Annotated in this window: 98 protein-coding genes and 3 pseudogenes (2 of these 101 running past the window's edge); 37 read left to right on the top strand and 64 right to left on the bottom strand. The window is 71.4% G+C overall.

The features are described from left to right. Together L3078_RS14550 and fxsBH are read right to left on the bottom strand one after the other, a co-directional pair. Positions 1-756, bottom strand: partial view of an AAC(3) family N-acetyltransferase gene (locus L3078_RS14550; protein WP_239754037.1) — the 5' portion only. The gene continues 27 nt to the left of window position 1, outside the view; the window shows 756 of its 783 coding nt (coding positions 1-756); the start codon lies at positions 754-756; the stop codon falls past the left edge of the window. Next, positions 749-2,914, bottom strand: a complete 2,166-nt coding sequence (gene fxsBH, locus L3078_RS14545; RefSeq protein WP_239754036.1) for a radical SAM/SPASM protein FxsBH, inactivated beta-hydroxylase extension form — start codon at positions 2,912-2,914, stop codon at positions 749-751. Before fxsBH ends, L3078_RS14550 begins: the two co-directional genes overlap by 8 nt. Before the next feature lie 554 nt (positions 2,915-3,468). Between fxsBH and L3078_RS14540 the strand changes: the two genes are divergently transcribed. Then, positions 3,469-4,383, top strand: a complete 915-nt coding sequence (locus L3078_RS14540) for a DUF4231 domain-containing protein (protein ID WP_239754035.1) — start codon at positions 3,469-3,471, stop codon at positions 4,381-4,383. A 50-nt stretch (positions 4,384-4,433) separates the two neighbouring features. Here the strand turns inward: L3078_RS14540 and L3078_RS14535 are convergent, their stop codons facing one another. The 5 genes from L3078_RS14535 to L3078_RS14515 form a co-directional block, all read right to left on the bottom strand. Continuing rightward, on the bottom strand, positions 4,434-4,925 hold the full coding sequence (locus L3078_RS14535) for a hypothetical protein (RefSeq protein WP_239754034.1): 492 nt from the start codon (positions 4,923-4,925) through the stop codon (positions 4,434-4,436). 249 nt (positions 4,926-5,174) lie between these two features. Beyond that, a complete protein-coding gene (locus tag L3078_RS14530) occupies positions 5,175-6,212 on the bottom strand; it encodes a rod shape-determining protein (RefSeq protein ID WP_239760318.1) in 1,038 nt (345 codons plus the stop codon). Positions 6,213-6,358: 146 nt separating this feature from the next. Beyond that, complete coding sequence (locus L3078_RS14525) at positions 6,359-7,879, bottom strand: carboxyl transferase domain-containing protein (protein ID WP_239754032.1); 1,521 nt, start codon at positions 7,877-7,879, stop codon at positions 6,359-6,361. A gap of 13 nt (positions 7,880-7,892) precedes the next feature. Beyond that, positions 7,893-9,407, bottom strand: coding sequence for an acyl-CoA synthetase (locus L3078_RS14520; RefSeq protein WP_239754030.1), 1,515 nt, complete (start codon positions 9,405-9,407; stop codon positions 7,893-7,895). A 76-nt stretch (positions 9,408-9,483) separates the two neighbouring features. Continuing rightward, positions 9,484-10,749 (bottom strand): SLC13 family permease, encoded by a 1,266-nt coding sequence (locus L3078_RS14515; protein WP_239754028.1) that lies wholly within the window; start codon positions 10,747-10,749, stop codon positions 9,484-9,486. A 237-nt stretch (positions 10,750-10,986) separates the two neighbouring features. On the opposite strand from L3078_RS14515, the gene L3078_RS14510 reads away from it, so the two are divergent. The 3 genes from L3078_RS14510 to L3078_RS14500 all read left to right on the top strand — a co-directional run bounded on the left by L3078_RS14510 (position 10,987) and on the right by L3078_RS14500 (position 13,627). Further along, complete coding sequence (locus L3078_RS14510; protein WP_239754026.1) at positions 10,987-11,697, top strand: FadR/GntR family transcriptional regulator; 711 nt, start codon at positions 10,987-10,989, stop codon at positions 11,695-11,697. Positions 11,698-11,822: 125 nt separating this feature from the next. Continuing rightward, a complete protein-coding gene (locus L3078_RS14505) occupies positions 11,823-12,551 on the top strand; it encodes a hypothetical protein (protein WP_239754024.1) in 729 nt (242 codons plus the stop codon). Then, a complete protein-coding gene (locus tag L3078_RS14500) occupies positions 12,548-13,627 on the top strand; it encodes a nucleotidyl transferase AbiEii/AbiGii toxin family protein (protein WP_239754022.1) in 1,080 nt (359 codons plus the stop codon). Before L3078_RS14505 ends, L3078_RS14500 begins: the two co-directional genes overlap by 4 nt. On the opposite strand, the gene L3078_RS14495 is transcribed toward L3078_RS14500, so the two are convergent. Continuing rightward, positions 13,624-14,709, bottom strand: coding sequence for a MerR family transcriptional regulator (locus L3078_RS14495; RefSeq protein ID WP_239754020.1), 1,086 nt, complete (start codon positions 14,707-14,709; stop codon positions 13,624-13,626). The two genes, L3078_RS14500 and L3078_RS14495, sit on opposite strands and share 4 nt — an antisense overlap. A gap of 317 nt (positions 14,710-15,026) precedes the next feature. On the opposite strand from L3078_RS14495, the gene L3078_RS14490 reads away from it, so the two are divergent. From L3078_RS14490 to L3078_RS14480, 3 genes are all read left to right on the top strand, one after another. Next, positions 15,027-15,836 carry a DUF3152 domain-containing protein gene (locus L3078_RS14490; protein ID WP_239760317.1) on the top strand — a complete coding sequence of 270 codons (810 nt, stop codon included), beginning with the start codon at positions 15,027-15,029 and terminating at the stop codon, positions 15,834-15,836. A gap of 121 nt (positions 15,837-15,957) precedes the next feature. Next, entirely contained in the window at positions 15,958-16,845 is an 888-nt protein-coding gene (locus L3078_RS14485; RefSeq protein WP_239754019.1) for an ATP-grasp domain-containing protein, read from the top strand. Between the two features lie 117 nt (positions 16,846-16,962). Beyond that, positions 16,963-19,524 carry a LuxR C-terminal-related transcriptional regulator gene (locus L3078_RS14480; protein WP_239754018.1) on the top strand — a complete coding sequence of 854 codons (2,562 nt, stop codon included), beginning with the start codon at positions 16,963-16,965 and terminating at the stop codon, positions 19,522-19,524. Here the strand turns inward: L3078_RS14480 and L3078_RS14475 are convergent. The 12 genes from L3078_RS14475 to pgfA form a co-directional block, all read right to left on the bottom strand. Beyond that, positions 19,502-19,933 carry an ATP-binding protein gene (locus L3078_RS14475; protein ID WP_239754017.1) on the bottom strand — a complete coding sequence of 144 codons (432 nt, stop codon included), beginning with the start codon at positions 19,931-19,933 and terminating at the stop codon, positions 19,502-19,504. The genes L3078_RS14480 and L3078_RS14475 overlap by 23 nt on opposite strands. Beyond that, positions 19,930-20,850 (bottom strand): MEDS domain-containing protein, encoded by a 921-nt coding sequence (locus L3078_RS14470; RefSeq protein ID WP_239754016.1) that lies wholly within the window; start codon positions 20,848-20,850, stop codon positions 19,930-19,932. The genes L3078_RS14475 and L3078_RS14470 overlap by 4 nt, the downstream gene beginning before the upstream one ends. Before the next feature lie 169 nt (positions 20,851-21,019). Then, positions 21,020-21,625: a hypothetical protein gene (locus tag L3078_RS14465; protein ID WP_420864061.1), complete on the bottom strand. Its 606-nt coding sequence runs from the start codon at positions 21,623-21,625 to the stop codon at positions 21,020-21,022. Beyond that, positions 21,585-22,424, bottom strand: a complete 840-nt coding sequence (locus L3078_RS14460) for an FkbM family methyltransferase (protein WP_239754014.1) — start codon at positions 22,422-22,424, stop codon at positions 21,585-21,587. Before L3078_RS14460 ends, L3078_RS14465 begins: the two co-directional genes overlap by 41 nt. Beyond that, positions 22,421-22,684 (bottom strand): Trm112 family protein, encoded by a 264-nt coding sequence (locus L3078_RS14455; RefSeq protein WP_239754013.1) that lies wholly within the window; start codon positions 22,682-22,684, stop codon positions 22,421-22,423. The genes L3078_RS14460 and L3078_RS14455 overlap by 4 nt, the downstream gene beginning before the upstream one ends. Next, the gene (locus L3078_RS14450; RefSeq protein ID WP_239760316.1) at positions 22,681-23,595 is read right to left on the bottom strand and encodes a hypothetical protein; all 915 of its coding nucleotides are present in this window, start codon (positions 23,593-23,595) and stop codon (positions 22,681-22,683) included. The genes L3078_RS14455 and L3078_RS14450 overlap by 4 nt, the downstream gene beginning before the upstream one ends. 15 nt (positions 23,596-23,610) lie before the next feature. Continuing rightward, positions 23,611-24,378, bottom strand: coding sequence for a class I SAM-dependent methyltransferase (locus tag L3078_RS14445; RefSeq protein ID WP_239754012.1), 768 nt, complete (start codon positions 24,376-24,378; stop codon positions 23,611-23,613). Next, positions 24,378-25,937 (bottom strand): condensation protein, encoded by a 1,560-nt coding sequence (locus L3078_RS14440; protein ID WP_239754010.1) that lies wholly within the window; start codon positions 25,935-25,937, stop codon positions 24,378-24,380. Before L3078_RS14440 ends, L3078_RS14445 begins: the two co-directional genes overlap by 1 nt. Continuing rightward, positions 25,934-30,418 (bottom strand): alpha-(1->3)-arabinofuranosyltransferase, encoded by a 4,485-nt coding sequence (locus L3078_RS14435; protein ID WP_239760315.1) that lies wholly within the window; start codon positions 30,416-30,418, stop codon positions 25,934-25,936. The genes L3078_RS14440 and L3078_RS14435 overlap by 4 nt, the downstream gene beginning before the upstream one ends. Beyond that, a complete protein-coding gene (locus L3078_RS14430; protein WP_239760314.1) occupies positions 30,415-31,095 on the bottom strand; it encodes a class I SAM-dependent methyltransferase in 681 nt (226 codons plus the stop codon). Before L3078_RS14430 ends, L3078_RS14435 begins: the two co-directional genes overlap by 4 nt. A 152-nt stretch (positions 31,096-31,247) precedes the next feature. Continuing rightward, entirely contained in the window at positions 31,248-32,399 is a 1,152-nt protein-coding gene (locus L3078_RS14425; protein ID WP_239754008.1) for a glycosyltransferase family 4 protein, read from the bottom strand. Positions 32,400-32,673: 274 nt separating this feature from the next. Continuing rightward, a complete protein-coding gene (gene pgfA, locus L3078_RS14420; RefSeq protein WP_239754006.1) occupies positions 32,674-33,651 on the bottom strand; it encodes a cell envelope lipid trafficking protein PgfA in 978 nt (325 codons plus the stop codon). 251 nt (positions 33,652-33,902) lie between these two features. Here pgfA and L3078_RS14415 point away from each other — a divergent pair, with 251 nt between their 5' ends. The 4 genes from L3078_RS14415 (at position 33,903) to L3078_RS14400 (ending at position 37,308) form a co-directional block, all read left to right on the top strand. Then, positions 33,903-34,055 carry a hypothetical protein gene (locus L3078_RS14415; protein ID WP_239754004.1) on the top strand — a complete coding sequence of 51 codons (153 nt, stop codon included), beginning with the start codon at positions 33,903-33,905 and terminating at the stop codon, positions 34,053-34,055. A gap of 3 nt (positions 34,056-34,058) precedes the next feature. Continuing rightward, the gene (locus L3078_RS14410; protein ID WP_239754002.1) at positions 34,059-35,300 is read left to right on the top strand and encodes a PucR-like N-terminal domain-containing protein; all 1,242 of its coding nucleotides are present in this window, start codon (positions 34,059-34,061) and stop codon (positions 35,298-35,300) included. Between the two features lie 359 nt (positions 35,301-35,659). Continuing rightward, the gene (locus L3078_RS14405; protein WP_239754000.1) at positions 35,660-36,433 is read left to right on the top strand and encodes an IclR family transcriptional regulator; all 774 of its coding nucleotides are present in this window, start codon (positions 35,660-35,662) and stop codon (positions 36,431-36,433) included. Beyond that, positions 36,430-37,308, top strand: coding sequence for an SMP-30/gluconolactonase/LRE family protein (locus L3078_RS14400; RefSeq protein ID WP_239753999.1), 879 nt, complete (start codon positions 36,430-36,432; stop codon positions 37,306-37,308). Before L3078_RS14405 ends, L3078_RS14400 begins: the two co-directional genes overlap by 4 nt. Positions 37,309-37,322: 14 nt before the next feature. Here the strand turns inward: L3078_RS14400 and L3078_RS14395 are convergent, their stop codons facing one another. The 3 genes from L3078_RS14395 to L3078_RS14385 are packed head-to-tail and all read right to left on the bottom strand — an operon-like array spanning position 37,323 to position 40,023. Continuing rightward, entirely contained in the window at positions 37,323-38,708 is a 1,386-nt protein-coding gene (locus L3078_RS14395; RefSeq protein ID WP_239753998.1) for an MAB_1171c family putative transporter, read from the bottom strand. Then, positions 38,705-39,346, bottom strand: a complete 642-nt coding sequence (locus L3078_RS14390) for a toxin-antitoxin system, toxin component (protein ID WP_420864168.1) — start codon at positions 39,344-39,346, stop codon at positions 38,705-38,707. The genes L3078_RS14395 and L3078_RS14390 overlap by 4 nt, the downstream gene beginning before the upstream one ends. A gap of 59 nt (positions 39,347-39,405) precedes the next feature. Further along, complete coding sequence (locus L3078_RS14385) at positions 39,406-40,023, bottom strand: transcriptional regulator (protein WP_239753996.1); 618 nt, start codon at positions 40,021-40,023, stop codon at positions 39,406-39,408. 318 nt (positions 40,024-40,341) lie between these two features. Between L3078_RS14385 and arfA the strand changes: the two genes are divergently transcribed. The 3 genes from arfA (at position 40,342) to L3078_RS14370 (ending at position 43,525) form a co-directional block, all read left to right on the top strand. Continuing rightward, positions 40,342-41,856, top strand: coding sequence for an arabinosylfuranosidase ArfA (gene arfA / locus L3078_RS14380; RefSeq protein ID WP_239753995.1), 1,515 nt, complete (start codon positions 40,342-40,344; stop codon positions 41,854-41,856). Between the two features lie 75 nt (positions 41,857-41,931). After that, positions 41,932-42,390 carry an RrF2 family transcriptional regulator gene (locus L3078_RS14375; protein ID WP_239753994.1) on the top strand — a complete coding sequence of 153 codons (459 nt, stop codon included), beginning with the start codon at positions 41,932-41,934 and terminating at the stop codon, positions 42,388-42,390. A 193-nt stretch (positions 42,391-42,583) separates the two neighbouring features. Further along, complete coding sequence (locus L3078_RS14370) at positions 42,584-43,525, top strand: sulfite exporter TauE/SafE family protein (protein WP_239753993.1); 942 nt, start codon at positions 42,584-42,586, stop codon at positions 43,523-43,525. 67 nt (positions 43,526-43,592) lie between these two features. Here L3078_RS14370 and L3078_RS14365 read toward each other — a convergent pair whose 3' ends face one another. From L3078_RS14365 to L3078_RS14350, 4 genes are all read right to left on the bottom strand, one after another. Further along, positions 43,593-44,435 carry a phosphotransferase gene (locus L3078_RS14365; RefSeq protein ID WP_239753992.1) on the bottom strand — a complete coding sequence of 281 codons (843 nt, stop codon included), beginning with the start codon at positions 44,433-44,435 and terminating at the stop codon, positions 43,593-43,595. A 74-nt stretch (positions 44,436-44,509) separates the two neighbouring features. Further along, positions 44,510-44,911, bottom strand: coding sequence for a DUF6416 domain-containing protein (locus tag L3078_RS14360; protein ID WP_239753989.1), 402 nt, complete (start codon positions 44,909-44,911; stop codon positions 44,510-44,512). Positions 44,912-44,962: 51 nt separating this feature from the next. Then, complete coding sequence (locus tag L3078_RS14355) at positions 44,963-45,541, bottom strand: GNAT family N-acetyltransferase (RefSeq protein WP_239753987.1); 579 nt, start codon at positions 45,539-45,541, stop codon at positions 44,963-44,965. Positions 45,542-45,551: 10 nt separating this feature from the next. Continuing rightward, positions 45,552-46,871, bottom strand: a complete 1,320-nt coding sequence (locus tag L3078_RS14350) for an NsdA family TPR-like regulatory protein (RefSeq protein ID WP_239753985.1) — start codon at positions 46,869-46,871, stop codon at positions 45,552-45,554. Between the two features lie 564 nt (positions 46,872-47,435). On the opposite strand from L3078_RS14350, the gene L3078_RS14345 reads away from it, so the two are divergent. Further along, on the top strand, positions 47,436-47,639 hold the full coding sequence (locus tag L3078_RS14345) for a hypothetical protein (RefSeq protein ID WP_239753982.1): 204 nt from the start codon (positions 47,436-47,438) through the stop codon (positions 47,637-47,639). Then, positions 47,636-47,896, top strand: a complete 261-nt coding sequence (locus L3078_RS14340; RefSeq protein ID WP_239753981.1) for a hypothetical protein — start codon at positions 47,636-47,638, stop codon at positions 47,894-47,896. Before L3078_RS14345 ends, L3078_RS14340 begins: the two co-directional genes overlap by 4 nt. 112 nt (positions 47,897-48,008) lie before the next feature. On the opposite strand, the gene L3078_RS14335 is transcribed toward L3078_RS14340, so the two are convergent. The 7 genes and pseudogenes from L3078_RS14335 to L3078_RS14305 all read right to left on the bottom strand — a co-directional run bounded on the left by L3078_RS14335 (position 48,009) and on the right by L3078_RS14305 (position 54,379). Further along, positions 48,009-48,485, bottom strand: a complete 477-nt coding sequence (locus L3078_RS14335; RefSeq protein WP_239753980.1) for a hypothetical protein — start codon at positions 48,483-48,485, stop codon at positions 48,009-48,011. A gap of 59 nt (positions 48,486-48,544) precedes the next feature. Continuing rightward, positions 48,545-49,009 (bottom strand): ATP-binding protein, encoded by a 465-nt coding sequence (locus tag L3078_RS14330; protein WP_239753979.1) that lies wholly within the window; start codon positions 49,007-49,009, stop codon positions 48,545-48,547. Positions 49,010-49,093: 84 nt separating this feature from the next. Continuing rightward, positions 49,094-49,882: a dioxygenase family protein gene (locus tag L3078_RS14325; RefSeq protein WP_420864167.1), complete on the bottom strand. Its 789-nt coding sequence runs from the start codon at positions 49,880-49,882 to the stop codon at positions 49,094-49,096. A gap of 352 nt (positions 49,883-50,234) precedes the next feature. Continuing rightward, a pseudogene (locus L3078_RS14320) lies at positions 50,235-50,372 on the bottom strand (SDR family oxidoreductase); the annotation flags it as partial. Positions 50,373-50,382: 10 nt separating this feature from the next. After that, entirely contained in the window at positions 50,383-51,621 is a 1,239-nt protein-coding gene (locus L3078_RS14315; protein ID WP_239760313.1) for an RNA-guided endonuclease InsQ/TnpB family protein, read from the bottom strand. A gap of 330 nt (positions 51,622-51,951) precedes the next feature. After that, positions 51,952-52,944, bottom strand: coding sequence for a phosphotransferase family protein (locus L3078_RS14310; protein WP_239753978.1), 993 nt, complete (start codon positions 52,942-52,944; stop codon positions 51,952-51,954). Between the two features lie 175 nt (positions 52,945-53,119). Then, entirely contained in the window at positions 53,120-54,379 is a 1,260-nt protein-coding gene (locus L3078_RS14305; RefSeq protein ID WP_239753977.1) for an ABC transporter substrate-binding protein, read from the bottom strand. 373 nt (positions 54,380-54,752) lie between these two features. Here L3078_RS14305 and L3078_RS14300 point away from each other — a divergent pair, with 373 nt between their 5' ends. After that, on the top strand, positions 54,753-55,643 hold the full coding sequence (locus L3078_RS14300; protein ID WP_239753976.1) for a calcium-binding protein: 891 nt from the start codon (positions 54,753-54,755) through the stop codon (positions 55,641-55,643). Positions 55,644-55,941: 298 nt separating this feature from the next. On the opposite strand, the gene L3078_RS14295 is transcribed toward L3078_RS14300, so the two are convergent. From L3078_RS14295 to L3078_RS14260, 8 genes and pseudogenes are all read right to left on the bottom strand, one after another. Beyond that, a complete protein-coding gene (locus L3078_RS14295; protein WP_239753975.1) occupies positions 55,942-57,579 on the bottom strand; it encodes a pyridoxal phosphate-dependent aminotransferase in 1,638 nt (545 codons plus the stop codon). Positions 57,580-57,776: 197 nt separating this feature from the next. After that, positions 57,777-58,832 (bottom strand): annotated as a pseudogene (locus tag L3078_RS14290) (aldose epimerase family protein); the annotation flags it as partial. 73 nt (positions 58,833-58,905) lie between these two features. Continuing rightward, positions 58,906-60,150, bottom strand: a complete 1,245-nt coding sequence (mmsB, locus tag L3078_RS14285) for a multiple monosaccharide ABC transporter permease (protein ID WP_239753972.1) — start codon at positions 60,148-60,150, stop codon at positions 58,906-58,908. Continuing rightward, positions 60,147-61,697: a multiple monosaccharide ABC transporter ATP-binding protein gene (gene mmsA / locus L3078_RS14280; protein WP_239753969.1), complete on the bottom strand. Its 1,551-nt coding sequence runs from the start codon at positions 61,695-61,697 to the stop codon at positions 60,147-60,149. Before mmsA ends, mmsB begins: the two co-directional genes overlap by 4 nt. A 32-nt stretch (positions 61,698-61,729) precedes the next feature. Next, the gene (gene chvE, locus L3078_RS14275) at positions 61,730-62,842 is read right to left on the bottom strand and encodes a multiple monosaccharide ABC transporter substrate-binding protein (RefSeq protein ID WP_239753967.1); all 1,113 of its coding nucleotides are present in this window, start codon (positions 62,840-62,842) and stop codon (positions 61,730-61,732) included. A gap of 136 nt (positions 62,843-62,978) precedes the next feature. Beyond that, positions 62,979-63,947 carry a hypothetical protein gene (locus L3078_RS14270; RefSeq protein WP_239753965.1) on the bottom strand — a complete coding sequence of 323 codons (969 nt, stop codon included), beginning with the start codon at positions 63,945-63,947 and terminating at the stop codon, positions 62,979-62,981. Between the two features lie 131 nt (positions 63,948-64,078). Further along, entirely contained in the window at positions 64,079-65,119 is a 1,041-nt protein-coding gene (locus L3078_RS14265) for a zinc-dependent alcohol dehydrogenase (RefSeq protein WP_239753963.1), read from the bottom strand. Continuing rightward, complete coding sequence (locus L3078_RS14260; RefSeq protein ID WP_239753962.1) at positions 65,116-66,273, bottom strand: mandelate racemase/muconate lactonizing enzyme family protein; 1,158 nt, start codon at positions 66,271-66,273, stop codon at positions 65,116-65,118. Before L3078_RS14260 ends, L3078_RS14265 begins: the two co-directional genes overlap by 4 nt. A 769-nt stretch (positions 66,274-67,042) precedes the next feature. On the opposite strand from L3078_RS14260, the gene L3078_RS14255 reads away from it, so the two are divergent. From L3078_RS14255 to L3078_RS14225, 6 genes are all read left to right on the top strand, one after another. Then, positions 67,043-68,086, top strand: a complete 1,044-nt coding sequence (locus L3078_RS14255) for a LacI family DNA-binding transcriptional regulator (RefSeq protein WP_239753961.1) — start codon at positions 67,043-67,045, stop codon at positions 68,084-68,086. Between the two features lie 141 nt (positions 68,087-68,227). Then, positions 68,228-69,232 carry an ABC transporter substrate-binding protein gene (locus L3078_RS14250; protein WP_239753960.1) on the top strand — a complete coding sequence of 335 codons (1,005 nt, stop codon included), beginning with the start codon at positions 68,228-68,230 and terminating at the stop codon, positions 69,230-69,232. 100 nt (positions 69,233-69,332) lie between these two features. Then, positions 69,333-70,871 (top strand): sugar ABC transporter ATP-binding protein, encoded by a 1,539-nt coding sequence (locus tag L3078_RS44560; protein ID WP_275593139.1) that lies wholly within the window; start codon positions 69,333-69,335, stop codon positions 70,869-70,871. Next, positions 70,868-71,968, top strand: coding sequence for an ABC transporter permease (locus tag L3078_RS14235; RefSeq protein ID WP_239760311.1), 1,101 nt, complete (start codon positions 70,868-70,870; stop codon positions 71,966-71,968). Before L3078_RS44560 ends, L3078_RS14235 begins: the two co-directional genes overlap by 4 nt. Beyond that, positions 71,965-72,996: a galactofuranose ABC transporter, permease protein YjfF gene (yjfF, locus tag L3078_RS14230; RefSeq protein ID WP_239753959.1), complete on the top strand. Its 1,032-nt coding sequence runs from the start codon at positions 71,965-71,967 to the stop codon at positions 72,994-72,996. The genes L3078_RS14235 and yjfF overlap by 4 nt, the downstream gene beginning before the upstream one ends. Before the next feature lie 195 nt (positions 72,997-73,191). Continuing rightward, the gene (locus tag L3078_RS14225) at positions 73,192-73,920 is read left to right on the top strand and encodes an SCO2400 family protein (RefSeq protein ID WP_239753958.1); all 729 of its coding nucleotides are present in this window, start codon (positions 73,192-73,194) and stop codon (positions 73,918-73,920) included. A gap of 73 nt (positions 73,921-73,993) precedes the next feature. On the opposite strand, the gene L3078_RS14220 is transcribed toward L3078_RS14225, so the two are convergent. From L3078_RS14220 to L3078_RS14205, 4 genes are all read right to left on the bottom strand, one after another. Then, positions 73,994-76,372 carry a zinc metalloprotease gene (locus L3078_RS14220; RefSeq protein WP_239753957.1) on the bottom strand — a complete coding sequence of 793 codons (2,379 nt, stop codon included), beginning with the start codon at positions 76,370-76,372 and terminating at the stop codon, positions 73,994-73,996. A gap of 276 nt (positions 76,373-76,648) precedes the next feature. Then, the gene (locus L3078_RS14215) at positions 76,649-76,957 is read right to left on the bottom strand and encodes a hypothetical protein (protein ID WP_239753956.1); all 309 of its coding nucleotides are present in this window, start codon (positions 76,955-76,957) and stop codon (positions 76,649-76,651) included. Continuing rightward, entirely contained in the window at positions 76,950-78,200 is a 1,251-nt protein-coding gene (locus tag L3078_RS14210; RefSeq protein ID WP_239753954.1) for a hypothetical protein, read from the bottom strand. Before L3078_RS14210 ends, L3078_RS14215 begins: the two co-directional genes overlap by 8 nt. Before the next feature lie 81 nt (positions 78,201-78,281). Beyond that, entirely contained in the window at positions 78,282-78,719 is a 438-nt protein-coding gene (locus L3078_RS14205) for a MarR family winged helix-turn-helix transcriptional regulator (protein ID WP_239753951.1), read from the bottom strand. Between the two features lie 126 nt (positions 78,720-78,845). Between L3078_RS14205 and L3078_RS14200 the strand changes: the two genes are divergently transcribed. Continuing rightward, a complete protein-coding gene (locus L3078_RS14200; protein WP_239753949.1) occupies positions 78,846-79,868 on the top strand; it encodes an NADP-dependent oxidoreductase in 1,023 nt (340 codons plus the stop codon). Positions 79,869-80,023: 155 nt separating this feature from the next. Here L3078_RS14200 and L3078_RS14195 read toward each other — a convergent pair whose 3' ends face one another. Continuing rightward, entirely contained in the window at positions 80,024-81,208 is a 1,185-nt protein-coding gene (locus L3078_RS14195; RefSeq protein ID WP_239753948.1) for a serine hydrolase domain-containing protein, read from the bottom strand. Between the two features lie 25 nt (positions 81,209-81,233). Next, positions 81,234-83,795: a M14 family zinc carboxypeptidase gene (locus tag L3078_RS14190; RefSeq protein ID WP_239753947.1), complete on the bottom strand. Its 2,562-nt coding sequence runs from the start codon at positions 83,793-83,795 to the stop codon at positions 81,234-81,236. Positions 83,796-84,009: 214 nt separating this feature from the next. On the opposite strand from L3078_RS14190, the gene L3078_RS14185 reads away from it, so the two are divergent. The 3 genes from L3078_RS14185 to L3078_RS14175 all read left to right on the top strand — a co-directional run bounded on the left by L3078_RS14185 (position 84,010) and on the right by L3078_RS14175 (position 86,771). Then, a complete protein-coding gene (locus L3078_RS14185; RefSeq protein WP_239753946.1) occupies positions 84,010-84,588 on the top strand; it encodes a TetR/AcrR family transcriptional regulator in 579 nt (192 codons plus the stop codon). Positions 84,589-84,653: 65 nt separating this feature from the next. After that, positions 84,654-85,823: a GDSL-type esterase/lipase family protein gene (locus L3078_RS14180; RefSeq protein WP_239753945.1), complete on the top strand. Its 1,170-nt coding sequence runs from the start codon at positions 84,654-84,656 to the stop codon at positions 85,821-85,823. 108 nt (positions 85,824-85,931) lie between these two features. Further along, positions 85,932-86,771 (top strand): EI24 domain-containing protein, encoded by an 840-nt coding sequence (locus L3078_RS14175; protein WP_239753944.1) that lies wholly within the window; start codon positions 85,932-85,934, stop codon positions 86,769-86,771. Positions 86,772-86,805: 34 nt separating this feature from the next. On the opposite strand, the gene L3078_RS14170 is transcribed toward L3078_RS14175, so the two are convergent. Both L3078_RS14170 and L3078_RS14165 read right to left on the bottom strand, forming a co-directional pair. Then, a complete protein-coding gene (locus tag L3078_RS14170; protein WP_239753943.1) occupies positions 86,806-88,101 on the bottom strand; it encodes a pyroglutamyl-peptidase I in 1,296 nt (431 codons plus the stop codon). 110 nt (positions 88,102-88,211) lie between these two features. Continuing rightward, positions 88,212-88,808 (bottom strand): TetR/AcrR family transcriptional regulator, encoded by a 597-nt coding sequence (locus L3078_RS14165; protein WP_239753941.1) that lies wholly within the window; start codon positions 88,806-88,808, stop codon positions 88,212-88,214. 114 nt (positions 88,809-88,922) lie between these two features. Here L3078_RS14165 and L3078_RS14160 point away from each other — a divergent pair, with 114 nt between their 5' ends. After that, on the top strand, positions 88,923-91,385 hold the full coding sequence (locus L3078_RS14160; RefSeq protein WP_239753940.1) for a glycoside hydrolase family 3 protein: 2,463 nt from the start codon (positions 88,923-88,925) through the stop codon (positions 91,383-91,385). A 69-nt stretch (positions 91,386-91,454) separates the two neighbouring features. On the opposite strand, the gene L3078_RS14155 is transcribed toward L3078_RS14160, so the two are convergent. Together L3078_RS14155 and L3078_RS14150 are read right to left on the bottom strand one after the other, a co-directional pair. Beyond that, positions 91,455-92,444, bottom strand: coding sequence for an aldose epimerase family protein (locus L3078_RS14155; protein ID WP_239753939.1), 990 nt, complete (start codon positions 92,442-92,444; stop codon positions 91,455-91,457). A gap of 49 nt (positions 92,445-92,493) precedes the next feature. Then, on the bottom strand, positions 92,494-93,390 hold the full coding sequence (locus tag L3078_RS14150; protein ID WP_239753938.1) for an SGNH/GDSL hydrolase family protein: 897 nt from the start codon (positions 93,388-93,390) through the stop codon (positions 92,494-92,496). A 278-nt stretch (positions 93,391-93,668) separates the two neighbouring features. Between L3078_RS14150 and L3078_RS14145 the strand changes: the two genes are divergently transcribed. Next, positions 93,669-94,163 (top strand): DUF3145 domain-containing protein, encoded by a 495-nt coding sequence (locus tag L3078_RS14145; protein ID WP_239753937.1) that lies wholly within the window; start codon positions 93,669-93,671, stop codon positions 94,161-94,163. 175 nt (positions 94,164-94,338) lie between these two features. Here the strand turns inward: L3078_RS14145 and fabF are convergent, their stop codons facing one another. From fabF to fasR, 5 genes are all read right to left on the bottom strand, one after another. Beyond that, positions 94,339-95,610, bottom strand: a complete 1,272-nt coding sequence (fabF, locus tag L3078_RS14140) for a beta-ketoacyl-ACP synthase II (protein ID WP_239753936.1) — start codon at positions 95,608-95,610, stop codon at positions 94,339-94,341. 103 nt (positions 95,611-95,713) lie between these two features. Then, a complete protein-coding gene (locus L3078_RS14135; protein ID WP_045557916.1) occupies positions 95,714-95,962 on the bottom strand; it encodes an acyl carrier protein in 249 nt (82 codons plus the stop codon). A 108-nt stretch (positions 95,963-96,070) separates the two neighbouring features. Then, a complete protein-coding gene (locus tag L3078_RS14130; RefSeq protein WP_239753935.1) occupies positions 96,071-97,102 on the bottom strand; it encodes a ketoacyl-ACP synthase III in 1,032 nt (343 codons plus the stop codon). A 13-nt stretch (positions 97,103-97,115) separates the two neighbouring features. Next, on the bottom strand, positions 97,116-98,030 hold the full coding sequence (locus L3078_RS14125; RefSeq protein WP_239753932.1) for an ACP S-malonyltransferase: 915 nt from the start codon (positions 98,028-98,030) through the stop codon (positions 97,116-97,118). Between the two features lie 89 nt (positions 98,031-98,119). Next, the gene (fasR, locus tag L3078_RS14120) at positions 98,120-99,322 is read right to left on the bottom strand and encodes a fatty acid biosynthesis transcriptional regulator FasR (protein ID WP_045557919.1); all 1,203 of its coding nucleotides are present in this window, start codon (positions 99,320-99,322) and stop codon (positions 98,120-98,122) included. 62 nt (positions 99,323-99,384) lie between these two features. On the opposite strand from fasR, the gene L3078_RS14115 reads away from it, so the two are divergent. Continuing rightward, positions 99,385-100,044 (top strand): pirin family protein, encoded by a 660-nt coding sequence (locus L3078_RS14115; RefSeq protein ID WP_239760310.1) that lies wholly within the window; start codon positions 99,385-99,387, stop codon positions 100,042-100,044. 28 nt (positions 100,045-100,072) lie between these two features. Here L3078_RS14115 and L3078_RS14110 read toward each other — a convergent pair whose 3' ends face one another. Next, positions 100,073-100,894, bottom strand: coding sequence for a serine hydrolase domain-containing protein (locus tag L3078_RS14110; protein WP_239753931.1), 822 nt, complete (start codon positions 100,892-100,894; stop codon positions 100,073-100,075). 19 nt (positions 100,895-100,913) lie between these two features. After that, positions 100,914-101,390: a GNAT family N-acetyltransferase gene (locus L3078_RS14105; protein WP_239753930.1), complete on the bottom strand. Its 477-nt coding sequence runs from the start codon at positions 101,388-101,390 to the stop codon at positions 100,914-100,916. 96 nt (positions 101,391-101,486) lie between these two features. On the opposite strand from L3078_RS14105, the gene L3078_RS14100 reads away from it, so the two are divergent. Next, positions 101,487-101,981, top strand: a complete 495-nt coding sequence (locus tag L3078_RS14100) for a MerR family transcriptional regulator (protein WP_239753929.1) — start codon at positions 101,487-101,489, stop codon at positions 101,979-101,981. Further along, positions 101,978-103,003, top strand: a complete 1,026-nt coding sequence (locus L3078_RS14095; RefSeq protein ID WP_239753928.1) for an aldo/keto reductase — start codon at positions 101,978-101,980, stop codon at positions 103,001-103,003. Before L3078_RS14100 ends, L3078_RS14095 begins: the two co-directional genes overlap by 4 nt. A 112-nt stretch (positions 103,004-103,115) precedes the next feature. On the opposite strand, the gene L3078_RS14090 is transcribed toward L3078_RS14095, so the two are convergent. From L3078_RS14090 to L3078_RS14080, 3 genes are all read right to left on the bottom strand, one after another. Then, a complete protein-coding gene (locus L3078_RS14090) occupies positions 103,116-103,973 on the bottom strand; it encodes a DUF4429 domain-containing protein (RefSeq protein WP_239753927.1) in 858 nt (285 codons plus the stop codon). Between the two features lie 75 nt (positions 103,974-104,048). Next, a complete protein-coding gene (locus tag L3078_RS14085) occupies positions 104,049-105,257 on the bottom strand; it encodes an alpha/beta hydrolase (RefSeq protein ID WP_239753926.1) in 1,209 nt (402 codons plus the stop codon). A gap of 124 nt (positions 105,258-105,381) precedes the next feature. Next, positions 105,382-106,035 carry a TetR family transcriptional regulator gene (locus L3078_RS14080; RefSeq protein WP_239753925.1) on the bottom strand — a complete coding sequence of 218 codons (654 nt, stop codon included), beginning with the start codon at positions 106,033-106,035 and terminating at the stop codon, positions 105,382-105,384. 100 nt (positions 106,036-106,135) lie between these two features. Between L3078_RS14080 and L3078_RS14075 the strand changes: the two are divergent. Beyond that, positions 106,136-107,789 (top strand): annotated as a pseudogene (locus L3078_RS14075) (MFS transporter); the annotation flags it as partial. 258 nt (positions 107,790-108,047) lie between these two features. Further along, the gene (locus L3078_RS14070; protein WP_239753922.1) at positions 108,048-108,353 is read left to right on the top strand and encodes a small hydrophobic protein; all 306 of its coding nucleotides are present in this window, start codon (positions 108,048-108,050) and stop codon (positions 108,351-108,353) included. A 120-nt stretch (positions 108,354-108,473) separates the two neighbouring features. Here the strand turns inward: L3078_RS14070 and L3078_RS14065 are convergent, their stop codons facing one another. Beyond that, the gene (locus L3078_RS14065) at positions 108,474-109,229 is read right to left on the bottom strand and encodes a potassium channel family protein (RefSeq protein WP_239753921.1); all 756 of its coding nucleotides are present in this window, start codon (positions 109,227-109,229) and stop codon (positions 108,474-108,476) included. A 71-nt stretch (positions 109,230-109,300) separates the two neighbouring features. Then, positions 109,301-112,048 (bottom strand): pyruvate dehydrogenase (acetyl-transferring), homodimeric type, encoded by a 2,748-nt coding sequence (gene aceE, locus L3078_RS14060; protein WP_239753920.1) that lies wholly within the window; start codon positions 112,046-112,048, stop codon positions 109,301-109,303. Positions 112,049-112,470: 422 nt separating this feature from the next. Between aceE and L3078_RS14055 the strand changes: the two genes are divergently transcribed. The 3 genes from L3078_RS14055 to L3078_RS14045 all read left to right on the top strand — a co-directional run. Beyond that, positions 112,471-112,911 (top strand): DUF3052 domain-containing protein, encoded by a 441-nt coding sequence (locus L3078_RS14055; RefSeq protein WP_033527287.1) that lies wholly within the window; start codon positions 112,471-112,473, stop codon positions 112,909-112,911. Between the two features lie 200 nt (positions 112,912-113,111). Beyond that, positions 113,112-113,570 carry a peroxiredoxin gene (locus tag L3078_RS14050; protein ID WP_239753919.1) on the top strand — a complete coding sequence of 153 codons (459 nt, stop codon included), beginning with the start codon at positions 113,112-113,114 and terminating at the stop codon, positions 113,568-113,570. A gap of 114 nt (positions 113,571-113,684) precedes the next feature. Further along, positions 113,685-114,108: the 5' portion of a calcium homeostasis/redox stress adaptation protein gene (locus L3078_RS14045; RefSeq protein WP_005478762.1), read on the top strand. The gene runs 152 nt beyond the window's last position; the window shows 424 of its 576 coding nt (coding positions 1-424); its start codon is at positions 113,685-113,687; its stop codon lies off the right edge, out of view.

Below are 114,108 nucleotides of genomic sequence, written 5' to 3'. Positions count from 1 at the left end.
CGCGGTGTCGACAGCGGCCCGCATCTGAAGGAGGAGGACGGGCTTCCCCGCCCATTCCCGCACCCCGATCAGTTCACGCGGCAGCTGCGCCCCGATCTCCCCGAAGTCCCCGTCGAACAGGGCGAGATCCTCGTACTCGAACCAGTTGCCCTTCTCCTCCAGCACACAGCGGTACGTCCGCGTCGGCGGGGCCGGGCTGGTCCGGTACTCGGCGAGGTGGAACGCGGTGCACACCTCGAACCCCACGCGCAGCAGGAGTATCTGGGCGTCCGCCGCGTACAGCGTGGCCATGGGGGACCGTTCGCCGAGATGGCAGCGCGGATCGTGGTCGCCCAGCAGCTCCGCCGCGCGCGGGCCGAGTGCGGCGAACGAGGTCTGCGGGTGGGCGCTGCGCACGGCCCCGGGGGTGCTGCGTACGCACTCGGCGAGCGCGCCCATCGCCGGGCAGGGCGTGGCGTCCTTCTCGAACGGCAGCATCCCCGCCCGGAACTCGGCCTTCTCCCGCTCGGTCATGCCGTCCGTGAACGCCTGGTACTCGCGGGAGGTGTCGGAGTTCTCCGGGGTGAAGGCGGGGACGACGAGGGTGCCGTCGGGGCCCAGCGCTCTCAGCAGCGCGTCGCGTACGGCGACGGGGGCGAGGCCGGTGCCGCTCAGCGAGGAGTGCACCATCAGGACGCCTCCGGGGCGGACGCCCCACTCGGCCAGGTCGTGGTGGAGACGGGCCGTCGGGCCCTGCGGTCGAGTGGCGTCACCCATGCAGCGTCACCCATTCTCTTCGTAGTTCCTCCGCCAAGTGAACTCCAGACTCGGTGAGTTGGGCATCCTGGGTAGCGGTGAGCCGGTCCAGGGTGTGGCGGGCGTGGCGCAGTTCCTCGCTGCGGGCGGCCCGGTCGGTCGACACCGTCGCCCGGCCGATGGCCTCGCTCGCCTCGTCGAGGAGGCGTCCGGCGCCCGTGCCCGGCACGTTCAGGTCCGCCACCTGGCGCAGCGCGGCGAGCCTGGACCGCCGGAGCAGTCGGGGCAGTTCGCGGGCCAGCTCATCGGCCTCGATGTCGACCGCCACCCCGAGGGCCCCCGGTGTGTCCGTCCTCGGCAGCCGGAGTCCGCCGCCCGCCGCGAGGGGGGTGATCGTGGTGCACAGGGACAGGTCCGGGCCCGGCGGCCGGCTCGGCTCGTCCGTCTCCGGCGCGTCGTAGGCGGCGCGCAGTCGCTTGCCGAAGAGTGCCAGGTCGCTGGGGCTCAGCGGGGGTGCGACCGGCACCGGGTAGCAGTCACGGCAGGGGTCGGCGTCGTCGATGAGGAGCGGCGGTTCGCCGGTGGGTCCCGTCGACCGCAACGGGCGCCACTCGACGTGCAGTTCGCCGCCGTCCCGGTCCGTTCCGGTCACCTGGAGACCGTCCGCCGTGATCGCGCACGCCACCCGTCCGGGAGCCGAGAGACGCAGGGTCCCGAGGGTCGGGAGGTACAGGTCCCGGGTCGGCTGCCACCACGTGAGGGCGGTTTCCGTCTCCGCGAGCACGGCGGCCGCCAGGGCGGTCGCCGCCAGCCGGGGGAGGTCGGCGCGCCCGTCCAGGGCACGCAGCAGCACGGTGCGCAGGTACGGGTGGGCGAGAACGGCGTCCAGGTGGGCCGCGGTGGCGGCGTCGGAGTCCAGCTCGACCAGGAGCCCCCAGGTCGCGTCCCAGCCCGCGTCACCCGCCAGTACGGTGTTCACCCGGGCCAACAGGTTCCGGTTCAGGTCCAGTTGGGCCAGCCGGAGACGTTCGGTGTCAGTGACCGCCGGGTGCAGCGCGCGGTCGGTGATCCGCTCGGCGATGCCCTCGACCAGGCCCCGCAGGTCGGCGCAGAACACGGACGGGTTGTCGAAGCCCCGCTCCCCGCTGTACCGGTGGGCGTAGAGGCCGCCGCCGCAGGACTCCACGACCGGGCAGCGACGGCAGGTCTCACTGACTCCCGCGAGGCCCAGCTGCCGGGCGCGGACGCCGGGGTGCTCGGCGAACTCCGCGAAGCCGTGCCGGAAGACGTCGTAGCCGGTGGCGGGCGCGCCCTCGTACGCGGTCTTGAGGGAGTCGGCCTGCTCGAAGGTGCCGTCGGTCTCGATCACCGCCAGGTCGGACGGGGCGAGTCCCAGCGCCTCGGTCAGGCTGGGGCCGCCGCGCAGGGTGCTGAGCACCGAGTCGAAGGTCCTGACCGGCATGGGGCGCCCCTGCTCCTCCCAGCGGTCGAAGATCTTCAGCAGCCAGTCGGCATAGGGCGTCCCCCGGCCGTGTCCGGGAGGAGGGTTGTCCCACGTCGAATGCGGGAGGAGGTAGTCGACGCGGGGCGGCTCGAGGGCGGTCAGCGCGTCGTGCACCGCGATCGGGTCATTGGCCACGTCCACCGTGCACAGCAGCCCCTGGAAGAGGTCCCGGTACTCCGGCAGGCGCAGGAGCTCGATCGCGCGCAGGACCCGGTCGTAGCTGCTGCGGCCTCGGCGGTCCAGCCGATGGCGGTCGTTCGCCACACGGTCGCCGTCGAGCGAAATTCCGACCTTCACTCCGAATTCCCGGAAGACTTCCAAGTGCCGCTTGTTCAGTTGTACGCCATTCGTGTGAATGCGCAGGTCCAATGTCGTGACCGGCGCCAATACACGGGTGAGTTCCGCACACATGTGCCGTAACCGGGCCGGTCCGGCGAGAAGTGGTTCTCCGCCGTGCAGAATCACGGCGACGGATTCCAGTTCGCTGTCGGCCGCGTATTCGGCGAGGCGGCGGGCCACCTGGCCGAGGGTCTCCTCGGCGATCACCACAGGCCGCCCGCGCCAGCTCTGGTCGGCGTGTTCGTACACGTAGCAGTGGTCGCACGCCAGGTCGCAGCGGCTGTGCACCTTGAGGACCAGTTGCTGGATCGATCGCTGGCCGCGGAAGTCCGTCACTTTCCCGGAGTGTACGCGCCGACGCGCTCCGGTGGCTGCGGCGAGAGACCCCAACACCCTTGTTGATCAAGAAGGTTGGGGTCTCGGTGTCGTGCTCGGGAGCTAGATGGACGAGTTGAACTCGCCCGCTCCGGCTGGGCCCGACTCGCGAACATCTGTCACGCGACGGGTGAACCGCTGGACGCGGGGCTCACGCGTGTCGATCGTCGCGAGAGTGGCCGTCCGCTGGGTGGCCGGTCGAGTCGTGGCCGGTCGGCGGATCGGCTTCGTGCCCGGAACGTTCATAGATTTCTCGTCCTCCTCAAGAGACCAATGCGTCATCAGTCCCTTGCCGACGAGATCCCGTGGCTTGGGCCTGGTCATTGAGGTTCGGACGACACTGTAGGGCATGGTTCTATCATGCACGCCCTATACCACGCACGCCTCCTACGGTAAAGGGTGCCTGTCCTTCGCCGTGTTCTCCGCCGTGTTCGCCGGCAGGCGGCCTGGCGCGAATTCAAGATTGACGAGAGCATGACCGTTCCGTTGGCTTCCGGTACCCGTATGAGGTCTGCATGGCTGCGACGCCCGGCCCCAGCACTACGGTGAGTGATCGAGATCTGTCTCCGTTGTTCCAGGTGTGCGATGAGAAGGCGGTGACCCATCAGGGTGAGTCGTTCAAGGTCGTCCGGATGCAACTGGTCGTCCTGCTGCTCGCCACCGCCACCGCGTCCCTGGCGGAGCGGGTCGGGAGCCGGGTGCCCTCGGCCGTCGCGGCGGTGCTGTACGCCCTGACCATCGGGATCGGCTTCTGGGTGTCCCGGCGCCGTGCGCGGGCGCAGTGGCAGGCGCACCGGGCGGCGGCCGAGGTGGTCAGGTCGCTGGCCTGGCAGTTCATGGTCCACGGGGGACCGTTCCCCTCACAGCTCGTCAATCCCGAGGCACGGTTCGCCGAACGGCTGGAGGAACGGCTCAGTGAGCTGCGCAAGGTCGGCTGGGAGGACCCGCGCGAGTCCGTCACCGAACTCGGGCTCGGGCAGATCACGCCGATGATGCGTGCGGTGCGCGCCAAGACGTTCGCGTCGCGGCGCGACATCTATCTCCGTGACCGGGTGCTCAACCAGCTGGCCTGGTACGGCGCCAAGGCCGGGCAGGCGCACCAGGCGTCCGTGCGCTGGTCGGGCGTCACCACCACCCTGACCGCGGTGGCCCTGGTCACCGCCGTGGCCCGGGCCCTGGGGGTCCTCGGCAGCCGGTGGGACCCGACCGGTGTCCTCAGTGCCGCCGCCGCGGCCGGTGTCGCCTGGCAGGAGGTACGACGGCACCGCCCGCTCACGTACGCGCACAAGCTCGTCGAACAGGATCTGGACACCCTGCGCGTCACCATGACCACCACCGTCACGGAGGACGGGTGGGCCGACGCGGTCGCGGAGGCCGAGCGACTGGTCTCGCCGCAGCACACGGACTGGCTGGTGCGGTTCGGGTCCTGACGGGGAGAGGGACGCCACGTGTCGGCAGGGGGCGGGCCGGCGGCGGCGGGTCAGGCGCGGCGTACGCCCGGGCTCCACAGGACCGTCACCGGGACGCCTGTGAGACGTGCGTAGTCGACGATGTCGGCCGTGCCGCCCGGGCCGCGGGCGGGGGCGCCGTCCCAGACGGCGATCATGCGGTCGGTGTGGTCGACGATGTACCGGCCGGCCGCGTAGTACGCCTCCTCGTGGGTGCGTTCGTACGGCAGTTGCTCGCGTTCGGCGCAGCACTTGAGGAGACGGCGGTAGGCGGCCCGGACCTGGTCGTCGCCGAGATGGGTCTCGTAGTCCATACCGGGGATGACGGCGGTCAGTTGCAGGCCGCTCTCGAGGGCGATCTCCGCGAAGAGCTGGTCGGCGCCGGCGGCGAGGCTGCTGAGGGCCCGGGTGCCGGAGGGGCGGCCGCGCAGCTCCGCCCGGATGCCCGAGCGTACGGCGGACAGGGCGGCCTCCGGGATCTCCCGGTGTCCGGTGATACCGATCCGGGTCACGGGCCCTGGCATCCGCGCGCTCACCTCCGTGGCCGTGTTCCTCCAAGTAACCCTAGCGGCGGGGGACTTCGGCGAGAACGACACGTACGGGCGTTCGGTGGGGCGTCATGGGCTCACGGGGGCGACCGCCGGGTGACCGTCGTGGTGCCGACCGCCCTCGTGCGCTCCGGGTGCTGCCGCTCGCGGGCATGTTCGGAAAAGTGTTCGTAGGGGGCGTCGGTGAGGCGGTCTCGGGGATCGGGGTGAGCGCGAGCGCGTAGGTCAGTCGCCCACCGGGTCCAGGCTGATGGGCGCGATCCGGCCGTCCAGCATGGCACCGACGCCGATCGCGGCGCAGACGTCGGGGCGCTCGGCGATGTGGACCGGCATCCCGGTGGCGTGGCGGAGCATCTGGTCGAAGCCGGGGAGCAGGGCGCTGCCGCCGACCATCATGATGCCGCGGTCGGCGAGGTCGGCCACCAGGTCGGGCGGGCAGTCGCGGAGCACCTTGCCGATGCCGTCGACCACGGCGGTGAGGGGGGTCTGGATGGCGTCCCGTACGGCCGCCGTGTCCACCTGCACGGAACGGGCCAGCCCCGTCGCCACGTCCAGACCGTGGATCTCGGTGGAGGTCGGGCCGTGCGGGGTGAGGCCGTTGCCGGAGAGGGCCAGCTGCAGCGGCCGTACGGACTGGCTCGGCAGCGTCAGTTCGTGGCGCAGCCGCAGATGCTGCACGATCGCGTGGTCGATGGTCTCGCCGCCGACGGGGATGCGGACCGCGCTGACGACCGAGCCGAGCGAGAGCACGGCGAGTTCGGTGGCCCCCGCACCGCACACCATGATCATGGTGGCCTCGGGCTGCTCCACCGGCAGACCGCAGCCGACCGCCGCCGCGATCAGGGTGTCCACCAGCTCCACCCGGCGGGCGCCGAGGCCCACCAGGGTCTCGATCGTGGCGCGTTGGGCGAGCGGGTCCGCGCCGTGCGGGGTGCAGGCGGCGGCCCGCAGCACGGGCTTGCGGCGCAGATTGCGGCGGACCCGGTCACCCAGCAGCTGACGCAGCATCCGCTGGGCCATCTCGATGTCGACCACCGTGCCGCCGGCGACGGGCCGGACGACCCGGATGTAGTCGGGCGTACGGCCCGTCATCTTCTCCGCGAACTCCCCGACCGCGATCAGCGCGCCCGTCCGGGTGTTCACGGCGGCGACGCTCGGCTGGTCCACGACCAGGCCCGCGCCCTTCACATACACCCGGGTCCGCGCGGCCCCGAGGTCGACGCCGAAGTGGCAGCGGCGCAGCTGCTCCAGACTGGCGGTCATCGCGGTCATTGCGGATCCTCCCGAGAGCACGGACCGTACGGACCGCCGCCGGTCGGCGGCCCCTTGGTTCCCTTTGCATCGTGCGGGGGACGGGGACGGGGTGCCTGTCGGGGTGGGCCGGGTGGGGGTGCGGCCGGACGGGTGGTTCACCGCGTGTCGGACGCGGAAGAGGGCGACACCGCGGGTTCGACGATGCCTCGTACGACACCCAGCTCCACCAGGTCCTGCGGTCGGACCCGCAGCTCGTCCGCGGTCGCCCGCACCTCGTTCTCCGGCCGCTTCAGGATGGCGGCCGCCAGTTCCGGGGCGATCACCGAGAAGTAGGAGTCGGGGGTGGCCCAGGTGTGGTCGGGGGCGGCGAGGGCGAGGGCTCCGCCGGAGCCGCCCTCGCCGATGAGGAGGGTGGTGACGGGGGTGCGGGCGGTGGCCACGGCGGTGAAGAGGGCGGCGATGGCAGGGCCCGCGCCCTGGCGTTCTGCTTCGGCGTCGTTCGCGGCGCCGGGGGTGTCGATCAGGGTCAGGACCGGGATGCCGAGGCGGTCGGCGAGGTGGATGAGGCGGGTGGCGGTGCGGTAGCCCGCCGGGCGGGTCGGGGTGCCGCACTGGGCCGCGTAGGCGACGGTCCGGCCCTCGTGGTCGCCGAAGCCGCAGAGCATGCCGGGGTCGGTGCCGCCGCAGCGGTCCCCTTGCAGGGGGGCTCGGCGGGTGAAGTAGGCGTCCAGATAGGCCTCGGCTCGGGGGCGGTGGGGGGAGCGGGCGCGTTGTACGGCTTCCCAGCCATGGGTGGGGAGGGGCGCCTTCTGGGCTGAGGGGGGCGGTTGTGTGGCGGGTGCGGGTCCGGTGGGGGCTGGTCGCGCAGTTCCCCGCGCCCCTGAAAAAGCAGGGGCTGCGCCCCCTGCTTTTTCGGCCCGAAAGGCCGGAGGCCTTTCAAGGACGCGGGGTGGGAGGGCGTGGGGCGGGGGCGCCGGGGTTGTGGAGGGGGTCGTCAGGAGGGTCAGGTAGAGGAGCAGGGTGGTGCGTAGGGACGGTGGGGGGACCACCGCGTCGATCGAGCCTGCCGCGAGTTGGGACTCCGCCGTGTACGCCGTCGGGTCCGCGTCCGGGGGGCGGACGCGGGAGCCGGCGAAGCCGATCTGGGCGGTGGGGAGGGCGAGGGTGATGTCCGCGCCGGCGCCGAGGGTGGCCCAGCCGCCGCCGGTCGTCGGGTCGCGGAGGACCGCGATCTGGGGCAGCCCGGCCTCCCGCGTCAGCGCCGACTCGCGGGCCACGCGCTGGAGTTGGGTGAGGGCGCGCATCCCTTCCTGCATACGGCTGCCGCCCGTGGCCACCAGGGAGACGACCGGCAGCCGGTGGGCGCGGGCGTAGGCGTGCGCCGCCTCCAGGCGGTCGCCGGTGCGTTCGCCGAGCGAGCCGCCGAGGAAGCCGAACTCGAAGGAGATCAGCACGGCGCGGATCGGACCGGCCGGTGAGGCGCCGATCGTCGCCCGGCCCCACACCACCGACTCCTCCTCCCCGGTGCGCTCGGCGGCGCGGGCACGCGCGGCGTCGTAGCCGTGCCAGGCGAGGGGGCCGTCGGGGGCGTACTCCCGTCGTGGGGTGGGGAGTTCGGTGAAGTCGTCCGTCAGGGAGGCGATGGCCTCGCGGGCCGAGCCGCGCCGGTCACTCATCACTCGTCGCTCCTCAGGCCTCGGGCTTCAGCGCGCGCTTCATGATCTTTCCCATGTCGTTGCGGGGGAGGGCGGACAGGTGGTGGACGGTGCGGGGGCGCTTGTGGGGGGAGAGAAGGGCGGCGACGTGGTCCGCCAACTCGCCGGCCGGGGGCGGGGATTGGGGGTCCGCCGGGACGATCCAGGCGACGACGCGTTCGCCCAGGTCGGGGTCGGGGGCGCCGGTGACGGCGGCCTCCCGTACTCCCGGGTGCTCCAGGAGCGCGTTCTCGATCTCGCCCGCGCCGATCTTGTACCCGCCGCTCTTGATGAGGTCGGTGGCCTTGCGGCCGACGATGCGTACATAGCCGTCGGGGTCGCGGACGGCCATGTCGCCGGTGCGGAACCAGCCGTCGGCGGTGAACGCGGCGGCGGTGGCGTCGGGGCGGTTGAGGTACTCGGTGAAGAGGTTCGGGCCGCGCACCTGGATCTCGCCGACCGACTCGCCGTCGTCGGCGGTGAGGGGGGTGCCGTCGTCCTCGACCAGCCTCAACTCCACGCCGGGCAGGGGGACTCCGACCGTGCCGGCGCGGGGTTCGCCGTCGGCGCGGACGCTCGTGTTCATCAGCGTCTCCGTCATGCCGTACCGCTCGATCACCCGGCGGCCCGTCGCCGCCGCGATCCGCTCGTGGTCGTGCACCGGCAGCGCGGCGGAGCCGGAGACGAGGAGGCGGGCGCGGCCGAGTGCCTTCGCGAGGTCCGGGTCGGTGGGCAGGGTCTCGGCGATGCGGTGGTACATCGTGGGCACGCCGAACAGCATCGTGGCACCCGCCGACAGCTCCCGGGCCACCGCGGTCGTGTCGAACCTGCCGAGGTGGCGGACCGCGCCGCCGCGCCGCAGCGGGCCCAGGATGCCCAGGATCAGGCCGTGCACGTGGAAGAGGGGCAGGGCGTGGACCAGCACGTCGTCCGCGGTCCACTGCCAGGCGTCGGCCAGCGCGTCCAGGGTGGTCGCGACGGCGCGGCGGGGGATGACGGCGCCCTTGGGCGGGCCGGTGGTCCCGGAGGTGTAGACGACGAGGGCGGGGGCCGCGGGAGTCGGCTCGTCGGCCGGTACGCCCGTCGGTTCGTTCGTCGGTTCGCTTGCCGGTACGTCCGTCGGTTGCGCCGGGTGGGGTGTCGAGGGGGGCCGTACGTCGATGTCCAGGCGCCGCAACTCGGCGAGGGCGGAGGGGAGTTCGGCGTCGGGGGCGGTGAGGATCAGTGCGGGGGCGCTGTCCTTGAGGATGTGTCCCAGCTCGCTCTGGCCCGACTTCGGGTTGAGGGGTACGGCGGGGACACCGGCCAGGAGCGCGGCGACGACGGCCACCGCCGTCTCCAGCGTGGGTGTCGCCCAGACGGCCACGCGGCCCGCGTCCCGGATCCGGGCGGCCAGCGCGTCGGTGACGGCCGCGAGCTCCCCGTACGTCAGGGAACGCTCGCCGAAGCGCAGGGCGGGCCGGTCGGGGGTGCGGGCTTCGCCGGTGAGGGCCGGGAAGAGAGGGGACACGTCTCGTACTCCTTGGTTGTCGTCGTTCGAGATACCGCTGCCGGTGTGTGCCGGTGTACCGCTGCCGTACGGGTGACTACCCGAACCCCGGGACCACCAGCACCAGCCATACCACCGCGGGGACCACCGCCACGACGACGGCTCCGTAGATCATCAGCTGGCGGAAGAAACGCTCGCGGTCGACGTCCGGTGCGGCGGCCAGGACCAGCGCGCCGTTCGTGGAGAAGGGGCTCACGTCCACGACCGTCGCGGAGACGGCGAGTGCGGCGATCATGCCGACCGCGCCGATCTCGCCCTGGGCCAGGAACGGCACGGCCAGGGGGATCAGCGCGCCCATGATGCCGACGGAGGAGGCGAAGGCGGAGACGATCGCACCGATGTAGCAGAGGAGTACGGCGGCGAGGAGGGGGACGCCGATGTCGCTGACGCCCTCGCCGGCCCAGGTGATGGTGCCCATCTCGTCGAGCACGCCCACGTAGGTGAGGACACCGCAGATGAGGAGGACCGTGGACCAGGCGATCTGGCTCACGGCCTTGCGGCTGTCGTCGGGCCACAGGGCGCTGAGGAGGGCGGCGAGGGTGACGGCGGTGAGGCCCGCGTCCAGGTCGAAGGCGAGGACCGCGACGACCAGGGCGGCGAGGGAGGTGAGGGTGGCCGCGACGGCGGGGGTGAGCGGCGTGTCGGGCTCGGGGTCCGGGTCCGGCCCGGTGGTGGAGGCGGCCGGGGACGCGGGGGACGAGGTCAGTTTCAGGCCGCCGAACAGGACGAACACCACTCCCGCTATCACCAGGTTGGCGATCAGGGACGTCAGGAAGAGGAACAGTTCGTTGCCGGGGAGGTCCTCGCGTTCGACGATGCCGTTGACGATCGTGCCGTAGATGCTGATCGGGGAGAAGCCGCCGCCCTGCGCGCCGTGGACGACCATCGCGCCCATCAGCAGAGGGCTGATGCCGTAGCGCGAGGCGAAGCTGAGGGCGATGGGGGCGACGATCGCGACGGCCGCCGGACTGACCGCGCCGATCGCCGTGAGCGCGCCGGTGAGGAAGAACATCACCCAGGGGATCAGCGCCACCCGCCCCCGTACGAGCCGGATCGAGGCATGGACCAGCCAGTCGGTCGTGCCGTTGGCGCGGGCGATCGCGAAGAGGTAGGTGACGCCGACGAGGACGACGAACAGGTCACCGGGGAAGCCGGCGAAGATGCCGTCCGCGTCGAGGTCGGCGACGAGTTCGCCCACTCCGAAGGCGGCGGCGAACGCGAGCGCGCCCATGTTCACGGAACGGGTCGTGGCGATGACGAACACCACGGCGAGGACGAGGATCGAGATCAGTTCGGGGGACATACGGGCTCCCGTCGTTGGGTCCCGGAACGGCGGAGGGGGAGTGCCGTAAGTGGTCAAGTGGCTGAGCCACTTATGGGTGGCCAGCGTGGGGGCGTGCGGCGGTGGGCGTCAAGAGGGTGAGCGAAAATTGGTTCAGCCACTCGGCCATCGATCCACTGACCACCCCCGGTGTTACGCTCCCGACGAGCGACGCCGGACCAGTGACACGAGCCGTACGAGCCGTACAGAGGGGGAATCGTGAGCGACGCCCTGCGCCCCATGGCCAAGCAGCGGCTCTACGAGCAGGTCCTCGACCGGCTGCGGCAGTACGTCGCCGAGGGCGGTCTGAAGGCCGGCGACCGGCTGCCGCCCGAGCGGGACCTGGCCCAGCGGCTGGGCGTGAGCCGGGCCTCGGTCAAGCAGGCCATCGTGGTGCTGGAGGTCCAGGGCCTGGTGGAGGCCAGGCACGGCGGCGGCACGTATCTCGTCCGGGACAGCCTGGACGTCGAGCCGGTCGAGCGGATGGTCGAACGGCGTCGTCGGCTGCCCGATGTGCTGGAGGCCCGCGAGGCGTTGGAGACGAAGCTCGCCGAACTGGCCGCCGAGCGCCGTACGGAGGACGACCTGACCGCGATGCGGGACGCGCTCACGCACATGGCCGGGGAGATCGAGCGGGACGGGCACGGCGTCGAGGGCGACCGGCTGTTCCACGCGGCGGTCACGGCGGCCGCGCACAGCAGTCTGCTCGCCGAGTTCATGCGCTCCATCGCCGACCAGATCGCCGAGAGCCGCACCGAGTCGCTGCGTCAACCCGGCCGGCCCGACCGTTCCCTCGCCCAGCACCAGGCGATCCTCGACGCCATCGCCGCCCGACAGCCCCAGCAGGCGGCCGCCGCGATGCGCCGCCATGTCCGCACGGTCGCGAAGGTCCGCCTGCTGGACTGGGACCCGGGCGACTCACCCTCCTGAGCGCGGCCCTCCAGTCGGCGGCCCCGGCTCCGGCACCGGTCGCCGTGCCGCCGTTGTCAGTGGCGGTCAGTACAGTCGGCCACCGGTGAGTCGGCTGGTGCCGGCAGGTCGGCGGACGCCGACGGGTGAGCACGGGGGAATGCGGGGCGGCGGTGCGGGAGTTCACGGGGGAGTTCGAGACCCATCTGACGGTGGTGGCACCGTCCGGGGCCGACGGTGAGGACCGGATACGTCGCTGGGCGGAGCGGCACCGGGTCAAGTACACGCGGATCGTGCTCGACCGGGGAGCGACGCCCGACCAGCCGATGCTGACCGTCCGTGGCCAGGGGTCGCTGTCGGCGCAGCGGGCGGCCGCGTCGGCGTGGGTCGGACGGCTGGGCGCCGAGGGCTTCGGCGTCAGCCGGGTGAAGATCGAGGCCACGCCCTGGAACGAGGACGTGCCCCGGACGGCCGCCGAGGCACGCGCCCTCCCGCCCGGCTGCCACTTCGAGCATCACGTCAAGCTCGCCCTCGCCGACGACACCGAGGTGGCGACGGTCCGCGCCCTCGCCGAGCGCCACTCGGCCCATGTGTCACGCAACGCCCGACGCGAACTGGGCGAGGCCGAGGGCCGACAGGGAGGGCGGTCCGGACGCCGGCACGAGCGGTTCGTCACCCAGCGCTGCCGCGATGTCGGCCGCCCCGAGGCCCGTCGCCGTCTCGACGCCCTCCTCGACGCGCTCGCCACGGCGGGGTTCAAGGCCGTGGAGGTGGAGGAGGAGTTCGTCGTCCACGACGACCGCCCGGGTCTGGACGCCGGATGGATCGACGAGCGGACGGACGTGCGTGCCGAAGAGCCGGCGGAGGTCCGGTGAACGGGTCGCCGGAGGACGACGAGCGGCGGCGGGCCGCGCACCAGGCCGCACGCCGGTCCGAGCACAGGGCCGCGCACCGGGCCGTGCTCGACCATCTGCTCCATCTGGTCGCCGATCACTCCCCCTTGGGGGAGGACCTGGTGCTGCGCGGGAGCATGGTCATGCCGGCGTGGGTGGGGGCCGAGGCGCGTGAGCCCGCCGACCTCGACTGGATCGTTCCCCAGCCCCTGCTGATCCCGGTGGACCCCGGCCATCCCTATCCGTACGTGGACGGGTTGGAGGCCGTGCAGCAGTGGCCGGAGGCGGCCGCCGGCGCCGGGCGGTACGAGATCTGGAAGTTCGAGGAGTTCGACACCGGGGGCCTGCGGCCGGCGGTTCCGCCCGAGGGGCTGCACTGGGTCTTCGAGGTGGAGCCGGAGGAACGGCCGCCGCATCTGGCGCTGCTCGACCTCGTCCGGGAACGGCCGGTGGCCGCGCCGGGTGTGGTGCTCGACGTGGACGGCGCCCGGCCCGACGGCCTCTGGACCTACACCGAGTACGAGACCCCCGGCACCCGTCTGATCATCCCCTGGACGGCGGAAGGCCTGCCGCCCGGCGAGGCGCGGCTGGACTTCGCCCGCGACGAGCGGCTCCCGGAGCTCCCCGTGTGGACGGCGATACCCCGCGCCGACGGCTCCGGCCGGACCGTCGTCCGCACCCCCGGCCCCGCCCTGTCCCTCGCCTGGAAGCTCCTGTGGCTGCACACCGACTGCGCCTCCGAGGGCCGCGCGCAGGCCAAGGACCTCTACGACGCCGTCCTCCTCGCCGAGGCCGAGGTCACCCGGCTCTCCGCGCGGCTGCTCCACAGGGTCTTCCGCCGTGAGCCCGGCACCGGCGCCCCCGCCCCCGCCGACCCCCTGCGCGTGGACACGCTCGTCCTGGACGCCGCGGACTGGGCGGACTTCCGCACCGCGCACCCCCGGGTGCGGGGCACGGCCGAGGAGTGGGTGAACCGCCTGGGCCGAGCGCTGGAACGGGTGGCGGGGCCGTCTGCGGCGCGGCGGAACGGCGGAGGACGTGTGGGCGGCGCCTCCTAGCGCTCCCCGGCCACCGCGTCCGTCACCACGTCCGTCACCACGTCCGCCACCACACAGCTCACGTTGTCCGGGCCGCCCGCCTCGTTCGCCTGGGTGACGAGGGCGCGTACGGCGGTCTCGGGGTCGGGGGCCGAGGACAGGGTGCGCCGGAGGGCCGGGTCGGGGACGACCGAGGAGAGGCCGTCGGAGCACAGGAGGTAGCGGTCGCCGGGGTGGGCGTCGTGGAGGCGCAGGTCGGGGGTGGCGGTGGTCCCGCTGTTGGTCAACGCCTTGAGAAGCAGGGCGGGTTGGGGGTGCGTGGTGGCTTCCTCCGGCGTGAGACGGCCCTCGTCGATCATCGACTGGACGACGGTGTGGTCATGGGTGATACGGAACAGCTCGCCGCCGCGCAGCAGATACGCGCGGGAGTCGCCGATGTGCACGAGGGCGAGCTGCGAGCCGGTCCAGAGCATCGCCGTCAGGGTCGTACCGTCCTCCCCGGTCCCCGCGACGCCGCGTACGGCGTCGGTCGCGCCCCGGACCGCGTCCTCCAGCAGGTTCAGCACACTGCCCGCCGGGAGGGTGCTGCGGTCCAGGGTCTTCAGCGCCTCCACGGCCGCCGTGCTCGCGGGGGCCCCGGCGGGGCCGAAGCCGTCGGCGACGGCGAGGACGCGGGAGCCTGCGTAGGCGGTGTCCTGGTTGGCGGGCCGGACGAGGCCGGTGTCGGAGAGGGCGGCGTAACGGAGTTCGAGCATCGCGGTGTCCTCCTCGGACGGGTGGGTGAGGTGGTCCACGAGGAAGGCCGCCAGGTCGCGTCGGGTCGCCGTCTCGGCCTCGACACCGGCCCAGTACGCCCGGATCTCCCGGGCCGCGGCGCCCGGCTCCAGCGCGCACACCGTACGGATACGGGCCAGCGGCATTCCGAGCCGGCGGAGCCAGGCCACCAGCCGGGCCTGCTCCAACTGCCCGGCGGCGTAGTAGCGGTAGCCGGTGTCGGGGTCGACCCGGGCGGGCCGCAGCAGCTCCAGCTCGTCGTAGAGCCGCAGTGCCTTCGGTGACAGCCGGCACGCCTTGGCGAAGGCCCCGATCGTCAGCATCTCCATGGCTCCCCCTGGCTCTCTCTGGCTCTCTCTGGCTTTTCCGCGGACCTGGCGTTCCTCGTTCCGCGATCGATGCTGGGGCTTCACCGAAGGTGAAGGTCAAGCGGTGGTACGGAGCGGAGTCGATCAGCCGTTACCTTTTCGTGACCGACTCGGCCACATCCGATCACATACTGATCACACTCTGAAGGAACATGAGCGCGCACAAGGCAACACGTTCTCGCACCGGCAGCCGTACCGGCACCGGCACCGGCACCGGCCGTCGGCGGAAGGCCCGTGAGCCGCGCGCGAGAGTGCCTCTGCGGAGCGGCCTCGGGGCTGTGGCGGTCGTCGGTGTCGCCGGATTGGCCGCGGTGGGGTGGATGGGAGGCGGCACGGGCGAGACGGCCCGTGAGCCCGCCGCCGGTACGTCCGCCGAGTCCTCGCCCGAGCGCTCCCGGCGCTCGACCGCTCCCAGCCGGAGCGCCGACGCCGACGCGGGGGTCTCCGGCAGTCCCTCCTCCTCGCCCAGCCCGTCGTCGAGCGCCTCCGGGTCGCCCTCTCCCGGCGACTCGCCCATCACCATCCCCAGAACCGGGCCCGGCACGTTCACCACGGCCTCCGGCGGCAGCCCCAAGGTGGGCAAGGGGACGCCCCTGCGCTACCGCGTCGACGTCGAGAAGGGGCTGTCGCTGTCGGCCGCCGAGGTCGCCGACGAGGTGGAGGCCGTGCTCGCCGACCCGCGCGGCTGGACCACCGACGGCACCTCGGCGTTCCAGCGGGTCTCCGGCGGCCCCACCGACTTCGTCGTCAAGGTGGCGACCCCCGGCACGGTCGACGTGTTCTGCGGCCGGGTCGGGCTGAACACCCGCGGCGAGTTCAACTGCCAGGCCGGCGAGAACGTCATGGTCAACCTCGAACGCTGGGAGCTGGCGACCCCCGTCTACGCCGACGACGTCAAGGCCTACCGCGCCCTGATCATCAACCACGAGGTCGGCCACTTCCTCGGCCAGGGCCACGTCACCTGCCCCGGCGAGGGCAAGCCCGCCCCGGCGATGATGCAGCAGATCAAGGGCATGAAGGGCTGCGTCCCCAACGTCTGGCCGTACGACAGGGACGGCCGCTTCCTCACGGGGCCCTCGGCGCCGTGACCCGCAACGGGCCGACGGCGACCCGGGCGCCCGCGAGAACCCGGTCCCGTCACGTCACCCGCGATTGTTAGCCTGCGCCGGAGCGCCAGTCAGCCGAAGACGCAAGAGAACGGAGCCCCCCGTGGCCCGCACAGCCGCCCCCCGTATCGCTCTCGCCACCTACGATCCCGGGCCCCGGGTCAACCACGACCGGGATCTGCCGGTGCTGGTGGAGGCGCTGCGGGAGGCCGGGGCCGACGCGGCGGCCGTGCGCTGGGACGACCCGGCGGCGGACTGGGCCGCGTACGACCTCGTCGTCATCCGCTCCACCTGGGACTACAGCTGGCGCGCGGCCGAGTTCGTGGCCTGGGCGGAGAAGACCGGCGAGGCCACCCGGCTCGCCAACCCGGCCGAGGTCGTGCGCTGGAACACCGACAAGCGGTACATCGGCGATCTCGCGCGGGCCGGGGTGCCCGTCGTGCCGACGGACTATCTCGCCCCCGGCGACCCCCTGCGGCTGCCCGAGGCGCACGAGTACGTCGTGAAACCCACCTCCGGCGCGGGCGCCCGGTTCGCCGCCCGCTACACCCCTGACCAGCGGGAGACCGCCGCGGCGCACGTCGAGCGGATGCGGGCCGAGGGGCTCACCGCGATGGTGCAGCCGTTCGTGGCCGGCATCGACACCGAGGGGGAGCGGGCCCTGCAGTTCTTCGGCGGCCGACTGCTGCACGCCAGCCGCAAGGGTGCGGTGCTCGCGCCCGGCACCGCGTACGACGCCGAGAAGACCGCCCACCCCGACCTGGTGCCCTGGACCCCGACCGAGGCCGAACTCGCCGTCGCCGAGCGGGCGTTGGCCGCCGTACCGGACCGGCCGGAGCTGCTGTACGCGCGCGTCGACCTGGTCACCGGGGCGGACGGGCAGCCGTGGGTGATGGAGCTGGAACTCGTCGAGCCCAACCTCTTCCTGTGGCTCCACCCGGACTCGCTGCCCCGGGTGGTCGGGGCGATCCTGACCGTCGCCACCGGCTGACCCCGCCCGGCGCCCTCACCCGAAGAGGCGGCAAATCCACGAAGCGGGCGTCCCGCCCGTGCCCGCTGCCTACCCTTCGGGGTTACAACAGCGCGTACGGGAACCACAACTGAGGGCGTGACCAGCATCGTGGGCGGATCGGAGTCGCGGCGCACTTCCGGTTTCCCGGCGGAGCTGACGAGCTTCGTGGGGCGACGGGACGAGGCGGCCGATGTCAGACGGTTGTTGTCGGCGGGCAGACTGCTGACGCTGACGGGACCCGGCGGGGTGGGCAAGACCCGGCTCGCCGGACATGTGGCGGGACAGGTCGCACGGGCCTTCCCGGACGGCGTGTGGCTCGTGCCGCTGGCCGCGCTGAGCGACGAGGCGTTCGTCCCGCACGCCGTCAACGACGCGCTCGGCGTGCGCAACGAGACCGTGCGGCCCCCGCTGGAGATCCTCGTCGACCATCTGCGCGAGCGGCGGTTATTGATCGTCCTGGACAACTGCGAGCATCTGCTGCGCAGTTGCGCGGTCCTCGCGGGGACCGTGCTGGCGGCCACCGAGGGCGTACGGATCCTCGCCACCAGCAGACACCGGCTCGGGCTGGCCGGGGAGCAGCTCTTCGAGGTGCCGCCGCTGCCCGCGCCCGCGCCGGAGGAGCTGAGCCCGTCCACGAGTTCGTCGGCGGTCGAGTCCTTCCCCGCGCTCAGGCTGTTCGCCGACCGGGCGGCGGCCGTGGTGCCCGGCTTCACTGTCGGCGAGGCGAACCAGCAGGCCGTGGCCCGGCTCTGCCGCCGCCTCGACGGGCTGCCGCTCGCCATCGAACTGGCGGCCGTCCGGGTGCGGGCCCTCGGCGTGGACCAGCTCGTCGAACGCCTCGACGACCGCTACCAGCTCCTGACCTGCGGCAGCCCGACCTCCGCGCCCCGCCACCGCACCCTGCGCTCCGCCGTCGACTGGAGCCATGAACTGTGCACCCCGCAGGAGCAGTTGGTGTGGGCGTGGCTGTCGGTGTTCGTCGGCGGCTTCGACCTGGCCGCCGCCGAGGCGGTCTGCGCCGGGGAGGACGCCGGCACCGGGGAGAAGATCACCCCGTGCGCGGTGCTGGACGCCGTCGCCGGGCTCGTCGACAAGTCGGTCCTCGTCCGGGAGGAGCACGCCGGCCAGGTCCGCTACCGGCTGCTGGTGTCGCTCCGCGACTACGGCCTGGAGAAACTGCACGACCTGGGCGCGGCGACCGAGACCCGGCGACGGCACCGGGACCACTTCGCGCGCCTGGTCGCCGAGTACGAGCAGGCCTGGTTCGGCCCCGACCAGACGGAGATCACCGAACGCATCCGGATCGACCAGGACAACTTCCGGGCCGCACTGGACTTCTGCCTCACCACCCCCGGCGAGGCGCAAGCCGGGCTGCGGCTCGCCGCCGGGCTGTGGTTCCACTGGGTCGCGGGCGGCATCTGGGGCGAGGGACGGCACTGGATGGACGGCGCCCTGCGCGCCGGAGCCCGGCCCGACGTGGCCCTGACCCGTGCCATGTGGGCGGGCGCCCTGACCTCCCTGGTCCACAGCCGCTCCGCCGCCGTCCTGGCCGGCCTCGACCCGGTCCGGGCCGCCGCCGACGCCGACGAGGAACTCCCGGTGCCCGCGCCCCCGCCCGTGCCGGCCGGCGCCCTCGCCCCGGGCCGGGCCCGCGCCTCCACCGCCTTCGTCGTCCTCACCCGCGTCGAACTGGCCTGCACCCTCGTCAGCCGGGGCCGTGCCGACGAGGCGATCCCGCTGTGCGCCGAGGCCGTCGCCCTCTGCGAGGCCCACGGGGAACAGTGGGCCCGCTCCTGGGCGCTGCGCACCCTCGCCCTCGCGCACTGGTCGGCCGGGCAGTACGACCGGGCCGCCGAACACGCCCGCGCGTGTCTGCGGCTGCCGTACACCGTGAGCCAGCAGCAGAGCCTCGCCCGCACCCTCGATCTGCTGGCCGCCGCCGAGGCGTCGGCGGGCGACGCCGAGCGGGCCGGTGTGCTGCGCGGCGCCGTCGACCGGATCTGGCACGACATCGGAGGCAACCCCATGGACGACCACCGGCCGGGCCGCGCCCGGGCCGCCGAACACCACGCCCGCCGAGCCCTCGGCGACCACGCCTACGCCCTGGCCCACCGCCGGGGCGGCCGTTTGACGCCGGAGCAGGCGGTGGCCTACGCCCTGGGCGAGCCCGGCGAGGGACCGACCGTCGGCGCGCGCGCCGGGCGGCGGGACGGCACGGGCGCGGGCTCGCGCGCGGGCGCGCGACGGGACGGCGCGGCGTTCGAGCCGAGGACGGACGACGGGCGCGGCGGCTCGGGTTCCGGTGTGCGGACGGGGGAGGTGCCCGCCGTACGCGGGACCGCGCGGAGCTCCGCCTCCGGCCCACGGGAGGGCTCCCGCACGGCGGACGGTCCGGCCCGCGCCCGGGCTTCGACGCAGGCGTCGACGCACGCCTCGACCCCCGTCGCCGCGCCCGTCGTCGACCCGGTCCCGCTGACCCGCCGTGAACTGCAGGTCGCGGCCCTCGTCGCCCAGGGCCGCACCAACAAGCAGATCGCCGACCACCTCGTCATCGCCCGCCGTACCGCCGAGGGCCATGTCGAACGCATCCTCGTGAAGCTGGGGTTCCACAACCGCAGTCAGGTGGCGGCCTGGTTCAGCGCGCGGGCGGGGCTGTAGCGGCCGGCGTACGCACTGGGGCGGACAAGGGGGCGGGCACCGGGGCGGACAGGGTGACCGAGGTGCCGCCGGGGGTGTCGCGGACGTCGATCCGGGCGGGAGCGCCGATACGGGCGATCAGAGACTCCGCGAGGCGCGGGCCGAGCCCCTCGGGCCGCCCCGTCGAGGGGACACCACCGCCGTACGTCACCTCGCACAGCAACTCGCCCTGCCGCACCCGGAGTTCGACGACCCCCGGGTCGGCGCCCCGGGCGGCGGCGTCCGTGGCGATCTCCAACACGGCCTGCCCGAAAGCGCCTCCGGCGGAGCCGGTGAGACGGGCGCGCAGTGACGCCTCCTCCACCAGGGCGCGCACCAGGGGCAGTTCGGGACCGCGGAACTCCATCCGCAGCCTCAGTCCCTCGCTCACCCGGCGTCCTCCTCGTCCCCTTCGCCCTCCACGCGGACCAGCAGCTGGGGCACCTCGCCGGCGCCCAGTTGCTCCAGCACCAGCCCCAGCAGTTCACCGCAGCGCACGGTGACCTCGCTGCCGGCCGGGAGCGAGGCGGCGAGGCTGATCAGCTGCCAGGCGCAGTGGGCCTCCATGAAGCACAGGTCGCGCAGGTCGAGGACGAAGTGGCTGGGCCCCGAGTCGTCACGGTGCTCCAGCGCCTCGCGCAGCGCCTCGACGAACTCGCTGCGGGTGCTCAACTCGGCGGTGCCGGCCATCCGGCCGCCCTCCGGGGTCCCGGTGACCTCCAGGGAGTCCAGGCGTTCCATGACCCGCAGCGGATGGACCTTGCCGACGCGGGAGGTCAGGTCGTCGTCGAAGCGCTGACGGTCGTACCAGCAGATCGCGGTGAACAGCGGGTCCGCGAAGAGCGGCGCCACCGAGGCCTCGTAGTCGAGCAGCCGGTCGTGGCCGAGGTTGACCCGGGGCGCCCAGCTCATGTCGGCGGTCACCCGCAGCCCCGCCCAGCCCTCGTCGCAGGCGCGGTCGACCTCGGAGGCGTAGGTGTCGATGGTGCGCCGCTCCTGGAAACGGCCGTCGGGCACGTAGATCTCCGTGTTCCGCCGGACCGACAGCTGGCCGCCGTCCCGCGCCGCCACCACCTGCCCGCTGCCCCGGTCCAGCAGCGCGACCACCTCGTCGTCACTCAGATCGTCCGGGTCCATGACCAGCATGACCTTCTCGCCGCGCGCCAGACTCGTCCGGGTGTACGCGGTGAAGACCTTCCACGGCGACTCGTCGGTCCGCTCCTGGTCCCTCGGTCCCATGCACGCGTGATCCCCCAGCCGCAGCCGCTCGACCGGCACGGTTCGCTCCGCGGGGTGCTGGGTCGTCATGGGGGGCCTTCCCGTGAGGATCAGAACTCTGCACGGACAGTAGGCCCACCGACGCCCCCGACGGCCGGATGATCGCCAATCTTCTGGTTGGGAGGATTTCGGGACGGGTCGGAGAGAAGTCCGATCGAGCGTGTGCGCCATCCGACCGGGGGTGACCGGAGCTTTCTGCTTAGGTGACCCTTTGCAACAGCCCCCACGTGAACTCCGCGACGCACTCCCGTAGCACCCCGTCCCCGTCCGGCGCGACGAACCGCAGCCCCCACCGCGTCGGTGCCGTCCCCTCCAGCGGTCGGGCCGGTGGGAACGCCCGTGCCACCTCGTCCACCGTGCAGGACCATGGGGTCAGATCCTCCAGGGCGCGCGGCTCGGGCCCGGCCGCGCCCGGCGCGCGCACGAGCCACTCGTTCCACGCCGCCCCGTTCGGCGCGAGCAGCACCTCGAAGCGGAGGTCGTCCCACAGCGGCACCGGCCACAGCCACGCCTCGCACTCCAGGTCCCCGATGCGGCGCCGGGTCACGGACTCGGGCGCGCCCAGGACCGACCGGTACCGGGACGCCGACCCCCGGGCCCGGGGCGAGCGCACCATGGCCTGCCACCGCCGGTTCGACTCCCGCATCTGCGCGATCGAGACGCCCAGCTCGCGCCGGGCGTCCTCGACGAGGTCCGGATTGTGGTCGGCCATCCGGCGCAGCAGCACGAGCTGGAAGTCGAGCGGGGTGAACGGGCCGGAGGGCCTATCCGGCCCGGGGCGTTTCGCGGAGGACATGCCCTCCATGGTCGCCCACGGCGCCGGACGCGGCGGCAGGCTCACCCGGGCGGCGCCCGTCCGGCAGGAACAGCACCGAATTGACGTACCGGGGCCCGGAGAACGGCAGGACCCGCCGGAGCAGCCCCTTGGACGCCAGGTGCGACGTACGCGCCTGGTGGGCCTCCAGGGTGGCCGGGTCCAGCCGGCGCCAGGTGCCGGCGGGGAGGACCCAGCCGGCGTAGCCGAGGCCGGCGAGCAGGTCGACGACCGGGGCGATCGGCTGGATACGGGCTTCCAGCTCGATGAAGAGCGCCGGGCGGTCCCGGACGAGGAGGCCGGACGCGCCGCGCAGGACGGCCAGTTCGTTGCCGTCGACGTCGATCTTGACGAAGCCGACGTCGGTCAGGCCGAGGCCGTCGAGGGTCACACAGCGGACGTCCAGCGCCCGGCCGTGGATGTCCCGGCGGACCAGGGAGGACAGACCCCGCCCGCCGTCGTCGCCCGGCGGCAGCCAGAGGCGGGCCGTGCCCGGACGGTCCGAGGCGGCGGCCTGCACGACGCGGACGTTGCGGGGGGCCGTGGAGACGAGCAGCCGGGCCAGCCGGGGCACCGGCTCGACGGTCACCACCCGCCCGGCGCGTGCCGCCAGACGGCGCGTCCAGGGGCCGTACCAGCCGCCGACGTCCACGGCCGTACCGCACCCCGGCGGGCACAGCTCGTCGAGCCGGGACAGCTCCGGCTCGAAGCGCGGGTAGACGAACCGGGCGGTCGCGGCGACCAGCCGGTCCGGGAGCAGCGACGCGAGCCGTGCGGCGAGTGTGGTCATGACTCCGACTTCCTGAGCAGCTCGGAGAGCTTGACGTGTTCGTCCTCCGTCACCTGCTCGCCCGACGACGGCAGCAGTTGCGGAATGCCGTCGACGATCGGGTAACGGCGGTGCAGCCGGGGGTTGTAGAGCGACTCCGGCGCCCGGCCGGCGTCGGCGGCCGAGTCGCCGGGGGGCTCCTCCTCGTGGACCACCAGATGCAGCGGCCCCTTGTCCAGCGGGCACGCCAGGATCTGGAGCAACGGGTCGTCGGGCTTCAAGGCGGGGTCAACTCCTTGGCGGGTGCGGGGGAGGGGGAGGCCGGCGGGGGACTGTCGTGCTTGGGCATGCTCAGCAGGACGCCCACCGCCAGGACCGTGCCCGACAGCCGTAGCGTCAGGCGCAGCGGATCGTCGGGCAGCGACTCGCCGAACGACAGCGTGCCGAGCACGGCCGTGAACAGGCAGGTCACCGTCGTGCAGACCGGCACGATCAGCGAGGCCCGGCAGCGCTGGAGCGCCGCCTGCGACATCACCAGACCGAACGCGCCGGTGAACAGCAGGAGGTACGGGTACGGGGAGCGCAGCAGGCCGACGACCGCGTCCCCGAGCGAACTTGTCGTCAGATAGCTCGACACGCCTTTGATCGCGAGCGAGCTGACGCCGTACAGCAGGCCCACGGCCACGCCGTACTCGACGCCCGTGGTCGGCAGCCGGTGCCGGTGCCGTGCGCGCCGCTCGGCGGACCGGTACAGCCCGACCCCTGCCGCCAGCGCGGGCAGACAGATCGTGAGGACCAGCGCGTACGGCGCCTCGCGGCTGACCGTGTCGGTGCCCTCGTCCAGCGACAGCACCACCATCAGCAGCGCGGCGAGGATGGCCCCGAGGGCGTACCGCTCCCGGCCCGTCGTCTCCTCCCCGAGCAGCCGCGCCGACAGCAGGACCAGCAGCACCAGGCCCGAGACGAAGATGCCCTGGGCGGCGGCGATCGGCAGCGTGCGATACACGGCCAGCTGGGCGGCGAACCCGGCGGCCAGCGACAGCGAGCCCGCGATCCACAGCGGGCTGCCGACGACCAGCCGCAGCAGTTTCAACGGCTCCCGGACCGTCACCTGCGGCATCGCGGTGAGGGCCCGTTTCTCCAGGACGAATCCCGTGCTGTACAGCGCGTTCGCCAGTAGTGCCGCGGCCACTCCCCACCACATCGGCTACGTCCTCCGCGCGTGCAGCAGCAGGATCGACGCCGCCGACGGGGCCGCGCAGGCCAGCCGGTCCAGCGGGCGCAGCGGACGCGGTACGCCGTGGAAGGGCGCCCCGCGCAGCCGGACGACCTCGAAGCCGGACGCGGCCACGAACCTCCGTAGCGCGCGGGCCGTGTAGAGCCGCAGGTGGCCCACGACCTCCGTCCCCGGGCGGCCGTGGATACCGCGCAGGCTCACCTCCGAGAACACCGGCTGGACGCCCGCGAGGAGCAGGGCGCGGTTGTACCAGGCGGCCAGGTTGGGCGTCGACAGCATCAGATGGCCGCCCGGGCGCAGGACGCGGCGGATCTCGTCGAGGGCCGAGTCGGGGTCGACGAGGTGCTCGATGACCTCGCTGAACAGCACCGCGTCGGCGGACTCCGACCGCAACGGCAGCCCGCCGTCCGCCAGTTCGCCGCGGATCGCGTACGGCACCCGGGTGCGGGCGCGGCGCAGGGCGTCCTGGGACCAGTCGACGCCGATGATGCGGTGGCCGGGGAGCAGGGGCGCGGCGGTGGCCGCCGCCGTGCCGTCGCCGCAGCCGATGTCGAGGATCGTACGGGGGCCGGTACGGGCCGCCGGGCCCAGGGCGGCCGCCAGCATGCGGGCCTGCGCGAGGCTGCGCGGGGTGCCGGAGGCGACGGGGACGGACGGGTCCTCGTAGAAGTCGCGAAGTCCCCCGCGCCGGGCCGCTGTTGTCGTGGTGGACGCAGTGGTGGACGTGGTGGTCGGCATCACTCGATGTCCTCTTCCGTCGCGTGCAGATAGTGCTCGAAGAGGTCGCGCAGGTGGGCGCCGTCGCCGTGGCTGAGCAGGGCCCGGGACCAGCGCAGGGCCAGATGGAGGCGGCCCGCCGTCGAGGCGGTCGTGACGGTGAGGCCCCGGGGCATCCGGGCGGGGGCCGAGAACCAGACGGCGTGGGCGCGGCCCGCCTCCTCGCCGAAGTCCAGCGCGTACGGGACGCGGCCGATGTTGCTGAGCAGGGTGGTCGACGTCCAGGGCGCGGCCGCCCGGCGCAGGCCCCGGGTGAGCGCGGCACGCCACGACACCGGGACCACCGGGGCGGTCAACAGGGAGGCGCCGTGGCCGAGTTGGGGGCGGGGGAGGGACTTCAGGGCGCGGGTGCGGTCGGCCGTGCGGCGCAGGAGGGTGGCGAGGGGGGTGTGGTTCTGGCTCAACTCGTCCGGGGAGAACGGGACTTCCACCAGACGGGTGCCGTTGCCTATCGGCATGTCCGTGTCCCTCGGGCGGTCGTCCACCGGCATGGTGATGCGCAGGGGGCGGGGGTGGGCGCCGTGTTCCCGGTTCCAGTGGGCGAGCATCAGGGCCGTGGTGACCATGAGCTGGTCGTTCACGGTGTAGGGGGCGGACTTCGGGCGGCGGGGGACGGGGAGCTCGGTGACGAGCAGGCCGTTGCCGGGGGAGGGTTCGGGGGTGCCGGGGGCCACGCGGGCGGGGCGGGACCAGTTGGAGGGGGGTGCCGTCTCGGCCGGGGGTGGTTCGTCCTGGGCGGGGGTGGGGCGGACGGGTGGGGCGGTGGGGGCGTTGTCCTTGCCGCCGTACAGCTCCGCTGCGGTGGCCAGGATGCGGAGGCAGGCGGGGCCGTCCAGGGCGGTGTGGTTGATGGTGAGGAAGAGGACGGTGCCGGGGGGTTTTGGGCCGGGGGTGGTGGTGCCGGTGCTTATGGGGCGCCCGGGGGTGGGGTCGGCCGGGGGGTGTTTCCGCTGCTCGGCGGTACGAGGTGCCGCTGCGCCCACCCGTGCCGCCCCAGCGGCACGATTGCCCGCAGCTAGGGGGGAGGGGGAGGACGCCGCTGGCGGGCGGGGGGTTGCTGTGCGGCGAGTTGCCGTCAGGCCGACCGCGTCCGACGCCTCGCTGCCCACGGCCGGGCCCGCGCCCTCCACCACCTCCAGGCGGATCGGTGGGGAGAGGGTCAGTGGGGGTGCTTCGATCAGGGCTCTGGTCCGGGCGTCCCGCAACGCGTGCGGGCCGGTCGGCAGGAAGGTCACCACCTCGACCTCCGGCTCCTCCGTCAGCTCCCATTCGTAGCGGCGCCGGTACCAGTGGCCCGGGGCCTCGCGCATGAGGATGCGGGGGTGGCGGTGGAGCGCGGCGACGAAGGCCGTGCGGAGGCGGTCGGGGTCGAGCCGGCCGGGGAGGTGGACCTCGATGTGGACGGTCTCGGGTTCCTCCTCCTGGAGGCAGTGGCGTGACACCTCGTCCACCACCGGGAAGGGGATCCGCACGGGCCCCGGCGCGGCCTCGTCCCGCGCGGGCCGGTCCAACGCCGTCATCCCGGCTCCCCCCTTCCCGTACCGCCGCCTCCCGTACCGCCGCCTCCCGTACCGCCGGCACCCCGGCCGTCCCCGTCCTCCACCGGTGTCGTGCTCGGCTTCGGCTTCGTGAAGGGGATGCGGCGGGTCGGGGTGTCGGGGTCTCCGTGCAGGGCGGCCGGGCCGCGCGCCGAGATCGTCGGGCTCGCGACCGGTCCGCCGCCGCCCCCTCCCGCGCCTCCCGCTCCCGCCCCGCCCGGCCCGCCGTTCAGCGTCTTGCCGAACCGTCGTCGCTGCGGCAACGGCTCCGTCGGTGCCTCCGCCCCCGGCGGGCGCTCGAACTGTCGGGTCGCGCCCGGCCGTTCCGGCGCGGTGGCGACGTCCGCTCCCACGCTCACCAGTGCCGCGAACAGGCCGATCAGCGCGAGGAGTTGGGCCACGGGCCCGAACGCGCCCGTGTCCGCGGCCACCGGCTCCCCCGCTCCGAACGCGGCCGCGATCCCCGCACCGGCCAACGCGAGGAAGGCGATCGGTACGAGCAGGGTGTGCCGCTTCCAGGCGAGGAGGGCCAGCAGCGGGACTAGGAGGGCGAAGAAGCCCGCGATGACGATGCCGACGAGGGTGAGCGCGATCGTGCCGAGCCAGAGGCCGGGGCCCGGCGGCGTCGGCTGCGGCTCGTCCGGGTTGGGCTCCTGCCGGCGCCATAGGGCCAGCCCGATCAGGGCCACCAGGCCGACACCCGCGCCGATCAGCCCCGCCTCGTACGTGACGGACGGCTCGTACGACAGCTTGACGGTGCCGCCCGCGCCGCCGGGCACGCGCCAGCCCTGCTGCCAGCCGTCGAGCCGGACCGGGGTCAGTTCGCGCCCGTTCAGCGTGGCCTTCCAGCCGTCGTTGAAGTTCTCGTACGTCGTCAGGTAGGACGCCGCACCGTCGCCGACGGTGACCGCACGACGGTCGCCGAGCCAGTCCCGTATGCCCAAGTCCCTTCCGGAGACGGCGGGTTCGGTGACGGTGCCCCGGGTGAGCGTCACGGTCGTGACGGCCAGCGCGCCCGAGTCCCCGGACTCGAAGGTGTGCCGGTCGGCGGCGTCCAGCTCCAACCCGCCGCCCGCACGCTCGTCCTGGCAGAGGGTCAGGTCAATGGGACGGCGTTCCACCAGGTCCCGTACCGTCCCCCGTGCGCTCGTCTCGTACAGCGTGCCGTCGACCTCGACCGTCGGGCCCTTGCCGCACGGCAGCTCGAAGTCCCGGGTCGGGGCGGGCTGCGGGGTGCGGTACTGGTCGAGGGCCGGGACGTACGCCTCCGTGATCCCGACCGGGAGTTGCAGGTCGTCGTCGGCGACCGGGTTGTGGACGGTCATCGGGGCCGTCTCGGTGACGGTGATGTCGAGCTGGTCGGTGTTGATCGGGTCGAAGCGCACCCAGCCGTTCTCGTCGACGGCGGCGATCACGGCCCCGTCCGGGGAGCTGATCTCGACCTGGGTCGGCCGGGCCGACAGCCCGCCCGCCGGGGCCAGGACGAGCGAGCCGACCGGCCACTTGTCCTTCCAGCCGAGGTGGATCGTCGGCTCGTCGCCCGCGATCCACGCCGTGGTCAGGTCGCCGTCGGTGAGGTTGCGCGGCGAGAGCCCGGCCCCGAGCGAGGCGGTGGAGTCGGCGGTCGCCGTCATCCGGGTCTGCTGGTCGGGGGCCACCTCGTACAGCAGCTTGTCCAGCTCGTCGCCCGGGACGGGGACGGCCGTCGCCTTCATCTCGTACGTGCCCGCCGTGCCGGTGGCGAAGGTGCGGTGCAGGCCGGGCTCGGTGCCCGTGGGGGAGAGGCCGGTCGGGTCGGCGGCCCGCGCCAGCGAGATCACCTCGGCCGAGGCGGCCGTGCCCCCGGAGCCCTGGGCGTCGGTCGGCAGCCGCAGCATCCGGGTGACCTTGACGCCGGGGATGTCGACCTCGGCGAAGCCCGCGCCGACGAGCCCGGTGTGCCGCTCCGCCGAGTCCAGGATCGTGATCTTCAGCCAACGCGTCTCGCCGGGGCGGGCGTTGACGGTCTGCGTGGAGCCGTCCGGCTGGAGGTTCGTGGAGCGCGAGCCCCGCTCGGTCTCCACCTTGATCCGGGTGGGCGCCGACCGCACCCCGTCCTGCGGCAGCGGGGTGACCTCGAACGTCGCCGGGATGTCCTGGCCGCCGTCGAAGTCGATCCGCAGCCACTGCCCGTTCGCCGACCCGGCCGCGCCCTCCGCCCAGGCGGTGTCCCGGTCGCCGTCGAAGGCGTTCACCGGGTCGTACTGTGGCAGGTGGAAGAGCCAGTTGCCGCTGGTGGACGCGGTCACCGACTTGGCGCCGCGCAGCTCGGCCACCGTCTGATGGTCGAGTCCCGACACCGGCAGGATCTGCTTCGGCTTCTCCCCGGCGTCCTGCACGCTCCCGCTCGGGTTCCGCTCGTCCGCCGTGTACGTGTACGACGTGTTGGCGTTGACCAGGCCGAACCGGGTGTCCGCCCGGCGCAGCCCGTCCCCGACCACCTGGACGGCCGGGGTGCCGAGGCCGGGATGGTTGTCGCCGGTCAGCACGGTGGCCCGGTCGCGCAGCTCCGGGTCGGCGGCCAGCGGCAGCAGCGACTCGGGCCCGCCGGAGACGACGGCCGTGTCCGCGATCGCCTTCAGCCCGGCCTGCCCGGGACGCGGCACGTCGTCGGCGGGCCGGTAGATCTCCACGGCCCGCTGCCGCGCGTACAGGCCCTCGACCTGCAGCGGGGTGTCCTCGGCGATCCGTCCGCCGGTCATGACGGGCCCGAGCCCGGTGACCCGCTCGTACCCCGACTGCTCCAGCGTCCGCTTCACGGTCGTGGTCGGTACGGCACCGATCTGGTCGGGGTCCAGGTCGTTGCGGACGACGACGTAGTAGAGGCCCGCCCGGCTCAAGTAGTCGGCGAGACCCGGCACTTCGGCGCCCGTGAGCAGCGCCTGCTCGACGGCGTCCATCGCGCGCCGGTTGCCGGGCGTGCCGAACGGGACGTAGTCGCGCTGCGCCCAGCGGGACTCGGCGAGCACGTCGAGGGGCTGGTCGACGGTGGTGCCCCAGGTGTGGATGCCGTGCGCGGTGGCCGGCACGACCAACGCCCGTGAGTCCGGCGAGTACTTCTCCAGCCAATCGGCCGTCGCCTGCCAGTACTTGGGCAGCTCCCGGAACGAACCGGGTTGCAGCACCGACCCGTTGAGGTACGGCCACAGCAGCCCGGGGACGACGAGCACGGCGGCGATCAGCGGTGCGAAGCGCCGCCCCCGCACCGGGCGGGCCCCGTGCGCCTGCGCGGCCACGCCCACCAGATGCGCGAGCCCCAGCACGAGCGCGAGGGCCAGCCCGGTCTGGAACTTGTAGATGTTGCGGAAGGGCGCGAGGCCCCCGTTCAGCCAGTCCTGGACCACTCCGTGGAAGGGCGCCCCGAACACACCGCCGTACCCGGCGAGCGTGACCAGCGCGACGACCAGCACGGTCAGCACCAGCCACCGCCGCTCGGGCATGTCCCGTCGCGCGAGCCCGGCGAGCCCCAGCCCCGCCGCCAGCGCCGACGACAGGATCACGAGCACGGAGGCGGCGACGGACCAGCCGGCCGGCAGCCAGGGTTCACCGAAGTTCAGATACGCCACCCAGTTCCCGGCGCCGCGCAGCGCCTCGGTGGCCGACATGGTGGCCGTCGTGGTCTGTGAACTCTCCACGTACGGAAGGAAGTTCTCCCCGTAGAAACCGAGCAGCAGCAGCGGCACCACCCACCACGCGGTCGCCAGGATCACCCCCGGCACCCACCAGGCGATCAGCCTCCGCTGTCGGGGCCCCGGCGTCCGGGTGAGCAGATACAGCCCGACGGGCAGCAGCGAGGCCAGGGTCGCGGAGGCGTTGACACCGCCCATGAAGGGGATGACCAGCGCCGACCGCAGGGCCGCCACCCGCGCGCTGTACCGCTCGTTCGTCAGCGGCAGCAGCACCCACGGCAGGAACGCCCCGGGCAGCGCGGCGGCCGAGGTCGACCCCACGACCGTCGTGAACACGGGCCAGAGCGCGTAGGCGCCGGCGGCCAGCAGCCGGGACACGGAACTCCCGACGCCCAGCCGTTCCGCCAGCCGCAGCGCACCCCAGAAGGCCACCGACACGATCAGCGACAGCCACAGCCGTTCCGCCAGCCACACCGGCAGCGCGACCAGATCGGTCAGCCCGTAGTACGGCAGCATCGGCCACAGGTAGCCGACGTACTGGTCCGCGATGCCGCCGAACCCGCCCCGGTCGTGCCACAGCTGGCCGAGGTCGGAGACGAACTGCCAGGGATCGGTGGTGACCCCGAGCTTGGTGTCGAAGGTCTGCCGCCCCGGCTGCGCCGCGACCAGCAGCACGAACACCACGGCCCAGAACCCCAGCAGCCAGCGCCGCGACCGAGGGCCCTCGGGGGGTCCCTCGGTCGTGCCCGGCGGCCGTACCGGCGCGGGAGGTGGAGCCTGGACCGTGCTCGTCATGGTGGACACCGCCGGAGGATGAGGAGGAGGTTCCAGGTGGCGAACTCACGCAGGCCCGGCGCCTTCACGACGGTCTCCGCGAGGAACGGCCAGTAGCGGGAGCGCGCCGACACGACCGTCACGTCGTCCCGGTCGCGCACCTGCCGCAGAGTGCGTCCGATGTGCACGGCGAAGAGGTTCTCGCCGAGGGTGTGCTTGGCGTCCTTACCCGTACGGCGCCGATAGCGGGCCCGCGCCCGCTCCGCCCCCAGGTAGTGCCAGGGCGCCCACTCGTGACCGCCCCACGGGGACAGCCAGTTCGTGAACGAGACGTAGATCAGCCCGCCGGGCCGGGTGACCCGGACCAGCTCACTGATGAAGGTCGGCGGATCGGCGACGTGCTCCAGCACGTTGGAGGTGAAGGTGACGTCCGCGACCCCGTCGGCCAGCGGCAGCAGATACCCGTCGGCGACGACGGCCCCGTCCGGCGGCTTCGTCCCCAACTCCCGCAGATCCGGCTCGAAGAGATAGGCCTGCGCCCCGCGCCGCCGGAACTCCTCGGTGAAGTACCCGCTCCCGCCGCCGACATCGACGACGGTCAGCCCGTCGACGGGCCCGCCCCGGTACGCCTCGACCTGGTCGACGGCATCCCGGGCGAGCAGGGAGTAGCAGTACTCGGGATCGTCCTGCTCCCGCATGAAGGCCCGGAAGAGGGTGAGGGAGCGCCGAAAAGAGGGATCCTTCAAACGAGCGTCGACTGCCGCGCCCCGATAGGGGCGCGGGGAACTGCGCGACAAGCCACGACGCACCCGCACCCGCCAACGCACCCGGGTGGCACCCCCTTTCGCGCTCACGGCGTCCAACCCCGCACCGCCTCCGCAGCCACCGCCCGGAACTGCCGAACCGTGTGCCCCCATCGGTAATGCGCGGCCCGCTCCCGCGCCGCCTTCCCCATCAGCACCCGCCGATCGGTCGACAACGCCAGCGCGCACCAGGCCGCCGCGAACGACGACTCCCCCCGGGCGAGCACCCCGGTCTCCCCGTCGACCACGGAGTCCCGCAGCCCGGGCACGTCGAAGGCGACCGAGGGGGTCTCGCGTACGGCGGCCTCCGTGACGACCAGCCCCCACCCCTCCACCGAGGACGGATGCAGCAGCAGCCAGGCCGCGCACAGCAGCCGGTGCTTCTCCTCCTCGGAGACGTGCCCGGCGAACTCGACACCGGCTCCGGCCATCGCCTCCAACCGGGCCCGCTCGGGCCCGTCGCCGACGATCACGAGCCGTCCGCCCGTGACCGGCCGCACCCGTTCCCAGAGCCGCAGCAGCAGATCGATCCGCTTGTACTCGACCAGCCTGCCCACCGCCACGAACAGTGGCTCGGAGGACCGGTCGGCACGCGGCCCGGGTTCCTCGACGCCGTTGTGCACGACCCGTATCCGCTCCCGGTCCACGCCGATCGAGCGGAGCGCGGTGGCCGTGGACGAGGAGACGGCGACGAGCAGGTTCCGGCGTTGCGCGGCCGTCAGGGACCAGTGTTCGAGTCTTCGGCCGAGTCGTGCGGCCGGTGCCAGCGGGCCGCCGAACCGCTGCTTCCACAGATCCGTGTGCACATGGTTGACCAGGCACATCGTCGGACCGTGGTGCCAGAGCGGCGCGAGGTAGGGCATGCCGTTGCAGACCTCGACGAGGAGGTCGCAGTCGCCGACCTGACGGGCGAAGGTCGACTTGGCGCGCAGATGGTGGCTCAGGTCGCCGCCGGCGGAGACGACCCGGTAGTCGCGGTAGGCCGCGGGGCCGCCGCACACCAGGGTGACCTGGTGGCCGAGTTCGGTCAGTCCGTCGGCGAGCCGGTCGACGAGGAGCTCGGAGCCCCCCGCCGCCGGATTACCGAGGTCACGACGGGCGAGGAAGACGATCCGGCGCGGCTGTGGGGGGCCTGCCGAACGGTGCTGGTCCAGGCGCGGAAACACCTCGACCAGCGAGAACGGCACGTGCTGGGGCATGGGTGCTCCAACTCGTCTCGGGGTGCGGAACTCAGCGGGGAGAAGGACGTTCGCTGTGGGGGATGTTCCGGTGGGAGGGGGGTCCGGATGGGTCTGTTGGTTCCTTCGGTTTCTCAGGGCTTCCGGTTCTTCGGTGTTCCGGTGTTCCGGTGGGCTCTTGTGGGCGAGGTGTGGGTGGGCTGTGCTCGGGTGGGGTGGACAGTTTTCGCCGAGCGGTACGAAGCTGCTACTCACCGGCGTGACAATTTCCGGGGTTTATTGAACTGACGCCCTGTCACATCGTGATCGGAGCCTGGGAGGACTCGGGCGTATCGGGGCGCCGCCTGCCACGCACGACCAAAGCGGCGCCCACGGCGGCGAGGACGAACCCGGCCACAGCGCTACCGATCGGCACCGTCTGCCCCACCAGTCGCAGCAGTCCGCTGTCCTTCTCCGCCTGGTCCACCGCGAACTTCTGCGTCGCCGGGGTGAACGCGAGCTTCTCGCTGTCGAGCAGCACCGCCGCGTCCTCGTCGCCGCCGGGGGCCCGCAGGGTGCGGCGCGGCCCGGTCTGCGCGTAGAGCACCCGTCCCGTGCTCTGGTCCACGACCAGTTCGAGACCGTGGTTGGCGTACCACTCCTCGGCGAGCACCTGCGGCCGGCTCGGCTCGTCGACGAGCGCGCCGGGCACGAGCCGCGTACCGGTCTGGGTGGCCGGAACCTTCGCGGTGAAGCGCAGTCCCTCGTAGCCCCGGATCTTCTTCCGGCCCTCGTAGTGGAGCGTCACCGTCGCGCCGAGCGTGTTGTCCCACCAGCGGTAGGAGCGCTTCTGCACGTCGAAGGGGAACTTCAGGTACGCCTCGCCCTCGATGTACGGCTTCTCGTCGCAGCAGTGCACCGGCCGGTTGGTCTTCCGGTCGCTGACCCAGCGGTGCGGGGTGAAGTCCAGCGCGTCGTGCGGGTCGGCCGCAGGCAGCGACTCGTCGGTGTCCACCGAGGTGATCACGTCCCACACCGCGGCCCCGCTGCGCTCACTTTCGGCCACATTGCCGCGCACCCGCTGGGTCACGGTGATCTTCTGGTCCGGCACGGTCTTCACCTGCTCCACGTCGAACACGCTGCCCGTGCCGGTGTAGACGGCGGTCGTGTCGATGTCGATGGGATTCACGGCGGCCCGTGGCTCCACGTACCACGCGAGCAGCGGCGCGAGCACCAGCAGGAAGGTGCCGAGACCCAGCAGGACCAGTGAGAACGGTGAGGCGGTACGGCGCATCCGGGCACTCCAGGGGGCGTTGGGAGGTGCGGCTCGGGTAGACGTGCGGCAAAGACGACGCCAGGGAAGGTGCGCGTGCGGTGGGGGCGGGCAGGGGGGCAGAACATGGGCTGCGCATCGGGCTACCGACGGGTTGCGTATGGGCCGGGAACCGTAGGCGGAGTCTTGACGCAGTGTCAATGCATTGCTGACACTGAGTCGGCGGGGTGCCTGGGTGGGGCCGACCTGTCGACCGAGAGGCTGACCCTGCGATGTCCAGACTGCTCGCCGCCGTGCTCACCATGGTGGCCGCCGCCGCTCTCGCGCTGGGGGCCGCGTTCGGCATCGTCGCGCTGCTCGACGCGACGCCGGACCAGCCGAACACGCCGCTCATCACGTACGAGAACGCCGGTCAGGAGCGCTGAGGGGTGACCGGTGTGCCGGGAACCGTGACGGTCCGCTCCGCGTGGCACGACGTGCCGCGCCTCCAGGTGCGCGAGTTCGCCGCGATCGCCATGGCCGAGGCCCCCGCCCTCGCCGAGGAGATCCTGGGCGAGATCCGCCGCGAGTACCCGCATCTGCCCGTCGTCCTCGACGACTCCGGCGAACCGATGGCCCTCATCGGCATCCGCCGCGCGATCGAGGTCTTCGTGCAGCACCTGGAGACCGCCGAGGGCCGCCCCCGTGTCCCTCCCGGTGTCTTCCAGGAGTTCGGCCGCGGCGAGGGCCTCAACGGCCGCAGCCTCGACTCGCTCCAGGCGATCTACCGGCTCGGCGTACGCCTCGCCTGGCGCCGCTTCGCGGAGATCGGCCAGCGCGTGGAGATCCCGCCGCCCGCCATGTACGAGCTCGTCGACGCCGGATACGAATACCTGGACGGCCTGGTGGACCAGTCGGTGCGCGGCTACGCGGAGGCGGCCGCCCGGCAGGCGGGCGAGCGTCTGCGACTGCAACGCCGACTGATGGAGCTGCTGCTCGCCGAGCACCATCGGGGCGACCCGGCCGACGCGCTCGCCGAACGCGCGGCCCGGATCGGCTGGGCCCTCCCGGAGAAGGTCGCGGTCGGGGTCCTGTTACGCCCGGCCCGTGAGGCCATGGCACCGGCCGTCGGGCAGGGCGTCCTGCTCGACATGGAGTACGAGCAGCCCCGCATGGTCGTCCCCGAACCGGACGCGGCCGGCCGCCCCGAACTCCTGCACCGCGCGCTGACCGGCTGGTCCGGCGCGATCGGGCCGCCGGTGCCGCTGGCCGACGCGGCGAAGTCGCTGCGCTGGGCGGAGGCGGCGGTGCGGTTGATGGAACGGCGGCTGCTGCCCGCCGGGGAGGTGCTGCACTGCACCGAGCACACCGAGGCCCTCGTCCTCCTCCAGCCCGAGGAACTGATCGACGACCTCGCCCTGCGGTGCCTCGCGCCGCTGGCCCACTGCGGCCCCACCCACGGCCGCCGGCTCGCCGAGACGCTGCTCGCGTGGCTGGAGACGCGGGGCGGTGCGCCGGAGATCGCCACGCGGCTTGGTGTGCACCCGCAAACCGTTCGGTATCGTCTTCGGCAGATCCGGGAACTCTGGGGCGACGAGATCGACGATCCCGATCGCCGGTTCGAGTTGGAGTTGGTGCTTCGGGCGCAGCGGTTGCGGGGGGAGCTGGGGGATCCGCGCGGGAGGCGGTGACCGGGGCGCCTAGTAGCTCGGGGGTGCGGGTTCGTCGGCGGGTGCGGCTCCGGTGGGGCTTCTCGCGCAGTTCCCCGCGCCCCTGAAAAGCAGGGGCTGCGCCCCGTGCTTTTCAGGCCCGCAGGGCCTGGTCTTTTAGGGGCGCGGGGAACTGCGCGAGAAGCCCCACGCACCCGCACCCGACAACGCGCCCAACCCCCACCACACCCCTCTCGATCGTCCGCGGTTATTGCCCGGTCAACGCACTATGACTAGCCTGTGTTCGTCATGCCGATCGACCGTTGAAATTTCGAACATCGCCGCAGGCGCATCGCCGTAGACAGAACACCGAACCGACAGACAGAGGGAGGGGGCCGGCCGTGGGACGCCTCGTACCTGCCGTGACCCGGGCGCTCGACATATTGGAGCTCTTCCTGGACGGGGACGGCACACTGTCCGCCCCCGACATCGTGCGCAGACTCCAGCTGCCCCGTACCACCGTGCACGAGCTGGTCACCACGCTCGCCGCCCGGGGGTACATCGTCCAGGTGCAGGGCCAGCCGGGGCGCTACCGCCTCGGTGTCCGCCCGTACCAGCTCGGCAGCCGTTACGCCGAGCAGCTGGACCTCGCCGCCGAGGGCCAGCAGGTGGCCAGGTCCGTCGCCGAGACCTGCGACGAGACGGTGCACGTGGCGATCCTGGAGTACACCGACGTCATCTACATCGCCAAGGTCGACTCCACGCACGCCGTGCGCATGGTCTCCGCCGCCGGCCGCCGCCTCCCGGCGCACTGCACCTCCGTCGGCAAGATGCTCCTCGCCTCCCTTCCCGAGGTCGAGCTGAACGCCCGCATCCCGGACGACGCCGACCTGCTCGCCATGACCCCCAACAGCATCACCGACCCGGCCGCTCTGCGCGAGGCCCTGGCCCGGATCCGTGAGCGGGGTCTCGCCGTGGAGAACCGCGAGTCCAACCCGGACGTCTCCTGCGTCGCCGCGCCGGTCCGGGACCGCGCGGGCAAGGTCGTCGCCGCGCTCTCCATCTCCGTCCCCATGATCCGCTGGAGCGACGAGCGCCGGATCGAGCTGGAGCAGCTCGCCGCCAAGGGCGCCGCGGAACTGTCCGAGCGCCTCGGCCACCGGAGCGTCGCATGAGCGCGCACACGAGTCACCCGTCCTACGAGGTGGCGGTCCGGGAGTACGCGGCCCTCGGTGAGGGTCCCACCTGGGACGCCGCCGCCCAGCGCCTGATCTGGATCGACATCCTCGGCTCCCGGGTCCACACCTACGACCCGGCCTCCGGCCGCCGCACGGTCCTCGTCACCGAGCAGCACGTCGGCGCGGTCAAGCCCCGCGCCGGCGGCGGCCTCGTCCTGAACCTCCGGGACGGCGTCGGCCTGACCGACCCCGACGGCTCCTTCCGGTGGCTGCACCACGAGCCGGTCCCGGGCCGCCGCGCCAACGACGCGGCCGTCGCCCCGGACGGCTCCCTCTTCGCCGGCACCATGCGCTACGACGAGGCCCCGGGCGGCGGCACCCTGGCCCGCTTCACCGCCGAGGGCCTGACCACGACCGTCCTCGACGACGTCGCCGTGAGCAACGGCACGGGCTGGAGCCCGGACGGCCGGCTGATGTACTACATCGACTCGCCGACCCGCCGGATCGACGTCTTCGACTACCGGGAGGCCGAGGGCGGCGTCCGCCTCCCCACCGACCGCCGCCCCTTCGTCACCGTCGAGGACGGCGCGGGGTTCCCCGACGGCCTCACCGTCGACGCCGAGGGCTGTGTCTGGGTCGCGCTCTGGGAGGGGGGCGCGGTCCGCCGCTACACCCCCACCGGCACCCTCGACCGTGTCATCACCCTCCCCACCCCCCGCCCCACCGCCTGCGCCTTCGCCGGCCCCGACCTCACCGACCTCTACATCACGACGGCCCGCACGGGAACGGACACCCCGCACCCCCTGTCGGGCTCCCTCCTGGTCGTACCGGGCGCGGGCAAGGGCCTCACCCAGCCGGCGTTCGCCGGCTGAACCCACGGCCCACCTCAGCGGCTCTCCGCCGGAGAGGCGGCGGAGAGTGCCGCGCGTACCGCCTCGATCTCGGCCGGCTCGCGCAGAACCAGCGACAGGGCCTCGATGTCCTGCAGCAGATCGGTGGGGTCTGCGGAGACCGTGAGCTCGGGGAAGGCCGTACGGCCGGACGCCTCCGGTTCGCCCGAGCCCGAGTTCGTACCCGTTCCCGAGCCCGCCCCCGGCCCCAGCCCCGGCCCCGGGAAGACGAGCGGCCCCGAGGTGAGCGTGGCCGTCGTCGCGTCGTCCGGCGAACTCCTCCGCGTCGCCACCGCGTCCTGGACCGCGACGGCGGCGGCGAGGGCCTTCGCCCGGCGGGGGTCGTGCCCGAGGTCCAGCGCGGCGTCGTACGCGCGGCGCCGCAGATCCTCGTCGAGGTGACGGGCGAGCCGGAGCAGGGCGTCCCGGATGAACGTCTCCCGGCGGGTGAGCCGCAGCTCCGGTGTGGCGCGCAGCGTGAACGGGACGCGGGAGTCGTCGACGGCCCTGGTCAGCAGGTACAGGGGCCGCAGCCGGAGGTGGCTCGTCCGCACCCGCCAGCGGTCCTGCAGATACTGGCCGCCGTGCGGCAGGATGAAGCCCACCGCGATGCAGATGGCTCCCACGGCGACGACCGGCGGCGCCACGTCCGTGCTCAGCCAGTCCAGGTCGTGCCCCGTCCAGCGGGCCATCACCGCCGTGAGCTTCGCGGCGTCGAACACCAGGTTGAGCGCGCAGCCCAGGCCCAGCGCCCGCAGGCCGCCGCGCAGCCACACGTCCAGGCTCTCCGCGCGGACCCAGTTCCGTATCAGCCGGTAGGTGATCAGGCAGGCCACCGAGTGCGCGACGAGGTAGAGCAGGATCTCCTCCCGCATGAAGGGCGTCGTGGCGTAGTACGTGTCCAGGTCGCGCAGCCGCTCGCGGGGGACGTCCGCCAGCGCGAAGAGCACCCACAGCACGACGATCACCCCCGCGTACACGGCGACGACCCACCGCATGAGCCGACGGGTCGCCCGGGAGCGGTCGGCGGGGCCGTCGCGCCAGGCGGCGATCAGCAGCAGACAGCACGCGCAGAACGCGGTGATCAGGGAGTACACCCAGGGCGCGGCGACGTTCGGCACGCCCACGACCTGGTTGGTCCAGGCGATGACCGAGGGCACCGCGAACACGAACACACAGCAGGCGAGCAGCAGCAGCCCGCCGACCGCCCGCAGCAGCGAGTCCCGCCACAGCTTCACGATGCTGGGCAGTTTGATCACCAGGGCGGCGGTCAGGACGGCCGTGGGGATCCAGAACGAGATGTACAGCTCGGAGAAGAAGTCGGCGGGACCGCCGGCGCCGAGGGTCCCGGTCGTGGTGGCGGGCACGGCCGTTCCCCTCATCTCCCGTGCCTGCGGTAGCCCAGCGACGCCTGGATGGCCTGCCCGACGGTGTCCCCGGACCCGCCTGTTCCGGCGGCTCCGGCCGCGCCGGCGGACCCGGCCTGCCCGGTGTCCACCCAGGAACGGAAGGCGGTCGCGAGCCGGTGGCCGAAGTCCTCGGCCTGCTGCTCGTCCGACGCGTGCGAACCGTTGCGGGCCGCGATGGGCGTACCGCCCTGCCCGAGGGCGGCCGACAACTCGGGGGAGAGCGGCGGCAGCGCGGACGCCCGCTCGCCCGGCGCGCCCGGTGCCCCAGGTGCGCCCGGGTCAGCGGCAGCGAGCGCCGCCGCCTCCGCACCCGGCAGATGGCGATGGCAGTGCCCGGCGTGCATGTGCCACAACTCATGCCCCAGGATGACCAGTTGCTGCACGGTCTCCGCCCGCTCCTCGACGATCACCAGATCGAAGTCGGGGAACTCCATCCACAGTCCGGTCACCCCTATCCCGTCCGGGAACCGCTCGAACCGCAGCTCCACCGGCCGCCCGCCCCGCCGCGCGCTCATCTCCGCGCACAGCGCCGCGCCCAACTCCCGTACGCCGACGGGCGCGTCGAATCTCCCCCGCACGGCCTTGCTGAGCCCGGCCGTCAGCTTCCGCATCTCGGCGGAGGACCGCGACGGAACCAACGCGTCCCGCACCCTGCCGAGGACCCCACGCCTCATCGCCGGGCCTCCTCGTCGTCGATGCCGAGCAGCCCTTCGAGCATGACAGCGAGTGCCTCCTGCTGGCGACGGGTGAGCCGTTGCCCGCGCAGCGCGAGCGTGACGACCCCGTGCCGGGTGGCGAACTCGACCAGCGGCCCGTCGTCGTCCGCGTCCTCCTCCAGCTCCGCGAGGACCCGCCCGAGTTCACGGTTCAGGACGGTCGCGGCCGGGTCGGTGAAGAACCGGACGCCCTCCTCGATCCCGAAGAACTCCGCGAGTTCGGTCAGATCGGGCACGTTCGGCATCTTCCTGCCGAGCAGCAGCTGCCGGGCCCACTCGGGGCTGATCGAGAGCCGCCGCGCGACCTCCCGGCCGACCTCTCCGGCCCGCTTCCCGCTCCGCGCGACGTACGCCTCGTGCACCGCCCGCACCCGCCGGCGCACCCGGTCGTCGACCCGCTCCGCCACCGGCGCGGCCCCGCCGAGCAGCGCCCGGACCTCGTCCGCGCCGAGGCCCGTACGTTCCGCGAGGGCCTCCGCGTCGAGGAATCGGCCGCGGTCGGCACCGGCCTCCGTGATACGGGCGTCGAGTCGCGTCAGGGTCTCGGCAAGGGGATCGGGAAGCGCAGACACGCGCCGACCCTACGTGCCGCCGCCTGCCCGCACCACGAGATTCCAACGATCGTTGAATTCCGACCAACGATGGTCGCGCAGCGCTCCGTCAGGGGCGCGGGGAACTGCGCGACCAGCCCCCACCGGACCCGCACTCTCCCGACGACCACGCCCGGCAGACGGGCAGGCGCACGCCTCACCCAGCCGCGAGACCCCATTGACTGGCCCTGACATCGACCATAGCGTCCGGTTCGACGCAACGAGCAGCATCCGTAATACCGAACAACGCGCATCGAACAGCGCACGCCGAGCACCGAGTATTGAAGGGCCGCCCAGAAAATGACCCGCACCGCCCGCTTCACCCTCGACCCCGCTTTCAAGGTCGGCGAGGTCAACCCGCGTATCTTCGGCTCCTTCGTCGAACACCTCGGCCGCTGCGTCTACACCGGCATCTTCGAACCGGACCACCCCACCGCCGACGAGGCGGGCCTGCGCACCGACGTACTGGACCTGGTCCGCGAGTTGGGCGTCACCACGATCCGCTACCCCGGCGGCAACTTCGTCTCCGGCTACAAGTGGGAGGACTCCGTCGGCCCCGTCGAGGACCGCCCGCGCCGCCTCGACCTCGCCTGGCGCTCCACCGAGACCAACCGCTTCGGCCTCTCCGAGTACATCGCCTTCCTGAAGAAGGTCGGCCCCCAGGCCGAGCCCATGATGGCCCTCAACCTCGGCACCCGGGGCGTCGCCGAGGCGCTGGAGCTCCAGGAGTACGCCAACCACCCCGCCGGGACCGCCCTCTCGGACCTCCGCGTCGCCCACGGTGACAAGGACCCCTTCGGCATCAAGCTCTGGTGCCTGGGCAACGAGATGGACGGCCCCTGGCAGACCGGCCACAAGACGGCGACGGAGTATGGCCGTATCGCCGCCGAGACGGCCCGCGCGATGCGCCAGATCGACCCGACCGTCCAACTCGTCGCCTGCGGCTCCTCCAGCCAGTCCATGCCGACGTTCGCCGCCTGGGAGGCGACGGTGCTGGAGGAGACGTACGACCTCGTCGACCACATCTCCCTGCACGCCTACTACCAGCCCGAGGACGGCGACATCGACTCCTTCCTGGCGTCCGCCGTGGACATGGAGTCGTTCATCGACAACGTGGTCGCGACCGCCGACCACATCGGCGCGAAGCTCAAGTCCAAGAAGAAGATCAACCTCTCCTTCGACGAGTGGAACGTCTGGTACATCTCGGAGTGGCACGCGATCGAGAACTCCGGCGCGCGGGACTGGGCCGAGGCCCCCCGACTCCTGGAGGACAACTACAGCGTCACCGACGCCGTCGTCTTCGGCTCGCTCCTCATCGCGCTCCTCCGGCACGCCGACCGCGTCACCGTCGCCTGCCTCGCCCAACTCGTCAACGTCATCGCCCCGATCATGACCGAGCCCGGCGGGCCGGCCTGGCGGCAGACGACGTTCTTCCCGTTCGCCCAGGCGTCGAAGTACGGGCGGGGCGAGGTGCTCGACGTACGGGTGGACTCGCCGACCTACGAGACGAAGAAGTACGGCGAGGCGGATCTGCTGCACGCGACGGCCGTGCGGGCCGAGGACGGCTCGGTGACCGTCTTCGCGGTCAACCGGGACCGTACGCGGCCGCTGCCGCTCGAAGTCGCCCTGAACGGCCTGGAGTTGACCCGCGTCGTCGAGCACAGCGTGCTGGCCGACGCGGACCCGGACGCGCGCAACACACTGACGGAGCCGGAGCGGGTCGCCCCGCGGGTGGTGGAGGGGGCGGCGCTGCGCGACGGCGTGCTGAGCACGACCCTCGAGCCGCTGTCGTGGAACGTGATCCGGCTCGGCTGAGAGACCGTGACCGGGCCCGCGCCCCCTGCCGGGCGCGGGACCGCCGGGGCGTCCGCGTGGTCGACAATGTTCCGCATGAGGATCTCGGCACGGGCGGATTACGCCGTACGCGCGGTACTGGAAGTCGCCGTACGGCAGGACGGCGGTCCGGTGAAGGCGGAAGTCATCGCGACCGTGCAGGAGATCCCGCACAAGTTCCTGGAGGGCATCCTCGCGGACCTGCGGCGGGGCGGCCTGGTCACCAGCCGGCGGGGCGGCAGCGGCGGGTACCTGCTCGCCCGCGAGCCCTCCGCCATCACCGTCGCCGACGTGATCCGGGCCGTCGACGGGCCCATCGTGTCGGTGCGCGGCGAACGACCCACCGGCCTGACCTACACCGGCTCGGCCGAGCCGCTGCTGCCGCTGTGGATCGCCCTGCGGGCCAACGTCCGCCGGATCCTGGAGGGCGTCACGGTCGCCGACATCGCGGCGAACGCGCTGCCCGTGCCGGTGAAGGAACTGGCGGCGGAACCGGCGGCCTGGGAGAACCCGTAGGAGGGCTCCGCCGGGTGCCCGTGCACAGGATCGTCACCTCGTCCTCAGCCATTCCTCAGCTTGCTCTCGTACCGTTGCCGTTCGGCCCATCCCTACTTAACCGGTGGGAAAGCCCGGGAAGCCCCGGAAGCCCGGAAAGCCAGGGAAGCCGGGGAACAGCGGCGACGGAAGCGGAAGACGGGACGAAGGACGCATGCGGACGTTGGTACTGCTCGCGCTTGCGGGCCTGGGCGCGCAACTCGTGGACGGCAGCCTGGGCATGGCCTACGGAGTGACCTCGACGACGCTGCTGCTCGCCATGGGCACCAATCCGGCCGCCGCCTCCGCCACGGTGCACCTCGCCGAGATCGGCACGACCCTGATGTCGGGCGCCTCGCACTGGCGGTTCGGGAACGTGGACTGGAAGGTCGTCGCCAGGATCGGCGTACCGGGGGCGGTGGGCGCGTTCCTCGGCGCGACGGTCCTCTCGTCGCTCTCCACGGAGACCGCCGGCCCGCTGATGTCGCTGATCCTGCTCGGCCTGGGCGTGTACGTCCTGTCCCGCTTCACCCTGCGCGGCCTGCCGAAGGAACGCCTCGGTCAGCCGCTGCGGAAGCGGTTCCTGTCCCCGCTGGGCCTGGTCGCCGGGTTCCTGGACGCGACCGGCGGGGGCGGCTGGGGCCCGGTGGGCACGCCGGCGCTGCTGGCCAGCGGCCGCATGGAACCCCGTAAGGTCATCGGCTCCATCGACACGAGCGAGTTCCTCGTCGCGGTCTCCGCGAGCCTGGGCTTCCTCTTCTCCCTCGGCTCCCAGGGCCTCGACTGGGCCTGGGTCGCCGCGTTCCTGCTGGGCGGCCTGATCGCCGCGCCGATCGCCGCGTGGCTGGTCCGCCTGGTCCCGCCGCGGGTCCTGGGCTCGGCGGTGGGCGGAGTCATCATCGCGACGAACACCCGCACCCTCCTGAACAGCGACTGGCTCGCGGCGTCGGGGGCTGTGAGCACGGTGGTCTACGTGACGGTGTACGCACTGTGGGCGGCGGCGCTCACGTACTCGATCCGCGAACACCTGAAGGAGAGGGCTGTGACGCCGAAGCCCCTCGGGGAGGCGGGGGAGGACGCGACGGGCCTCGACGAGCGGGTCGCGGCCCGCCGGTAACGGCTGTCCCCGGGGTTGTTGTCCTGTGTTCTGCCGTGTGCCGTGTGCCGTGTGCCGTGTTCTGAGTTCAGCTTGGGTCGCGGCGATCGAGTGCGGCACGGACCCGGTTGAGCCCCTCCACTCTCCAGTGGCCCCGGTCGGGCATCCGGTCGTCCCGGCGCCATCGCCAGGCTGAGAACATCGCCCAGTTCAGGGCGCGGCACCGGTGGATCAGGCCGTGGTCGGCCCCGGTGTAGTGCTGGGCCACGTCCTCGGGCGCGTGGGCGAGGTCGAACTCGACCGGCCCACGGCAACACGTCGCGAGGTCCACGAAGAGCGGGCCGCGCCGTGTGTTGAGGAGGTTGCCCGGATGGGGCTCGCCGTGCAGCAGTTGCTCGCCGCCGAGCGCGGTGCGCAGCCCACTGAGTGTGTCGCTGAGTGTGTCGCTGAGGAGTTCCCGGTCGGCATCGGGCAACTCGGGGGAGCGCTCCCGGTCGTTCACCTCTCTGAGGGCCGCGGCAACTCGGTCGGTGACGTGCGGTGCGTCCAGATCGATCCGGCGCAGGACGGCGTGATGCCGCAGGAACGCGTCCGCGTAGTCGGCCGCCGAGATCTCCGCCCCCAGCGGTTCGTAGTAGGTCCACAGCGAGACGGCGAAGGCATCACTCACATGGACCCGTGGCTCGACCCGGGGTTCGAGCTCCGCCACCGGAGCCCCGGCATCAGTGAGACGGCGAGCGACTTCCACTTCGAACTCGGATTCGGCCAGCTGCCCCACGGGCGCGACCCGAACCAGCACATCGCAGGGAACCAGACGCAGCGCGACACGGTCCGAATCGTGGACGACGACCACATCGTCGACCTGAAGCCCCAGCCCCGAGGCGGTCGCCCACCCCGCCTCAACCGCGCGCCGAAGCTCCGACGGCTCCATACGCCCTCCCTGATCTCACGTTCGCGAAGACGTGCCCGGATCACCCACTTGGCGATCCGGTTCCGGCCCCGGTGTCACCGCCCGAGCCGAGCGGCCAGGAACACCGCCGCCACCGAGGGCCTGACCGCGTACGTCGCGCCCGCACGCCCCTGGGGGGCCTCCCACCAGACAAACGGGTAGCGCCGATCGCTGTTGTCATGCGCCTTGCTCATCCCGGACAACACACCCGCGACCCGACGCGCCGGATCGACTCCGTTGGCTCCGCCCAGAGCCTCGTCCACGAGTTCTGTGCAGTGGATTTCCCGGCCGGGGTTGCGCAGCAGATACTCGAACACCTGCATAGCCTGCGGCGACAGTTCACCCAGAAAGACGGCCGCGCGCTCCAAGTCGGCAGGCCCCCATTCCGTTCCGCTGTGCCCTGCTTCCCCGGAGTGCTTGACCCATCGCCCGTCGTCCTCAACCAGATACATCGTCATATTCACTCCTGCGCCGTGTATTTGGGCCCTCATTCTGCCTGCCCGCGAGCGTCACGAGTTGAGCCGTGTTCCTACGCGCAGAAGCAGCAGGTCGAACTCGGGGCCGTCGGGGGTGTTGCGGTACGGGCCCGCGTATTCGTAGCCGAGTCGGGCGTACAGGTCCTGTCCCCGACGGTTGGAAGGCAGGGCGAGGAGGGACGACCAGGAGGGGGCGATGGTCTTGAGGAGTTCGGCGTGGAGATGGGAGCCGATGCCCTGGGACTGCCAGGGCGGACGTACGGCGAGTTCGCACAGGCCCATCAGCCGCTCGGTCCGGGCGGCCTCGGGCACCTGGTCGACCAGGTCGGCACCGAACCAGTACGCAGCGTCGCACGGGAACGCGTACCCGAACCCGACCGCCGTGCCGGCGGCGTACGCGACGACCAGAGCGAAGCCTGCGTGTTTGAGGTGCCCAGTGAGCTGGCGGTGCAGCGCGGGGACGGAAAGTCCGAGTGCTTCCGCACCTGGTATGTCGACCAACTCCGGGTGGGCATCGGCCCAGATGTCGGCGACGACGTCCACGAGTGGGGGGACCTGACCTGGGCCATAGGACCTGATCACCACGTCGGCACGGGTGCTCGGGGTGGTCATCGTCTCCTCCTCAGCCAGTACGGGCGATGGTGCGGTACTCCTCCAGCCACTCAGCGACCGCAGGTAGTTTCGAGTGCCTCTGGAGCGCGCTCTCCACGTTGTGCAACTGCTGGAGCAGACGGTCGGAACGTACCTGGGGCACATAGGCGAGCACTCGCCGGGCTGCTTCGGCCGCAGCTTCGGGCTCCGGCCGGTTGCTCACTGCATGTTGGATCGCGACGTCGGCTGTGTACAGGGCCTTGTTCCGCGTGAACCGGTCGCCGTGCAACATGACGGCCTGTTCGGCTCCGGCAGCGGCTCGTTCGTGCTGGTCGAGGTCAGCACGGGCGAGTGCTTCCAGCCCGGCGAGTTCGGCCGGGGTGTAGAACTCAAGCCATTCCGGGTCCGCCTCGGCAGGGCCCCTGGAGTAAAGATCGTGGGCGCGGACGATGGCCCGATCTGCCGCGCCGGCGTCGCCGAGCAGGGCCCAACCACCTGCTTCGCGCATCGAGAAGAGGCTGAGCATCCAGGCCGAACCGTATGTACGGACCGCGTTCTGCGCGCCCTGAGCGGCGGATACGGCTTCCCTGGGCCGCCCGCTGGCCTTGGCGAGCAGGGAGAGGCAACCGAACGCATGTCCTTCCAGAGCTGGGTCGTCCGCCAACCTCGCGGCGGCCAGGGCTTCGCCGTAAAGCGAGCGGGCGTCAGCGGCGCGACCGGAGTCGTAGCTGAGCCACCCGGCGGCGATGGACAGATGCCCGGTGGTGGAGCGCAACCTACGCCCCGTGGTATCGGTGAACGATCCGCTCTGCAGCCAGTTGTAGGCAGTGTTCAGCGCTGTACCGGCGTCGCCGCGCAGTAGGGCGGAGGAGCCGTGGTCGTGATCGTGCGCATAGATGGTGGCGACTGTTCCGTGGAGGCGCTGGACGTCTCCTTCCCCGATCCTCCCCTGCGGACTCCTGGTTCTGTCGGCGAAGGCGAGGGGGAGGAGCGACAGCGCTGCGCCCGCGCTGTCGGTGAGAAATACGCGGCGGTCCACCGGACCTTGCTGTTTCGCCCCTATGCCTGTGACAGGCGACGCGACGCGCTGTGTCGGGCTCTCGAGGCGGAATCCCAAGTCCTGCATGGTGCACCCGGTCAACCGGGTGAGGATGCGTCGGTAGACCCCTCGTGGGAGTCGGACCTCGCCGTCCTCCCATGCGGCCACCAAGCGTGAACTGCAGGCGACCACCTCCCCGATCTCCTCGCCCGTAGCGACGATCAGATGCGCGAACTCCTGGCGCGACATTTGGAAGTCACCCTCGCGTACCGCGCGCAGTCGCGGATTGGGGATTTTGCGGCGATCAGCCATTCAGGCTCCGGGCGGTGTCCGAGGTGACGAATTCGGCGACAGTACTGCTCCCACGTCAGGTGTGCCCCGCCCTTGGTGTCGATTCACCCACCCTCGGCCGACTTTCATCGTTCTTGCATTGCTCCGGCATCGCAGTCGCTCTCCGGCTGCTGATTGCCTGGGTGGTGACGCGACCAGCCGCCCCGGCACGCGAAACCTGGCGAGCGCCGAACGGCTGCGTGGCTCGACCGACCTGCCTAGGAGACCGACGATGCACCTCGTCACACGCGTACTCACATGGGTGAGGGCGATGCCCTTCGGCTCACGCGAAACCCGCCGCACCCCCTGTGTTGCGACGCTGCAACCTGTGCCGACTCCACCCGCGCCCCGTCCCTCCCCCGAGATCTGGGCCGCGATTTTCGCAAGCGCCCGCCGTCGCAGGGCCCCGCACCCGTGGCCGCACAGCCAACTCCCCGCGATCACCGCCGACGACATCACCAGCTGCCTTGTCGGCGTCTACCTCCTGCCACCCGACGTGCGCCGCAACTCACGTGCCGCGGCACGGTCGGCCGAGGAGACGCGCCCATGACGGACGTACAGAAGCGCCGGTCCACCGCCCCTCGCGCCGAGCTCCCCATGCTGCGCGCCTACCGGTTGTGGTTCGAACACACCCGCAAGTGCGCAGTCGGCTGCAAAGGCACGCCGAAGGCTCAGGACGGTTGCGAGGACGGACGGCGGCTCTGGGGCTCGTACCGCCTCGCGCGCATCGGAAGGGCGACGGCACCATGACCTGGACCATCGAACGCCCACCGGGTCGGCCGGTACGCCGCACTGCTGACGACCGCCTCGCCGTACCCCTGCGTCTGTCCCTCACCGACGGCCAAGCCACGGAGGCCGAATTGACCCTCACCCTCGCCGAGGCCGAGCATCTGCACGCCGCACTGTGCCGTGCACTCGACGGTGAGCCGACACCTCCGGCCGCGCCCGACTGCCGTCAGTCGGTCCAGGCCTCGCCTGGAACGTCGCGCATCGTGGGGAGGGGGTAGTTCCTGGCCCCTTGGACGTAGGGACGTCTCTCGGGCGCATCCCCGGCAGGAGTCCTGGACGTGCCTCCGGGGATGACGAGTGACGGGTGGAGTGCTGGCGTACGACACGAACTCAGGGCGCGGCGTCGTCCCCACCGACGTGCAGATCCTCTCGCATGCGTGCACGGAGTACGGCGAGGGCGTCGTTGTAGGCCAGGCGTCCCTCCACGTACACGGGCTCGGTGGCGAGTACTCCCTCCATGACCCGGTCGCGGAGGTCGCGCAGGCGGCGGAAAGCATCCTCTGAAGCGTCAACGACGCGGCCGGGCGCGCTGATGGTCATCTGGTATCTGAGTCCGATGCACGGCCCGAAGGCGTGACGGGCGGTGGTCCGGCGTACCGACGGCTCCATGTCCGGGTCCCGGGCTAGGTTGCCGCACGTGTGCCGAGCCTCGGACAGACTGGCCAGGTACTCCCCGTAAAGAGTGCGACGCGCTTGTGTCTCCCGTTCCAGGCGCTCTCGCTTCCAGCGTTGACGGTCCAGGAGCAGGGCGGAGCCCGTGGCGATCGCCGCGCCCACTATCGTGCTGATCAGGGTGATCCACTGCATGGACCGACCGTAGCCAGCAGACGCCGAGCCACTGTGACCAGGAGAAGGTCCGCCGACACTCACCCCAGCCGCACGGCCAGTGTGACCTCCGCCCCCGCCCCCGTCACGTCCGTCGTCACCGTCAGGCGGTCCGTGACCAGGTGGGCGAGCCAGAGGCCGCGGCCGGGGCAGGTGTCGGTGAGGCCGGGGAGGAGTTCGGGGATGGCGGGGGTGAAGCCGGGGCCGTTGTCGGTGATGCGGCACTCCAACTCGTGGGGGAGGAGGCGCAGTTCGAGGCGGCCCTGACCGCCGGCGTGCTCGACCGCGTTGGCCGCGATCTCGCTGACCGCGAGGGTGAACTCGCCGAGCCGTACGCCGCCGAGGCCCGCCGCCGCGGCCGTGTCCTCGACCTGGGCCCGCACCTGGGGGAGGTTCTCTCCGGTGAAGTGGCGTTTCAGCAGGAGGGTTTCGGGAGGGAGGGCCGGGGCGTCGCGGCCCGCTCCGCCTGTCGCGCGGACCCCGCCGTCTCTCTTCCCGCCCGGCATCACGGCCGCCTCCTCTCGATGGGGTCGATGGGCACGGGCACGGGGCGCTGCGAGTCAAAGGCGAACTGCCGCACCTCGCCCACGCTAGCCGTGCTCGCCCGATGAGTACCCAGTGGATCGAGAGGACATCACGCCTGGTCGTAACCGTATGAATTCGATCGGATGGTGATCGGATTCGCCCGACCTCGGCTGATCGGTTTCCGTCCGCCGATCAGCCGAGGGGATCCGCGACATGGCATCGGCCCGGCCCCCTCCCCCGCACGGTCCGGGAGGGAGCCGTCGCGGCCGTCGGGGCCCTCTAGGTCGGCCGGACTCCACCCCCACCGTCAGCGACCCCGCGTACCCGGCCGTCGGGGACGTGCCCAGGGCCGTCAGGGTGAGCAAGGCCGGAGGCGTTCGCCTCCCTCGTCGTAGATGGAGTCCTGGGCGAGGGTCGTGCGGGGGACCGTGTTCGCCGAGTAGGGGGAGAGCGCGGCGACGCGGGTGGTGACGGTCTCGGAGAAGAAGAGCTGACCGGTGTGGAGTTCCTGGCCGCCCGTGAACGAGCTGTCGGAGGTGAGCGTGACGTCGGTGTGCACCTTGAGGTGGATATGGACGCACCGGCCCCGGTACCAGCCGGGGTAGACCGTCGTGATCCGCGCGACCCCGCAGGAACGTGCCGTTGTCGGGCTCGTCATTGCCATTGTCGCCGACGAAGCCGGAGTACTCGCCGAGCGCGTCGCAGTGCCAGATCTCCACCAGGGCGTTGCTGAGCGGGGCGCAGGTGTCGTCGTCCACGACGGTGAGGGTGAGCACCAGGGGGAAGCCGGTCTTGTCCTCCCTGATGTCGGCGCGGACGAGCTGTCCGTCGAGGTAATAGGGGCCTTCGGTCATCTCCTTTGTGAGGGTGCAGACGGCCGCGGCGGCCACGGGGGCGGTGTTCCCCGTGGCCGCCGTCGCGGCCGTCGGGCCTGTGAGGGCGTCAGGCGTCGCGGCGGCGCCGACGGCCAGGGTGGCGGCCGTGGCGCCGGTGGCGATCAGGACGGTACGGCGACCGATCGAAGTCGCCTCGGGTGCCTCTAGGGGCATTGGCGTGTCTGTCATGGACACGGCATTCTAGAAACGGAAACTGTCCGCCAGCTGTCAGTTCGACAAAGCGGCCGATCGTCAAGTCCGTTGTGAGTCACCCGAGTTGACCGCCCGCACCCGGCGCGCACGTCCTACCCTGAATCACTCGGTCGGCGTCTCAGGTCGCGACGTAGCCGCCGTCGGCGACGAGCACCGCACCGGTGACGTAGCTGGCCCTGTCCGAGGCCAGGAACGCCACGGCCTCCGCCACCTCCTCCGGCTCGCCGGCCCGAGTGAGCGGTGTGTTCTGGGTCAACGACCCGGGACTAAAGTCCCGGGCTTGCAGAGCGGGCGCCACTGGCTGTGGTGCTGCGCTTGCGTCCTGTCCCGCCCTCGGATGTCGGGGGTGGGTCTGGGGCGGTTGACTGCGCCCCGCGTCGCCACAACTCTTCCGCGCGGGCGCGGATGTTGCGGGAGCTGTTGCGGTCTGCGTGATCAACGATTCCGCAGGACCGGCACGCGAACCAGGCCTGGGAGACCCGGTTCGCCTTGTCGATGTGGCCGCATTCGGCGCAGGTGCGGGAGGTGTACGCCGGGTCGACGTACACCACCGGCACCCCGGCCTTCTTGGCCTTGTACGCGATGAACGTCCCCAGCTGGGCAAAGCTCCAGCTGGAGTGGGTGGCCCGTTGGGGCTTGCGAAGCCGTACCCGTGCGCGGATGCCCGTCAGTTCTTCGGGGGCGATTCCGCGTCCGGTGCGTTCTGCCTCGGCCACCACATGCTTCGCGATCTTGTGGTTGATGTCCCTGGCCCGCCGGGCCTCCTTGCGCCGCCGCTTCTTCAGCCGGCGTTTGGCGGACGGGGTGTTCTTCTTCTGCAGCTTGGTGCGCAGGGTGCGTTCGCGCAGCCGTCCCCGGTTGAGTTCGCGCCCGGCCATGATCTGACCGTCCGAGGTGGTGGCGATGTTCACGATCCCCAGGTCGATACCGAGAAAGCCGTCCGGATCCGCGTTCGGTTCGGCTTCGGGGATCTCGCAGGTCGCGTTCAAAAACCACATGCCGTCCCGGTACAGCAGGTCGGACTCGCCCTTGCGGTACAGGGCCAGACGGGCCAGTTGCTCCGGGGAGGCGGTGAACGCAACCTCCTTCACCCGTCCGGACAGGGTCCAGAGGGAGATGGTGCGGTCGGTGATCTGCCAGGACAGCATCCGGTCGTCATAGGGCTGCGCACCCTCGGGCCGGAACGTGATCGGTTTCTCGGTGGCCCGCCGGTACCGCTTGGACCACGGCTTGCCCAGGTTCCCGGCCTTCGCATTCGCCGCCAGCGTGCGGTAGGCGTCGCAGGTCTTCTTGATGACGTGCTGGGCAGCCTGCGCGCCCAAGCCCCACCGCTGCTTGATCTCTCGGTAGGTGTGCTCGCGCAGCGCGAAGTTCCGCTTCACATCCTGGGCGAAGGCCACCCCGGACACCCAGGACGCCGCCTCGTTGCAGGCGTGCAGGGTCGCCTCAAGCGCCGCCGCCTGTACGGGCGTCGGCAACAGCTTGACCTGCACCACCAGCTTCATGGCACCCGAACCTACACAGTCGCCCGTACAAACAGACCACTTCCGCACACCTGTCCCGCCATTCAGCGACCCACCGGCTGTACGTTCGACATTGCCCCAGCTTCGCCGCAGCTCTACGGGCGCTCCGCGCCCGAACTCCCGGCCACTGCGACGCTCCGCGTCGCCACCACACGATGCGATTCCTCCCAGGCGTAAACACCCGGGGTTCCTCGCAAGAATCTTGCTGAACGCCTCGAAGATCTCGCTCACCGTGCCGACGGTGTCGGTGCAAATTGGGGCGGTGTTCACCCCGTGCGGAGACCACCGTGAACGAGTCGCGGCACCGGGGATTCACACGCCGACCAGTTCCAGCGCCTGTCGCAGGTTGTGCTCGGCGATGTCCGCCATGAAGGCCCGGTCGGGGAAGTCCCCGTCGAGCAGCCGCAGCGGCCCCGCCGTCAGTGAGAGCCGCTGCGCGAGCAGGTAGAGCGCGAGCCGGTCCTCGTCCAACCCGGCCACCTCCAGCGGCCGGTAGTCGTCGTGCAGGCGTATGCGCAGGAACACGTGCTCCCACTCGACGTCGAAGTACATCACCCCCTCGATGTCGATCGCCACGGGGTTCCCGTCCGCGTCCACCAGCACGTGGTCGGGTCCCAGTTCGCCGTGCACGACCGCGTACTCCGCACGCGGCCGCACCGCCGCCGCCAGGCCGAGCAGCCGCTCCTCCAACCGGTCGCGGGCCCCCGCCATCCGCGGGTCGCGCGAGGCCGCCTCGGCGAGGTCGCGCAGCGCGCGGTCGAGCACCACGCCCTCGCACGACGTACCGCGCGAGGTGCCGCCCGCGTCGACCACGGCCGCCTTGCCGTACGCCGGTGCCCGGTGAGCCCGCATCGCGGCCAGCGACTCCGCGAGCCGGGCCATGACCGGCGCGGCCGCGCGACGGTCGCGCGCGAGCAGGTCCTCCAGGCTCTCGCCCCGGAGATCCTCGACGATCGCGAGATCGGCCGGGCCGTGGGCGCCGCCTTCGCGGTCGACGAGGCGGATCGCCGGGACGCGGACGCCGAGCGCGGTCAGCCGCGTGTGCGCGGCCTCGAACAGATCGAGCCCGAGGCCGGGGGAGAACGGGTCGGTCAGGTCGTCGTCCCCCTCGGCGGCCGGCCAGTAGTTCTCGGCGTCGTCCCACAGGTAGGCGATCGCGGTCGTCGCGTCGTCCATCACCAGGCGGTACACGCCCTTCTTGCTGCCGCCCGCGACCCGCTCGACCGCCTCCAGCCGCCGACCGCCGCCCAGCGCGGCCCGCGCCGCGCTCGCCAACCGCTCCCGCGTCACCGCACCGGGTGCCATGTTCCGAACCACCTCTCCGCCGGACCGACCCGCGCACCCTACGGCACCGGCGGCGCGCGGGTGATCGGCTTGTTCGGGGCTCGGGCGCGGGCGCGCGCCCCGGCGACAGGCGACGCCGGGAACCCCTCACCCGAACCAGCCCTCACCAGCCCCCTTCGGACCTCTCATCGGTCCTTCAGCGCGCCACCCTCGCGATCGACTCCAAAACCTCCCGGGGGTTCCCGTCCGGCGACACCGCCTTGCCGATGCGGCGGCGGATCTCGGTGGCCACCTTGGACCAGTTGGTCTCGGCGACGGGGTAGAGGCGGAGGTTCTGGAGGGTGTCGAGGCCGTTCCACAGGGGCTTGTGGGCCTTGGCGGCGCGCATCGCGTCGGCGGCGGACGTGGTGACGGGGAGCAGTTCGTACTGGGCGGCCTGCTCGGTCACGTACTTGTCGGTGTAGAGGAAGTCGAGGAACTGGCCTATGGCGGCGCGGTGGTCGTCGTCGCGGAAGGCGACGACCCAGTCCGCGGTGCCCATCGTCGGCGTCTCGTCGCCGTCGCGGCTCGGCAGCGGTACGGCCCCGTACGGCACGGAGTCGGAGGAGTCCTCGATCTGGCGGATCAGCGACAGCGGCGCGTTGACCATGGCCGCCTCACCGGTGAGGAACGCCTCGACCGCCTCGCCCCGGTTCAGCTCGGCGGGTGGGACCGGGCCGGTGAGACCCTCGCCGATCAGGTTCTCCTTCAGCCAGGTCAGCGTCGCCACGTTGGCGGCGGAGGCGATGTCGTAACGGTTGGTGGAGTCGGTGTAGCCGCCGTCGCCGGCCAGCAGCCACATCAGCGTCTCGGCCTCCGCCTCCTCCGGGCCGAGCGGCACGGCGATCGGGTACTTCACCCCCCGCGCCTTCAACACCCGTGCGTCCTCGAGGAGTTCGTCCCACGTCGTCGGGGGCTCCAGGCCCGCCGACGCGAACAGGCCCTTGTTGTAGTAGAGCAGCCGGGTGCTCGCGGTGAAGGGCATGCCGTACTGGGCGCGGTCCATCTCCCCGGCGTTCGCGAGGCTCCGCACGAAGGAGGCCTGGACCGGGACCGACAGCACCTCGTCGGCGCTGTAGAGGAGGTCGCGCGCGGCGTACTCCGAGTAGCTGTCCGTCTGCACGATGTCCGGCGCGTCACCCCGCTCGATGAGCTCCGCCACCTTCGCGTCGACCTCGTCCGGGTCGTGGACCTGGACGTTCACGTCGATCCCCGGGTGCTCGGCGCCGAACGCGAGGGCCACCCGGTCCCAGTAGCCCTCGGAGTTCTTGTGGACGCTGTCGCCGTAGTTGGTCGCGACGACGGTCAGGGAGACCGTCCCCGACTCCGCGTCCGCGTCGCCGCCGCAGCCGGACAGCCCGGCCGTGAGCCCCAGCGCGGCCATGACCGCCACGATCGTCCGGGCGTTGTGGCGCACGGTCCACCCTCTTCCAGCTTCCTGACAGGAGTCGTGATCGGGCTTGATCGTATGGTGCGTGCCGGGGCCTACGGGGCCGTGGGCGTTGCGTTTTGATTCCGACGACGTGACGGAGCGGCGCAGTGACCGATATGCCTCACCGGCGACAGGAAGTACGGATTCGGCGCCCCCGCCGTTCACCTCACCGGACGGCCGCCCGGGGCGCGGGGTGGCCGCGAGGTGAACTCGTGGCCGCTCGCGCAAGTCCCCCGGATGAAACCGGAGTTGATGGCGTCGGAGCGGGGCTTTCGCTACAACCACCGGTGCCGCGGCCCGGTCGTACGGGGTGCTCGTTTCCCACGTTCGCCCACGGTCCCCGAAGGGGTGCTTCGTCATGCCCATCCGCAGCCTGCCCAGCCACCGCCCGCCCGCCCGCACGGCCCGCCGCGCCGTCGGCACTTCGAGGACGGTCACCGCCACCACGGCGCTCACCCTGGCACTGACCGGCGCCCTGCTCGCCGCCGCGCCGCTCGCCCAGGCCGCGCCCGCGTCCACCGCCTCCCTCGTGCACGAACAGGGCGAGCTGTGGTTCAAGGCCGCGCCCGGACAGGCGAACCGGCTGACGGTGTCGGCGAAGATCGTGGAGCGCACGGAGTGGGAGGCGGACTACGTGCTGACCTTCGACGACCGGTACGCCATCACGCTCGCCGCGAAGGAGTGCACGTACCCGAAACCGGCCGACCGTACCGTCGCCGAGTGCGCGGTCCCCATCCCGATGGGCTCCGACGACTCCGACATCTACGACGTCAGCGTCGGCGACGGCAACGACACGGTCACCGTCGCCGCGGCCAACTCCGCGTACGCCGCGATCCACGGCGGCAGCGGCAACGACGTGCTCCTCGGCAACAACTCCGTCGTGCTGTACGGCGAGAACGGCGACGACCGGACCGACGGCGGCGGCGGTGTCTGGGGGCTCGGCTCCTTCGGCGGACGCGGCAACGACACGATGACCGGCTGCGCGTACGCGTGCCACGGCGGCGCCGACCACGACACCCTCACCGGGGACGCGCGAGGGAACGGCCTCTACGGCGACTCCGGCAACGACACCCTGCGCGGCCGGGCGGGCGGCGACGCCCTGTACGGCGGCAAGGGCAACGACAGGCTGTACGGCGAGGACGGCAACGACAAGCTCTACGGCAACAGCGGCGACGACACCTTGTACGGCGGCAAGGGCACGGACGCCCTCTCCGGCGGCCCGGGCCGCAACAAGCTCCACCAGAACTGACCCCCGAACCCCCGACCCGCCCCAGCCGAGCCGGCCCAGCGACCGAGCGGCCCAACAGCCCATGCGGTCCTGCGGCTCAGCGGTCCAACGGTCCAGCAAGCCAGCGGTCCTGCGGCTCGGCGGTCCAACAGCCCAGCCGTCCGGCAGCCCCGCAGCGGTCCCGTATGCCAACCGCCTCACATGCCGCCGCCCCCGACGGCAACCCGTGCAGGGCCCGTCGGGGGCGGCGGCTCGTGTGATCCGTGGGGGGCGGGGCTCACCCCACCTGGCTCACCCCACCTGGCTCACCCCACCTGGCTCACCCCACCTGGTTGTAGACCCCTCCCGCAGCCGGCCACCCCTGGGGCTCCTCCAGGGGGTCCGGCTGGGTGCGGCCGCGTACCTGGGCCGCGGTGAGGCCCTGGGCCGCGCCCATGGTGCGGCGGCCCTGGGCGGCGGCCGCGAGACCGGGCATGCCGGTCTGGGCGACGGGCTGGAGGCCGGGGGCCGGCATCGCGGCGGCCGGCGCGGCGGGCATCGGGGCCGGCGCCGGCGCGGGGACCGGTACCGGCATCGGCATCGGCATCGGGGCCGGCGCGGGTGCGGCTGCGGGAGACGGGAACTGCATGGACGCGGCGGCGGGCGCGGGGGCCGGGGCCGGCGCCGGCGCCGGGGTCGCGAACTGCATGGAGGACGCGGGCGCCGGGGTCGGCATGCTCATGGCCTGCGCGGCGAGGTTCTGCATGCCGGTGCCGCTGGTCTCGCCCATCAGCCGGTCCACGGCCGCCGTGCCCGAGCTGTAGCTGGTCCCGGTGCTCAGCTCGGGCACGGCGGCTCCCCTCCTGGACCCGTAGAGAACCGACTCCAGGCCGGACACCAGGCGACGCACGTCCACCTGGGGCCGGACCACGAGTCGCAGGAAGCGACTGGACGAGCCGACCTTGTTGCCGCACTCGCGGACCAGGATCCGGTGCTCGGTGAGCAGCCGGTCGCGGACCACGGTGCCCTCGGCGCCCACGGGCAGGCGCACGAAGAGGAAGTTCCCCTGCGACGGGTAGACCGTCAGCCCGGGGAGGGCGGAGAGCTGGCGGGCCATGTCCAGCCGGTCCCGGCGGACCTGGTGCAGGCTCTCCATGTACTCGGCGCCGTGGTTTTTCAGCATGAACACCACGTGCTCGGCGAAGGAGTTGAGGTTCCACTTCGGCAGCATCGAGCGGACCTTGCCGGCGAGCGCCGGGTTGGCGACCAGGTAGCCGAAGCGGATGCCGTGCAGGCCGAAGTTCTTGCCGAGGCTGCGCAGCACCACCACGTTGGGCCGCATGACGGCGTCCTGGACCGTGGACGGCTCGGACTCGGCGTCGGCGAACTCCAGGAACGACTCGTCGATGACGATCAGGTCCAGGTCGGCCATCGCGTCCATGAACTGCACCAGCGCGTGCCGGTGGAGGAAGCCGCCGTCGGGGTTGTTGGGGTTGCAGATGACGGCGACCCTGGTGCCGCGGGCCCGTATGAACTCGGCGTACTGCGCGAGGTCGAGGGCGAAGCCGCTGGACTCCTGGAGCGGGAACATGTCGACCCGCTTGCCGGTCTCCATGGGCTGGTCGGTCCAGCGGCCGAAGGTGGGGACGGGGACGGCGAGGGACTCCCGGACCAGCAAGTGGTCGATCCAGGTGATGAGTTCGGTCGAGCCGTTGCCCATCGCCACGCACTGCGGCGGCAGTTGGAGCAGGTTGCACAGCTCGGCCGTGATCGTGTCGGCGCTGCTCGGGTAGTACGTGATGATGTCGCGCAGCTTGCTCGCCATGTCGTCGAACATGGCGGGGGTGGGGAAGTAGGGGTTGCAGGGGATACAGAAGTCCACCGGACCCGCACCATCGCCGCCCTCACGTGTCAGCGCCGCCATCGAGGGGCTGTGCGCCGCAGTGCTGCGGAACAACGAGGTGACGTTGTCGGCCATGGAACCTCCGTAGGGGGCGGACCCGTTGGGGACGACCGGGTCCGACGACTAAGGGTGGCCCGGGCGGGGGAGCACGGGCCGCCCCTACATACGGAGGCTCGGGGGGCGCTGTTCAACCACTGAGGATTTGGTCGGAAATTGTGAGTGGGCTGTGAAGACCGCCGTCGGCCGGGACGGCGGCCCCACCGCCGCCGCGCCTAGTCGAAGGCGTGGACGGTCGTCGAGCGGTACGTCTCCCCAGGTCGCAGCACGGTCGACGGGTAGGACGGCTTGTTGGGCGAGTCCGGGAAGTGCTGCGTCTCCAGACAGAGCGCGTCGCCCTGCCGGTAGATCGTCCCGGAGGGGCCGACGAGTGTGCCGTCCAGGAAGTTCCCGGAGTAGAACTGCAGCCCGGGCTCGGTCGTGGAGATCCGCAGCGTGCGGCCCGACGCCGGGTCCACCAGGGTCGCGGCCCACTCCGGCTCCGCGGTGACGCCCTTGTCGAGGACCCAGTTGTGGTCGAAGCCCTTGGCGTACAGCAGCTGCGGGTCGGCCCTGCGGAGGTCCTCGGCGATCGTCTTGCCCGTACGGAAGTCGAAGGGGGTGCCCTCGACCCCGGCCGGTTCACCGGTGGGGATCAGCCCGGAGTCGACGGGGGTGTAGCGGTCGGCGGCGATCGTCAGCCGGTGGTCGCCGACCGAGCCGCTGCCCTCGCCCGCGAGGTTCCAGTACACATGACTGGTGAGGTTGACGACGGTGGCCCGGTCGGTGGTGGCCTCGTAGTCGACGCGCCACTCGCCCCGCGAGGTGAGCGTGTACGTCACCTTCACGTCGAGGGTGCCCGGGTAGCCCATGTCGCCGTCGGTGCTCGTGTGGGTCAGGTACAGCCCGACCTCGGAGTCCCGCTCGAACGGCTCGACCTCCCAGACCACCTTGTCGAAGCCGCCGGCGCCGCCGTGCAGACTGTTGGCGCCGTCGTTGACGGACAGCTCGTACGTCGTGCCGTCCAGCGTGAAGCGGCCCTCGCCGAGGCGGTTGCCGTACCGGCCGATCAGCGCGCCGAAGTACGGGGACTCGGCGACGTACGCCTCGACGGTGTCGAAGCCGAGGGAGACGCCTGCGTACCGGCCCTCGCCGTCCGGTACCTCCAGTGACTGCACGATGCCGCCGTAGGACAGGACCTTCAGCCGTGTGCCGCCGTTCTCCAGCGACCAGCGGTGGACCTCGGTCCCGTCGGCGAGCTTGCCGAAGAGTTCCTTCACGGGTGCCGCCCCACTTTCCTGTTCATGCCTTTCCTGTTCATGAAAAAAGGGGCCCCGCCTTTCGGCGAGGCCCCCTCACGGTGTGTCAGGAACCGCTCTTGCGCTTGTTCCACACGTCGAACCCGACGGCCGCCAGCAGGGCCAGGCCCTTGATGACCTGCTGCCAGTCGGTGCCGACGCTGAGGAGGTTCATGCCGTTGTTCAGCACGCCGAGGACGAGACCGCCGATGATCGCGCCGAGGACGGTGCCGACACCGCCGCTCATGGACGCGCCACCGATGAACGCCGAGGCGATGGCCTCCAGTTCGTAGCTCAGACCCGCCTTCGGCGAGGCCGCGTTGAGACGGGCGGCGATCGCCAGACCGGCCAGGGCCGCGAGCACGCCCATGTTGACGAAGACCAGGAAGGTGACCTTCTTGTCCTTCACACCGGAGAGCTTCGCGGCCGGCAGGTTGCCGCCGATCGCGTAGATGTGCCGGCCGAAGACGGAGTTGCGCATCAGGTAGCCGTAGCCGACGACCAGCGCGCCCAGGACCAGCAGGATGATCGGCGCGCCCTTGTAGCTGGCCAGCAGCATGGTCACGGTGAGCAGCGCGGCCGTGATGGCGACCAGCTTGAGCAGGAAGATGTTGCGCGGCGCCACGTCGAGCGCGAACTCCTGCTGGCGCTTGCGGTCACGCATCTCCTGGATGACCACGAAGGCGATCAGGGTGAAGCCCAGCAGCAGCGTGATGTTGTGGTAGTTGGTCGTGGGGCCGACCTCGGGCAGGAAGCCGTTGCCCATCTTCTGCAGGCCGTCGGGGAACGGGCCGAGGGTCTGGCCCTCCAGCAGGATCTCCGTGACACCACGGAAGACGAGCATGCCGGCGAGGGTGACGATGAACGACGGTATGCCGAGATACGCGATGAAGAACCCTTGTGCCGCGCCCGCGACCGCGCCCGCCAGCAGACAGAGCACCACGGCGACCGGCCAGGGCAGGTCGTGCTGCACCGTCAGGACGGCCGCGAACGCGCCCACGAAGGCGGTGAGCGAACCGACCGACAGGTCGATGTGGCCCGCGACGATCACCAGCATCATGCCGATCGCGAGGATCAGGATGTAGCTGTTCTGCAGGACCAGGTTGGAGACGTTGCGCGGCAGCAGCAGGTCGCCGTCGGTCAGGATCGCGAAGAAGGCCACGATCAGGCCGAGGGCGATCAGCATGCCGTACTGCCGCATGTTGCGGCGCATACCGTCCAGCATCAGCTGCAACAGGCCGCCGCCCGTGGCCGATCCGGTGCCGCCCGGCGGCGCCGGGGCCGGGCTCTTGGCGGTCACATCCGTGCTCATCGGGTTACCTCTTTGTCCTTCGTCATCTGGCGCATCAGCGATTCCTGCGTGGCCTCGGCACGCGAGAACTCGCCTGTCAGCCGTCCCGCCGCCATGGTGTAGACGCGGTCGCACATCCCGAGGAGCTCCGGCAGCTCGGAGGAGATGAAGACGACCGCCTTGCCTTCGGCGGCAAGCTTGTCGATGACCGTGTAGATCTCGTACTTGGCGCCGACGTCGATACCGCGCGTCGGCTCGTCCAGGATCAGCACATCGGGACCCGCGAAGATCCACTTGCTGAGGACGACCTTCTGCTGGTTGCCGCCGGACAGCTTGCCGACCGGCTCGAACACCGTCGGTGCCTTGATGTTCATGGTCTTGCGGTAGCGCTCGGCGACCTGGCGTTCCTCGTGCTCGTCGACGACGCCCCGCTTGGCGACCTTGTTCAGGGCGGTCAGCGAGATGTTCCGGTTGATCGTGTCGATCAGGTTGAGGCCGTAGTGCTTGCGGTCCTCGGTCACGTACGCGATGCCGTGCTTGACGGCCTCGGCGACCGACTTCGTACGGATCTCCGTGCCGTCCTTCAGGACCGTGCCGCCCGCGTAGCGGCCGTAGGTCCGGCCGAAGACGCTCATCGCGAGTTCCGTGCGGCCGGCGCCCATGAGGCCCGCGATCCCGACGATCTCCCCGCGCCGCACATGGATCGACACGTTGTCGACGACCTTGCGCTGCTGGTCGATGGGGTGGAGCACGGTCCAGTCGCGGATCTCCAGGGCCGGTGCCGCGTCCACCTCCGTCTCGTGCGGGGTGCGGTCGGGGAAGCGGTTGTCGAGGTCGCGGCCCACCATGCCGCTGATGATGCGGTCCTCGGTGGTCTCCGCCGCCTTGACGTCGAGCGTCTCGATCGACTTCCCGTCGCGGATGATCGTCACCGAGTCGGCGACCTTGCGGATCTCGTTGAGCTTGTGGGAAATGATGATCGAGGTGATGCCCTGCTTCTTCAACTCCAGGATCAGATCGAGGAGTTTGCCGCTGTCCTCGTCGTTCAGGGCGGCGGTCGGCTCGTCCAGGATGAGCAGCTTCACCTTCTTGGACAGGGCCTTGGCGATCTCCACCAGCTGCTGCTTGCCCACACCGATGTCGGTGACCCGGGTCTCGGGGTGGTCGTCGAGACCGACCCTGCGCAGCAGCTGCGTCGCGTGCCGCAGGGTCTCCCGCCAGTCGATGAACCCGCCCTTGGCGTGCTCGTTGCCGAGGAAGATGTTCTCCGCCAGGGAGAGGTACGGCGACAGCGCCAGCTCCTGGTGGATGATGACGATGCCGCGCTGCTCGCTCGCGCGGATGTCCTTGAACTCGCAGACCTCTCCCTCGAAGAGGATCTCGCCCTCGTAGCTGCCGTGCGGATGGACGCCGGAGAGCACCTTCATCAAGGTGGACTTCCCGGCGCCGTTCTCACCGCAGATGGCGTGGACCTCGCCCTGGCGGACGGTCAGGGTGACGTCCGACAGCGCCTTGACGCCGGGAAAGGTCTTGACGATCGAGCGCATTTCCAGGACGGGTCCCGCCATGGTCGTGCCTTCCAATCAGTTGATGCCGGGACTTACTTGAGGTCGCCGGCCTTGATGTAGCCGGAGTCGACGACGACCTTCTGGTAGTTGGTCTTGTCGACGGCGACCGGCTCAAGCAGGTAGGCCGGGACGACCTTGGAGCCGTTGTCGTAGGTCTCGGTGTCGTTGGTCTCGGGCTTCTTGTCGTTCAGCAGCGCGTCGACCATGTTCGAGGCCACCTTGGCGAGCTCGCGGGTGTCCTTGTAGACGGTCATCGACTGCTCGTCCGCGATGATCGACTTCACCGAGGCGACCTCGGCGTCCTGGCCCGTGACGATCGGCAGCGGCTTGTCCTTGGAGCCGTAGCCGTCGGACTTCAGCGCGGAGAGGATGCCGATGGAGATGCCGTCGTACGGCGAGAGAACGGCGTCGACCTTGCCGCTCTTGTAGTCCTTGGTCAGGATGTCGTCCATGCGGCGCTGGGCGGTGGCGCCGTCCCAGCGCAGGGTGGTGACCTTGGTGATGTCGGTCTCGCCGGACTTCACGACCAGCTGCTTCTTGTCGATGAACGGCTTGAGGACGTTCATCGCGCCGTTGAAGAAGTAGCGGGTGTTGTTGTCGTCGTTGGAGCCGGCGAAGAGCTCGATGTTGAACGGGCCCTTCTTGGAGCCGTCCTTCAGGCCGAGCTTCTCGACGATGTAGTTGGCCTGGAGCTCGCCGACCTTCTCGTTGTCGAAGGAGGCGTAGTAGTCGACGTTCTCGGTGCCGAGGATCAGGCGGTCGTAGGAGATGACCGGGATGTTCGCGTCCTTGGCCTGCTGGAGCACGTTGTTCATCGACTTGTTGTCGATCGCCGCGACGATCAGGGCCTTCACGCCCTGCGTGATCATGTTCTCGATCTGGGAGACCTGCTTGGCGGGGTCGTCCTCGCCGAAGACCAGCTGGGTCTTGTAGCCCTTGGACTTCAGGTCCTTGACCACGTTGTCGCCGTCGGCGATCCAGCGCTCGGAGGACTTGGTCGGCATCGAGATGCCGATGGTGGCGCCCTCCGTGCTGCCGCTCTCCTCCTTGCTGCCACCCTCACCGCTCTGGCCGCAGGCGGACAGGGTGAGGGCCAGGGATGCGGCGGAGGCTATGGCGGCGAGTGCGGCTCGGCGAGTGCGCATGATCATCATCCTTGATGTCTTGAAGGCCTGGAACGTTCTGGCGAGGACGGCGCTTCATGAGCCGAAAGCTGCCAGAGAAGATGTGGGGGATTCTGTGTGACTGCGTCTTCTTCTGTGAAGACAGTTGTCCGGTTCGTTATGAGGGATTTCCGAATCGCTTCAGATCGCCGGGCAGCCGGGTGCCGAGCGGCGCCATGTCGCCGTCCGCTCCGTGCCGTGCGAGCAGGTCCAGGGCGAGCCGGCCGCGCCGGACGCGCTCCTTGGCCGTGGACAGCGTGAGGTCCCGCATGTGGTGCCCGTAGGGGTAGATCCCGGGGGCCTTCGACAGGCCGAACTTCAGATAGATCGGCGCGCCGCGCCGGATCAGCTCGGCGACCTCGTACATCCGGACATAGCCGCCGAGGTCGTCGGGCGCCTCGATGTACATGTCCATGGGGGCGCCGGAGACCCGCCGGATCTCCGTGAGGTGGTCGAGCGTGAGGTCGCTCGGCACGTTGATCGAGTCGCCGCCGAGGTTCTCGTACACGGCGTACGCGGTCGGGTTCACCGGTCCGATCAGCGCCGACACCTTGAAGGTGGTGTCGGCCGGGATGATCCCCTCGACCCGCGCCCGGTGCAGCGTCCACAGCACGCCCTCGTCGGCGACGAGCAGGCACTTCACGCCCAGCTCGGTCGCGCGCACGGCGTCCTCGACACAGCCGGCGACCGCGTCGTGGCCCCGGGCGCGCAGACCGGCGCCCTTGGAGTCGGTACGGGTGGAGCCGCCGATGTCCCAGGTGCCGCGCGGGCCGGTGAACAGGCAGAGCTCGATGTCGCGCTCGGCCGTCGCCTCCACCATCTCGGTGATCTCGGCGTCGGTGAGCATCCACACACCGCTGCCCTGGCTGATCCGGTGGATCGGGACGTCGAGCCGCGAGGCCTCCTTGAGGACCACGGCGAGCGCCTCGGGCCCCTCCACGGAGGGCACCTCGGTGCGCCAGCGGCCGCCACCGGGGAAGGTGTGCGGTGAGGCGTCGGCGGGGTCGAGGGCGGGTGCGTTCAGCCCGAGCGCGGCGAGGGCCTGCTCGCCGGGTCGGCGCGGCGCCGGAGCGGTGGTGTCGGTCACAAGCTGTCCTTCTGGCTGGTCAGATTCGATATTTCGGACGAGGTTCGCGGCTCTTGGTGCACAAAGCTCTTGGGTGTACGCCGGTACGAAGTCGTCAGGTACCCCGTACCGGCGTACGGCTCAGGGGTGTGTCATGGCCGCAGCAGGACCTTGCCGACCGTCGGGTCGCCGGACCCCACCAGCTCGATGGCCTGCGGGAACTCCGCCAGCGGCAGCTCGTGCGTGACGAGCGGCAGCGGGTCCAGCAGTCCGGCTCCGAAGACCCGCACCGTGTGCGCCCACGCGTCCGGCGCCGCGCCGAACACCGTGTGCACCTCCAGCTGCCGGACGACGAGATCGGTCGGGTCGAGCCCGTCCGCGCCCGGCGCCGGGATGCCCGTCAGGACCAGCCGTCCGCCGCGCCGCAGCAGGGCGGCGGCCGTGCGCGCCGCGTCCGCGGACCCGGCGGTCTCGATGACCACGTCGAAGTCGCCCGGCAGGTCCTGGTCCTTCGTCCGGAAGTCCGTCGCGCCGAAACGCTTCGACAGCTCCGCGCGGTCCGGCCGGGTGCCCACGACGAGCAGTTCGGCGGGGGAGGCCGCCTTCAAGAACTGAACGGCGAACATTCCGAGCGTCCCGGTGCCCACCACGGCGACCCGCTCACCCGGAACGGCGTTCGCCTTGAGCGCGGCGGCCGCGATGCACGCGGCCGGCTCCAGCAGCGCCGCCGCCGTCAGATCCGCGTCGTCCGGCAGGACGTGCAGCAGACGGGCGGGCAGGGTGAGGGTCGTGGCCATCGCGCCGGGCTGGGTGAACCCGGTCTCCTCGTACCCCGCGGAGCACAGGGTGGTCTCGCCCGCGTGGCAGCGGTCGCACACCTGGCAGTTCCGGAAACCTTCGCCAACGACCTTGCGCCCTACAAGAGTTGAAGGAACTCCGGCGCCGACCTCGACAACCGTCCCGGACCACTCGTGGCCCGGGGTGAGCGGGTAGCGGACGTACCCCTCCGGCCGGTTGCCCTGGAAGACCTCGCGGTCGCTGCCGCAGATCCCGGAGGCGTGCACCCGGACCAGGGCCTCGCCGGCCGCCGGCTGCCGCGCCTCGTGCGGGACGAGCCGATGCTCGCCCGGCGCCTCGATGACGACGGCGACGGCCGGCGTGCCGGAGTCGGCCGCGTCGGGCGAGGCGCTCACGCGGTCCCCTTGGGCTTGCGCTGCTCCCAGCCCTCGGCCCACAGGTCGAAGCGCGCCTGCTGCTGCGGGAACTCCGCCGCCGCGTCCACGTCCAGCTCGACGCCGAGGCCGGGCTTGTCGGAGAGGTGGAAGTAGCCGTCCACGACCTCCGGGGCACCCGAGACGACCTTCTTGATGTCCGCGTCCGCGAAGTCGTTGAAGTGCTCGAGGATCTTGAAGTTCGGGGCGGTGAAACCGACCTGGAGGGAGGCCGCCGTCAGCACCGGGCCGCCCACGTTGTGCGGCGCGACCAGCATGTAGTGGGTCTCCGCCGTGGCGGCCAGCTTGCGGGTCTCCCAGATGCCGCCGATGTGACCGACGTCCGGCTGGATGATGTCCACGGCCTGGCTCTCGAAGAGCTCGCGGAACTCGATGCGGTCGTGGATCCGCTCGCCCGTGGCCACCGGCATGTCGACCTTGGCGGCGACCTTCTCCAGCGCCTTCAGGTTCTCCGGGGGCACCGGCTCCTCCAGCCACGCGGGCTTGAAGGGTGCCAGGTCCTTGGCGAGCCGCACGGCGGTCGAGGGCGAGAAGCGGCCGTGCATCTCCAGCATCAGCTCGGCGTCCGGCCCGATGGCGTCGCGCACGGCCTCGATCAGCGAGACGGCGTACAGGCTCTGCTCGTGGTCCAGCTCGAAGTGGCCGGTCCCGAAGGGGTCGATCTTGAGCGCCTTGTAGCCGCGCTCCATCACACCCTGCGCCGCCTTGTGGTACGCCTCGGGCGTCCGCTCGGTGGTGTACCAGCCGTTGGCGTACGCCTTGACCTTGTCGGTGACCTTGCCGCCCAGCAGCTGCCAGACCGGGACGCCGAGGGCCTTGCCCTTGATGTCCCAGCAGGCCATCTCGATGACGGCGATGCCGGACATCACGATCTCGCCGGCGCGCCCGTAGTCGCCGTACTTCATGCGCTTGACCAGATCCTCGACAGCGAACGGGTCGGAGCCGAGAATGTGGTTGGTCTTCGCCTCGTGCAGATAGCCGAGCAGCGCGTCGGTGTGGCCCAGCATGCGGGTCTCGCCGACTCCGGTGAGACCCTCGTCGGTGTGCACGAGGACGTAGGTCAGGTTTCGCCACGGCGTCCCGACCACGTGCGTGCTGATTCCCGTGATGCGCACGGTACTCCCTGCCCTCTGTAGTCCGTAGGTTGTTCGAAATTTCGTCGCTCGTTCGAAATTCTGGTCGTGACAGTAAGGACGACCCGGTCGGAGTGTCAATGGGGTGAACACACAACGGTTCGGGGCGACCCGCGCGCCCCGCGCCCCGGGAACGGTACGGGGTCACCCGGGGGCGGGTGAACCCGGCGCGCGGCATCCGGATGTGAGCGGTGTCCTTGACGGGGGTGCGGACGTCCAAGAGGCCTGGAGCGGGGGTCGTGATGTCCGTTGCGTCCGTGGTGAGTTGAGGGCGGTGCGGCGATTTCCGGACGTGCTGGGAGCCCCGGGTTTCGGTCGCCGGCGACCGGTCGGGGTGCCGAAATGCGGGCCCTGCCTGGCCGATCCGGCCGGACGGCGCGCCCGACGGCGGCCTCGCGGCGGCTCGCGTCGACGCGATCGGGCCAGAAGCCGGTTGCCCCGCAGGTCGGGGGGCCGGATCGTCGCCTTCGTGACCCGTGCCACCCGTCGCGTTACTCAAACGTGACCGCCCTCCCTGCTGCAGCCCTCTTGACCGCCGGGAATTGTTAGCGCTCACAATGACCTCCGCAACGCACCATTCATCGCCCGGCAACATCCACGGAGGTACGAGCGTCGTGTCGGCACCACGCCAACTCGCTTTCCCCCCGGATGTCTTGGGGCGTACCGGACTCCCGGTATGAAACCGGCGGCGCGGGAGCGCGCTCCCGCTCGACAGGTCTTATCAGCAGACGACCGCCAAGGAGGTGCGGCCGTGACCCACTCGCAGCTGCGGCCGCCCACCATGGCCGACGTCGCCCGCCAGGCCGGGGTGTCCCACCAGACCGTGTCCCGTGTGCTGGGGGACCACCCCAACGTGCGGGACGAGACCCGGGCCAAGGTGCTCCGGGCGATCGAGGAGATGGGCTACCGCCGTAACTTCTCCGCCCGGGCCCTGGCCACCCGACGCACCCAGACCCTGGGCGTGGTCGCCTCCAACACCACGCTCTACGGCCCGGCCAGCACGCTGTTCGCGCTGGAGGAGGCCGCGCGGGCCGAGGGATACCTCGTCTCGACGGTGAGTCTGCGCGAACTGACCGTCCAGGCGCTGTCCGAGGCCCTGGACCGGCTCAGCGAGGGTGGGGTGGAGGGAGTGATCGCCCTCGCCCCGCAGCGGTCGGCGGTCGCCGCCCTCGCCGAACTCCGGCACCCCTTCCCGGTGGTGGCCGTGGGCACCGGCTCCGGCGCGGAGATCCCGAGCGTCAACGTGGATCAGCACCTCGGCGCGCGGCTGGCCACCGGCCATCTGCTCGCCGCCGGCCACCGCAAGGTCTGGCACCTCGCCGGACCCGAGTACTGGCAGGAGGCCGCCGACCGGACCGCCGGCTGGCGGGCCACCCTCGAGGAGGCGGGCGTCGAACCGCCGCAGCCGCTGCGGGGGGACTGGAGTCCGCTCTCGGGCTACCGGGCGGGCCAGGAATTGGCCGGCTGGGTGGGCCGCGGCCTGACCGCCGTCTTCGTCGCCAACGACCAGATGGCACTGGGGGTGTTGCGAGCCCTGCGCGAGGCGGGCGTGCGGACCCCGCAGGACGTGGCGGTGGTCGGCTTCGACGACATCCCGGAGTCGGAGTTCTTCGCCCCGCCGCTCACCACTGTCCGACAGGACTTCGCCACGGTGGGCCAGCGGAGCATCGCCCTGCTGCTGGACCTCATCGAGGGCCGGGCCCCCTCCGTCTCCCGGGTCGCCATCGAACCCCAGCTCGTCGTCCGCGCCAGCACCTTCCCGTACGTCCCCCTGGCGGGGACCGCTCCGGGCTGACGCGGCACCGAACAACCGAACGACTTTCATCCATCAGTGTGGCCGACATTTCGAACAATGATCGACAGGTTGGACGCAGTGCGGCCGGTCCCTGAGTACCAACGGTCCGTCCCCGGACCGGCTCTTCAAAGGAGAAGAAACATGCTCAACAGACGGAACTTCCTGACCGCGGCGATCGGCGTGGCGGCGGCGGGCACCCTGGCGGCCTGTGCCAAGGAGGACGAGGGCTCCGGCGGGAACGCCGGTTCCGGCGGCAGCAAGAAGATCACCCTCGGCTTCTCCCAGGTCGGTTCCGAGAGCGGCTGGCGCAGCGCCAACACCGACTCCGTGAAGTCGGCGGCCAAGGAGGCGGGCTACAAGCTGCAGTTCTCCGACGCGCAGCAGAAGCAGGAGAACCAGATCTCCGCGATCCGCAGCTTCATCGCGCAGAAGGTGGACGTCATCGCCTTCTCGCCGGTGGTCGTCACCGGCTGGGACGCCGTCCTCAAGGAGGCCCAGGCGGCGAAGATCCCGGTCGTCCTGACCGACCGGTCCGTCGAGAGCGACGAGTCCCTCTTCGTCACCCTGGTCGGCTCCGACTTCACCGACGAGGGCCGCCGCGCCGCCAAGATCCTGGAGAAGGTCCTGGAGAAGGCCGGCCACAAGGGCAAGGTGAAGATCGCCCAGCTGGAGGGCACCACCGGTGCCGCCCCGGCGATCGAGCGCGCCAAGGGCTTCAAGGAGATCATGGACGCCGAGCACAAGGGTGACTGGGAGATCGTCGTCAGCCAGACCGGCGACTTCACCCGCGCCGGCGGCAAGCAGGTCATGGCGGCCTTCCTGCAGTCCAACCCGGACATCAACGTCCTCTACGCGCACAACGACGACATGGGCCTCGGCGCCATCCAGGCCATCGAGGCGGCCGGCAAGAAGCCCGGCAAGGACATCCTCATCGTCACGGTCGACGGTGTGAAGGACGGCTTCATCGCGATGTCCGAAGGCAAGATCAACGCGATCGTCGAGTGCAACCCGCTGCTCGGCCCCCAGCTGATGGAGGTCGTGCAGAAGGTCCACGACGGCGAGAAGGTCGAGCGCTGGATCAAGACCGAGGAGAGCGACTTCATGCAGGACCAGGCCAAGGACGCGCTCCCCACCCGTAAGTACTGACCCACCCGCCCCACCGGCAGGGAGCCTCCGGGCGACCGGGTACACCCCGGTCCGGGAGGCTCCCCGCGGGCCTGAACCCATGTCAAGAGGAGCGCTGCTCATGGCAGAGCCGCGGCCCGTCCTGGAGATGACGGGCATAGTCAAGGAATTTCCGGGGGTACGGGCTCTGTCGGGCGTCGACTTCCGGCTCTTCCCCGGCGAGATCCACGCCCTGATGGGCGAGAACGGAGCCGGGAAATCCACCCTCATCAAGGTGCTGACGGGGGTCTACTCCCTGGACGGCGGCACCGTCACCCTCGACGGGAAGTCCGTGCGCTTCGGCAGCCCGCTGCAGGCGCAGCAGGCCGGCATCAGCACGGTCTACCAGGAGGTCAACCTCTGCCCCAACCTCTCGGTGGCGGAGAACATCTTCATCGGCCGTGAACCCACCCGCGCGGGCCGCATCCAGTGGAAGCGGATGCGCAAGGAGGCCGCGGAGATGGTCGACCGGCTCGGCCTCGACATCGACGTCACCGCGCCGCTGTCCGCGTACCCGCTGGCCGTGCAGCAACTGGTCGCGATCGTACGGTCGGTGGGCCACGGCGACAGCGACGGCGAGGGCTCCGGCACCAAGGTCCTCGTCCTGGACGAGCCCACCTCCAGCCTCGACCGCGACGAGGTCCTCGAACTGTTCCGCCTGATGCGGCGGCTGCGGGACGAGGGCGTCGCCATCCTCTTCGTCTCGCACTTCCTGGACCAGATCTACGAGATCTGCGACCGGATGACGGTGCTGCGCAACGGCACCCTGGTCGGCGAGCACATGGTCCGCGACCTCGACCAGGTCGGGCTGATCGAGCTGATGATCGGCAAGGCCCTGGACCAGCTGGAGGAGCTCCACGAGCACCAGCTGCGCTCCGACGTCGGCGAGACCCTGGTCGCCGCCGAGGGCCTCGGCCGCACCGGCGGCATCGCCCCCTTCGACCTGGAGATCAAGAAGGGCGAGGTCGTCGGCCTCGCCGGTCTCCTCGGCTCGGGCCGCACCGAACTCGCCCGGCTGCTCTTCGGCGCCGACCAGCCCGACAGCGGCAAGGTCACCGTGGGCGGCAAGCAGGTCTCGATGAGCGCCCCGAACGACGCCATCGGCGCCGGGGTCGCGTTCTGCTCGGAGAACCGCAAGACCGAGGGCCTGGTCCCCGATCTGACGGTCCGGGAGAACATCATCCTGGCCCTCCAGGCGTCCCGCGGCTGGACCCGGCCCATCCCGGCGAGCCAGCGCGACGAACTGGTCGCCAAGTACATCAAGGCGCTGGACATCCGCCCCGCCAACCCGGAGGCCCGGGTCGGCCAGCTCAGCGGCGGCAACCAGCAGAAGGTGCTGCTCGCCCGCTGGCTGATCACCCAGCCGAAGCTGCTGATCCTGGACGAGCCGACGCGCGGCATCGACATCGGCGCGAAGGCGGAGATCCAGAAGCTGGTCGTCTCCCTCTCCGAGGACGGCATGTCCGTCCTCTACATCGCGGCCGAACTGGAGGAGGTCCTCCGCCTCAGCCACACCATCGGCGTCCTGCGCGACCGCAAGCTGGTGGCCCGCCTCACCAACGGGCCGGAGATCACCACCAGCAAGATCCTGGAGACCATCGCGAGCGGAGAACACCAGTGAGCACCCCATCCGCAGCCGGCACCTCCCGCTGGCGGGCGCTGACGCAGCACCACCTGTTCTGGCCGGTCGCGGTCCTGGTGGCCCTGCTGCTCATCAACGTCCCCTTCACGCCCGACTTCTTCGCGATCAAGATGACGGACGGCCACCTCTACGGCAGCCTCGTCTCGATCGTGCTGTTCGGTTCGCCGCTGATCCTGGTCGCGGTCGGCATGACCCTCGTCATCGCCACCGGCGGCATCGACCTCTCCGTCGGCGCGGTCGTCGCCATCACCGGCGCCCTGACCTGTTCGTACATCAGCGACCAGGCCGACCAGAACGCGCTGGCCGGGGTGTTCCTGGCCATGGGGATCGGGCTGGTGGCCGCGGTCCTGTGCGGTCTGTGGAACGGGTTCCTGGTCGCCCGGATGGGCATCCAGCCGATCATCGCGACCCTCATCATCATGGTCGCCGGCCGCGGTGTCGCCCAGCTGATCACCGACGGCCAGATCATCACCATCAACAGCGAGCCGTACAAGCTGATCGGCGGCGGCTACTGGCTGACGCTGCCCTTCTCCATCTTCGTGGTGGCCGCGGTCGTCGCCGTCACCGTCGCGCTGACCCGGAAGACCGCGCTCGGACTGCTCGTCGAGTCCGTCGGCGGCAACGCCGAGGCCAGCCGCCTGGTCGGCATCCGGTCCCGGCGCATCAAGATCATGGTCTATATGTTCTGCGCCCTGTGCGCGGGCATCGCGGGCCTGATGATCAGCTCCAACACCTCGGCCGCGGACGGCAACAACGCCGGCCTGTGGATCGAGCTGGACGCGATCCTCGCGGTGGTCATCGGCGGCACCTCGCTGCTCGGCGGCCGGTTCTCGATCGGTGGCACCGTGATCGGCGCCCTCGTGATCCAGACCCTGACCACCACGATCTACACCATCGGCGTGCCGACCCAGACCAACCTGGTCTTCAAGGCCGCCGTCGTCATCGTCGTCTGCCTGCTGCAGTCCCCGAAGTTCCGGGCCAAGGTCTTCGGCGCCAAGGGGCGCGGAAAGCCCGCCGCCCCGGCGGAGCCCGCCACCCCGGCCGACGCCGCCCCGAAGATGGAGGTGTCGCGATGAGCGCGACCACCAAGACCCCCACGGCGCCGGAAGGCCGTACGGCGTCCGGGCCGTCCGCGGTCACCCGCCTGCTCGGCGACCGGCGGCTGCCGGTCCTGGTCACGGCCGCCCTGTTCCTCGCGATGTACGTCACCGGCCTCAGCCGGTACCAGAACTACGGGTTCGCCGATTCGCAGGTGTTCCTCAACCTGTTCATCGACAACGGCTACCTCCTGGTCGCCGCCGTCGGCGCCACCTTCGTCATCATGTCCGGCGGCATCGACCTGTCCGTGGGCTCGCTGATCGGCTTCACCACGATGTTCACCGCCTGGCTGGTGGAGCGTCAGGGCCTGCCCCTGATCGTGGTCGTCCCCCTCGCCCTCGGCGTGGGCGCGTTCGGCGGCTTCCTCATGGGCTATGTGATCCACAACTTCGAGATCCAGCCGTTCATCGTGACGCTCGCGGGCCTCTTCCTCTTCCGGGGCCTGTGCCTGGTCATCAGCAAGGAGTCCATCTCCATCAGCGACTCCACGGTCAGCAGCCTGGCCCAGACCCGGGTGCCCCTGGGACTCGGGGACCTGTCGATCGGCGCCCTGGTGGCCCTCGCCGTCCTCGCCCTCGCCTTCTACGTACTGCACTACACGCGCTTCGGACGCCGTGTGTACGCGATCGGCGGCAACGAGCAGTCGGCGCTGCTGATGGGGCTTCCGCTGGGCGGCACCAAGATCGCCGTCTACACGGTGAGCGGCTTCTGCTCGGCGCTGGCGGGCCTGCTGTTCATGCTGTACATCCAGTCCGGCGACCCGCTGCACGCCGTCGGCATGGAACTCGACGCCATCGCCGCGGTGGTCATCGGCGGCACCCTGCTGACGGGCGGCTCCGGCTATGTCATCGGCACGCTCTTCGGCGTCCTGGTGCTGGGCCTGATCAAGAGCATCATCCAGTTCGAGGGCACCCTCAGCTCCTGGTGGACGAAGATCGCCACCGGTGTGCTCCTCTGCGCGTTCATCCTGATCCAGCGGACCATGACGGCCCGCAAACAGACCTGAGCCGAAAAGCTCCGCCCCGTCGGCTCTCGCGGTCCGTCGCACACCCCGTGCGACGGACCGCGCGGCGTTTCGCCGACTCGCGGCGAATGGTCGGGCTTGACCTCAACCAGGCAAACCGGAAAGCCCAGTTCCGCACACAACCTTCACAGCAGCCTCTAGGAACGCTCCCCGTGCGGAATCTAGTCTTCCCGCGTCATGGACTACTGCCACCCGTGCCGACGGCACCTCAACGGCGCCCTCGCCTGCCCGGGCTGCGGCACCCCCGTCGAAGAGCTACACGCGTACGCGGACGACGCCGACGCGCACCCCGAGGACACCGAGGAGACCACCTCGGCGCCCGAGGACGAACCCGGCCCCCGCACCTCGCGCCGCCGGGCCGGCCGTGAGCGCGCGGGGACGCGCTCCAACCGACGCGACCGCAAGGCGGCCGCCCACCGGCGCCGACGCAAGCGCGCCCTGCTGATCGGCTCCGGGCTGCTGCTGGCCGTCGGCGCGCTGAGCCTGACGGAGCTGGGCATGGAGTCCCCGGGCTCCGGTCCGACGACCAACGCGGCCGACGACAAGTCCGCGGGCGGCGCCTCGGCCAGCCCCGACGGGGGTTCGGCCGAGCGGGACGGCACGACCGGGGGCTCCGGCGAGGACGCCTCCCCGTCCGCCTCGCCCTCCAAGTCCGCCTCGCCGTCCGCCTCCGCGTCGGAGAAGGACGACAAGGACAAGGACGAGAAAGAGGCCGAGGAGGAGAAGGAACGCGACGCCCAGTCCGCGACCGCGGGCTCCCGCCCCGAGGTCTCCACCTCGGCCCCGGCCGCCACGGCCGCTCCCGACCCGACGACGGAGCCCCCCTCCGACCCGACCCCCGACGACCCCGCCCCCGAGCCCTCACCCTCGGAGACCTGCGAGCGGTTCCTGTGGTGGTGCTCCTAGCGCCGGGCGATCTACGGACGGCGGCGGCCCCTGACGTACCGTCAGGGGGCCGCCGCCGGATGCGGATCCGGAATCACCGGTCGGTGTGGCCCTCCGCGATCTGCTGCCTCTCCCACTGCACCTTCCGCACCACCTCGGGCTTGACCTGACGCTCCTCCAGGGTGTGGACGAGCCCGTCCAGGAGGTGGGTCGCCGAGTCGCGCCGGCCCAGTTCGTCCAGGCCGGCCGCGGCCCGCGTCACGTCGTTCGTGAGCCGGATGTGACCGAAGGTGTTCGCCGCCGCCCCCAGATCACCGTAGGCCTGCTCGGCGAGCTGCCCGCCCGCCTCGGCGTCGGTCCCGGCGGCCTCGACGCTCACCGCGCCGTCGCGGGTCGTCAGGACCTTGCCGGGGACGGCGGCCGCGGTGGCGAGACACGCGGCCGAGTGCCTGGCCACGGCCGTGTCGGGGATCCGCTCGGTGACCTCGCGCAGCACGTCGTTGGCGTCGTCCAGGACCCGGCTGCCGCCGAGCGCGAGGACGCGTCCCACGGTGTCGGTGAACACGTCGTCCGCGAGGCGCTCCTGGTCCCGGCTGGCCGGGCGCTCCACCCGGACGGTGATCGGGTCCGCCAGGATCTGGCCGCCGGAGGAGTCGCCGGCGGCCGAGGCCCCGTCCTGAGCGGACCGCAGCGCCGCGTACACCCGGTAGGCACCCGGCTCGGAGATCTGCCAGCCGCCGAGGCCCGAGGAGAGCACGACCTGCTCGTACAGCGATTCGCCCGGCTGCAGCAGGACGGGCTCCGGGCGCAGGCAGTAGCGCAGGTACGGCTGCACCACCCGGGCCTCGGTGGTGCCCTCCCGCTGGACGAGGATGCTGAGTTCGTCACTGTGCAGCGTCGCGCGGTTCACCATCGTGGGGACCTGGGAGGTGTTGGTCAGCTTCAGCTCCCCGATCACCGGCTCCAGCATGCCGAAGCGGTAGGCCTGTTGCCGGTCGGCGTCGCGGTTGAAGCGCAGGGTGAGCTTCAACGGACCCGTACCGGCGAGGTGCCGCGCCTGCTCGAAGCCGTGGTGGTCGAACCAGGGGATGTTCCCCTGCTGCACGAACCGCGCGGGGGCGTGCCGCAGGAAGCGGAGTTCGTCCTCCGAGAAGAAGTACCGGAAGCCCGAGAAGAACGCCTGCGGCCCGCCCTCGAAGCGGTGCGGGTAGTTCATGAAGCTGAAGGCGTGGGGCTCGTTCCGCAGCGCGATCCAGGGCGTCCCCAGCGACTTCTGCCACGAGTGCGCGAGGTTGAAGCAGTGACCGATCTCGTGCACCGCCGTCCAGTAGCGCATCCGCCGCACGTACGCCTCGGGATCGGGATCGTTCGGCGGCCGTTCGGAGATGAACGAGTTCGAGAACACCGCGCAGCCCTGCCGCTGGGCGGTGCCGATGTCGTCGAACATGATGCCGCCCAGGCCGGGGCCGTCGTCGTGCTGACCGGCGAACAGCGTCCACACCTGCCACTGGGCGACGCCCTGTCCCGAAGGGCCGGGCTTCCAGGCGGACCAGTGCTGCTGCATGGCGTCGTGCATCTCGATGTCGGACCAGGTGCCGTTCACCGACTCGGAGAGCGGGATCTCGTTGCTGCCCCGGGTGCGCGTGACACGGATGCCCTGCCTGCTGAACGCGTCCTCCACGGTGAGGGTGGTGTTCGGGAGGTCGGGCGGCCGCACGGGGTGGTCGTGCAGCGCGTACTCGACGGTCTGTTCGGCGTCGGAGACCCGGTCGTACTCGATCTCCACCTCGCGGAAGTGCGGCGTGACCTGCGCGTAGCGCACCACCTCGTCCGGGGCGTCCGGCCGTACGAAGGTGACGAGCGCGCCCATGGGCTGCAGGGGCGGCGTGCCGGTGAGCTGGACGCGGATCGCCGTCCCGGGCCGCAGCGCGGTGTTGCCGTCGCGGTACCTGATCGGCCCGGTGTAGGTGCCGTTCGGTTCCTTGCGGACCTTGGCGAGCCAGGTGAGCCGACCGCTGAGGAGCCGCCAGACCGTGCCGGAGACCGTCATGGTGGGAGCCGGGCCGTCCACGTCCACGCGCAGTTCCTCGAACGACACGACGGCGCTCTCGGGCGCCGCGACCTCGGCGGCCCGGGCCGGGGCCTGACCGGACACGATCTGCTGCGCGCCGGCCGGTTCGCCGTTGCCCGACGACGCGCCCGCCGTCCAGGGGAAGCCGGCCGCCGCCGTCGCGACCGGCCCCGCGTCGGCGGCGGGAGGGGCCTCGGCGGCCTGCGCGAGGCCCGCGGGCGGCACGGGGAGATCGAGGCGCAGGTACACGCCGCTGCGCCCGGTCGCCGCGATGGCCTCGCCCTCCGCGGCCGTCTCGGGCCCGGTCTGCCTCTCGCCGCCCAGACGGCGGGTGATCGTGCCCATCACCGCGCTGACGAGCTGGTCGAACTCACTGCGCTGGCTGGATTCCTGAGTGGTCATGCTGCCTCCCGCTTCCGCCCACGCCCGAGCGTGGGCGGACGAAGGTGAACGGTGAACGGCCGGGAGCCCCGACCGTTCCGGACCGGAGAAACGTGGGCCTGGGCGACGTCGGCCTGTGCTGTGCGCCGCGGCCGTCGGAGGCGGCCGCGGGGGGCGTCGTTCGGGGAACGCGACGTCGGACGGCGCACGAAAGGGGAGTTATTCACCCGACAGGCGGGTTTGTTCCCACTGACCAGTCAAAGCGCGGCAGGGGAGAGCCGCAACCGGACCCGGCCTTCACGCATAGCCGCGTAGCCCGCTGCCGGTCACGACGTCGAGGCCGCCGTCGGCGGCGCGGCTGATCGCCACCCAGCGGACGGCGCCCGTGTCGACCCGGACGCTCAGCCGCTCGACGCCGTCGACCCGTACGTCGATCCCGTGGTCCCCCTCCGGCAGCCGGACGGGGACGGAGCGGGCGAGGCCGATCTGCCACCGTGTGCGGACCTCGGGATCGTCCAGGACGACGTCCCCGTCCACCACGACCACGACGTGCTGGCCCTCGAAGCCCTCCTCCAGCGCGATCGTCAGCTCACCCGGCTCAGCCACGGCTCTGCCCTCCGTCGGGGGCCCGTCGTTCGGGCGGGTCGGTAGGTGGCCGTCCCACGTCCGAGAGCGTCTCGCGGGCCCGCGCGTCGACGAAACGGGTCACGAGATGCTGGGCGGCGCCGAAGATGACGGCCCACGCCACGATCTGCGGACTGGAGTCCAGGTAACTCAGACCGGGGATGAACGCACCCCGGATGAGCAGCACTCCGACGAACGCGGTCAGGGCCCCGGTCGGGAACTTCAACAGGGCCGCCGCCAGCGGCAGCATGTACGGCGAACTCGTCCCCTGGATGCGGCGCAGGGAGGCGATGACGGTGAGCGCCGCGCCGGCGAGCCCCGCGGCCTCCACGACGAGGACGTCGACCCGCTGGGCGTAGTCGCTGGGCACCATTTTCTCGTCGTTGCGGTGGACCTCCCCCGACGGGCAGGCGGCGTACTCGCTCCTGTCGGGCAGGAAGCACATGTTCAGGGAGTCGGGGCAGGCCCATCCCCAGGCCGCCAGTCCGCCCGCGCCGAGGAGGACGAAGAACGTCGCGATCCGCAGGATGATGCTGAGGCTGCGCACCCTGCTGAACTCGCCGTCCAGCGCCTCGTAGGAGGCGCTCAGGGCGGAGACGAGGAGTTCACGGTCACCCGGCAGCCGCTCCTCCGCCTCCACGCGTCCCACGGCCGCGGCCACCTTCACCCGCAGCGGGTCGGCCGGGCGGAGATGCTGCTCGACGTGGCTCAGCACGTAGGCGCTGCGGCCGATCAGATCCTGCTCCGAACACAGCCTGAGCAGCATGACGTCGGTCGCGCGCACGTTGGCCCACGTTCGCTCCAGGGCCGCGGCCCCGGTGAACAGACGGCGCCGCGCGGAGACGGCCTCGCGCGCTTCCCGCAGTTGCCGGGCGATCCCCTCCAGCGTCTTCTCCCGCCGGCACCGCTCGACCGGGTCCTCGACCACCCGGCATCCCTCACGGGCCGCCTGCTGCTCCAGATAGAGGATGTGGGCGACGGCACGCTCGCGCCAGGCTGTCCGGTGACCCCGGAACATCTCCTCGGCGGGGCGGGGGAGTTGGGCCACATGCTCCGGCCTGGTCGGTCCGTCGGCGGCGGGGCGCGACGCCCGGTCCCGCGCCGGTGTGCGTCCGAGGACGTGTGCGGCGACCCACGCGAGAGCGACGGCGGCTACGCGGGGCCTCTTCGGGCCGTCGGCGCCGTCGGACCCGTCGGCACCGTCGAAGGCCTTCCCGTTGGTCATCCAGACCTCCAGCAAAGACTCCCCTGCTCAGCGTAGGCCGGACCACCGACGGGTGCACCTACACCCGATGGACCCCCGCGCCTACGCCCCCAGCATCCGCCGCAGCAGATCCCGCAGGGACTCCCGCTCGGTGGTGCTCAGGCCCGCCAGCGGCTCGCGGGCGAAGTCCAGGGACTCGCGGAGGCTGCGGGCCACCCGGCGGCCCTCGGCGGTGGCGGCCGCCAGTTTCACGCGGCGGTCGTTCGGGTCGGGGCGGCGCTCCACCAGGCCCCGGGTCTCCAGGCGGTCCACGATGCCGGTCACGTTCGACGGCTCGCAGCGCAGTTTCTGGGCGAGACGACGCATGGGGAGCGGTTCCAGGGAAAGGAGGCCGAGGAGGCGGGCCTGCGCGCCGGTGAGGCTGTGTCCGGCGGCGGCGTCCTCGTACTCCTCGTGGTAGCGGGCCACCACCGTGCCGATGAGTTCGACGACCTCCATGGTCAACGGGTCGATGCGGGGGGTCGTCTTCTGCGTGGGCATGACGTCGAGGGTACCCCTTTACTTGACAACATGAAATATTCAGGAGCATGGTTGTTTCAGATGCTGAAGTAACCGATCGGTATGTACGCACCGCCGCATGCCCCGCACACCGCAGAAAGGCCCCCCATGTCCGACACCCCCGCCCTCCCCGCCACCAGCCGTGAATGGCACCTGCTGAGCCGTCCCGCTGGCTGGCCCAAGGACGAGGACTTCGCCCTGGTCGAGGCGGAGATCCGGCAGCCCGGCGCGGGTGAGGTCCTCGTACGGAACAAGTACCTCTCCGTGGACCCGTACATGCGTGGCCGCATGAGCGACGCCAAGTCCTACGTCGCCCCCTACGAGCTGGGCAAGGTCATGCAGGGCGGCGCCGTGGGCGAGGTCGTCGCCTCGGCGGCGGACGGCATCGCCGTCGGCGACCACGTGCTGCACTTCGGCGGCTGGCGCGAGTACGCCACCATCGACGCCAAGCAGGCCGTGAAGGTCGACCCGGACGCCGCGCCGCTCTCCACCTACCTCGGTGTCCTCGGCATGACTGGCCTCACCGCCTACGCGGGCCTGCTGCGCGTCGGCGCCTTCAAGGAGGGCGACGCGGTCTTCGTCTCCGGCGCCGCCGGTGCCGTCGGCAGCCAGGTCGGCCAGATCGCCAAGCTCAAGGGCGCCTCACGGGTCATCGGCTCCGCGGGCTCCGACGAGAAGGTCAAGCTCCTCGTGGAGGAGTACGGCTTCGACGCCGCCTTCAACTACAAGAACGGCCCGGTGGCGGAGCAGCTCAAGGAGGCCGCCCCCGACGGCATCGACGTCTACTTCGACAACGTCGGCGGCGAGCACCTGGAGGCCGCGATCGGCGCGCTCAACCTGCGCGGCCGGGCCGTGATCTGCGGATTGATCTCCCAGTACAACGCGACCGAGCCGACCCCCGGCCCGCGCAACATGGCCAAGATCCTGCAGAACCGCCTCCGCGTCGAGGGCGTCCTCGTCGGCGACCACTACGACTTCCAGCCGCAGTTCGTCCAGGAGGTCGGCCCCTGGGTCGCCTCGGGCGAACTCAAGTACCGCGAGACCGTGGTGGAGGGCATCGAGAACACCCTGGAGGCCTTCCTCGGTGTCCTGCGCGGCGACAACACGGGCAAGATGATCGTCAAGCTCTGAGCCCCACCCCGTGACGGTCGCCCGCTCACGGTCGTTGCACAGCGCGGAGTCCGCACCCCTGGACGTGGGGTGCGGACTCCGTCGTGTGCGGTGCCACGAAGCAGTGACGCGTCATGCGTGGTGCTTCAGGGCTGTGACGCCTCATGCGCGATGTTTCACGGCTGCGACGCCAGCGCCGCCGTGTGCACCGCCCGGACCAGCCCCGTGTTCTCCGGGGCCGCCCCGCCCGGGAAGGCCATGCGGCGGCGGGTGTAGCCGTAGGCGAGGCCGCTGCGGGGGTCGGCGAAGGCCTGGGACCCGGCGGCGCCGCTGTGGCCGAACGTGCCGGCGCCGAGGAAGGGGTGGACCAGTTCGGCCGTGGCCTGGAAGCCCAGGCCGAACGCCTTCGGGGCCCGCGAGACGAGGTCGTGGCCGAGGGAGTGCACCTGGCCGAACTCGCCGATGGTGTCGGGCTTGAGCAGCGGCGGCCGCCCGTCGAGCTCGCTGACGGCCGCCGCGTACATCCCGGCGAGCCCCCGCGCCGAACCGACGCCACCCGCCGACGCCTGCCCGCCGGCGCGCACGATCCGCGCGTTGGGGAAGTCCGTCAACTCGCCCGGCTCCGGCACCTGGTTGTTGAACGCGATCGACGTCAGCGTGTGCGGGCCGCTGGGCGCCGCGTCCAGCTCGGCCTGCTGCGCGGGCGTCGGCAGCATCGGCTGCACGGTCCGGAAGCGGGGCTCGTGCTCCTCCGGCAGCCCCAGGAAGAGATCGAGGTCGTACGGTGCGCGGATCCGCTCCTCGTACACCTCCTGGAGCGTGCGGCCCGTCGCCCGCCGTACGACCTCGCCGGTGAGCGCCCCGATGACCAGCGCGTGGTAGCCGAAGGCGGCGCCCGGCCGCCAGTACGGGCGCTGCACGGCGAGGCGTTCGGCGAGGACCCGGTCGTCGGCCAGCTCCTCCAGGGTGAACCCGGCATCGGTGCCGATGAGCCCCGCCCGGTGCGAGATCAGCTCCCGCAGGGTCACCGCCCCCTTGCCCTCGGCCGCGAACTCCGGCCAGTAGTGGACGACTTCACGGTCCAGCTCCAGCACACCGTCCTGGACGAGGAGCGCGACGACGAGATGGGCGGCGCCCTTGGTGGAGGAGAACACGCCGTGCAGCGCTTCGCCGCCCGTCTCCGCCTCCTCGGCGGGGCCGGCCCACAGGTCGACGACCCGCCGCCCCCGCACATACGCGGCCAACTGACCCTCGTAGTCGGCCCGTTCACCGGCCACGAAGGCGGCGAACTCCTCGCGCACCGCCTCGAAGCCCTCGGCCACGGTCCCGTGGACGGCGGCCGTCCGGGTCCCCTCGGTCATGCGCACTCCTCTTCCTCGACCCCGGCTATCTCCACACGGTCAGCAACGCCCGCCCCACCTGCGGGAGTTCCCCCTTCGGATGGGCGCGGAAGAGGGGCTCCGTGCCGAAGAGGACCGCGTTCGGCCCGCTGATCACGGACGGCCGGCCAGCCGCGGCGGCCGGGCCCCCGGAGCCGTCCTCCGACGGCCGCCAGTGCCCCGAGACCAGCGGGTTCCCGGTGCCGTACGTCTGCTCGACGGTCACACCGTCGCCCAGCCCGGTGAACCATACGGGCGCGTAGACGAAGCTGTGGTCCGGCGCGCCGCCGGTCACCGCGCCGCCCGAATTCACCACGCGCACCACGCCGTTGGCGTCCCCGTTGCCCTGCACCGCCGTGGCCTGCAACCGCCCGGTGGCCGAGGCGAGCGCCGCGCCGGCCGCGCCCCGGCCGACCAGCCCGTGTCCGGCGAGGAACCCGGTGAGGGCCGTACGGGCGGACGGGTTCAGAGCGCCGTACGACAGACCGGACGACACGAACAGCACATCCGCCCTCGACCAGTCGAAGCCCGCGTTGAGGATCGACGTCGACACCGGCACCACGTCGAAGCCCATCTCGCGCAGCGCGAAGAGCTCGCCCGCCGTGACGGCCGCGGCCACGCGGGCCGGCCGCAGGGGTGTGCCCTTCAGGCCCTTCAGACCCTTGGCCGCCTCGAAGACCACGTCGTAGGAGCGCGCGAGCACCTCGGCCCTCCGTCGCGCCGAGGACGGCACGAGCGCGCTGCCGTCGGTAGCCTGACGTACGGAAACCCCGTCCGCGAGCAGGGAGTTGAGGGCGGCGATCTCCTGCGGGGAGTCGAGCCGGAGGCGCAGGTCACCGCGCGGGGCGACGTGTCCGACGCGGGCGGCGGACGTCACCGGCCGGGCGGGCACGGCGGACGGGCGACCGCTGTCCGCCGCCACCACGGTGGCGCCCCACAGCCGCCCCAGGCTCCAGCCGGAGATGTCGTACATCACCGAGACCTTGTCGCTGATGTCCCGCCCGTCGGCGAGCAGCACATTGGCCATCCCGCGCTTGGGCTGACGCATGTCGACCAGGTACGAACCCTTCGCGTACGACCGGCCGTCGAGCCGGAAGGCACGGGTCGCGCGCGTCACGCGTACGTCGTTGGCGAGCAGGTGGTCGACGAGTCGCGCGGCGGCCGTGGCGGAGCGCTGCCCGCCGCCCGCGGGGACGACGTAGGCGCGCGGGAACTCGGTCGTGTAGACGTCCTCGGGGCCGATGCCGGGCACTCCGGGCACGGTCTTCTCCGAGACCGGCACCTGGGCGGCGGCCTCGGCACCGCGCCGGAAGACCTCGATCTGGTCGGCGATCAGCGAAGTCCGCTTCTCCCGTACGAAGTCGAGGGTCGCGCGCAGGGCCGCGCCGGCCACGTCGACGTTGATCGCGGAGCGGCGGCGGAGTTCCCCGACCGGCAGCGACTCGTACGCCGCGTTGTTCACCTGGAGCGGGATCTCCACGGTGTGCGCGGCGACGGTGCCGTGGAAGGCGGCGTACTGCGGGGTGAAGATCGGCGGCCAGTCGTCCCACCCCTCCGCCGAGTCGCGGAACGGGATCTGGACCGGTTCGACGCCGTCCTTCGCGGGCGTGTGACCGAGGCCGTTGACGGCCGACTCCATGCGCAGCGCGTTGGCGTAGGTGTTCTTCAGGAACAGGTCGTACTCGTAGTTCTCGCCGTGCGGGGGAGTGGTCGGCTCGATGAGGGTGCCGTTGACGTATCCGTGCAGATCGAGCATCACGGCGGGCTGCTTGTCGATCTGGATCCGCCGCATCGCCCGCACCTCGGGCTGCGAGGCGGTGACGAAGTCCCGGTTCATGTCGAACCCGGCCGCGTTGGCGCGGGTGCCCGCGATCCGGCCGTCCGGGTTGGCGGTGATGTTGAAGTACAGCCGGGAGTGGGCGAGGAGGTCCTTCGTCCCGGCGTCGGTCGCCGTCGCCAGCCGCTCGATCAGCTGGAGGGACGCGTCGGTGCCCTCCCACTCGTTGCCGTGGATGTTGTTGTTGAAGAAGACGGGCGCCTTGTACGTCTTGCGGATCTCCGGGCTCCTGGCGGCCGACCGGGGGGCGGACTCGATGAGTTCGCGCATCCGCGCCTGGGCGCGGGCCTGGCGGGCGGACTCGGGGGCGGTCACGGTGACGAGGTAGAGCCGGTGCCCGCCGGCCGACCTGCCGGCGATCTCCACGCTCACCCGGTCGCCGAGCCGCTGAAGGGCGTTCAGCTTCGGGGCGATGGCGTGGTACGGGGTGAGGCCCAGTTTGAGGGACTTGTCGGCCGGGTTCTCCGGGTCGGGGGAGAGGATCTGCTCGCGCGGGTAACCACGGCTGGAACCAGTCGTGTCGGCGAGGTCCGCGACCGGTGCGGTCAGGGCTCGCCGGGTCACGCTCGCTGGGGTCCGGGCGGCGCCCGACGAGAGGGCAGACCCCTCGCGGACCGGCGGTCTCGGGTCGGCGCCCGCGGGGTGCGGGGCGATCAGCAACGACCCCGTGGTGACGGTGACGGCGACGACGCTGAACAGTGCGGATCTCGGGCCGGGTCTCGGCGGACGCACGCTACCTCCTGGAGTGGGGTTCCTTCTGGAGCGGTTCCTACGACGTGCCGGTGCGGGTGACCACAGGTGGTCTACATGTTCGACTCCCGGGCAACAAGAGGGCCCATACGACACGGAGACCCCGTGACCTAGGAGTTGTCGCTATTTGCCTAAAACCTTTAGGCAGTTGCATAATCGACACCATCGAACGGATCGGAAGGACGGTGGCACGGGCATGGCACGCGCGGGGCTCAGCCCGGAACGTCTCGCCCTCGCGGGCGCCGAGTTGGCCGACGAGATCGGCTTCGACGAGGTGACCGTCTCGGAGTTGGCCCGCCGTTTCGACGTGAAGGTCGCGAGCTTGTACTCGCACGTGCGCAACTCCCAGGACCTCAAGACCCGGATCGCCCTCCTGGCCCTGGAGGAGATGGCCGACCGTGGCGCCGCCGCGCTCGCCGGCCGGGCCGGGAAGGACGCGCTGGCGGCCCTCGGCGACGTCTACCGCGACTACGCCCGCGCGCACCCCGGCCGGTACGCGGCGGCCCAGCTCAGACTGGACCCCCAGGCGGCCGCGGCGAGCGCGGGCGGCCGGCACGCACAGATGACCAGGGCCATCCTGCGCGGCTACGACCTCACCGAGCCGGACCAGACGCACGCCGTCCGGCTCCTCGGCAGCGTCTTCCACGGCTACGTCAGCCTGGAGTCGGCCGGCGGCTTCAGCCACAGCGCCCCCGACTCGCAGGAGAGCTGGGAACGCGTCATCGACGCTCTCGACGCCCTGCTGTGCAACTGGCCGGCCCCGCCCCCCGGTTGACTCCGGGCGCCCCGCCCCGCCGACCACCACCGATCCACCCGTCCCCCACGACGTCAGGTTGAGCCATGACCTCCCCCTGGATCACCACCCCCATCACCGCCGACCTCCTGCGCGGCGCCCTGGAGCTGGAGCGCACCGAACACGGCGTCCTGCCGCACCGGTTGCCCGCACGGGCCCGCGCGCAGTGCGCCGACCCGCAGCTGGCCATGGTCGAGTCCCAGCCCTCCGGCGTCCGCCTGGTCTTCCGCACCCGCGCCACCGCCGTCGCACTCGACGCCCTGCGCACCAAGCGGACCTACGTGGGCGCCCCGCCCCGCCCGGACGGCCTGTACGACCTCCTCGTCGACGGCCGCCCGACCGCCCGGGGCAGCGTGCCGGACGGCAACACCGTGACCATCGACATGACCACCGGCACCGCCGAGCACCGGCCGGGCCCGCCCGGCACGGTGACCTTCACCGACCTCCCCGACGGCCTCAAGACGATCGAGATCTGGCTCCCGCACAACGAGACCACCGAGCTCGTCGCCCTGCGCACCGACGCCCCCGTCGAGCCCGCCCCCGACCGGGGCCGCCGTGTCTGGCTGCATCACGGCAGCTCGATCAGCCACGGCTCCGACACCGCGAGCCCCACCGGCATCTGGCCCGCCCACGCCGCCTCCCTGGCCGGGGTCGACCTCATAAACCTGGGCTTCGGCGGCAGCGCCCTCCTCGATCCCTTCGTCGCCCGCGCCATCCGGGACACCCCCGCCGACCTGATCAGCGTCAAGATCGGCATCAACCTCGTCAACCACGACGTGATGCGGCTGCGCGCCTTCACCCCGGCCGTCCACGGCTTCCTCGACACGATCCGCGACGGCCACCCCACCGCCCCGCTGCTCGTCGTCTCCCCGATCCTCTGCCCCATCCACGAGGACACCCCCGGCCCCAGCGCCCCCGACTTCACCGGCCTCGCCGAGGGCCGCCTCCGCTTCCGCGCCATGGGCGACCCGGAGGACCTCACCCCCGGCAAACTCACCCTCCGCGTCATCCGCGAGGAACTCGCGGCGATCGTCGCCCAGCGCGCCGAGGAGGACCCCGCCCTCCACTACCTGGACGGCCTCGCCCTCTACGGCGACCAGGACGCCACCACCCTCCCCCTCCCGGACGACCTCCACCCCGACGCCGAAACCCACCACCTCATCGGAGAACGCTTCGCGGAGCTGGCTTTCACAGCCAAGGGCGCGTTCGCGCCCTGAAAGGGGCGCGGGGAACTGCGCGAGCAACCACAGACAACGCGCAGTCGCCCGCGCACCCCACCCCCCGAGCTCTCCTGCGCAAACGCCCCGAACGATAAAGTGCGCCCCATGCGCGATCTGAGGGTGGGTTTCCAGTACCTAGTCCAGGGCCAACGCTGGGTGGCCAGGCACGGGAAGCAGTACGGCTTCGGCCTGCTCCCGGGCCTCATCACCCTGGTCCTCTACATAGCCGCCCTCGTGGCCCTCGCCGTCTGGGGCCCGGACTTCGTCACCTGGGCCACCCCGTTCGCCGACGACTGGTCCAGCCCCTGGCCGGGCCTCTTCCGTGGCCTCCTCACGGCCGTCCTGTTCGCCCTGGCCCTCGCCCTCGCGGTCATCACCTTCACCGCCGTGACCCTCCTCATCGGCCAGCCCTTCTACGAGAACCTCTCGGAGAAGGTCGACCGGGACGTCTCACCCGACGGCACCGCCCCGGAGTCCCACCTGCCGCTGTGGCAGGAGCTGTGGATCTCGGCCCGGGACAGCCTCCGCGTCCTCGCACGGGCGCTCGTCTGGGCCGTCCTGCTCTTCGCCCTCGGCTTCGTCCCGTTCATCGGCCAGACGGTCGTCCCGGTGATCGGCTTCTTCGTCACCGGCTTCTTCCTCACCGAGGAACTGACCTCCGTCGCCCTCCAGCGCCGCCGCGTCGAACTCCGCGACCGCCTCGCCCTCCTGCGCTCCCGCAAGACACTGATCTGGGGCTTCGGCACCCCGCTCGGCCTCGCCTTCCTGGTGCCGTTCGTCGCCGTCTTCCTGATGCCGGGCGCGGTCGCGGGCGCCACCCTCATGGCCCGCGACCTGTTGGGCGAGGAGACCACCGGCGAGGACGAGCGCAACCGCGTCCCCGCCGCCGGCCACCCCGCCCACCCGGCCCCGCCCATGTTCCGCAAGCCCGGGCTCGGCGCCTGACCGGGCGTCGCGCCACCGCGCGGCCGTCAGGGTCTCAGGCGCCGGGAGCCGTGGCGTCCAGGGCGACCGACACGATCGTCCGCACCTGGGCGATGATGTCCAGCCGGTTGCGCACGAACTCGGGATCGGTCACCGCCCCCGTCGCCGGGTCGGTGTTGCCGGCCCCGAACTGCAGGACGGGCGTGTGCACATGCCCGCCCGGCAGCGTGGAGCCTAGCCCCAGCCGGTCGCGCAGGAGCGTCGCCCGGTAGGCGATCTCGTTGGAGAGGTAGTCGCCGCCGCCCCCGGCCCGCGCGGTCGAGCCCGGCGTCGGCCCGTCCGGGCGGACGACCGCCACCGTGCCGCCCGCCGGTATCTCGGTCACGCTCCTGTTGTCGTAGACGGGGAAGCGACCGGTGTTCGCGGCGACGATGTCCGCGTACGGCAGGGTCGTGGCCGTCCACTGGGGCTGGGTGGCGGGATCGCCGACCGGGATGGTCTCGGCGCGGCCTACGTTGTCGTTGTCGGCGAAGCCGCCGCGCCAGGCCCCGTTGGTCCGCTCGATGTCGAAACGCCCCACCCGGCCCTGGCTGACGGTCGCGAAGAGATCCACGCGGGGCAACCGCTCGCGCAGCGCGCGCTCGACCGTGCCGTCCGTGAAGTCCTGCCAGCGGACGGGGAAGACGGCGGTCTCGACACGGGCCGGCCCGTCGGCGGTGCGGATCACCGTCCCGTCGAGGGCGAGTGCCGTCGCCCCGGACGGGTTGGAGATCCGTATGTCCCGGTCCAGTGTGAACGGGTCGAACCCGGTGACCAGGACCCGCTTCATCCCCTTGTCGCGGGGCGGAAAGCGCAGGGAGTCCTGCCCGCGCGACGAGGTCTCCAACTCGTCCAGCAGCCGCGCCCTCTGCCGCTCGCTCAGCTCGAACGAGGGCTCAAAGCCCCGCACTTCCCGCGTCATCCCCAACCGCGCCCAGTACAGCGGCCGGTCGTCGTCCCGGCTCAGATCACCGCCCGCCGGGCCCCGCCCCTGCGCCCGGTCCACGGCCCGCGTCCACAGCCGCCCGCCCTGCCGTACGACGATCCGCTCGGCCTGCGCGTACGACCGCGCCCCGTCCAGCGCCCGCGCGAACTCCGCCGCCACGGTGTCGAATCCGGACCGCCGCAGGATCTCCTGCGGCACGGCCCGATCGAGCCGCTGCTCCTCGACGGTGGGGGCCGCGGCCGAGGAGACCGACGCGGCTGCCGGGGGCGACGCGGAGGCGGAGGCGGGGGTGCAGAGCCCGGCGAACAGCGCCGCCAGCCCGATCGTCGCTCCGCGTGCCCGTCGGTAAGTCGTCAGCGAAACCAAGGGAGTTGGTCCTTCCGTCAGGGTCGTGCCGTGGGGTGCCGCTCCGGACGGCGGCAGTATCCCGTGACGGAAGGTGCGCGCGCCATGCCCGACGCCTGGGCGACCGGGCCCTAGCCGGCGTCCTCGCCCAGCAGGGCAAGGAAGTCCCGGAACGCGCCCGGCATGTCCACGGTGCCCGGGTCCAGCAGCCACTGGTACTGCAGGCCGTCCATCACGGCCACCAGCAGTGGGGCCGCGCGCTCCGGTGTGAGGCCGCTCGGGAGGCGGTCGCCGTACTCGGCGCGCAGCACCTCGGCCATGGAGCCCCGCACCCGCCCGTACCGCTCGGTGAAGAACTCGCGCGCGGGATGCCCCTCGGTGACGCTCTCGCCGAGCAGCGCCGAGAAGGTCTGCACGATCCCGGGCCGCATCGCGTTGTACTCGACCAGCGAGCCCAGCAGATCGAGCCGCAGCGGGCTGTCGGGCACGGCGTCCCACCGGTCCCGCTCCCTGAGGACGGCGACGAGCAGCGCCTCCTTGGTGGGGAAGTAGTGCAGCAGCCCCTGCTGGGTGAGCCCGACGCGGTCGGCGACCGCGGCCATGCTCGCGCCCCGGTAACCGCGCTCGGCGATCACCTCCAGCGCCGCCAGCACGATCTCCGCGCGCCGCTCCTCGCCCCTGACGCTCCTGGTCCGACTGGTCCCGCTCATGCCGTCACCGTACGGCATCCGGACCCACCCGACCGCGCCAAAGATAACGGCACCATAACGAAACCTACCGATCTACAGGTAATGCGTGCACGATGACGGAGACGTAACCGGACTCGACGAGGAGGCACCGCGATGGCGGCAACCCCGGGCACCCACCCCACCCCGGCCGACGAGGCCCGCGCGGCGGCCGTGGAGAAGGCCCTCGCCAGGCTGGACATCGACGCCAAGGCGAGGCTCCTCGCCGGCCAGGACATGTGGACGCTGCCCGAGCTCCCCGAGATCGGTCTCGCCTCCCTCGTCATGTCCGACGGCCCCATCGGCGTACGGGGAGTGCGCTGGACCGCCGAGGACCCCTCAGTCGCGCTGCCCTCCCCGACCGCCCTCGCCGCCACCTGGGACCCCGAACTCGCCCGCCGCGCCGGGGTGTTGCTGGCCCAGGAGGCCCGCCGCAAGGGCGTCCACGTCCTCCTCGCCCCCACGGTCAACCTGCACCGCTCCCCGCTGGGCGGCCGCCACTTCGAGGCGTACAGCGAGGACCCCTACCTCACCGGCGAGATCGGCTCGGGCTATGTGGCGGGCGTGCAGTCCGGCGGCGTCGGCACCACGGTCAAGCACTTCGTCGCCAACGACGCCGAGACCGACCGCTTCACCGTGAACAACCTGGTCTCCGAACGCGCCCTGCGCGAGCTGTACCTGGCCCCGTTCGAGGCGATCGTGGCGAACGCCCACCCCTGGGGCATCATGACCGCCTACAACACCGTCAACGGCACCACGATGAGCGAGCACCGCTACCTGGTGAACGAGGTCCTGCGCGGCGAGTGGGGCTTCGACGGCTTCAACGTCTCCGACTGGCTCGCCGCCCGCTCCACGACCGCCGCCCTGACCGGCGGCCTCGACGTCGCCATGCCCGGCCCGGTCACCGTCTACGGCGAGGCCCTGGCCGCCGCCGTCCGCGCCGGCGAGGTCACCGAGGCCGAACTCGACGAGGCGGTCCGCCGCGTGCTGCTGCTGGCCGCCCGCGTCGGCATCCTCGAAGGCGCCGACCCGGTCGTCACCGAACTCCCCGCCCCCGTCGACGGCGACGCCCTGGCCCGCGAGATCGCCCGCCGCTCCTTCGTCCTCGTCCGCAACGAGGCCTCGGACGGCCAGGCCGCCCTCCCGCTCCGGCCGGGCTCGACGGTCGCCCTCATCGGCGCCGCGGCCCGCGACGCCCGGGTCCTCGGCGGCGGCTCGGCCACCGTCTTCCCCGACCACATCGTCTCCCCGCTCGACGGCCTCACCGCCGCCCTCCCCGAGGGCACGCTGACGTACGCCGTCGGCGCGGACCCCAACGAGGAACTGGGCGTCGCCGACAAGGGGTTCACCCTCGAAGCCGTCTGCCGCGACGCCTCCGGCACGGTCATCGGCACCCGCTCCTCGCCCAACGGCCACATCCAGTGGATGGGCTCGGACCTCCCCGACGGCGTCACCCACACCACCCTGCACACCGTCGAGGTGACCGGCACCTTCGTCCCGCGCGAGACCGGCACCCACACCTTCGGCATCAAGGGCCTCGGCGCCTACACCCTCACCGTCGACGGCACCACGCACTTCGACGGTGTCCGGACCACCGACACGGACGACCCCTTCGTGTCGTTCTTCGGCGCCCCCGTCCCGCTGGCCCAGGTCGAACTGACCGAGGGCACCCCGGTGCAGGTCTCCCTCACCCATGTCGTGGAACTCGCCGCCGACGCCCCGATCACGATGCTCGCCTTCACCCTCTGCCACCAGGGCCCGCAGCGCGACCCCGACGACCTGATCGCCGAGGCCGTCGAGGCCGCCCGCGCCGCCGACACCGCCGTCGTCGTGGTCGCCACCACCGAGCGCGTCGAGTCCGAGGGCTTCGACCGCAAGGACCTCCGCCTCCCCGGCCGCCAGGACGACCTGGTCCGCGCGGTGGCCGCCGCCAACCCCGCCACGATCGTGGTCGTCAACGCGGGCTCCCCGGTCGAACTCCCGTGGCGCGACGACGTGGCCGCCGTCCTCCTCACCTGGTTCCCCGGCCAGGAGGGCGGCGCCGCCCTCGCCGACATCCTCACCGGCACCCACGAACCCGGAGGCCGCCTCCCCACCACCTGGGGCACCCTGTCCGAGGCCCCGGTCACCCAGGTCACCCCCACCTCCGGCGAACTCACCTACGACGAGGACGTGTTCATCGGCTACCGCGCCTGGAACAAGGAGAGCAGGACCCCCACGTACCCCTTCGGCCACGGCCTCGGCTACACCGACTGGACGTACGAGTCCCTCGACGTCACCGGCACGACAGCGACGGTCCGCGTCCGCAACACCGGCTCGCGCGAGGGCCGCGAGACCATCCAGCTCTACCTGGCCCCCACGACCCCGGACCCCACCCGCCCGACCCGCTGGCTCGCGGGCTTCGCCACGGTGGAGGCGTCCCCGGGAGAAACGGCGGAGGCCACCATCCAACTCCCACGCCGCGCTTTCGAGATCTGGGACGAGAGCACCAACTCATGGGCACGGGTGGAAGGTTCGTACGACCTGGAGGCAGGCCGCTCCCTGGCCGACCGCCGCCTTACGGCACCGATCCAGGCGTAGGGCAACCCCAGGCTTTCAGGGGCGCGGGGAACTGCGCGACCAGCCCCCACGAACCCGCACCCGACACACCTACGCACGCACCCCGAACCCAAAAACCGTCTCCGACCGATAAACGCCGCCCGGCCGCAACTCCGTACTCGGAAACCGCGGCCGGTTCGGCGAGTCCGGAAAGTGCTGCGTCTCCAGCGCGACCCCATCCCCGGGCCCGTACGCCCCCTCCAGATGATCCGCCGTATAAAGCTGCATCCCGGGCTCGGTCGTGGCCACACTCAACACCCGCCCAGACCCTGCCTCCCCCAACTCGGCAACGACCTCCGCACCGCTCGTAACCCCCTTGTCCAGCACGAAGTTGTGGTCGTACCCACTCCCCACCTTCCGTGCCGAACGGAAGTCGAACCGGGTCCCCTCGACCTCCGCCAACTCACCGGTCGGAATGAGGTCCGCGTCCACCCGCGTCACCCGCGACGCGTCGATCCGCAGCTCATGCCCACCGGCGCTCCCGGAGCCGGCCCCCGCGAGGTTCCAGTACGAGTGGTTGGTCAGGTTCACCACGGTCGGCGCGTCCGTGACCGCCTCGTACGCGATCCGCAGCGCGCCCCCGTCCTCCTCCAGCGTGTACGTGGCGGAGACCTCCAGCCGCCCCGGGAAGCCCTCCTCCCCGTCCGGGCTCACCCGCGTCAGCCGCACGCCGGCCCCGTCCGCGACGCCCTCCGCCTCCCACACCCGCTTGTCGAAGCCGAGCGGCCCGCCGTGCAAGGAGTTCGGCGGGTTGTTGCGCGCCAGCTCGTACACCTGACCGTCGAGGGTGAACCGCCCGCCGGCGATCCGATTGGCGTACCGGCCGATGAGCGCCCCGAAGAACGGCCCCTGATGGCGCAGATACCCGTCGAGGTCGGCGAACCCCAGCACCACGTCGGCCGTCCGCCCGTCCCGGTCGGGCACCTCCACGGACTGCACGATCCCGCCGTACGTCAGGATGCGCACCCGCGTGCCGCCCCGCTCCAGCGTCCACCGGTGCACCGGCGTGCCGTCGGAAAGTGTGCCGAAAAGTTCGCTCATGAGCGAAACCCTAGGTCACGGGAATCCGGGGCCACGACGGAACCCTCGGTCACGACTCCTTGGCGCTGACGATCCGGTACGCGATCTCCGCCAGCCGCGCCTGCCCGTTCACGCTCGGGTGGAACCAGTCCCACTGGCTGAGCTGGGCCTGCCCGAAGCGGTAGTCGAAGACGGCGTCCCCGTCGTACCGGCAGTGGCGGTCCTTCTCGCAGACCTCGCGCAGCACGTCGTTGTACGCCTCCACCCGGTCCTGGACGGTGTCGCGCCGCTCCCCGGCCGCCGTGGTGAGGGCGTCCGGGTCGGCCAGCATGGACGGGCAGATGCCCAGCTTCCACACCTGCTTGCCGACCGGGCTGGTGCGGCCCGCGGACCACAGCCGCTTCAGATCGGGCACGCTCGCCACGAACACCTGCGCCTTGGGCAGCGCGTCCCGCAGCGTCGCCATCGAGTCCTCGAAGTCCGCGCGGAAGTCGGCGACCGGCGTCATGGCGTCGACGGTCGCGCGGCACGCGTCGTTCGCGCCGACCATCACCGTGACCAACTCGGGCTTCCGGGTCGCCGCCCTGGCCATCTGCTGCGGCAGATCGGCCATCCGGGCCCCCGTGACCGCGTAGTTCCAGCTGTGCCGCAGCGCGCCGGAGCGGCCCAGCAGCCGTACGGCGAGACTGTCGACCGAGGCGTCGGTGCCGGTCGCCCAGGACACCTCGGGACAGTCGGAGAGGACCTTGCACGCGTCGAAGCCCCGGGTGATGGAGTCACCCACGGCGACCAGCGACTCGGGGGTGCTGTCCCAGGCGGGCGTGGGCTTCGGCGACGCGGCACGCGGACCCGTCCCCTCGGGGCCGGGGGAGTCCCCACCGGTGGCGTCGCACCCGGTCACGGCCAGCAGGAACGCCGCCGAGACCGCGCCCCACACCGCCCTCGAACGGTGGCGTCGCTTCCGCATCCCCTGGTCCCCTCGGTCGGTCCTACACGTGCAAGTTCCCACCCATGACAACGCGCGGGAGTTCCCGACACGGGAGACCTACGAGAACGCTGCGGCGAAAGGTGCAACTGTTCCGTACCGCACACGCGTCCCCCTGGGTGAAAGAGCGCCGCGTCCTGGCGTCGGCTCCGACGGTACGTCACACTCCTTGCCCCGCCACACGGTAGCCTCGCCACGTGGCCGCCCTGCCACTGCCGATCCGTCGAACGAACAAGATGCCCTGCTCTGTGGAGGCCCCGGTGACGACACGTGGAGTCCTGTACGTGCACTCCGCGCCGCGTGCGCTGTGCCCGCACGTCGAGTGGGCCGTCGCCGGTGTCCTCGGGACCCGCGTGAACCTCGACTGGATCCGGCAGCCGGCCGCCCCGGGCACCTGGCGCTCCGAGTTCTCCTGGCAGGGCCAGGCCGGCACCGCCTCCAAGCTCGCGTCCGCCCTGCGCGGCTGGCACCTCCTGCGCTTCGAGGTCACCGCCGAGCCCTGCGCCACCGCCGAGGGCGAGCGCTACAGCTGCACCCCCGAACTCGGCATCTTCCACGCCGTCACCGGCATCCACGGCGACATCCTCATCCCGGAGGACCGCCTCCGCGCGGCCCTGCTCCGCAGCCAACGAGGCGAGACCGACCTGGAGTCCGACCTCGCGAAGCTCCTGGGCAAGCCCTGGGACGACGAACTGGAACCCTTCCGCTACGCGGGCGAGGGCGCCCCGGTCCGCTGGCTCCACCAGGTGGTCTGACGGTCCCGTTCAAGCGCCGGGGGCCTGCGCTTTGCTCTTCAGGGGCGCGGGGCTGTGACATGTGCGGCTCCGCCGCGTGGGCGCGAGAAGCCCCACCCACCCGCACCCGAAGCACAAACAGCTGTGGCCCGAATCCCTGAAAGGGACCCGGGCCACAAGCGCGTCAGCGAACGAATCAAACCGTCCGGAACGCCAGCACCACGTTGTGCCCACCGAACCCGAACGAGTCGTTCAGCGCGGCGATACGCCCCTCGACCGGCAGCTTGCGGGCCTCACCCCGCACGATGTCGGCGTTGGCCTCCGCCTCGGGGTCCAGGTCGTTCACATTGATCGTCGGCGGAGCCACCCGGTGGTACAGCGCGAGCACCGTCGCCACCGTCTCCACCCCACCGGCCCCACCGAGCAGATGCCCGGTCATCGACTTCGTCGCCGACACCGCGAAGTGGTCGGTGTCGTCACCGAACACCTTCCGCAGCGCCTTCAGCTCCGCGATGTCACCGGCCGGCGTCGACGTCCCGTGCGCGTTGACGTGCACGATCTCCGCCGGGTCAAGGTCGGTGCGGTCCAGCAGGTTCTGCAGGGCGTGGGCGATCCCACGCCCCTCCGGCTCCGGCTGCACGATGTCGTGGCCGTCGGCGGAGATGCCCTGGCCCACGGCCTCGGCGTAGACCCGGGCACCCCGCGCCGCCGCGTGCTCGGCCGACTCCAGGACGACGACACCGGCACCCTCGCCGAGGACGAAGCCGTCACGGCCGGTGTCGTACGGACGGGAGGCGCCCTGCGGGTCCTCGTTGTTCTTGGACATCGCCATCATGTTGCCGAACGCGGCGATCGGCAGCGGGTGGATGGCGGCCTCGGTGCCACCGGCGATCACGACGTCGGCGCGGCCGGTGCGGATCATCTCGATGGCGTAGCCGATGGCCTCGGCGCCCGACGCGCAGGCGGAGACCGGGGTGTGCACACCGGCGCGCGCGCCGACGTACAGACCGACGTTGGCGGACGGGCCGTTGGGCATCAGCATCGGCACGGTGTGCGGGGAGACACGGCGTACGCCTTTCTCCTTCAGCACGTCGTACTGGTCGAGCAGGGTCGTCACCCCACCGATACCGGAGGCGATGACCGCGCCGACACGGTCGGCGTCGACGGTGCCGTCGTCGGCCGAGGTCTCCGTGTAACCGGCGTCGGCCCACGCCTCCTTGGCCGCGATCAGCGCGAACTGCGCCGAGCGGTCCAGTCGGCGGGCCTGCGGCCGGGGAATGACCTCGGTCGGCTCCACGGCGATCTGCGCGGCGATACGGACCGCCTGGTCGGCGGCCCACTCCTGCTCCAGGGGACCGACACCGGACTTGCCGGCGACCAGCCCCTCCCAGGTGGAAGTCGCGTCGCCACCCAGCGGTGTGGTTGCGCCGATACCGGTGACGACCACGGTGCGATTGGTCGAGCTCACGGGAATGTTCTCCAACGGTTACGAGGAATCAGCGGCGCCACCGCCGGGTGGCGGGGCAAGCGGACTGCTCCGCGGGGGATCGGGCCGGACCCGATCCGCCGGATCAGCCCTGGTGCTTGAGGATGTAGTCGGTCGCGTCGCCGACCGTCTTGAGGTTCTTGACGTCGTCGTCCGGGATCTTGACGTCGAAGCGCTCTTCGGCGGCGACGACGACCTCGACCATGGACAGCGAGTCGACGTCCAGGTCGTCGGTGAAGGACTTGTCCAGCTGGACGTCCTCGACCGGGATGCCGGCGATCTCGTTCACGATGTCGGCGAGACCGGCGACGATCTCTTCCTGGGTGGCGGCCATGTCAGGCGCTCCTTCGTAGTTTCAGACGGTTGAGAGGGTGGGGCGCCCGCCGCGTCAGCGGCAGGTTGTGCGTTTCCCGCACCGGACCGCAAGATCCGGAGCGGGTGCCTAGGGGAGGGTAACGACCGTCGCGGCGTACACGAGACCCGCCCCGAAGCCGATGACGAGCGCGGTGTCGCCGCTCTTCGCCTCGCCGGTCGCCAGGAGCCGCTCCATCGCGAGCGGGATCGAGGCGGCCGAGGTGTTGCCGGTGGTACGCACGTCACGCGCGACCGTGACGTGCTCCGGCAGCTTGAGTGTCTTCACCATCGAGTCGATGATCCGCTCGTTGGCCTGGTGCGGAATGAAGACGTCCAGGTCGTCCGAGCTGATCCCGGCCGCGTCCAGCGCCTGCTGCGCGACCTTCGCCATCTCGAACACGGCCCAGCGGAACACCGCCTGGCCCTCCTGCGTGATCGCGGGGAACTTGACGTTGCCCTCGCTGTCCAGCGGAAGCGTGTCGACGTCCCCGATCCGGAACTCGTTCCACGGCACCGTCTGCTTGATCGTGCCGGCCTTGTCGCCCTCGGAGCCCCACACCGTCGGGCCGATGTGCGGCTCCTGGGAGGGGCCGACGACGACCGCGCCGGCGCCGTCACCGAAGAGGAAGGCCGTGGCCCGGTCCTCCAGGTCGGTGAGGTCGGACAGCCGCTCGACACCGATGACGAGGACGTACTCCGCCGAGCCCTCGACGACCATGCCCTTGGCGAGGGTCAGGCCGTAGCCGAAGCCCGCGCAGCCGGCCGAGATGTCGAAGGCGGCGGCCTTGGCGGTGCCCAGCTTGTCGGCGATCTCGGTGGCGACGGCCGGGGTCTGGCTGAAGTGCGAGACGGTCGAGACGACGACCGCGCCGATCTGCTCGGCGGAGATCCCGGCGTCGGCGATCGCCTTGCCGGACGCCTCGATCGACATGGCGGCGACGGTCTCGTCGTCGTTCGCCCAGTGCCGGGTCTCGATGCCGGAGCGGGAGCGGATCCACTCGTCGGACGAGTCGATCTTCTCCAGGATCACGTCGTTGGGCACCACCCGGACCGGGCGGTAGCCGCCCACGCCGAGGATGCGTGCGTACGGGGCGCCCTTGCTCGGCCTGATCTTCGACATAGCTCCCGGGCTCCTAGTTCTGGTGCTCGGCGATGAGCGCGCGAGCGGCGTCGAGGTCGTCGGGTGTCTTCAGCGCCACCGTGGCCACGCCCGGCAGGGCGCGCTTGGCGAGACCGGTGAGCGTGCCGCCGGGGCACACCTCGACGAGCGCGGTCACGCCCAGTTCCTTGAACGTCTCCATGCACAGGTCCCAGCGGACCGGGTTGGCGACCTGACCGACGAGACGGGAGAGCACCTCGGCGCCGGTGGCGACGGCCTGCCCGTCCTTGTTCGAGACATAGGTGAGCTTCGGGTCCCCGGGGGCGAGTTCCTCGGCGGCCTTGGCGAGGCTGTCCACGGCGGGGGCCATGTGGTGCGTGTGGAAGGCGCCCGCGACCTTGAGCGCCACCACGCGGCGGACACCCTCGGGCTTGTCCGCCTCCAGGGCGGCCAGCTGCTCCAGGGTGCCGGCGGCGACGATCTGGCCCGCGCCGTTCACGTTGGCCGGGGTCAGCCCCAGCTTCCGCAGGTGCGGGATCGTCACCTCGGGGTCGCCGCCGAGCAGCGCGGACATGCCGGTCTCGGTGATCGCGGCGGCCTCGGCCATGGCCAGGCCCCGCTTGCGGACGAGGGACAGCGCGGCCGTGTCGTCGAGGACACCGGCGAACGCGGCGGCGGTGATCTCGCCGACGCTGTGACCGGCGACCGCGCCGGGCAGCACGTCGCCGAGGGCGGCGGCGGACAGCAGCCCGGCCGCCACGAGGAGCGGCTGGGCCACGGCGGTGTCGCGGATCGCGTCGGCGTCGGCCTCGGTGCCGTAGTGGGCGAGGTCCAGCCCGATGGCGTCCGACCACGCGCCGAGACGGTCGGCGGCACCGGGGAGGTCGAGCCAAGGAGTCAGGAAGCCGGGCGTCTGGGCGCCCTGGCCGGGAGCGACGAGTACGAGCACTCTCACACTCTCTCTTGGGGACGGCTCAGGCCGCCCGTGGGGACAGGGACGAAGAACACGAGGGGGTTTTGTAGCCCTCCGACAAAACCCTAGAGCTGGGGATCCCCATCCACCAGACGCCCCAGGATCAGCGCGATCCTCAAGGTGAAGGCCGAGCGTACATCGGAAGGCGACCAGCCGGTGACGTCAGTCACACGTCGAAGCCGGTAGCGCACGGTGTTGGGATGGACGAACAGCATCCGGGCCGCGCCCTCGAGGCTCGACGCCTGTTCGAGATAGACGCTGAGCGTCTCCAGGAGAGCGGAGCCGGCCTCCTCCAGCGGTCTGTAGATCTCCTCCACCAGTTGCTCGCGCGCACTGGGATCACCAGCGATCGCGCGCTCCGGAAGCAGATCGTCCGCCAGAACGGGGCGCGGCGCGTCCTGCCACGCCGAACACGCCTTGAGTCCGGCGGCGGCGGCCTGCGCGGACCGGGTCGCCGCCAGCAGGTCGGGCACGATCGGCCCGGCCACCACCGGCCCCGCCGCGTACGGCCCGATCAGCGACTTCGCCACCTGCAACGGGTCGTTGTTCCCGCCGGCGATCACCACCAGGCGGTCGCCCAGCACCCCCGTGAGCACCTGCAGCTTGGCGTGCCGGGCCGCGCGCCGGATGGCCTCCACGGTCAGCTCGCTGTCCCCGTCCGGGGCGGTGCCGAGGACCACACAGACATGGTCGGGGGAGTTCCAGCCGAGGGCGGCGGCCCTGCTGACGGCGCCCTCGTCGGCCTCGCCGCTGAGCACCGCGTTCACGACCAGGGACTCCAGCCGGGCGTCCCAGGCACCCCGTGCCTCGGCGGCCTGCGCGTACACCTGCGCGGTGGCGAAGGCGATCTCCCGCGCGTAGACGAGCAGGGCCTCGCGCAGCACGCTCTCGTCGCCGGGGGCGGCGACCTCGTCGATGGCGGACTCCATGACCTCGATGGTCGTGCGCACCATCTCCACGGTCTGCCGGAGCGTGATCGCCCGGGTCAGCTCACGCGGCGCGGTCCCGAACACGTCCGTCGAGATGGCCTGCGGGGCGTCCGGATGCCGGAACCACTCGGTGAAGGCGGCGATACCGGCCTGGGCGACCAGCCCGATCCACGACCGGTTCTCCGGCGGCATCGCCCGGTACCAGGGCAGCGTCTCGTCCATCCGCGCGATGGCCTGCGCGGCGAGGCTTCCGGACGACTTCTCCAGCCGCCGCAGCGTCGCGGAGTGCGGATGGACGTACGGCGCGGTTGCGGATTTGCTGGTTTCGGGTTCGGGCACGGGACAAGACTGCCTCATCAGGACACCTGGGTGCGGCGCGGGTCGCTACCGTGGAGTACGTGATGGACCTACGGCGCGCCGGCACGCGCTACCCCGGTGGGGACCCGGAGGCGGGGATCGCCTCGCTGCACGCGTTCTCCTTCGGGGCGCACTACGACCCGGACAACCTGCGGTTCGGCGCGGTGATCGCCTGCAACGAGGAGCGGCTCGCACCGGGCGCCGGGTTCGACGAGCATCCGCACAGCCACACCGAGATCGTCACCTGGGTCGTCGAGGGCGAGCTGACCCACCGGGACACCACGGGCCACGAGACGGTCGTCCGCCCCGGCGACGTCCAGCGGCTCAGCTCCGCCGGCGGCGTCCGGCACGTCGAGCGCAACGACGGTTCCGCGCCGCTGACCTTCGTACAGATGTGGTTGTCCCCGCTGGACCCCGGCGGCGACCCGGCGTACGAGATCGTGCGCGGCATCGCCGACTCCACCCCGTACGCCGTCCCCGAGGCCGGCGCCATGCTGCACGTCCGGCGGCTGACCACGGCGGGGGAGCGGACCGCGGTACCGGACGCGGCACGGGCGTACGTGCACGTCGTCCGAGGCACGGTGCGCCTCGGCCCGCACGAGCTGCACCCCGGCGACGCGGTGCGGGCCGAGGACGAGAAGGGGCTGGAGCTGGTGGCCGTCGTCGCGCCGGCCGAGGTGCTGGTGTGGGAGTTGGCGGAGTAGGGGGCAATGGCCTCCCCGCAGGGCGTGGTTACCGTCCGACCTCGGCGAGCACGGCGTCCGTGAACGGAGTCCAGGCCTCGACCGCCCACGGCCCGAACGCCCGGTCCGTCAGCGCGACGCACGCCAGCCCGGCGACGGGGTCGATCCACAGGAACGTGCCCGACTGGCCGAAGTGCCCGAAGGTCCCCGGCGACGACGAAGTACCCGTCCAGTGGGGCGACTTGGAGTCCCGGATCTCGAAGCCGAGCCCCCAGTCGTTGGGGTTCTGGTGCCCGTAGCCCGGCAGGACGCCCTTCGTGCCCGGGTACTGCACGGTCATCGCCGCCGCGACCGTACGCGGGTCCAGCAGCCGAGGCGCCTGCACCTCGGCGGCGAACCGCACCAGGTCCTCGACGGTCGAGACACCGTCCTTCGCGGGGGAGCCGTCCAGCGAGGTGGACGTCATGCCCAGCGGTTCCAGCACCGCCTGTCGGGCGTACTCCGCGAACGGGATGTCCGCCGCCTTCGCCACATGGTCCCCGAGCACCTCGAACCCGGCGTTGGAGTACAGCCGCCGCTCCCCGGGCGGGGCCGTCACCCGGTGCTCGTCGAAGGCCAGCCCGGAGGTGTGCGCCAGCAGATGCCGCACGGTCGACCCCGTGGGCCCCGCCGCCTCGTCCAGCTCGATCGCCCCCTCCTCGTACGCGACCAGCACGGCGTACGCGGCGAGCGGCTTGGTGACCGAGGCCAGCGGGAAGCGGTGCCCGAGCGGCCCGTGGGTCCCGAGGACGGTGCCGTCCGCCCGGACGACAGCGGCGGCGGCGGTGGGAACCGGCCAGTTCTCGATCAGCGCGAGGCTCTGCAAGGACATGCCCACGAGCCTAAGCCGCTCACAGATCCAGCTGCATCAAGGGGTCGGGCCTGCGCAGGAAGCCCATCGACGCGTACAGCGGCTCGGCCTCCGCGGAGGCGCTCAGATGGACGTATCCGGCGCCGGCCTCGCGGAACCACTCGACGAGGGACTCCATGCAGGCGCGGGCGTACCCGCGGCGCCGGCAGTCCGGGTCGGTGGCCACGCTGAAGACGTGTCCGACCGCGCCGAGCGGATTGCCGGGCTTCCCGATCCGGTAGTCGACCGTCCCCACCACCAGCGCCGCGAGCGCGTCCGGCCGCTCCGGATGGTCGACGACGAAGGCCGCGAACTCCCCCTCGGGGCCGTCGAGTCGGCGGCGCAGGACCGGCAGGGACTCGGTGTGCCAGTCGGTGGGGCCGCCCGCTCCCGGGGGCCCCATCGAGTCGATCATCACCTGACGCAGCCGGAGCACTTCCGCCGCGTCCTCGCCCGTGGCACGTCGTACGAGACTCATGCCCGCACGCTAGCCACCACGATCACGTCAAGTCCTCGTGTTTTCTCACCCGATTCGCTTGCTTCGAGCGCACTCCAAGGTTTTAGCGTGGGGGTCATGACGGTGATGGAGACCACGAGTCCGCCGAGTGTCACGACTGCCACGAGTACTGCCGATACCGACAGTTGCGCCGGTCCGCCGCTGAAGCCGCGTCGACCGGACGGGCAGGACAGATACACGATCAGCGAGGTCGTGGACCTCACCGGTCTGACGGCGCACACCCTGCGCTGGTACGAGCGGATCGGGCTGATGCCGCACATCGACCGCTCCCACACCGGCCAGCGCCGCTACCGCAACCGCGACCTCGACTGGCTCGACCTCGTGGGAAAGCTCCGGCTCACCGGTATGCCGGTCGCCGACATGGTCCGCTACGCCGAGCTGGTGCGCGAGGGCGACCACACCTACACCGAGCGCTTCGACCTGCTCAAGTCGACCCGGGACGACGTTCTGTCCCGGATCGCCGAGCTCCAGGACACCCTGAACGTGCTCGACCGAAAGATCAACTTCTACGCTGACGCCGGGCGGGCCCTGGCGTCGGAGAGGGCTTCATGACGGACGGCAGGACGAACGGCGCGATCGCGACGGCACGACTGGGCGCCGACGGCCCCGAGGTCGGCGTCCAGGGCCTCGGCTGCATGGGCATGAGCTTCGCGTACGGCCCCTCGGACGCGGCCGAGTCCAGGGCCACCCTGGAGCGCGCGCTGGAACTGGGCGTCACGCTCTACGACACGGCCCACGCGTACGGCGCCGGGGAGAACGAGAGGTTCCTCTCCCCCTTCTTCAAGGCACACCGCGACGAGGTCGTCGTCGCCACCAAGTTCGGCCTGGCGATCGACCCGGACGACCCGACGAAACGGATCATCCGCAACGACGCCGCCCACATCCGGGAGTCCGTCGAGGGCAGCCTGCGCCGTCTCGACGTCGACGTGATCGACCTCTACTACATGCACCGCCGCGACGTGAGCGTGCCCATCGAGGAGACCGTCGGCGTCATGGCCGACCTGGTCCGTGAGGGCAAGGTCAAGCAGCTGGGCCTGAGTGAGGTCACGGCCGCCGAGCTGCGCACCGCCCACGCCGTGCACCCCGTCGCCGCCCTCCAGTCCGAGTGGTCGCTCTTCAGCCGGGACATCGAGGCGAACGTGGTCCCCACGGCCCGCGAGCTCGGCGTCACCCTCGTCGCCTACTCGCCGCTGGGCCGGGGCTTCCTCACCGGTTCCTTCGCCAAGGCGGAGGACCTCACGGCCGACGACTTCCGCCGCCAGCAGCCCCGCTTCACCGGCGACAACGCCGAGGCCAACGCGGCCCTCCTGACCCCGATCCGCGAGGTCGCCGCCGCCCACGGCGCCACCCTCGGCCAGATCGCCCTGGCCTGGGTCCACCAGCAGTCGGCGATGCACGGCCTCCCGGTCATCCCGATCCCGGGCACCCGCAAGCCGGGGAGGGTGGAGGAGAACGTGGCGGCGACGGGCATCGTCCTGGGCGAGGAGGACATGACCCTCCTGGAACCGATAGCGGCCAAGGTCGCGGGAGACCGCTACGCGGACATGCGCTTCACTTCCGCAGGCAGGGAGTAGGGCCGACCTTCCAGGCGGGGGTACTGCAGTATGCCCAGGGGCGCGGGGAACTGCGCGATCAGCCACGACGCACCGTCACTCCTCCACGGCGCTCCCCACGAACGGCGCTTGGCTAAAGCTCAGCCAGCAACTCCGCCTTCTTCACACTGAACTCCTCATCGGTCACGAGTCCCGCCTCATGCAACTCCCCGAGGTGCCGGATCCGGTCGGCGATGTCGGCCGGATCCCGGCGGCCCCCGGCGTCGGCGGGCGCCACGGCCACCGCACCCCCCGAGGAACGCACCGCCGCCAACACCGCCGCGGCGAACGGCAACGACTCGTGCACCGGCCCGTACCCCAGCCCGAACACCACCGCGGCCGGATCATGATCAGGCTGAGCCGGCCGCTCCCCGGCCGCATCGCGCCGCAGCAACCGCAGATACCCCTCGAACACCTCCGGCGACCGCCACTCGACCCCGCCCAGCGCGCTCACCGGAAAGCTCTGGTCACCGGCTTTCCATTTCGCCGACGACGCCCCCGTCCAGGACCACCGGAACGACACCGAGCTCCCGTCGAACGAGGCCTTCCCGTCGTACGCCTTGAACTGCAGCGGCACCTCGGGAGCGGCCACCAGGAACCGCTCCGCAGGCCCGGTCCCGGTCAACCGCGCGCGCAGCTCGTCGGCGTAGTACTCCGCGAGCGTCTCCCGTTCGGCGGGCAGCACCAGCCGGTACGGGTCGGACCCCTCCTTGAGCTGGTCCGCCGCCGCCTCCATCAGTGGATCGGCGCCCGGTCGCGGTACGGCACGCAGTACGACGGTGCCCCGCTTCCCCGGTGTCAGCGTCACGTCCGCGATCGCTTCCAGGGGGATACGGCGCTCGCCGAGCGCGGCGAACAGCTTCGGCGTACGAATCCCCCGTTCGAAGCGGATGAGCACGGAGTCGGACTCGAACTCCCAGGCGGCATGAAATCCGGCCAGTACGTCACCCATGCGGCTCATCGTATGCGGGCGACGCGGGGAAGTCCCGACCGAGGCGAACCGCACTTTTACCCTCCTCTACGCGCGTCAGGCCGCAGCGCTGTCGGACAGACCCGTCAGGCACGCGTCGTCGTCCCGCGCGCACCGCACCGACTGGTACGCGCCGATGCCGATCTCGGCGAAGTTGTGGAGGCTCTCGGTGCCCGGCTCGAAATAGCCGCTGTGCCCCTGGGCGTCGGCCGCCGACAGGATGCGCGCCCCGAACTCCGAGGAGACCGGGTCGGCGCCGTGACCGAGCCCGCCGACCTCCAGATAGGGCACGTCCTGGACCCAGTCGTCGGCGTCCCGCATGGCCCACACCCGGGCCGCCGTCCGCAGCTGGCCGACCGTCTCGGCGCGCATGCCGGGGCTGCCCGCGACCGCGATGTCGGTGACCCGCGACGGCAGCGAGCGCGCGGCGACCCCGCACACCACGGAGCCGTAGCTGTGGCAGACCAGAGCGACCGTGGAGGCGCCCGGCAGGCTCCGCACCAGCGCGTTCAGCCGGATCGCGCCCTGTCCGGCGCGCAGCGCGGTCGCCGAGTCCAGGCCGAGGCCGTCGGGCGCGGTGTAGTCGGCCCAGGCGATGACGGCCGTACGGGTCTCGCGGCTCGCCGCGCGCTCCGCGTCGTAGAGCGATTCGGCCATGCCGACGGGGGCGGAGTACCGGCGGTTGGTGCGCTGGAAGTTGAGCACGTTGGTGTCGACGCCGGGGACGACGACCGACACCCGCTCGGCCTTGTCGAGGTCGCCGAAGACCTCGGCGACGCGGCCGTTGCCCTCGGGGTCGAAGGCGAGGATGTGCCGCTTCTTCACGGCGAGCATCTCGAAGCGGTGCATCCGGCGGCCGGCCTCGTACCGGCCGGTCTCGGAGAGCCGCTTGTCGTGCATGCGTTCTCGTTCGTGCCGGCTCTGCTGCTTCAGCGCGATGCGGTTGGCCCGGTAACGCAGCTCGACGGGCGCGCCGTTCATGTTGCCGACGGCGAGCGGGTAGCGGAGGGCGAGCCGGGTGCGCTGTGGCGCGGTGAGCGAGGCGAAGAAGTCCGCAAGGCGGTGCGGGGACGATTCGGCGTCCGGCAGTGCACGGCCGTCGAGGTGTCCGCTCTGCCACGCGGAGAGCGACGCCTGGAGCGGCGACTTCTCTCGGTGGCTGCGGATCGCGGTCCAGCCGGTGGTCGCCAGCATCACGAAAACCACGGCCAGCGCCAGCAGTGCGCGCCAGACGTTCAGTTGCGGGGAGGAGTCGAAGGAAGTCACTGAAAGGACACACTAAGAGAACGGAAGGGTCTCGCGTTAACCAAGTGAGGCGGATCACGTTTCGATCACGCCCGTTCCGTACGGTGCGCAGAGAAGGTCCCGATGGTGCCCTTGCTGACAGGTTTCAGCCAGTGCGCCACTTTTCGGCCAACGAGGGGCGCAGGGCGTCCAGATGTGCGGCGGTCAGCTCCCGCATCGCCTCCATGCTGAGGTCACCGCCCTGCGCCCACAGCCGTTCGGTCACGCGCATGACGCCGGCGAACACGGCCACCGCGACACGCGGCCGGGGGTCGGTCTCCACGTCGACCCCCTCGCGCTCCGCGATGATCCGCTCGATCCGCCGCCCCACCTCGTCCGCCCGGCGCAGGTGGGCGGCCAGCAGCGCGGGCGTCGACTCGACCATCCCGTACGCCCGCAGATGCAGGTCGAGCGGAACGACCTGGTCGACGGCCTCACCGAAGGCGTCCCAGCCCTCCAGGACGGCGTTGCGCATGGCCTCCAGCGGGGCCTCGTGCGCCGGCCGGGCGCGCACCGCCGCCAGAAAGTGGTCGTGGGTCAGGCTCATGACCGCGAGCGCGGCCTCCTCCTTGCCCGCGAAGTAGCGGAAGAAGGTGCGCTGCGACACGTCGACGGCCTCGGCGATGTCGTCGACCGTGGTCGCCTCGTAGCCCCGGGTCGTGAACAGCTCCAGAGCCGCCCGCAGGAGCGCGTCATGGGTGCGCTGCTTCTTCCGCTCGCGCAGCCCGGGCCGCTCCCCCGCCGTGGACGCCGTCTCCATGAACCCTCGTTTCCACCCGCCCCTGCGGCGAGTGACGTGACAGTTACCGACTTGTGAATTGGTTTGTCAACTGTCAGTGGCTGACATTAGCCTCGCACGCATGACTAGTCAGACCACTGTCGACAAGACGGGACCGGGGGACAAGGCGCCAGGCGTCCCGTCGGACCCGACGACGAACCAGGGCCGGGGCCTGCGCGGCCATCCCTGGTTCACCCTCCTCACCGTGGCCGTCGGCGTCATGATGGTCGCCCTCGACGGCACCATCGTGGCGATCGCCAACCCGGCCATCGCCAAGGATCTGGGTGCCACCTGGGCCGATGTCCAGTGGATCACCAACGCGTACTTCCTGGCCCTCGCCGTCACCCTCATCACCGCGGGTAAGCTGGGCGACCGCTTCGGCCACCGCCAGACCTTCCTCATAGGCGTGGTCGGCTTCGCCGCCGCCTCCGGCGCCATCGGTCTGTCGGACTCGGTCGCCTTCGTGGTGACCTTCCGTGTCTTCCAGGGCCTCTTCGGCGCGCTGCTGATGCCGGCCGCGCTCGGTCTGCTGCGGGCCACGTTCCCCGCCGAGAAGCTGAACATGGCGATCGGCATCTGGGGCATGGTCATCGGCGCCTCCACCGCGGGCGGCCCGATCCTCGGCGGCTTCCTGGTGGAGAACGTCAGCTGGCAGTCGGTGTTCTGGATCAACGTCCCGGTCGGCGTCCTCGCCGTGGCCCTGGGCGCCTGGATCCTGCTGGACCACCGCGCCGAGAACGCCCCGCGCTCTTTCGACGTCCTCGGCATCGCCCTGCTCTCCGGAGCCATGTTCTGCCTGGTGTGGGCGCTCATCAAGGCCCCGGAGTGGGGCTGGGGCGACGCCCAGACCTGGACCTTCCTGGTCGTCTCCGTCGTCGGCTTCGCCCTCTTCGCCCTCTGGGAGACGAAGGTGAAGGAGCCGCTCATCCCGCTGGCCCTCTTCCGTTCCGTGCCGCTGTCGGCGGGTGTCGTGCTGATGGTGCTGATGGCCATCGCCTTCATGGGCGGCCTGTTCTTCGTCACGTTCTACCTCCAGAACGTGCACGGCATGAGCCCCATCGACGCGGGTCTGCACCTGCTGCCGCTCACCGGCATGATGATCGTCGGCTCGCCGCTCGCCGGCGCGCTGATCACCAAGGCCGGACCCCGCATCCCGCTGGCCGGCGGCATGGCCCTCACCGCGATCGCGATGTACGGCATGTCGACGCTCCAGACCGACACCGGCAGCGCCGTGATGTCCCTCTGGTTCGCCCTCCTCGGCCTGGGCCTCGCCCCGGTGATGGTCGGCGCCACCGAGGTCATCGTCGGCAACGCGCCCCTGGAGCTGTCCGGTGTCGCCGGCGGTCTCCAGCAGGCCGCGATGCAGATCGGCGGCAGCCTCGGTACGGCCGTGCTGGGCGCCGTGATGACGTCCAAGGTGGACAGCGACTTCGCGGGCAACTGGAAGGACGCGGGGCTCCCGCCGCTCGACGAGGCGCAGCTCGCCCAGGCCAAGCAGGCCGTGCAGCAGGGTGCCGCGCCGGTCGCCGAGGGCACCCCGGCCGAGATCGCCGCGAAGATCACCACGGTCGCGCACGACACGTTCATCTCCGGGATGAGCCTGGCGTCCCTCGTCGCCGCCGGGGTGGCCGCGGTCGCCGTCCTTGTGGCGTTCCTGACCAAGCGTGGCGCGAACGCCGAGGCGGGTGCCGGAGCGGCGCACATCTAACAGCCCCGTCGCCGCTTCACGCGCGGGTTTCCGCCCGCGTTCGCCTATCAGGGTGACAAGTCTGAAGATCGCTTCCACCCGGCGCGCGCCGCAGGTCACAGTGGGTCAAGTCCTCCGCACGACATGGTCGTTCGACCGCGGAGGGATCCGGGGGTCTGCGGCGCGCTGCCGGAGGGGGGCAGCGCGCGCAGACGGCTCCGCCAACCGTCCCTGGTTTCAACCACTTCGGTGGGGTACTCGCCACGTCGTACTCGAACTGACCGCGAGGTCCAGGGAGTTGTTGACAATGGCGGGTTTCGGACACAGTTCGCGCAGGCACCCTCGCTCACGTGGCCGGACGTGGTCACGGAGCGGGCCGGATCGCGCGACGCTGGGGATCATCGGAGTCATCTGCGCGGTCGCCGGATTCTTCGTCCTGGGCATCGTCCTGGGACCCGTGGCGGTCCTCTGCGGCTGGCTGGCCATGAACCGCACGTGGTCCGGCGCCCGCCCCGTCCCTGCGCTCATCGCGGTCGTTCTGGGTGCGATCGACACGATCCTGGCGATCATCTGGCTGTCGGGCACGGCCGGCCCGGGAATCGGTCTCGTCTGAGCGCGCGGCTCCGGTGGGGCTTCTCGCGCAGTTCCCCGCGCCCCCGAAATGCGGGGGCGCGGGGAACTGCGCGAGAACCCCCACCCACCCGCACCCGACAACGCACCCCACGGCCCCCACTCACCGGCGCTGCTCAGGCACCCCTTCGACAGACTTCAACGACGCCACCTCCGCCCGCAGCAGCCGAACCTCCTCGGCCAGCTCCGCTATCGCGGCCGTCTGCCGCCGCTCCTCCGCGTCGTCCTTCTCGAACCGCGCTATGAACCACGCCGCGATGTTCGCCGTCACCACACCGAGCAGCGCGATCCCCGACAGCATCAGCCCCACCGCCAGCACCCGCCCCAGCCCGGTCGTCGGCGCGTGGTCCCCGTACCCCACGGTCGTCATCGTCGTGAACGACCACCACACCGCGTCGTCCAGCGTGTCGATGTTCCCGCCGGGCGCGTCCCGCTCCACGGACAGCACCGCCAGCGACCCGAACATCAGCAGCCCGACGACCGCCCCGCCGACGTACGTCGTGAGCCGTATCTGCGACGCCATCCGCGCCCGCTGCCCGACCAGCAGCAACGTCGCCACCAGCCGCAGCAGCCGCAGCGGCTGGATGATCGGCAGCACCACGGCCGCCAGGTCCAGCCAGCGCGACCGGACGAACTCCCACCGCCGCTCGGCGAGCAGGAGCCGGACGACGTAGTCCAGCGCGAAGGCGCCCCACACCACCCACTCGGCGACCTCGCACCACCACTCCACCTGGTCGCTCGCGTCCGGCCGCACGATCGGCACGGCGTACGCGACGGCGAACACCAGGGCCAGGCCGAACAACGGCCGCTGAGTCCGCTGTTCCCACCGAACCTGCGCCGAGACCGCTCGCTGCTTCATGGCGGCATAGTAGAAAACGTGAAGGGGTGGTGAACCCACCGGTTCACCACCCCTTGACCTGAAAACCGATGCTATGCATCGCCTCCCGCGGCCCCGGGGTCCGCCGCGGCCACGTCGAGCAGCTGGTACCGGTCGATCGCCTGCTTCAGCACCGAGCGGTCGACCTTGCCCTCACGCGCCAGTTCGGTCAGCACCGCGACCACGATCGACTGCGCGTCGATGTGGAAGAAGCGCCGGGCCGCGCCCCGGGTGTCCGCGAAGCCGAAGCCGTCCGCGCCCAGCGACTGGTACGTGCCGGGCACCCAGCGCGAGATCTGGTCCGGCACCGACCGCATCCAGTCGGAGACGGCCACGAACGGCCCCTCGGCGCCGCTCAGCTTCTGCGTCACGTACGGGACCTGCTGCTCCTCCTCGGGGTGCAGCAGGTTGTGCCGCTCCACCTCGACCGCCTCGCGGCGCAGCTCGTTCCAGGAGGTCGCCGACCAGACGTCCGCCTTGACGTTCCAGTCGGCGGCGAGGATCTCCTGCGCCTCGACCGCCCACGGCACCGCCACACCGGAGGCGATGATCTGCGCGGGGATCGAGCCCGCCTCGCCGGCCCGGTAGCGGTGGATGCCCTTGAGGATGCCCTCGACGTCCACGTCCGCCGGCTCGGCCGGGTGCTGGATGGGCTCGTTGTAGACGGTGAGGTAGTAGAAGACGTCCTCGCCCGGCTTGCCGTCGGCCGTCTCGCCGTACATCCGGCGCAGACCGTCCTTCACGATGTGCGCGATCTCGTACCCGAACGCCGGGTCGTAGGCGACACAGCCCGGGTTGGTGGACGCCAGCAGCTGCGAGTGCCCGTCCGCGTGCTGCAGACCCTCACCGGTCAGAGTCGTACGCCCGGCGGTCGCACCCAGCACGAAACCGCGCGCCAGCTGGTCGGACATCTGCCAGAACTGGTCACCGGTGCGCTGGAAACCGAACATCGAGTAGAAGACGTAGACCGGGATGAGCGGCTCGCCGTGCGTGGCGTAGGCCGAACCGGCGGCGATCAGCGACGCCGTGCAGCCCGCCTCCGAGATGCCGTCGTGCAGCATCTGACCCGTCGGCGACTCCTTGTACGCGAGCAGCAGATCGCGGTCGACCGCCTCGTACTGCTGGCCGAGCGGGTTGTAGATCTTCGCACTCGGGAAGAACGAGTCCATGCCGAAGGTGCGGTACTCGTCGGGCGCGATCAGCACGAACCGCTTGCCGATCTCCTTGTCCCGCATGAGGTCCTTCAGCAGTCGCACGAACGCCATGGTCGTGGCGATCGACTGCTGACCGGAACCCTTCTTCACACTCGCGTACGTCTTGTCCTCGGGCAGCGGCAGCGGCTTCGCCCGCACGACACGCGTCGGGACGTACCCGCCGAGCCCCTTGCGGCGGTCGTGCATGTACTGGATCTCCTCGGAGTCCCGCCCGGGGTGGTAGTAGGGCGGGGCCCCGCTCTCCAGCTCCTTGTCGGAGATCGGCAGGTGCAGCCGGTCACGGAAGCGCTTGAGGTCGTCGACCGTCAGCTTCTTCATCTGGTGCGTGGCGTTGCGGCCCTCGAAGTTCGGGCCGAGCGTCCAGCCCTTGACCGTCTTCGCCAGGATGACGGTCGGCTGGCCCTTGTGCTCGTACGCCGCCTTGTACGCCGCGTAGATCTTGCGGTGGTCGTGACCGCCGCGGCCCAGGTGCAGGATCTGGTCGTCGGTCATGTTCTCGACCATCGCGCGCAGCCGGTGGTCGTCACCGAAGAAGTGGTCGCGGATGTACGCCCCGGTCTCCGTGGCGTACGTCTGGTACTGGCCGTCGGGCGTGGTGTTCATCCGGTTGACCAGCACACCGTCGCGGTCCTGGGCGAGCAGCGGGTCCCAGGAGCGGTCCCAGACCAGCTTGATCACGTTCCAGCCGGCGCCCCGGAAGACCGACTCCAGCTCCTGGATGACCTTGCCGTTGCCGCGCACCGGGCCGTCGAGGCGCTGGAGGTTGCAGTTCACGACGAAGGTCAGGTTGTCGAGGCCCTCGCGGGCGGCGAGGGTGAGCTGGCCGAGCGACTCCGGCTCGTCCATCTCGCCGTCGCCGAGGAACGCCCACACGTGCGACTTGGAGGTGTCCGCGATCCCGCGCGCCTCCATGTACCGGTTCATCCGCGCCTGGAAGATCGCGCCCAGCGGGCCGAGCCCCATGGACACGGTCGGGAACTCCCAGAAGTCCGGCATCAGACGCGGGTGCGGGTAGCTGGACAGCCCGTACGGCGCCTTGGACTTCTCCTGGCGGAACGCGTCCAGCTGCTGCTCGTCGAGCCGGTCGAGCATGAACGCGCGGGCGTAGATGCCGGGCGAGGCGTGGCCCTGGAAGAAGATCTGGTCGCCGCCGTCGCCCTCGTCCTTGCCGCGGAAGAAGTGGTTGAAGCCCACGTCGTAGAGGGAGGCGGAGGACGCGAAGGTCGCGATGTGACCACCGACGCCGATCCCGGGCCGCTGGGCGCGCGAGACCATCACGGCCGCGTTCCAACGGGTCGCGTTGAGGATCTTCCGCTCGATCTCCTCGTTGCCGGGGAAGAACGGCTCGGCCTTGGTCGGGATGGTGTTGACGTAGTCCGTGCTGCGCATCTCGGGAACGGCCACGCGCTTCTCGCGGGCCCGCTCGATGAGCCGGAGCATCAGGTAGCGCGCGCGCTCACGCCCGCGCTCGTCCACGGCGGCGTCGAGCGAGTCGAGCCACTCCTGGGTCTCCTCGGGATCGAAGTCAGGGACCTGACTCGGAAGGCCGCCAATGATGATCGGATTGCGATCGGATCCGGAAGCCACGCTGTTCCTTAGCTGTCAGAGGGCCGCTCTTCGGGGTTTCTGCAGGGTGTCGAGGGGGTTCTCAAGGTGCCTGCACCGCCCCCCATCGTGTACCTCGGGAACGCAAACGTCACCTCTACCGAGAGGTAACCAGGGCGCTTACCTGCTCGACAAAGGTAGTAAAGGTATTCGATGCTCGTACCCCCGGATGGTTGCCGAATGCGCAAAACGGGCAGAACGGTGTGGCGTGCGTCACGTGAAGCTGTGAATCCGCGTAGAGAGTTGCGGTGACACGGCCCGGATCGTCACCGTTTCGGCGGTCTCGAAGGCTGGGTACTTGCGCGATCCGCCCCGCCCGTGTGGACTACGGCCAATGCTTCGCGCACGCGCGTGGCTGATTCCCCAGGGGGCGACCCCACCCGAACATGATCAGGAGGCAACCCGTGAGCGCGACCGCGGACCACGCGGAGGAGCGGACGAACCCTGCCGCAAGGCTGGGGTTCCAGCCCGAGCAGGTGGTCCAGGAGATCGGCTACGACGACGATGTCGACCAGGAGCTCCGCGAGTCCATCGAGGAAGTCGTAGGCAGTGAGCTCGTCGACGAGGACTACGACGACGTGGCCGATGCCGTCGTGCTGTGGTTCCGAGACGACGACGGCGACCTGACGGATGTGCTGGTGGACGCCACCACGTACATCGAGGAAGGTGGCTCGATCCTGCTGCTGACGCCCAAGACCGGGCGCGACGGCTATGTGGAGCCCAGCGACATTTCGGAGGCCGCGACGACTGCGGGGTTGTCCGCGTCGAAGAGTGTCAGCGTGGGCAAGGACTGGAGCGGCAGCCGGCTCGTGACGCCGAAGGCCGCCAAGTCCGGCAAGAGGTGACGTGACGCTGCCGCTTTGGCTCGGCAGGCTCGCCTGAGAGCTCGGTGGGTTCTGTGCGACGGCGACCGCAGGTTCGTCGTGGCTTGTCGCGCAGTTCCCCGCGCCCCTGGAGGGGCCCCTTCGGGGCCGCCTCCAGGGGTTTCCTGTCTGCTGCGTAGGCTGGGCCACCCGAACAGTCCATGAAGGGACTCAGGTAGATCATGGCGATCCAGGTCGGTGACAAGGCGCCCGACTTCGAGCTCAAGGACAACCACGGCGCCACGGTGCGGCTCTCGGACTTCCGGGGCGAGAAGAACGTGGTGGTGCTCTTCTACCCGTTCGCGTTCACCGGCGTCTGCACGGGCGAGCTGTGCGAGCTGCGGGACAACCTGCCGAAGTTCGTCAACGACGACGTGCAGCTGCTGGCCGTGTCGAACGACTCCATCCACACGCTGCGGGTCTTCGCCGAGCAGGAGGGGCTGGAGTACCCGCTGCTGTCGGACTTCTGGCCGCACGGCGAGGTCTCCCGGGCGTACGGCGTGTTCGACGCGGACAAGGGCTGCGCGGTGCGCGGCACGTTCATCGTCGACAAGGAGGGCATCGTCCGCTGGACGGTCGTCAACGCCCTGCCCGACGCGCGCGACCTGAACGAGTACCTCACGGCCCTCGACACCCTGTGATTCTTCGGTTCCACACCCTGCGGGGAACGGGAACCCGTCACTAGGATCGACACGTTGATCCGACACCAACGCAACGCAGGGGCCTCCCGCCCCTGAAACCAAACGGAGGACCTCGTGGGAGTCAGCCTCAGCAAGGGCGGCAACGTATCGCTGACCAAGGAGGCGCCGGGCCTGACCGCGGTCATCATCGGGCTGGGGTGGGACATCCGCACCACGACCGGCACCGACTTCGACCTGGACGCCAGTGCCCTGCTGCTGGACGCGTCGGGCAAGGTCAGCAGTGACGCCAACTTCATCTTCTTCAACAACCTGAAGAGCCCCGACGGCTCGGTCGAGCACACCGGCGACAACCTCACCGGTGAGGGCGAGGGCGACGACGAGCAGATCAAGGTCAACCTCGCGACCGTCCCGGCCGAGATCGAGAAGATCGTCTTCCCGGTCTCGATCTACGACGCCGAGAACCGTCAGCAGTCCTTCGGCCAGGTCCGCAACGCCTTCATCCGCGTCGTGAACCAGGCGGGCGAGGCGGAGATCGCCC

Origin of the sequence: Streptomyces deccanensis, assembly GCF_022385335.1 — a bacterium.
GTDB classification, from domain to species: Bacteria; Actinomycetota; Actinomycetes; order Streptomycetales; family Streptomycetaceae; genus Streptomyces; species Streptomyces deccanensis.
This window is presented reverse-complemented; position numbering and strand designations above follow the sequence as displayed.

Excerpts from the sequence above, each read along its gene's own strand:
- L3078_RS14540 (WP_239754035.1), top strand. The coding sequence starts at position 3,469 with ATGGCTGCGACGCCCGGCCCCAGCACTACGGTGAGTGATCGAGATCTG.
- L3078_RS14535 (WP_239754034.1), bottom strand. The coding sequence starts at position 4,925 with ATGCCAGGGCCCGTGACCCGGATCGGTATCACCGGACACCGGGAGATC.
- L3078_RS14530 (WP_239760318.1), bottom strand. The coding sequence starts at position 6,212 with ATGACCGCCAGTCTGGAGCAGCTGCGCCGCTGCCACTTCGGCGTCGAC.
- L3078_RS14525 (WP_239754032.1), bottom strand. The coding sequence starts at position 7,879 with ATGAGTGACCGGCGCGGCTCGGCCCGCGAGGCCATCGCCTCCCTGACG.
- L3078_RS14515 (WP_239754028.1), bottom strand. The coding sequence starts at position 10,749 with ATGTCCCCCGAACTGATCTCGATCCTCGTCCTCGCCGTGGTGTTCGTC.
- L3078_RS14495 (WP_239754020.1), bottom strand. The coding sequence starts at position 14,709 with ATGGAGATGCTGACGATCGGGGCCTTCGCCAAGGCGTGCCGGCTGTCA.
- L3078_RS14470 (WP_239754016.1), bottom strand. The coding sequence starts at position 20,850 with ATGACGACCCAGCACCCCGCGGAGCGAACCGTGCCGGTCGAGCGGCTG.
- L3078_RS14465 (WP_420864061.1), bottom strand. The coding sequence starts at position 21,625 with ATGGAGGGCATGTCCTCCGCGAAACGCCCCGGGCCGGATAGGCCCTCC.
- L3078_RS14460 (WP_239754014.1), bottom strand. The coding sequence starts at position 22,424 with ATGACCACACTCGCCGCACGGCTCGCGTCGCTGCTCCCGGACCGGCTG.
- L3078_RS14445 (WP_239754012.1), bottom strand. The coding sequence starts at position 24,378 with ATGCCGACCACCACGTCCACCACTGCGTCCACCACGACAACAGCGGCC.
- L3078_RS14440 (WP_239754010.1), bottom strand. The coding sequence starts at position 25,937 with ATGACGGCGTTGGACCGGCCCGCGCGGGACGAGGCCGCGCCGGGGCCC.
- L3078_RS14435 (WP_239760315.1), bottom strand. The coding sequence starts at position 30,418 with ATGACGAGCACGGTCCAGGCTCCACCTCCCGCGCCGGTACGGCCGCCG.
- L3078_RS14430 (WP_239760314.1), bottom strand. The coding sequence starts at position 31,095 with ATGCGGGAGCAGGACGATCCCGAGTACTGCTACTCCCTGCTCGCCCGG.
- L3078_RS14425 (WP_239754008.1), bottom strand. The coding sequence starts at position 32,399 with ATGCCCCAGCACGTGCCGTTCTCGCTGGTCGAGGTGTTTCCGCGCCTG.
- pgfA (WP_239754006.1), bottom strand. The coding sequence starts at position 33,651 with ATGCGCCGTACCGCCTCACCGTTCTCACTGGTCCTGCTGGGTCTCGGC.
- L3078_RS14415 (WP_239754004.1), top strand. The coding sequence starts at position 33,903 with ATGTCCAGACTGCTCGCCGCCGTGCTCACCATGGTGGCCGCCGCCGCT.
- L3078_RS14400 (WP_239753999.1), top strand. The coding sequence starts at position 36,430 with ATGAGCGCGCACACGAGTCACCCGTCCTACGAGGTGGCGGTCCGGGAG.
- L3078_RS14395 (WP_239753998.1), bottom strand. The coding sequence starts at position 38,708 with ATGAGGGGAACGGCCGTGCCCGCCACCACGACCGGGACCCTCGGCGCC.
- L3078_RS14390 (WP_420864168.1), bottom strand. The coding sequence starts at position 39,346 with ATGCGGAAGCTGACGGCCGGGCTCAGCAAGGCCGTGCGGGGGAGATTC.
- arfA (WP_239753995.1), top strand. The coding sequence starts at position 40,342 with ATGACCCGCACCGCCCGCTTCACCCTCGACCCCGCTTTCAAGGTCGGC.
- L3078_RS14375 (WP_239753994.1), top strand. The coding sequence starts at position 41,932 with ATGAGGATCTCGGCACGGGCGGATTACGCCGTACGCGCGGTACTGGAA.
- L3078_RS14370 (WP_239753993.1), top strand. The coding sequence starts at position 42,584 with ATGCGGACGTTGGTACTGCTCGCGCTTGCGGGCCTGGGCGCGCAACTC.
- L3078_RS14365 (WP_239753992.1), bottom strand. The coding sequence starts at position 44,435 with ATGGAGCCGTCGGAGCTTCGGCGCGCGGTTGAGGCGGGGTGGGCGACC.
- L3078_RS14360 (WP_239753989.1), bottom strand. The coding sequence starts at position 44,911 with ATGACGATGTATCTGGTTGAGGACGACGGGCGATGGGTCAAGCACTCC.
- L3078_RS14355 (WP_239753987.1), bottom strand. The coding sequence starts at position 45,541 with ATGACCACCCCGAGCACCCGTGCCGACGTGGTGATCAGGTCCTATGGC.
- L3078_RS14350 (WP_239753985.1), bottom strand. The coding sequence starts at position 46,871 with ATGGCTGATCGCCGCAAAATCCCCAATCCGCGACTGCGCGCGGTACGC.
- L3078_RS14345 (WP_239753982.1), top strand. The coding sequence starts at position 47,436 with ATGACGGACGTACAGAAGCGCCGGTCCACCGCCCCTCGCGCCGAGCTC.
- L3078_RS14340 (WP_239753981.1), top strand. The coding sequence starts at position 47,636 with ATGACCTGGACCATCGAACGCCCACCGGGTCGGCCGGTACGCCGCACT.
- L3078_RS14335 (WP_239753980.1), bottom strand. The coding sequence starts at position 48,485 with ATGCAGTGGATCACCCTGATCAGCACGATAGTGGGCGCGGCGATCGCC.
- L3078_RS14330 (WP_239753979.1), bottom strand. The coding sequence starts at position 49,009 with ATGCCGGGCGGGAAGAGAGACGGCGGGGTCCGCGCGACAGGCGGAGCG.
- L3078_RS14325 (WP_420864167.1), bottom strand. The coding sequence starts at position 49,882 with ATGACCGAAGGCCCCTATTACCTCGACGGACAGCTCGTCCGCGCCGAC.
- L3078_RS14315 (WP_239760313.1), bottom strand. The coding sequence starts at position 51,621 with ATGAAGCTGGTGGTGCAGGTCAAGCTGTTGCCGACGCCCGTACAGGCG.
- L3078_RS14310 (WP_239753978.1), bottom strand. The coding sequence starts at position 52,944 with ATGGCACCCGGTGCGGTGACGCGGGAGCGGTTGGCGAGCGCGGCGCGG.
- L3078_RS14300 (WP_239753976.1), top strand. The coding sequence starts at position 54,753 with ATGCCCATCCGCAGCCTGCCCAGCCACCGCCCGCCCGCCCGCACGGCC.
- L3078_RS14295 (WP_239753975.1), bottom strand. The coding sequence starts at position 57,579 with ATGGCCGACAACGTCACCTCGTTGTTCCGCAGCACTGCGGCGCACAGC.
- mmsB (WP_239753972.1), bottom strand. The coding sequence starts at position 60,150 with ATGAGCACGGATGTGACCGCCAAGAGCCCGGCCCCGGCGCCGCCGGGC.
- mmsA (WP_239753969.1), bottom strand. The coding sequence starts at position 61,697 with ATGGCGGGACCCGTCCTGGAAATGCGCTCGATCGTCAAGACCTTTCCC.
- chvE (WP_239753967.1), bottom strand. The coding sequence starts at position 62,842 with ATGCGCACTCGCCGAGCCGCACTCGCCGCCATAGCCTCCGCCGCATCC.
- L3078_RS14250 (WP_239753960.1), top strand. The coding sequence starts at position 68,228 with ATGCTCAACAGACGGAACTTCCTGACCGCGGCGATCGGCGTGGCGGCG.
- L3078_RS44560 (WP_275593139.1), top strand. The coding sequence starts at position 69,333 with ATGGCAGAGCCGCGGCCCGTCCTGGAGATGACGGGCATAGTCAAGGAA.
- yjfF (WP_239753959.1), top strand. The coding sequence starts at position 71,965 with ATGAGCGCGACCACCAAGACCCCCACGGCGCCGGAAGGCCGTACGGCG.
- L3078_RS14225 (WP_239753958.1), top strand. The coding sequence starts at position 73,192 with ATGGACTACTGCCACCCGTGCCGACGGCACCTCAACGGCGCCCTCGCC.
- L3078_RS14220 (WP_239753957.1), bottom strand. The coding sequence starts at position 76,372 with ATGACCACTCAGGAATCCAGCCAGCGCAGTGAGTTCGACCAGCTCGTC.
- L3078_RS14210 (WP_239753954.1), bottom strand. The coding sequence starts at position 78,200 with ATGACCAACGGGAAGGCCTTCGACGGTGCCGACGGGTCCGACGGCGCC.
- L3078_RS14205 (WP_239753951.1), bottom strand. The coding sequence starts at position 78,719 with ATGCCCACGCAGAAGACGACCCCCCGCATCGACCCGTTGACCATGGAG.
- L3078_RS14200 (WP_239753949.1), top strand. The coding sequence starts at position 78,846 with ATGTCCGACACCCCCGCCCTCCCCGCCACCAGCCGTGAATGGCACCTG.
- L3078_RS14195 (WP_239753948.1), bottom strand. The coding sequence starts at position 81,208 with ATGACCGAGGGGACCCGGACGGCCGCCGTCCACGGGACCGTGGCCGAG.
- L3078_RS14185 (WP_239753946.1), top strand. The coding sequence starts at position 84,010 with ATGGCACGCGCGGGGCTCAGCCCGGAACGTCTCGCCCTCGCGGGCGCC.
- L3078_RS14180 (WP_239753945.1), top strand. The coding sequence starts at position 84,654 with ATGACCTCCCCCTGGATCACCACCCCCATCACCGCCGACCTCCTGCGC.
- L3078_RS14175 (WP_239753944.1), top strand. The coding sequence starts at position 85,932 with ATGCGCGATCTGAGGGTGGGTTTCCAGTACCTAGTCCAGGGCCAACGC.
- L3078_RS14165 (WP_239753941.1), bottom strand. The coding sequence starts at position 88,808 with ATGCCGTACGGTGACGGCATGAGCGGGACCAGTCGGACCAGGAGCGTC.
- L3078_RS14160 (WP_239753940.1), top strand. The coding sequence starts at position 88,923 with ATGGCGGCAACCCCGGGCACCCACCCCACCCCGGCCGACGAGGCCCGC.
- L3078_RS14155 (WP_239753939.1), bottom strand. The coding sequence starts at position 92,444 with ATGAGCGAACTTTTCGGCACACTTTCCGACGGCACGCCGGTGCACCGG.
- L3078_RS14150 (WP_239753938.1), bottom strand. The coding sequence starts at position 93,390 with ATGCGGAAGCGACGCCACCGTTCGAGGGCGGTGTGGGGCGCGGTCTCG.
- L3078_RS14135 (WP_045557916.1), bottom strand. The coding sequence starts at position 95,962 with ATGGCCGCCACCCAGGAAGAGATCGTCGCCGGTCTCGCCGACATCGTG.
- L3078_RS14130 (WP_239753935.1), bottom strand. The coding sequence starts at position 97,102 with ATGTCGAAGATCAGGCCGAGCAAGGGCGCCCCGTACGCACGCATCCTC.
- L3078_RS14115 (WP_239760310.1), top strand. The coding sequence starts at position 99,385 with ATGGACCTACGGCGCGCCGGCACGCGCTACCCCGGTGGGGACCCGGAG.
- L3078_RS14110 (WP_239753931.1), bottom strand. The coding sequence starts at position 100,894 with ATGTCCTTGCAGAGCCTCGCGCTGATCGAGAACTGGCCGGTTCCCACC.
- L3078_RS14105 (WP_239753930.1), bottom strand. The coding sequence starts at position 101,390 with ATGAGTCTCGTACGACGTGCCACGGGCGAGGACGCGGCGGAAGTGCTC.
- L3078_RS14100 (WP_239753929.1), top strand. The coding sequence starts at position 101,487 with ATGACGGTGATGGAGACCACGAGTCCGCCGAGTGTCACGACTGCCACG.
- L3078_RS14095 (WP_239753928.1), top strand. The coding sequence starts at position 101,978 with ATGACGGACGGCAGGACGAACGGCGCGATCGCGACGGCACGACTGGGC.
- L3078_RS14090 (WP_239753927.1), bottom strand. The coding sequence starts at position 103,973 with ATGGGTGACGTACTGGCCGGATTTCATGCCGCCTGGGAGTTCGAGTCC.
- L3078_RS14080 (WP_239753925.1), bottom strand. The coding sequence starts at position 106,035 with ATGGAGACGGCGTCCACGGCGGGGGAGCGGCCCGGGCTGCGCGAGCGG.
- L3078_RS14070 (WP_239753922.1), top strand. The coding sequence starts at position 108,048 with ATGGCGGGTTTCGGACACAGTTCGCGCAGGCACCCTCGCTCACGTGGC.
- L3078_RS14065 (WP_239753921.1), bottom strand. The coding sequence starts at position 109,229 with ATGAAGCAGCGAGCGGTCTCGGCGCAGGTTCGGTGGGAACAGCGGACT.
- L3078_RS14050 (WP_239753919.1), top strand. The coding sequence starts at position 113,112 with ATGGCGATCCAGGTCGGTGACAAGGCGCCCGACTTCGAGCTCAAGGAC.